This window comes from Chimaeribacter californicus (assembly GCF_002858675.1).
Taxonomy (GTDB): Bacteria; Pseudomonadota; Gammaproteobacteria; order Enterobacterales; family Enterobacteriaceae; genus Chimaeribacter; species Chimaeribacter californicus.
In genome coordinates this window covers 1-115,343 of record NZ_PJZF01000010.1, presented here as the reverse complement: position 1 = coordinate 115,343, position 115,343 = coordinate 1, and the positions used below count along the sequence as shown (strand labels likewise).

Genomic DNA, 115,343 nt, shown 5'->3' with positions numbered 1-115,343 from the left:
AAGAGCAGATCCACGCGGGTGAGTTCCAGATTATGAGCGCCGGTACCGGGGTGAAACACTCGGAGTACAACGGCCGCGACGATGCGCCGCTGCACCTCTACCAGATCTGGATCATTCCGGACACCCAGGGCCTGCCGCCGCGCTATGAGCAGCGGATGTTTGACGCCCCGCAGGGCCGCCAGCTGGTGCTGTCGCCGGATGCGCGTGACGGCTCGCTGAAAGTGTTCCAGGACATGACGCTGTGGCGCTGGGCACTGAAACAGGATGAGCAAAACCGCTACGCAATCGAAAACGGCCGCCGCATCTGGATTCAGGTGGTGCGCGGTGCGGTGACGGTCAACGGCCAGCCGGCCGGGAAAAGTGACGCGTTCGCCGTCTGGGATGAACAGGATCTCGACATCCGCGCCACAGAAGAGAGTGAAGTGCTGCTGTTTGACCTGCCGCCGGTGTAAACCACGCGGCTCACCAGCGGTAAGAGGGGAAGGGCGATGCGTAGGCATCGCCCTTTTTTATTGCCTTAAAGAGAGGTGCCCGGGACGGGTGAGCTGACTTAATCGTTGTGCCGCCGCACAGAATGCTAAGAGCCGACTAAACTAAGACTATGACAGGGTTACCATTACTGACTGGCGAGAACGACAATAAGGAGATAAGCGTTTATGTTGATGACATTTGCCGTAATGAGCTGGGTCTGTAGCCTGATTACCGGCGGCTGCATTGTGAACTGGAAAAATAAGCAAAACTCCGACAGCCGGATCGCGATGATTGTGTCCGTCGCCGTGACGGTGATTATCTGTGGGATCTATCTGGTGGTGTTGATGAAGTACTGATGCCCCCGGCATCTGCCTCCCTTTGCGCGCTGACCGGCGCGCATGTTGCCCTGCCGTTAGCCTGCTGCCCGTGGCCTGGCTGAATTTTCAGCGCAATCCGTGAAGCACTTCACAATGGTAATAGGGTATTTAGCAGAAGTTTGAAAGCGCTCCCAAATTCCCGGTGTGATGATGGAAACCGGTTTCCATGTCTGTTTCAAATAGAACCCGGCCCAGAGGCCGTGGCTGGAATATGGCATGCAGCATAGCGGTAACATGCCCGATTCTTCTTTTTGGACGATTGAACGGGGTAGGGTTATGAGCAGCTTATATCAGGCGATGGTGGAGGTAATTGAGCAAAAAATTACCCCCCTGGCCGGTGCACTGGGTCAGCAAAAATACATTATCGCCATCCGCGACGGCTTCACCTCGGCGCTGCCGTTTATGATCATCGGCTCGTTTATGCTGGTGTTTATCTTCCCGCCGTTTGCCGCCGACACCACGCTCGGCTTCGCCCGCGCCTGGCTGGACTTCTCGCTGCGCTACCGCGAACAGCTGATGCTGCCGTTTAACCTCAGCATGGGGGTGATGACCTTCTTTATCGCCGTCGGCATCGGCTCCAGCCTCGGCAAACAGTACCAGCTCGACCCGATCATGACCGGGCTGCTGGCGCTCAGCGGCTTTTTGCTGGTGGCCGCGCCCTACCATGACGGCCACATTTCCACGCAATACTTCTCCGGCCAGGGCATTTTTACCGCCATCCTGACCGGCATCTACTGCACCGAGGTTTACCACTTCCTGAAGCGACGCAACATCACCATCCGCCTGCCGAAAGAGGTGCCGACCGGCGTGGCCCGATCGTTTGAGATCTTGATCCCGGTGATCGTGATCGTCGCCACGCTGCACCCGCTTAACCTGCTGATCGAATCCACCACCGGCATGATCATCCCGGAAGCAATTATGCACCTCTTGGCCCCGCTGGTGTCTGCATCAGACTCCCTGCCGGCGATTCTGATTTCGGTGCTGATCTGCCAGATCCTGTGGTTTGCCGGTATCCATGGCGCGCTGATTGTCACCGGCATCATGAACCCGTTCTGGATGACCAACCTGGCGCTGAACCAGAGCGCGCTCTCCGCCGGCGGCGCACTGCCGCACATCTATCTGCAGGGCTTCTGGGACCACTACCTGCTGATTGGCGGCGTCGGCTCTACCCTGCCGCTGGCGTTCCTGCTGCTGCGCAGCCGGGCGGTGCACCTGCGCACCATCGGCAAAATGGGCGTGGTGCCGAGCTTCTTCAACATCAACGAACCGATCCTGTTCGGCACGCCGATTATCATGAACCCGGTGCTGTTCCTGCCGTTCATCCTGGTGCCGATGCTGAACGCCACCTTCGCCTACATCGCCACCAAACTCGGCTGGGTGGCGCAGGTGGTGTCGCTGACGCCATGGACCACCCCGGCGCCGATCGGTGCCTCCTGGGCGGCCAACTGGGCCTTCAGCCCGGTGATTATGTGCCTGTTCTGCATGGTGCTTTCCGCCGTGATGTACTACCCGTTCCTGAAAGCCTACGAGCGCACCCTGTTGCGTCAGGAGCAGGAAAACGCCCAACAGGAACGCGCCGGTGTCGCGGTCAGCCAATGATTCCGGCTTTTGCCGTTAACGTAACGTGAGGGACAACATGCACTATCAGTTTCCGGATAATTTTTGGTGGGGCAGCGCCAGCTCGGCACCGCAAACCGAGGGCGACAGCCTGAACTTCGGCAAAAGCGAAACCATCTGGGATCGCTGGTTCCGCGAGCAGCCGGGGCGTTTTCACCAACAGGTCGGCCCGCAGAATACTTCAACCTTCTACCAGCACTGGCGTGGGGACATCGCGCTGTTAAAGCGCACCGGGCATAACAGTTTCCGCACCTCGATCTCCTGGGCACGGCTGCTGCCGAACGGGCGCGGCGAGCCTAACCCGCAGGCGGTGGCGTTCTATAACCAGGTGATTGATGAGCTGCTGGCGCAGGGCATCACGCCGTTTATCAACCTGTTCCACTTCGACATGCCGATGTGCATGCAGGAGGAGGGCGGCTGGGAGAGCCGGGAAGTGGTGGCCGCCTACGCCGACTACGCCGACACCTGTTTTGCGCTGTTCGGTGACCGCGTGGCGCACTGGTTTACCTTTAATGAGCCGGTGGTGCCGGTTGAGGGCGGTTACCTCTATGACTTCCACTACCCGAACGTGGTGGATTTCAAACGTGCCGCCACCGTCGCTTACCACACCATGCTGGCCCATGCGGAGGCGGTGCGCCGCTTCCGCCATTGGCAGCAACAGCCGCAGGCCCATCCGGACACGCAAATCGGCATCATCCTCAACCTGACGCCCTCCTACCCGCGTTCACAAAACCCGGCGGACGTGAAGGCGGCGCATATTGCCGATCTGATCTTCAACCGTAGCTTCCTCGACCCGGCGCTGCGCGGCCACTACCCGGACGATCTGGTGGCGCTGCTGAAAGAGCATGGCCAGTTACCGGCATGCCGCGACGGTGACCGCGAGCTGCTGGCCGAAGGCGTGGTGGATCTGCTCGGTATCAACTACTACCAGCCGCGCCGCATTAAATGCCGTGACAGCCTGGTCAACCCGGACAGCCCGTTTATGCCGGAGTGGTTCTTTGAGAGCTACGAGATGCCGGGGCGCAAGATGAACCTGTACCGTGGCTGGGAAATCTACGAACCGGGCATTTATGACATCCTGACCAACCTGCGGGAAAACTACGGCAACCCGCGCTGTTTTATCTCTGAAAACGGCATGGGGGTGGAGAACGAGCAGCGCTTCCTGCAACAGGGGCAGATTCAGGATGACTACCGGATTGAATTCGTGCGCGAGCACCTGATCTGGCTGCATCGCGGTATTCAGGAGGGCAGCCGCTGCCTTGGCTACCACATGTGGACGTTTATCGATAACTGGTCCTGGTGCAACGCATACAAAAACCGCTACGGCCTGGTGCAGCTTGACCTGGCCAGCCAGCAGCGCACCGTGAAAAAGAGCGGGGAATGGTTTGCTGCCACCGCCGCTGATAATGGGTTTACCACGAACGACAATGGGTTTACCGCCAACGACAACACATCTAAGGGAGAGGCATCATGAGAGATCTGGAAACCACCGTCATGGAAATCATCGTCAACGCCGGGCAGACGCGCAGCCTCTGTTTCGAGGCGCTGTACGCCGCGCGCGAGGGCAATTTTGAGCAGGCGCAGGCGCTGCTGAAAGAGGCCGACACCTATGCCCATGCCGCGCACCGGGTGCAGACCCAGCTGATCGAAGAGGATGCGGGGGAGGGTAAAACGCCGATGACGCTGATTATGGTGCATGCGCAGGATCACCTGATGAATGCTATTCTGGCGCGCGAACTGATCGAAGAGATGGTCAGGCTTTATCAGCGCTGACCTCCGGCGCGGGCGCGGCCCGCGTCAGGGGGCCGCAAAGGGGAACAGGCTATGGCCAATATCAATGATGTGTCACGGCTGGCGCAGGTTTCAAAGGCCACGGTGTCCCGGGTGCTGAGCGGCAGCCGGGGCGTGCGGCAGGAGAGCCGCGAGGCGGTATTACGGGCCGTCGAGATCCTCGGCTACCAGCCGAACGCGATTGCCCAGTCACTCACCAGCCAGTCTACCGGTTGCGTCGGGGTCATTTGTGCCACGGAGCATATGCAGCAGGGCACCGGCTACCTCTACGCGCTGGAGGGGCAGTTGCGCCGCCATAACAAACACCTGCTGTTGCGGTTCGCCAATGATCCCGAGGGCGTAGCCCACGCGGTGCGTGAACTGGGGCGCGGGCTGTGTGATGCGATGGTGGTGACCGGCGCACGCTTCACGCTGCCGCCGCTGCCGGAAAGCGTGCTGCTGCTTGATTGCCTGGCCCCGGCTGCGGCCAACAGCATCGGCGTGGACCACCGCTTCGCCGCTGAAACTGCCACCCGCTACCTGGTGGCGCAGGGGCGGCGCAACATTGCCCTGCTCAACTACCCGGCGGGGGACGCCGCCGAAAACACCCTGCTCGGCTACCGGCAGGCGCTGGAAAGCCACCTGATCCCTTACCATCGCCAGCGGTTATTGACAGCGGGCGAACCGGTGGCGGCAGCGCTGGCGACGCTGCTCAGACAGGATCCGGGCTGCAATGCGCTGCTGGTCACGGACGACCATCAGGGGCGTGAGGCGATAGCCGCGCTGGCCGCGCTGCAACGCACGGTGCCGCAACAGATGATGGTGTTCAGCCTCGACGGTTCGCAAACGCTGCCCGGTGCCGAACCGCTGCCCGCCATTACCTATTCGCTGGACACCCTGGCGCGGCAGGTGGTGGAGCGGCTGGCCGGTGGCGGCAACAGCGGCCCGCTACGCGGCCGGTTGATCACCCCCTGAGCGCCCGGCGCGCAATATCACCGGGGCATTTTTTTTGCTACACTAACGCCCCGCTCACCCTTTCTTAGCGCGTTGATAATGAAGAAAAAAAGGCCAGTGCTTCAGGATGTTGCCGACCGCGTCGGCGTCACCAAAATGACGGTGAGCCGTTTCCTGCGTAACCCGGAACAGGTTTCTGAGGTATTACAGGCAAAAATCTCGGCCGCGCTGGATGAGCTGGGCTACATTCCCAACCGCGCGCCGGATATTCTCTCCAACGCCAAAAGCCGCGCCATCGGCGTGTTACTGCCCTCCCTGACCAACCAGGTGTTTGCCGAAGTGTTGCGCGGGATTGAGAGCGTAACGGATGCGCACGGCTACCAGACCATGCTGGCGCACTACGGTTACCATCAGCAGCGTGAAGAACAGCGGCTGACCTCGCTGCTCTCTTACAATATCGACGGGCTGATCCTCTCGGAGCGCCAGCACACGCCACGCACGCTGAAGATGATTGAGGTGGCGGGCATTCCGGTGGTCGAGCTGATGGATTGCGTGTCGCCCTGTCTGGATCTGGCGGTGGGGTTCAATAACTTTGAGGCGGCGCGCCAGATGACGCAGCAGATCATCGCCCGCGGCCACCGTCACGTGGTCTATTTCGGTGCGCGGCAGGATGAGCGGACGCTGATCAAATTCCAGGGCTATGAGCAGGCGATGCGTGAGTCGGGGTTACAGCCCGCCAGCGTGATGACGTCGCGTTCGTCATCTTACTCGGCCGGTGGCGAGCTGTTGCGCCAGGCACAGCAGCAGTACCCGGACATCGACAGCATCTTCTGTACCAATGACGATCTGGCGGTCGGCGCGGTGTTTGAGTGCCAGCGGCAGGGGTTGCGCATCCCGCAGGATATGGCGGTGGCGGGGTTCCACGGCCATGACATCGGCCAGTCAATGGAGCCGCGGCTGGCCAGCGTGCTGACGCCGCGTGAGAAGATGGGGCAGATCGGGGCAGAACGTTTGCTGGCGCGCTTGCGCGGTGAAAGCGTGACGCCGCGGATGATCGACGTCGGCTTTACGCTCTCACCGGGCGGCAGCATCTGACCCGCCCGGCGGGGGCGGGCCAGCGCTGATCGGTGTATTAACGCTGGTAATCTTTCAGCGCCTCAACGCAGCGGCGCACCACTTCCTCAATATCCGCCCCGTCGATATCCACAAACAGCACATCTTTCTCATCCGCGCCCGGCTCTTCCAGCGCAGCGAACTGCGTTTTCAGCAGGTCGGTCGGCATAAAGTGGCCGCTGCGCGCCTTCATGCGTTGCAGAATGACGTCATAGCTGCCTTTGAGATAGAGAAACACCATCTTGTCATTGCCTTCGCGCAGCGCATCGCGGTAGCGGCGCTTCAGGGCGGAGCAGACGATAATGCCGTTCTCATTTTTATGGGCCAGGCTGTAGGCGGCATCGCTCAGGCGAACCAGCCAGGGCGCGCGGTCCTCATCATTCAGCGGCGTGCCGCTGCCCATTTTGTCGATGTTGGCGCGCGGGTGCAGATCGTCGCCATCGATGAATTTGGCCTTGATGAGGCCGGCAACGCGGGCGCCGACGGTGGTCTTACCGCTGCCTGAAACGCCCATCAGGATAATGCTATGTCCTGCCATAAGTTTGATCTCTATCTCAAAATGCGAATTTCGCCAGTGACTCGGGTTCCGTATCTTAGCATGTTACCGGTATCATGATACCGGTAACAAGGGGAGATGTGACTACTATCACAGGATAGAACACTCTCCTCTTTTCACATTTACATAACAGAAAGAAACGATTATTTACGCGTAACCCGTGTACTGAACCCTGCACCGTTTCGCCTCGCCGGCAAACGTCTTACTGAAAACGAACGCGCCCCGTAATGCGGGGAGAATGCGGTAAAAAGGTGGAAAACATTATGCCCTTAGTCATCGTCGCGATTGGCGTCGTCCTGTTGCTGATATTAATGATCAAACTGAAATTAAACGGCTTTATCTCGCTGATCCTGGTCGCACTGGCGGTGGGCATCATGCAGGGCATGCCGGTGGATAAAGTGATCACCGCGATTAAAACCGGGGTGGGCGGCACGCTCGGCAGCCTGGCGCTGATCATGGGCTTCGGTGCCATGCTCGGGAAATTGCTGGCCGATTGCGGCGGCGCGCAGCGCATCGCCACCACCTTAATCAACAAGTTTGGCCGTGACTACATCCAGTGGGCGGTGGTGCTCACCGGCTTCACCGTCGGCTTCGCGCTGTTCTACGAAGTGGGCTTTGTGCTGCTGCTGCCGCTGGTGTTTACCATCGCGGCGTCAGCGCGCATTCCGCTGCTGTATGTCGGCGTGCCGATGGCCGCCGCGCTCTCCGTGACCCACGGCTTCCTGCCGCCGCACCCCGGCCCGACGGCGATTGCCACCCTGTTCCACGCGGACATGGGCAAAACCCTGCTCTACGGTGCGCTGCTCGGCATCCCGACCGTGATCCTGGCCGGGCCGGTCTATGCCCGCTTCCTGAAAGGCATCGACAAGCCGGTCCCGCAGGGGATGTACAACCCGAAAGAGTTTACCGAAGCGGAGATGCCGAGTTTTGGCGTCAGTGTCGCGACCTCGCTGGTGCCGGTGATCCTGATGGCGGCGCGCGCCGTGGCGGAGATGGTGCTGCCGAAGGGCCACGCGCTGCTGCCGTATGCGGAGTTCTTTGGTGACCCGGTAATGGCGACGCTTATCGCCGTGCTGATCGGTATCTTCACCTTTGGCCTGAACCGTGGCCGCCCGATGGAGGATGTGATGCAGACCCTCACCGACTCCATCAAACTGATCGCCATGATGTTGCTGATTATCGGCGGCGGCGGGGCGTTCAAACAGGTGCTGGTAGAGAGCGGCGTGGACAAATACATCGCCGCGATGATGACCGGCACCAACGTGTCACCGCTGGTGATGGCGTGGTCAATTGCGGCAGTGCTGCGCATCGCGCTGGGTTCTGCCACCGTGGCGGCGATTACCGCCGGGGGCATTGCCGCACCGTTGATCGCCACTACCGGCGTCAGCCCGGAACTGATGGTGATCGCCGTCGGCTCCGGCAGCGTCATCTTCTCCCACGTGAATGACCCGGGCTTCTGGCTGTTCAAGGAGTACTTCAACCTGACGATTGTCGAGACGATGAAATCCTGGTCAGTGCTGGAGACCATTATCTCCCTGTGCGGGCTGGGCGGCTGCCTGCTGCTGTCGATGGTGGTGTAACGCAGGGGTAAGATAAAAAACACAACGGGAAAAGCGGGCATTTGCCCGCTTTTTTTACATCTGAATAAACCCATTTGATCATTAGCTTTGTATATCATTAACAATGATATTTTAAATATCGTTAAACTTGATTTAACTGGTAATAAATAACCTTGTATATAATTGATTCCCGTCTGTTAATGCCTTGCTATAAAGAAATGACCCTGTTTGCTTTCTGCGCGTAATCTAAATATATTCCTGATCCCGTTAACACGCTAACCATAAGCATTGAAACTTACACACCAGGGAAGTCCATATGAAAAAAATAACGCTATTAACCAGCGTAACATTTGCCGCGCTTTGCATGGCATCAACAGGGTACGCCGCCAATACGGGGAAAGTGAATTTCTCCGGGAAAATTATCGCGCCGCCCTGTGAAGTCGACGCCGCAAATACCGTCACCAATGTGCCGGCATTCAGCAGCGTGGGGGCCAATACCTTTAATGACCAAATCGGCGTTGAAGGTAATGAAAGCCGTGACTTTGATATTGTCCTGAAAAATTGCCCGACGGATACCAGCGTTAATATCGGGTTCAATGGCCCGACGGACGGCGCGGATACCACGCTGGCGGTGGATGAAAGCAGCGCCGGTAAAGGCGTTGGGGTGGTGGTTTATCATAAAGGCAGCACCGATAAAGTGAAATTCGACGCCTCAATCGATGCAAACCACAATAAAACATTGGCAGCCACCGGGGATTCTACTTTCTCGTATACCGCGAAATTAATTTCCACCAAAAATACCCGCGACATGACCAATGGTGATTTTACCGCCGCTGCGGATTTCACGATTTATTACCCTTGATTAACCCGCCGGAGCAGGGGGGCGTCCCCCTGCTTTCGCTTCACTGTGAGTAAGCATAATGAAAACCCGATTAATCGCGTTATTACTGCCGCTGATGCTGGCCGTATCAGGCGCGGCAAGCGCCGGGGTGGTCGTGGGCGCAACCCGCGTTATCTATAATGCCGATCAACAGGAAGTGCAGCTGCCGGTTAAAAATAACGATCGTGAGAGCAGCCACCTGGTGCAGTCCTGGGTCAGTCACCTTGACGATCAAGGCAAACCCGATTTTATTGTGACCCCGCCGCTGTTTAAGCTGGGGGCGCAGCGTGAAATGCTGCTGCATTTTATCTATACCGGTTCGGCTGCCGGCTTGCCGCAGGATCGGGAATCGGTATTCTGGGCGAATATTAAATCCATTGCCGCGACGCCGGATGAATTAAAAGACAAAAGCAAATTACAGATTGCGGCAAAAACCCGCATCAAACTCTTTTACCGCCCTGCGTCACTGACCAATAAAAGCGCGCAGGAAGCGTATAAAAAACTGACCTTTACCCGGCAGCAAAATACATTGCGGGTAGCCAACCCGACGCCCTTTTACATCACGCTCCAGGATCTCTCCGTGGGCGGTATTAACGTTGCGCCGCCGCAAAATAGCCTGCCGGCGGTGTCGATGATGATTGCGCCGTTCAGCGAAAATACCTATTCCATACCGGGCAACGCCCGCGGCACGGTGAAATGGTCAGCGATTACTGATTATGGCAACAGCACCAAACCCCTGAGCGCAGAATCATCATAATTTATTCTGGGGATAACGAACGCGGAATATCATGATGACATCGATAACCTTAACCTTATTAAGGCGCTTTCCACACGCCCCGCTGTTTATTTTTCTGTTATTTGCCGCGCCCGCGCTTTTTGCCAGCGAGGAATTTAACCTGAATGCGCTGGAATTTAATTCGCCGCTGGAAAATACCGCGAAGCTTACGCAATTTATCCATAATAATGCCCTGATGCCCGGCCGGTATCTCACGGCGGTGTATGTCAATAATGAGTATTACGGCCAGCTTAACGTCCAGTATGATCTGTCGGCGGATAAACAGGCGTTGGTTCCGCAGTTTACCCGTGCAGAGCTGCATACCTTCGGCGTAAAGGTGGAGGCGGTACCGGCGTTAAAAAAAATGGCGGATACGCAGGTGCTGGGCGATCTGGCCGGCTATATCCCTGATGCGCGCTACGAATTCCAGCCGGATTCGCAACGGCTCGACATCCGCATCCCGCAGGTGGCGCTGGACCAGCACGCCAGGGACTACATTGACCCGTCCCAGTGGGACGACGGGCTGCCGGCCTTGCTGCTCAATTACTACTACAGCGGCGCGCGCGAGCACCATGCTCAGGGCGACGACACCGAAAACCATTACCTTGACCTGAACGCCGGGCTGAACGTCGGCGCGTGGCGGCTGCGCCATGCCTCCGGCCACAGCAGCGATGAAGGCACGCAGTCGCGCTATACCTATCTGCAACGGGACATCAAACCCTGGCGGAGCCAGCTGGTGCTGGGCGAAACCAACACCGCCGGGGAGGTGTTTGACAGCCTGCCGCTGACCGGACTAAAGCTGGAAACCGATACCGATATGCTGCCGTTCAGCGAGCAGGGGTTTGCGCCCTCCATACATGGCATTGCGCAGAGTGACGCCAAAGTCACGGTGAAGCAGAACGGGTATGTGATTTACCAGACCTACGTCGCGCCGGGGCCGTTTGAAATCAACGATCTTAACCAGGTCGCCTCGGGCAGCGATCTGGATGTCACCGTGACCGAGGCGGACGGCAGCGAGCACCGTTTCATTCAGGCCAGCGCCTCGGTGCCGATCATGCAGCGCCAGGGTGCGCTGAAATATAGCCTGGCCGGGGGGCGCTACCGCAGTGAAGACAACGACGCCACGCCGGACGTGGCCCAGGCAACGCTGATTTACGGCCTGCCGTATGGCGTGACGCTGTACGGCGGCGCGCAGGGGGCGGCGTTTTACCATGCGGCAGCGCTGGGGCTGGGGATCGACCTGCATTCACTGGGGTCGCTCTCGCTGGACGCTACCGCCGCCGCCAGCGATTTGGATGACGGCAACGGCGACTATCGCGGCACCGCTTACCGCACGCAGTATGCCAAAAACCTGGGTGCGACCCAGACCACCCTGACGCTGGCAAGTTACCGCTACGCCACCGCCGGGTTTTACACCTTTGAAGAGGCCACCGACCGGCGGACAGGCTACGCGGAGGAGGGCATCTACGCCTACCGCGACAGCAATACCCGCCGCAGCCGCCTTCAGCTCACCATCAACCAGCCGCTGGGCAAGTGGGGATCGCTGTATGCCTCCGGCTATCAGCAGGACTACTGGGACATGGAGGGGCATGAACGCAATATCAGCCTCGGCGTTAACTCGTCGGTTGAACAGGTGCGCTATTCGTTGAACTACACCCAGACCCAGACCCCCGGCGAGGCGGTGGACAAGCAGATCGCCTTCACCCTCAGCGTACCGCTGGATAAATGGCTGCACAACGCCTGGGCCAATTACAACCTTAACCGCACGCTGGGCGGCAAGGCCACCCACCAGTTGGGCATCAGCGGCACCGCGCTGGCAGATGACAACCTGAATTACAACCTCCAGCAGAGCGTCACGCCGGATGACGGCAGCACCAGCAGCAGCGCCACGGCCACTTATCGCGGATCGCGCGGGGTCGCCAGCCTGGGCTACAACACATCACCGGATAACCGGCAGGTGAATTACAGCCTGCAAGGCGGGCTGGTGGTGCACCCCTATGGCGTGACGCTGGCGCAATCCCTGCCGGAAACCGTGGCGCTGGTGCGTGCGCCGGGGGCGGCCGGGGTGAAAGTGGAGAGCAACATGGGCCTTTATACCGACCGCCGCGGTTACGCCGTGGTGCCGAACCTGACCGGTTACCGGAAAAACCGCATCGCGCTGAATACCCAGGGTCAACACGGCATTGATATTCCCGAGCCGGTGCAGACGGTGATCCCCAGCAAAGGGGCGGTAGTGCTGGCTGATTTTGATACCCGCATCGGCAGCCGGATGCTGGTGGCCCTGCGTTACGGCAGTAAGCCGGTGCCGTTCGGCGCTATCGCCGCCGTCAGCACCACCACCGGGCAAACCGGTATTGTGGGTGAAGACGGGGAGGTGTACCTCAGCGGCATCAACCACCGCACCGCGCTGCGGGTGAAGTGGGGCGACGAAGCGAATGAACAGTGCCGCGCCATCCTCACCCCGCCGGCGGATGTCAAAGGATCGGCCGCCGTGGTGCGGCAAACGGCGACCTGCCGTTAACCAGAGAGAACCGATGTTGATGCTAAAAACGCTTTTCCGCCGTAAGTCTGTCTGCTCAGGGTTACTGGCACTCACCGGTCTGCTGGCCGCCCACAACAGCGTGGCCGGGGCCTGCTATTTCGCCAACGGAGCCACGACCACCACCGCCATGATGACGCTGCCTGCCGACATCAAGGTGCAGCAGGGTGCGCCGGTAGATACCGTCATCGGTACCTGGGATGCCGCCAACGGGCGCACAGACATTACCTGTACGGCCACCTTCAATACCTGGGTGGGTTACGACATCATCACCGCCGCCGAGGAGGTGTCGGGAAGCCGCCACGTCTATAAAACCAATATTCCCGGCATCGGCATACGCGGCTGGAGCGGCAATGACGCCCGCTATGTGATAAGCGATCGCAGCGCCCTGTTGCCTAAGCATATGGGCAGCAGTAATGCGCCTACCACGGGGTATCTTCCTTCCGCTAACTACCGTATCCAGCTGGTGGTGACCGGCCCGGTGGAAGACGGCACGCTGGATCTCAGCCGTTTTACCGCCGGGTTGTGGTATGACGACCTGCCGGCGACCCGCCTGCAATTCTCTACGCCCACTATCCATGTCATCGCCAACGCCTGCGAGATACAGACCGGCAACATTCAGGTGCCGCTGGGGGATACCCCCGCGACCCTGCTGGATCAGCCGGGGAAAACCTCCACGCCGGTGAATTTCACTGTGGGGTTGCTGTGTGATGCGGGCACCAACGTGAATATCACCTATACCGGCCCCATCGTCAGCGGGCGGCCGGATACGCTGCAGCTGGATAACACCGGGGAGGCGGGCAGTGCCAAAGGGGTAGGGGTGCAGATTCTTCAGGCCAACAGCAGCACGCCGCTGCAATTCGGCAAGGAGTACGCGATGCAGAAGGCGGTACCTGCCGGGGCGCTGTCGCTGCCGTTTCAGGCGCGCTACATCCGGCTGGAGAGTGCGTTAGAACCCGGCGAGGCCAACGCCACCGCCACCTTTGAGATGACTTACCGCTAAGGGGAGTATTGCTGCGGGAACCAGGCGGGCCGCCACCCGCCTGATTTCAGGCGCTAAATCTTCAGGTAAGCGCGGATGCCGTCGAGGAACATCTGGGTAGAGAGCATCACCAGAATCAGCCCCATCAGCCGCTCCAGCGCGCTGACGCCCTTGTCGCCCAGCAGGCGCAGGAAGAGATCGGAAAGCATCAGGATCGCCACCGAAATCCCCCAGGCGATCAGCAGCGCCAGCACCAGATGCGACAGCTGGTTCGGGTACTGGTGCGACAGCAGCATCAGCGCCGCCAGAATCGACGGCCCGGCCACCAGCGGGATCGCCAGCGGCACCAGGAACGGCTCCTCGCCCGCCGACAGGCCGGTGCTGTTGGACTCATGCGACGGGAAAATCATCTTAATCGCGATCAAAAACAGGATAATCCCGCCGGAGATCGAAACGGTTTCAGTGCGCAGGTTCAGGAACGCCAGGATTTTCTCCCCGGCAAACAAAAAGACCAGCATCAGCAGCAGCGCGATCAGCATCTCGCGGATCACAATCACCCGGCGACGTTTCGGCTCCAGATGCTTGAGCACTGACATAAAAATCGGCAGGTTGCCGAGCGGGTCCATGATTAAAAACAGCAACACCGTTGCCGCGATCATTTCAGTCATTATTACCTCAGAGTAAGTCACCGGCCTGACCGGCAGAATATTCTTTTATTTTTAAACGCAGCGAAGATTCATACTGCAATTCAGGGCGCTGCCGGCGTGCTTCCCCGCCACCAGCGCGGAGTATATTAGCAACTCTGCTAACCCGCACGATGACATCGAATAAATTCACTTGCGACTTCTTATACATTTTGTAAGGTGGGAGGCATACGGCGTTTTCGACGCCTTTCCCCTCTTCTTCACCCCTTACACCACAGGGCAAGCAATTATGAAAAATGTAGGTTTCGTTGGCTGGCGCGGCATGGTCGGCTCCGTACTCATGCAACGCATGGTCGAAGAGCGCGATTTCGATGCCATCCGTCCGGTCTTCTTCTCCACCTCCCAGCATGGCCAGGCGGCTCCGGCCTTCGGCGGCCGGCAGGGCACCTTGCAGGATGCGTCCGATCTGGAGGCGCTGCGCGCGCTGGACATCATCATCACCTGCCAGGGCGGGGACTACACCAACGAAATTTATCCGAAACTGCGCGCCAGCGGCTGGCAGGGTTACTGGATTGATGCCGCCTCCTCGCTGCGCATGAACGATGATGCCATCATCATCCTTGACCCAGTCAACCATGATGTGATCCGCCAGGGTGTGGATCGCGGTATTAAAACCTTCGTGGGCGGCAACTGCACCGTGAGCCTGATGCTGATGTCCCTCGGCGGCCTGTTCGCGCAGGATCTGGTGGAGTGGGTGTCCGTTGCCACGTATCAGGCGGCCTCCGGCGGCGGCGCGCGCCATATGCGTGAACTGCTGACCCAGATGGGCATGCTGCACAATGACGTGGCAAAAGAGCTGCAGAACCCGGCCTCGGCGATCCTCGATATCGAGCGCAAAGTCACCGCGCTGACCCGCAGCGGCACCCTGCCGACCGAGCAGTTCGGCGCACCGCTGGCCGGCAGCCTGATCCCGTGGATCGACAAGGCGCTCGACAACGGCCAGAGCAAAGAAGAGTGGAAGGGGCAGGCCGAGACCAACAAAATCCTCAACACCCAGACGATTATCCCGGTGGACGGCCTCTGCGTGCGCATCGGCGCGCTGCGCTGCCACAGCCAGGCCTTCACCATTAAGATGAAGAAAGATGTCTCCATCCCGGAGATTGAAAACCTGCTGGCGACCCATAACGACTGGGTGCGGGTGATCCCGAATGACCGCGAGCTGACGGTGCGTGAGCTGACCCCGGCGGCCGTCACCGGCACGCTGAACACCCCGGTCGGCCGTTTGCGTAAGCTGAACATGGGGCCGGAGTACCTCTCCGCGTTTACCGTGGGCGACCAGCTGTTGTGGGGCGCGGCCGAGCCGTTGCGCCGCATGTTGCGCATTCTGCTCTGATCGGCACAGTCAATGAGGCACCTGCGGGTGCCTCTTTTTTTGCCCTTTCCGGCCTGCGTTTTCCCTGCCTTTTTTTTGCCTTTTCTCTCCACCGGGTGTCAGCGTTAAAAATCCTTATTCTTTGGCACGTTTCTTTAAAAGCATTGACTATGCTTAGCAGGATGAGCCCAGCCACACTTCCGTCATCCGGATAGTCTTAAAAAGATGTAAATGATTGCCATGGCTCACGCTTTTAACGATAAAAGAGAGAAATGATGGGTCAGGACGATCATTTGGTACTTTAATGAATTTATTGATTTTATTGTTGCCATTAATCACAGGATGAAATGCCATGTCAGTTCTTCCCGATCAACATGTGATCAACCAACTTATTACCGGTCATTACGCTGACCCTTTTTCCCTGCTGGGCATGCACAAAGTGGCTGCCGGGCTGGAGGTGCGGGCGCTGCTGCCTGATGCGCGTGAAGTCTGGGTGATTGACGCCCAAAGCAACCGGAAAGTCGCTAACCTGCACTGCCGGGATGAGCGTGGCTTTTTTGTCGGGCTGTTGCCGCGGCGCAAGAACTCCTTCCATTACCAGCTGCAGGTGATGTGGGAAAACGACACGGTAGTGATAGAAGACCCGTATCGCTTCGGCCCGCTGTTGCAGGATCTCGACATCTGGCTGCTCTCTGAAGGCACGCACCTGCGCCCCTATGAGCGCATGGGCGCGCACCCCACCACGCTTGACGGCGTCGAAGGCGTGAGTTTTGCCGTCTGGGCGCCGAATGCCGTCCGCGTCTCGGTGGTCGGGGAGTTCAACTTCTGGGACGGCCGCCGCCACCCGATGCGCCTGCGTAAAGAGAACGGCATCTGGGAGCTGTTCCTGCCGGGCGTCACGCCGGGCCAGCTCTATAAATATGAAATCATCGACTGCCGCGGCCACACCCGGCTGAAAGCCGATCCTTACGCCTTTGAGGCGCAGATGCGCCCGGAAACCGCCTCGCTGATAAGCACGCTGCCGTCGCCGGTGGCGCGTACCGCCGAACGCCAGCGCGCCAACGATTTCGACCAGCCGATCTCCATCTATGAGGTACACCTCGGCTCCTGGCGGCGCCATACCGACAATAATTTCTGGCTGAGCTACGGCGAACTGGCCGACCAGCTGATCCCCTATGTCAAAGAGATGGGCTTCACCCACATCGAGCTGATGCCGATCAATGAGCACCCGTTTGACGGCAGCTGGGGCTACCAGCCGCTCGGCATGTATGCGCCGACCCGGCGTTACGGCTCGCCGGAGGAGTTCCGTGCCTTCATCGACAAGGCGCACCAGGCGGGTATCAATGTCATCCTCGACTGGGTACCGGGCCACTTCCCGTCGGACGAGCACGGCCTGGCGCAGTTTGACGGCACCGCGCTGTATGAGTACGCCGACCCGCGCGAAGGCTTCCATCAGGACTGGAACACGCTGATCTACAACTATGGCCGCCACGAGGTGCGCAACTACCTGGCCGGCAACGCCTTCTACTGGGTGGAGCGTTACGGCATCGATGCGCTGCGGGTGGATGCGGTGGCCTCAATGATCTACCGCGACTACAGCCGTGCCGAGGGCCAGTGGGTGCCGAACCACTATGGCGGGCGGGAAAACCTCGAGGCGATCGCCTTCCTGCGCTACACCAACCAGACGCTGGGCAAATCCCTGCCGGGCGCGGTGACGCTGGCGGAGGAGTCCACGGACTACCCGGGCGTGACCAACCCGCCGGATGCCGGTGGGCTGGGCTTCCACTACAAGTGGAATCTCGGCTGGATGCACGACACCCTCAACTATTTCAAACTCGACCCGGTCTACCGCAAGCACCACCACAACCAGCTGACCTTCGGGATGCTCTACGCCTACACCGAAAACTTTGTGCTGCCGATTTCGCATGATGAAGTGGTGCACGGCAAAGGCTCGGTGCTCGACCGGATGCCGGGCGACACCTGGCAGAAGTTCGCCAACCTGCGTGCCTACTACGGCTTTATGTGGGCGCACCCCGGCAAAAAACTGCTGTTTATGGGCTGCGAATTCGCCCAGGGGCGTGAGTGGGACTTTGACAGCAGCCTCGACTGGCACCTGCTGGAAGAGGGCTATGACGGCTGGCACAGCGGCGTGCAGCACCTGGTGCGCGACCTCAACCACACTTACCAGCAGCAGCCGACGCTGTATGAACTGGATTACCAGCCGCAGGGCTTTGACTGGCTGGTGGTGGATGACAGCGAAAACTCGGTATTCGCCTTTGTGCGCCGCGACCGCGCCGGGAATGAGCTGATCGCGGTAAGCAACTTCACGCCGGTGCCGCGCTATGAGTACCGCATCGGCATCGACACGCCCGGCACCTACCGGGAGATCCTCAACACTGACTCGGAATTCTATCGCGGCAGCAACGTCGGCAATCAAGGCCTGATTGAAAGCCACGAGATCGGCAGCCACCAGCGCCCGCACTCGCTGGTGCTGACCATTCCGCCGCTGGCGACGCTTTACCTGCTCCGGGAGGTGGGATGACGGCGTTGGAACCAGGCAGGCCCGAACCGGCCGGCGCGCAGGTTGATCAGCACGGCATCAATTTCAGCGTGTTTTCGGCCCATGCCACCAACATTGAACTCTGTGTGTTTGATGATGACGGCAACGAGCAGCGGCTGCCGCTGCCGGGCCGCACCGGCAACTGGTGGCACGGCTTCCTGCCGGACGGCAAGCCCGGCCTGCGTTACGGTTTTCGTGCGTCCGGCCCGTTTGAGCCGCACAACGGCCACCGCTTTAACCCGCATAAATTGCTCCTCGACCCGTGCGCCCGTGCAGTTGAGGGCGACGTACCGGACGACCCGCTCCTGCACGGCGGGTGGGATCAGCCGGATGAGCAGGACAGCGCCGCCGTCGCGCCGAAAAGCGTGGTGGTCGCCCCGGAGTATGACTGGGAAGGGGATGCCCCGCTGCGCACGCCGTGGGGGCAGACCGTGATCTATGAAGCGCATGTGCGCGGGCTGACCAAGTGCCACCCGGAGATCCCCGAGGCGCTTCGCGGCACCTATGCGGCGCTGGCGCACCCGGTGATGATTAAACACCTCACCGATCTGGGCATCACTGCGCTGGAGCTGCTGCCGATCCAGCATTTCGCGGATGAGCCGCGGTTGCAGCGCGAGGGGCTGAGCAACTACTGGGGCTACAACCCGCTGGCGCTCTATGCCGTGGAGCCCCGCTACGCCAGCCGGCCGGAGCCGGGCGCGGCGATTAATGAGTTCCGGGACGCGGTTAAAACGCTGCACAAACACGGCATTGAGGTGATCCTCGATATCGTCTTTAACCACACCGCAGAAATTGACCTCACCGGCCCGACGCTTTCCCTGCGCGGGCTGGACAACAAAAGTTACTACTGGCTGCACGACAACGGCGACTACGACAACATGACCGGTTGCGGCAACGCCATCCGGCTCCTGGATCAGGAGACGGTGGCATGGGCCATCGGCTGTATGCGCTACTGGCTGGAGGAGTGCCACGTTGACGGTTTCCGCTTTGACCTCGCGCCAATCATGGGGCGCACCCCGGCCTTCTCCAGAGAGGCGCCGCTGTTTAAGGCGATGCTGGCCGACCCGGCCATCTCCCAATGCAAACTGATCGCGGAGCCGTGGGACATCGGCCTCGGCGGCTACCAGCTGGGCAACTTCCCCGCGCCGTTTGCCGAGTGGAACGACCGCTTCCGGGATGATGTCCGCCGCTTCTGGTTACAGGGGCACCTGCCGCTGGGGCAGTTCGCCACCCGGTTTTCCGGCTCCCAGGACTATTTCGGGCACGACGGGCGGCAGCCAATCGCCGCCATCAATATGCTCACGGCCCATGACGGCTTCACCCTGCAGGACACCGTGAGTTTTAACCATAAACATAACCAGTCAAACGGTGAGCACAACCGTGACGGAACCAGTGAGAACCACAGTAACAACCACGGCCATGAAGGGCTGGATGCTGACGAGGCGGTCAAAACACGCCGCCGCCGTTCGCAGCGTGCCCTGCTGACCACCCTGTTACTGGCGCATGGCACGCCGATGTTGCTGGCCGGCGATGAGCAGGGACAGAGCCAGCAGGGCAATAACAACGCCTACTGTCAGGACAATGAACTGACCTGGCTCAACTGGGCGGACGCAGACACCTCCCTGACCGACTTTACCGCTGCGCTGTTGCGCCTGCGCCGCCAGATCCCCGCCTTGCAGCATGGGGAATGGTGGCAGGACAACCGCAACGATGTGCAGTGGCTGAACGGGGAGGGGCAGCCGATGACCGTGCAGCGCTGGGAGCGGGGGCCGCAGCAACGGCTGCAAATCCTGCTGTCAGGCAAATGGTTGCTGGCCATCAATGCGTCAGAGCGCAACGATGACATCGCATTACCACCGGGCGCCTGGGAGGCGGTTGACCCGTTTAATCAGGATGAAAACCGTCCGGAGCATGGGCTCTGGCATGCACCCGCGCGGGCCCTCTGCGTGTTTGCGCGGGAATAAAAAAAGAAAAGGAGTCAGCCATGGTTAAGTTCGATAACGAAGATGCCTTGATGCTGGCCAGGCAACTGCCCGCCGATTCGGTGGCGCTGATCCTGGCCGGGGGCCGTGGCTCGCGGCTGAAAGATCTGACCTCTACCCGTGCAAAACCCGCCGTCCACTTTGGCGGTAAATTCCGTATTATCGATTTTGCCCTGTCGAACTGCCTGAACTCCGGCATCCGGCGCATCGGCATCATCACCCAGTACCAGTCGCATACCCTGGTGCAGCATATCCAGCGCGGCTGGTCGTTCCTTAACGAGGAGATGAACGAGTTTGTTGACCTGTTGCCCGCCCAGCAGCGCAACGAAGAAGACAACTGGTACAAAGGCACGGCGGATGCGGTCTACCAGAACCTGGACATCATCCGGCGCTACGAAGCCAAGTACATCGTGATCCTGGCGGGTGACCACATCTACAAGATGGATTACTCGCGCATGCTGATCGACCACGTGCAAAAAGACGCGGAGTGTACCGTGGCCTGTATGCCGGTGCCGATCGCGGAAGCGCGCGATTTCGGCGTGATCCATGTGGATGAAGAGGGGCGCGTACGCGACTTTGTTGAAAAACCAGCCAATCCACCGGCGATGCCGGGGAATCCTGACCTGGCGCTGGCGAGCATGGGCATCTACATTTTTAATGCCGATTTCCTGTTCCGGCTGCTGGAGGAAGATCGCCAGCTGCCGGAGTCTGACAGGGACTTCGGCAAAGACCTGATCCCGAAAATCACCCAGCAGGGCAAAGCCTGGGCGCACCCGTTTACGCTCTCCTGCGTGACCTCCAGCGCCAATGCCAAGCCGTACTGGCGTGACGTCGGGACGCTGCATGCCTACTGGCGCGCCAACCTTGATCTCGCTTCGGTCACCCCGGAGCTGGACATGTATGACCGCCGCTGGCCGATACGTACCCATATGGAACCGCTGCCGCCGGCGAAATTTGTCCAGGATCGCTCCGGCAGCCACGGCATGACCATGAACTCCCTGGTGTCAGGCGGCTGTATCGTCTCCGGCTCGGTGGTGGTGCATTCGGTGCTGTTCCCACGGGTGCGGGTCAATTCATTTTGTACTATTGATTCATCGGTGCTGCTGCCGGACGTGAACATCGGCCGCTCCTGCCGTTTACGGCGCTGCATCATTGACCGTGCCTGCCATATTCCTGAGGGCATGGTGATCGGGGAGAACGCGGACGAGGACAGCCGCCGTTTTTACCGGTCTGACGAAGGAATTGTATTAGTAACCCGGGCGATGCTGGCCAGGTTGGAAGGCGAACGCGCGCAGTAACCACTGCCGGGAAGCGCAACAGCTTGGGTGAAGCCAGGCCCGCGGCACCAGGAGCCGCCGCGGGCTTTTTCGCCCCCCAGAATGTCTTACGTTGATGTCCGGTCGCAGAGGCGCCGGAGCCGACAATCAGGAGCGACGATGCAGGTTTTACATGTGTGTTCTGAGCTTTTCCCCCTGCTGAAAACCGGCGGGTTGGCAGATGTAACCGGTGCGCTGCCCGCCGCTCAGATAGCGGAGGGTACCGACGTCCGCGTGTTAATACCCGGCTTCCCTGACATTATGCAGGGTATCCCGGACACCGAACTGGTGCGTAATATTGAGACCTTTGCCGGGCCGGTGGGGGTGCGTTTCGGCCACTTCCGCGGCGTGGGGGTCTATGTGATTGATGCACCGGCGCTGTTTGACCGCGCCGGCAGCCCGTACCATGACCAGTCGCTGTATGCTTACCCCGACAACCACCGGCGCTTTGCGCTGCTGGGCTGGATCGCCAGTGAGCTGGCGCTGGGGCTGGACAACTTCTGGACGCCGGACATTGTGCATGCCCATGACTGGCATGCCGGCATGGCGTGCGCCTACATCGCCGCGCGCGGCCACCCGGTGAAAACCGTGTTCACGGTGCATAACCTCGCCTATCAGGGGCTGTTCTCTGCCGTTCACCTGCATGAGCTGCAAATCCCGGAGTCGTTCTTCCAGGTCTACGGGCTGGAGTTTTATGGCCAGATCTCTTTCCTCAAGGCCGGGCTGTTCTTTGCTGACCACATTACGGCCGTCAGCCCGACCTATGCCCATGAGATCACCCTGCCGGCCTTTGGCTACGGCATGGAAGGCCTGTTACAGGAGCGCGAGAGCGAAGGGCGGCTAAGCGGCATCCTGAACGGGGTGGATGAGGCGATCTGGGACCCGCAAACCGACATCCTGCTGTCGGCGCGCTACAGTGCCGAGAACCTCAAGGCAAAAGCGATCAACAAAGCCTACCTGCAACGGGTGATGGGGCTGGACGTCGATGACACCAAACCGGTGTTTTCGGTCGTGAGCCGCCTGACCAGCCAGAAAGGGCTGGATCTGGTGCTGGGCGCGCTGCCGGGCATCCTTGAGCAGGGCGGGCAGATGGTGATCCTCGGTGCCGGGGATGCGGTGCTGCAACAGGCATTCCTGGCTGCCGCCGCCGATTACCCCGGCCAGGTCGGGGTGCAGATTGGCTACCACGAGGCGTTTTCCCACCGCATCATCGGCGGGGCGGACGTGATCCTGGTGCCGAGCCGTTTTGAGCCGTGCGGGCTGACCCAGCTTTACGGCCTGAAATATGGCACGCTGCCGCTGGTGCGCCGCACCGGCGGGCTGGCGGACACCGTGGTGGACTGCTCACTGGAAAACCTGGCCGACGGCACCGCCAGCGGCTTTGTGTTTGAAGACAGCACGCCGGAGTCGCTGAGCCAGGCGGTACGCCGCGCCATGGTGCTCTGGACGCGGCAAAAACACTGGCGGCACGTGCAACAACACGCCATGAGCCTGGACTTCACCTGGCAGGTGGCCGCACACGCCTACAACCTGTTGTATACACGTTTACTGAAGTAATGCCGGCGTGCCGGCCCCGCGCGGCAGGCACGTCCTGTAAAGATCAAGGCACGTCTGGGCCACGCCGTACATTTGGGCGGCGTGGCTATGTCATTGAGCGGTTGCAGTATTCATGTGGATGGGAAACGCTATGACTTCACCTTTTAACTACACTTCACCCACCGTCAGCGTTGAAGCACTCAAGCACTCTATTGCGTATAAGCTGATGTTTATGGTGGGCAAAGATCCGTCTGTGGCCACCAAGCACGACTGGCTCAACGCCTCCCTGTATGCGGTACGCGACCGCATGGTTGAGCGCTGGCTGCGTTCTAACCGCGCCCAGTTGTCGCAGGATGTGCGCCAGGTTTACTACCTCTCCATGGAGTTCCTGCTGGGCCGCACGCTTTCCAATGCACTGCTTTCAATGGGCATCTTTGACGATCTCCGTCAGGCGCTGAATGAGATGGGGCTGGACCTGAACGAACTGATTGAGGAAGAGAACGACCCCGGCCTCGGCAACGGCGGCCTGGGGCGGCTGGCGGCCTGCTTCCTCGACTCGCTGGCGACCCTCGGCCTGCCGGGGCGCGGTTACGGCATCCGCTATGAGTACGGCATGTTCGCGCAGAAGATTGTGAACGGCGAACAGAAAGAATCGCCGGACAACTGGCTGGAATATGGCAACCCATGGGAGTTCCCGCGCCACAATACCCGTTACAAAGTGCGCTTCGGCGGCCGCATCCAGCAGGAGGGGGCCAAAACCCGCTGGCTGGAGACGGAGGAAATCCTGGCCTGCGCCTATGATCAGGTCATCCCCGGGTTTGACACTGACGCCGCCAACACCCTGCGGCTCTGGGGCGCGCAGGCGAGTAACGAAATCAACCTCGGTAAGTTTAACCAGGGTGACTACTTCGCGGCAGTGGAAGACAAAAACCACTCGGAGAACGTGTCGCGGGTGCTCTACCCGGATGACTCCACCTATTCCGGGCGCGAACTGCGGCTGCGGCAGGAGTATTTCCTGGTCTCTGCCACGGTGCAGGACATCCTTAACCGCCACTGGATGATGCACCAGACCTTTGAAAACCTCGCCGATAAGATCGCCATTCACCTGAACGACACCCACCCGGTGCTGGCGATCCCTGAACTGATGCGCCTGCTGATTGACGATCATAAATTCAGTTGGCAGAAAGCCTGGGACGTCACCAGCCGCGTCTTCTCCTACACCAACCACACGCTGATGACAGAGGCGCTGGAGACCTGGCCGGTGGACATGCTCGGCAAGATCCTGCCGCGCCACCTGCAACTGATCTTCGAGATCAACGAGCATTTTCTGAAGTTTGTCGCGGAAGAGGCCCCGGAGGATCTGGATCTTCAGGCGCGTGTTTCGATCATCGATGAGAACCACGGCCGCCGGGTACGTATGGCCTGGCTGGCGGTGATCGCCAGCCACAAGGTCAACGGCGTCTCCGGGCTGCATTCGGAACTGATGGTGCAGTCGCTGTTTGCGGACTTCGCCCGCCTCTACCCAGACCGTTTCTGCAACAAAACCAACGGGGTAACGCCACGGCGCTGGCTGGCGCTGGCCAACCCGTCGCTGGCGTCAGTGCTGGATGACAGCATCGGCCAGACCTGGCGTACCGATCTCAGCCAGCTCAGCGAGCTGAAGCAGAACGTGGACTACCCGAGTTTCCTGCAGGCGCTGCAAAAGGCGAAGCTGGAGAACAAACGGCGGCTGGCGGTTTACATCGCCCGCCAGCTGAACACCGTGGTGAACGCGGCCTCGATGTTTGATGTGCAGATCAAACGCATCCATGAGTACAAGCGCCAGCTGCTTAACGTGCTGCACGTCATCACCCGCTATAACCGCATTCTGGCTGAGCCGGAACGTGACTGGGTGCCGCGCACGGTGATTTTCGCCGGCAAGGCGGCCTCGGCTTACTATGCGGCCAAGCAGGTTATCCGCCTGATCAACGACGTGGCGCAGGTGATCAACAACGATCCACGCGCCCACGCCAAACTGAAAGTGGTGTTCATCCCGAACTACAGCGTCAGCCTGGCGCAGTTGATCATCCCGGCGGCCGATCTTTCCGAACAGATCTCGCTGGCCGGTACCGAGGCCTCCGGCACCAGTAACATGAAATTTGCCCTGAACGGCGCGCTGACCATCGGCACGCTGGATGGCGCAAACGTCGAGATGCTGGAGCATGTGGGTGAGGAGAATATCTTTATCTTCGGCAATACCACCGAAGAGGTGGAGGCACTGCGCCGCAATGGCTACAACCCGCACCAGTATTATGAGCAGGACCACGAACTGCATCAGGTGCTGACGCAGATTGCTACCGGCGTCTTCAGCCCCAGTGAACCCAAACGCTACAGCAACCTGTTTGATTCGCTGGTCAACCTTGGGGACTACTATCAACTGCTGGCCGATTACCGCAGCTATGTGGACACCCAGGACAAAGTGGACGAGCTCTACCAGCAACCGGAAGAGTGGACCCGCCGCGCCTTGCTGAACATCGCCAACATGGGCTATTTCTCCGCCGACCGCACCATCCAGGAGTACGCCGACGAGATCTGGCACATCAAACCGGTAAAACTCTGACCGGGCGCCTTGCCTGGTAGCCCTACAGTCAAAAACCCGCCCCGGCGGGTTTTTTTGTTGGGGGTGAGAAGATAAGTTACTATTGATTCAAAAATAGCCTGTGACTACAATGTGACTACATTATCGCGTCAGTGATAATCACTTATTCTGGAGTTAAATGATGGAAACCTATGTGCGTGCCCGCATTGATGCCGCTTTAAAAGATGAAGCGACGGCTGTGCTGCGTGATTGCGGCCTGACCATCAGCGCGGCATTTCGCCTTTTCCTCGGGCAAGTAGTGGAAGAGCAGCGCCTGCCGCTGGAGATTAAACGCCCCAGTGCAAGACTGCGTGCTGCAATGCAGGAGGCTGATGAGATTGCAGCAAAACATGGCAGTCATTTTGATGATATTGATGACATGTTAGGGAGCTTGGGTCATGGCGAAGGGAAGCAAGAAAAACAGCAAGGGAAAGGACGCGCCAAAAAGACCGGCTGAGCTTCTGCCCCGTAAACTGGATTATACCAGCCAGTTTGCCAGAAGCTGGGAACGCTATAACAAAGCAGGCCGCTACGATCTGTCCCAGATACGTGAGGTGTGCCAATATTTAGTATGGCGTATGCCGCTGCCTGCGCAATACCGGGATCATGAGCTGGCAGGAAAGCCGTGGATGGGGCACCGTGAACTCCACCTTGATGGCGATTTTCTTCTGGTGTATCAGCGTAATGAAGAGAAGAATCTCATCATGCTTATTGATATCGGCACGCATTCTGAACTCTTTGGTTAAAGTCTTTAAGACGTATTCTGGCTGTATTATTCACCAGACAATAAAAAGCCCGGCATAGCGGCCGGGCTTTTTTATCGCGTAATGCCTGCGATCAGGACGCCAGTGAGAGCTTCTTCACCGGGGTAATGTGGTTGGCGAGCCAGGCCGCCACGCGCTGCTGTTGCGCGTCATCCAGCCACATGCCGATCTTGGTGCGGCGCCAGATGGCGTCGTCCAGTTCCTTGACCCACTCCTTCTCCACCAGATAACGCAATTCGGCCTCAAAGAAATGGTGGCCAAAATCTTCACCCAGATCGGCCAGGCTGTTGGCCCCGGCCAGAATCAACTCGCTGTGGCTACCATACGTATTGGTCAGGCGGCGGGCCAGGGATTCCGGCAGCCAGCTGTGTTTGCGGCGCAGTTGCGCGGCGTAGCTGTCACGATCGCCCCCAATATCACCCCCCGGCAGACTGCCCTTTTTCGTCCAGGCCGGGCCGGCGCTCGGGTAGTATTTCGCCAGCTTCTCCATCGCGTGTTCAGCCAGCTTACGGTAAGTGGTCAGCTTGCCGCCAAACACTGACAGCAGCGGCGCCTGGCCGTTGTCGTCATGCACGTCGAGCGTGTAATCACGGGTCACCGCCTGCGGAGAATCAGACTCATCATCACACAGCGGGCGCACGCCGGAGTAACTCCAGACGATGTCCTGACGCCCCAGCTGCTTCTTGAAGTGGCTGTTGTAGATTTTCAGCAGGTAATCTTTTTCCTGATCGTCAATCTGCACACTCTTCGGATCGCCTTTGTACTCCACGTCGGTGGTGCCGATGATGGAAAACTCCTCCATCCACGGAATTACAAACACAATACGGTGATCTTCGTTTTGCAGGATATAAGCCTGCTTCTGGTTGTGCGCACGCGGCACCACAATATGGCTGCCCTTGATCAGGCGGATGCCGTACGGCGATTTCAGTTTCAGGCCATTATCAAAGAAGTTTTTCACCCACGGGCCGGTGGCGTTCACCAGGCCACGCGCACGGCAGGTAAAGGTTTTGCCGCTCGCCACATCCTGCGCTTCAACCACCCACAGGCCGTTTTCACGGCGGGCAGAGGTCACTTTGGTGCGGGTGCGTACTTCACCGCCCCGGCGTTCCACTTCCTGCGCATTCAATACCACCAGACGCGCATCATCTACCCAGCAGTCAGAATATTCGAAACCGCGCGTGATTTCCGGCTTGAGTACCGAATCCGCGCCAAAACGCAGGCTTTTACTCGCCGGCAGGCTGGTGCGTTTGCCGAGGTGATCGTACAGGAACAGGCCGGTACGGATCATCCACGCCGGGCGCAGGTGCGGGCGGTGCGGCAGGCGGAAGCGCATCGGGAACGCAATGTGCGGCGCCAGTTTCAACAGCACCTCACGCTCGGCCAGCGCTTCGCTCACCAGGCGGAATTCGTAATGTTCCAGGTAGCGCAGGCCACCGTGGATCAGTTTCGAGCTGGCGGAAGAGGTGGCACACGCCAAGTCTTGCGCTTCCAGCAGCAGTACGGACAGCCCGCGCCCGGCAGCATCCGCTGCGATGCCGGCCCCGTTGATGCCGCCACCGATCACGATCAAGTCTTTGGTTTCCACGTCATCTTCCTCCAGATGTTCGCAACAGTTCTTTAATGTTCGTTTTCGCTCATGATTGTAATCAAAAACCAACAAATAAGCCAAGGCTTAACCAAATAAAAACATTCATGCGTGATGCAGCTAACACTTTTTCCGGCCTTATTACGTTGTCAGATCATTGACGCCGTAGCGAAAAAGGGGATAAGCAGAAATGACACGGCCCCGTTAAAAAAAACGGGGCCGCAAAAGGCAGGGCAGAAAACGGCCTCAGGCCGCAGGCGGGATCAGCACAGCTCCAGCTGCACCTCATGCTGTTCAATGATTTTCATCACGCTGGCGGGCGGCATTTTGTCCGTGAATAAATAGTCGATCAGGTTCATGTTGCCGAGATTGACCATCGCGTTGCGGCCAAATTTGGAGTGGTCAGTCACCAGCATCACGCAGCGGGAATTCTCAATGATGGCGCGTTTGGTGCGCACCTCATGGTAATCAAACTCCAGCAGCGAGCCGTCCATATCGATGCCGCTGATGCCCAGAATGCCGTAATCCAGGCGGAACTGGGAGATGAAGTCCAGCGTTGCTTCCCCCATGATGCCGCCGTCACGGGTGCGCACTTCCCCCCCGGCCAGAATCAGCCGGAAATCCTCTTTGGCCGTCAGCAGGGTGGCCACATTCAGGTTATTGGTCACGACCCGCAGGTTTTTATGGTTCAGCAGGGCATGGGCGACCGCTTCCGGCGTGGTGCCGATATCAATAAACAGCGTGGCGCCATCCGGGATCTGGCTGGCGACGCGCTGGGCAATGCGCGCCTTTTCGGTCGGCCACATGATTTTACGGTCATGGTAGGCGGCATTCACCGAGCTGGAGGGCAGTGCTGCGCCGCCGTGATGGCGCTGGATTTTATTCTGATCCGCCAGGTCGTTCAGATCGCGGCGGATGGTTTGCGGGCTGACGGCAAAATGTTCCACCAGCTCCTCGGTACTGACATACCCCTGCTGACGCACCAGTTCAATAATCGCGTCATGACGCTGCGTTTGCTTCACATTACACCCCTAAAAAGACCGGAAAAGCCGGCAGTTAGCGTTGCCCGCGCAGGTGGCGCGTATCTTTGAAAGCCATCAGTAAGCCCAGGAGTAACCCGGCTACGTGGGCCGCATTGGCAATCGCCAGGCCAAAAACATCAAAATAACCGGCAACCAGCCACACCAGCGAAAACACCATTAACCCGCGCGGAAGCGAAAGCCCCACGTCCGGTGCACGCTCGCCGGTCAGCCAGACATAGCCCATCAGCGCGTAGACCACACCGGAAAGGCCGCCGAAATAGATACCGCTGTAAAGGGATTGCGCCCAGCCGCTGAAAAAGGCGGAGACCAGCGCGATCGTCACCAGCTTGCCGGTGCCGAGGCGCTTCTCCAGCGGCCCAGCCAGGTACCACCACCACAGCAGGTTGAAAATAATGTGCAGGGGCGAGAAGTGCAGCAACGCATGGCTGACCCAGCGCCACAGCTGCCAGTATTGGCTGCTGTCCGCCGGCCAGCCGAGCCAGTTCATGATGCGGTCATCGCCCATTACCGGCATCAGCAGGTAGATGACAATACTCAGCACCATAATGGCCAGCGTAAACGGCCCGGCCTGGCTGCGGATGCGTGCCAGATAAGAGTAACGCGGGTAAGCCAGCGTGCTTTCTGTATTGCCGGTTTGCCAGCTGGCCGCCTGATAACGGGGATGGGCAGGATCGCGCAGGAACTGCTCAAGCTGGCTTTCGACTTCGCTCAACCGGGATTCATCCGCCAGCCATAATTCAACAGTATGTCCCTGTTGCGGCCGGCTCTCCAGCCGGATGCCCTGAGTCGCCATGTAATCCACAAAGGCCAGGGCGACCCGGGGGTTGGACAACGCAATTATTCGCACCATAGTTTATTTGCAACCCTTCACCGGCGGTGTTTTAACAGATTGATTTTTAATCATGATTTTGCAACTTACCATTCACCCTATGGGCGCGGCAACCTGATTATACCTGCCGTACCCGGGTGTGTACTGCCTGCTTTCTGCCGTATGCGCTGCCTCACAGTTACCGGTTATAGGCCACAGGGTTTACACAGTGGTTCATGCTGAGTATACCGGCCAGGGCGCACAGTGTGTTTCAGGTAACGCATAAACGTATGGTCACATAAACGGTGCAGAACGGCGGGAAGGCGCACACGACAATTGAGGCGGCACCTATCCGCGCAGTGTACCGGGCGTAGCCGGCCAGGTTTTACACCACCGTAGGTAGCATAGGGCATATAAAACACAGCAACATGGCAATGCGCTCGTCCGGAACGCGGGTGTGGAGCCGCGTCTTCCGGGCATTTCCGTTATCAGGCTGGGCGCACAGGCAAAAAAAAGCCACCGGCAAAGCCGGTGGCGGGCAGGATAGGGTAGGCGTCAGGCGTTGTCAGCCTGCACGGCATCAGGGAACTGGCGTGCCCAGGCCTCAAAGCCGCCATCGATGCTGTAGACCGCGCCATAGCCCTGTGTCAGCAGGTACTGCGCCGCGCCGCGGCTGCTGATGCCGTGATAGCACATCACCATCACCGGCTTATCAAACGCCGTCTGCTGGATAAACGCCGGTAAATTGCCGTTCGTCAGGTGGAACGCTCCCGGCGCATGGGCGGCGGCAAAACTCTGCGGATCGCGGATATCCACCATCACGGCGTCACCCTGGCTTAACCGGGCGTGTGCCTGCTCAACGCTGATTGCTTCGAACTGTTCCATACTGCGGGGCGCCTCTGAATTAGGGGAAAACACCGTAACAGTGTACCTAATTTTTTGCCGGACAAGACCCGGCATAATACAGGGCTATTGTGAAAAGGTCACCACACAGCCTTGCCGGGGTTTACGCCGTGGACAATTTCAGCGGCGGTTATTGCCCCTCCGCCGATTGCCCCAGCATTTTACGCAACCGACGATTTTCAGCGGCCATTGCTCACCATCGACGCATTTGCCATGAATGTGATCGGATGGCGCATAACGACGATGCCCAGCCGGGCGGCGTCGTGACACGGCCGTCACACCAGAATCACCTCAACGCCCTGATCGCGTAACTGCGCCACCAGCGCTGCGTCTGCATCCTGCCCGGTGATCACGACATCAATCTGTTCGGTGCGGCTAAACAGCATACCAGCCCGCTGCCCCAACTTGCTGCTATCTACCAGCACCGCCAGTTTACCCACGGTGTTAAGCATCTTTTGCTCGGCCATCGCGGTCAGCATGTCGGTTTTATACAACCCTTCGGCCGTCAGCCCGATGCCGCTGGTAAACATCCAGTGCCCGGCATAAAGGGTGGCATCGCCGTCTTGTGGCGCGAGGGTGATGGCCTGGCTTTTATTATATTGCCCGCCCATGATCACCACGCTTTCATGCTCCTGCTCAATCAAATAATTGGCCAGCGGCAGATAGTTGGTGATCACCTGTACCGGTTTGCCGCAAATCTCCTGACCCAGCAAAAAGGCCGTGGAGCCACAGTTAATCACCACGCTTTGATCCGGGCTGCACAGCGCCGCTGCGGCTTTGGCGATGCGCATCTTCTCATTGAGATGCGCCGTCTGGTGAATATTCAGCGGCGTCCAGCTCTGGCGCGGCGTGCTGATGGCTTCTGCCCCATTGCGTACTTTGCGTAATTTTCCCAGCTCATTGAGCTTGGTGATGTCGCGACGCGCCGTTGCCGGTGAAATAGCAAACTGCGTGATGACATCCGCGACAGAGAGCTGCCCCTGACGTTGAAGCAGCCCAAGGATAGCGTTATGTCGTTGTGCTTCTGTCATGATTGCCCCGCGTGGATAATGATTATCCGGTGATTATACGCGAGCATCATGCGCATTTGTATTTTTCGTTGCTTGCCCCACGTGCCAGGGCAGGGCAACGTACCCTGCCGCACGCGGACAGCCCTCAAAGGAACGAGGTAAACGGCAGATCCGGTTCCTGGGTAAAGCAGTCATCAAACCCACGTGGGTAGTGATATTCAAAATTATCCTTGTCCAGCGGCCAGGTGAATTTGCCGCCCACCTGCCAGATAAACGGCTTGAAGCCATAGCGCAGCCGGTCTTTTTTCATCTCCCACAGCACGCGGATCTCCTGCGGGTCTGCCTGGAAGTTTGACCAGATGTCATGGTGGAACGGGATCACCACCTGGGTTTTCAGCGCTTCGGCCATCCGCAGAATATCGGCGCTGGTCATCTTGTCGGTGATACCGCGCGGGTTCTCCCCGTAAGACCCCAGAGCCACATCGACGTGGTGCTCATTGCCATGTTTCGCGTAATAGTTCGAGTAGTGCGAATCACCACTGTGGTAGAGCGAGCCGCCCGGTGTTGTGAACAGATAATTGACGGCGCGTTGATCCATGCCGTCCGGCAGTACCCCGGCAGCCCGCTGCCCGGCTGGTAACGTAATCAGCGCGGTGCGGTCGAACGCCTCCAGCGCGCGGATCTCCACATCTTTAATGGTCACCACCTTACCCGGCGTCATCACGATGCAGCGCTCAGCTGGTACGCCCCAGCTGATCCAGAGATCAACGCAGGTTTGCGGCCCGATAAACGGCACAGAGGCATCACAGTTCTGCATCACGGCCGCGGCTACATTAACGTCAATGTGATCGTTGTGATCGTGGGTGGAGAGCACCGCGTCAATTTGCCGGATGGCAAACGGGTCCAGCACAAAGGGGGTGGTGCGCAGGTTTGGCTGCAACTTTTTCACCCCGGCCATGCGCTGCATCTGGTGGCCATCCTTCATCAACGGGTTAGCATGGCTCTGCTTGCCGGTTCCGCACCAGAAATCAACACACAGGTTGGCACCGCCCTCAGACTTCAGCCAGATACCGGTACACCCCAGCCACCACATGGCAAATGTGCCGGGAGCCACCTGCTCCTGTTCAATCTCTTCATTCAGCCAGCTGCCCCATTCCGGGAACGTATTCAGGATCCAGGCTTCACGGGTCAGGGTGGTTACTTTACTCATCGCGTTTCCTCGTCGGGTTGGTGATAAACATACAAGTCTATAAATCAATTTCAATCATTAAATGATTATTAGTGATTAATTTGAGAGGAATCTAGCACTCTTTTTGTGGGCTTACAACGCTGTTTCACCTATTTTACGAGACCTTTCCCGACGTGAATCTTCAGGCGAGGAGTTATCAGCTATTCATATGGTTTGTTTTTTATTTTGATAAACAATTATTTATTCAAAAGCGCTGCATACCCTTCAATGCGTGTTGCTGTCGCTGAATCAATATCTTGAGAAGGTGCTCACAAATAATCATAAAGTGTCTTTTTGTGATAACAGGTGAGCGGTAGAGTGCGACGACCTTAAGATTGTTGTGCCTTTACCCGGATGCAAACTTGCAGGATATCCGGCCCAACGCGGAAAGCCTCACGGAGTGCTTTCTCATGGAGAGCCTTATGGAAACCCTCTATACCCTGTTTACTGTTTTTTTTAACCAGGTCATGACCAACGCCCCGCTGTTACTGGGGCTGGTGACCATGCTGGGCTATTTGCTGTTACGCAAAAGCGCCACCGTGATCATCAAAGGAACGCTGAAAACCATTATTGGTTTCATGCTGTTGCAGGCCGGATCAGGCATTCTGACCAGCACCTTCAAACCGGTGGTGGCCAAATTATCGGAAGTGTATGGCATTAACGGGGCCATTTCGGACACCTATGCCGCGATGATGGCCACCATTGAACGGATGGGCGATGCCTACAGCTGGGTTGGGTACGCGGTGCTGCTCGCGCTGGCGCTGAACATTGGGTATGTGCTGCTGCGCCGTATTACCGGCATCCGTACCATCATGCTGACCGGGCACATCATGTTCCAGCAGGCCGGGTTAATCGCGGTGTTCTTCTACATTCTGGGCTACCCGATGTGGACGACCATTCTGTGCACCGCGGTGCTGGTGTCACTTTACTGGGGCATCACCGCCAACATGATGTACAAACCTACCCAGGACGTCACCGACGGTTGCGGCTTCTCCATTGGCCATCAACAGCAGTTTGCCGCCTGGCTGGCGTATAAGCTCGCCCCGTTCCTCGGCAAAAAAGAGGAGAGCGTGGAAGATCTCAAACTGCCGGGCTGGCTCAACATCTTCCATGACAACATCGTCTCGACGGCCATCGTCATGACGCTGTTTTTCGGCATCATTCTCTGTTCATTTGGCCTGGACACCCTGCAAACCATGGCCGGAAAAACTCACTGGACGATCTATATCCTCCAGACCAGCCTGATGTTCTCGGTTGCCATCTTCATCATTGTGCAGGGCGTGCGCATGTTCGTTGCGGAACTCACGGAAGCCTTTAACGGCATCTCCCAGCGGCTGATCCCAGGGGCGGTGCTGGCGATTGACTGCGCCGCCATCTACAGCTTTGCGCCCAATGCCGTGGTGTGGGGCTTTATGTGGGGCACCATCGGCCAGTTGATTGCCGTCGGCATCCTGCTGGCCATCGGCTCTTCCATCATGATCATTCCAGGCTTTATCCCGATGTTCTTCTCTAACGCCACCATCGGCGTATTCGCCAATCACGTTGGCGGCTGGCGCGCCGCGCTGAAGATCTGCCTGGTGATGGGTATGGTGGAGATCTTTGGCTGTGTCTGGGCAGTGAAACTCACCGGGCTGAGCGCCTGGATGGGCATGGCGGACTGGTCCATCCTCGCCCCGCCGATGATGCAGGGCTTCACCACCGGCCTGTGGTTTATGGGTGTGATCCTCATGATTGCTGTGATCTACATGTTCTTCGCCGGTCGTGCGCTGCGCGCCGAAGAAGACGCGGAAAAAAGCGTATTACCGCAGTCAGTCAAACAATAAAAACAGTCGGTTAAACAATAACAACCCATTGAATAATAAGGAGCCAAGATTATGACCGTACGCATTCTGGCGGTATGTGGGTGTGGGCAAGGCAGTTCAATGATCATGAAGATGAAAGTCGGCCAGTTCCTCACCCAGGAGGGCATCGATCACAGCGTGAACAGTTGCGCCGTCGGGGAGTACAAGTCCGAACTGGGCGGCGCGGACATCATCATCGCCTCTACCCATGTGGCGGATGAGATCACCGTCAGCGGCAATAAATATGTGGTCGGTGTGCGCAATATGCTGTCTGCGGCAGACTTCGGGCCGAAGCTGCTGGACGTGATCACGGCCCATTTTCCCCATGATCTTAAAAAACAGGAGACGGTATGAAGCTGCGTGATTCCCTGGCGGAAAATCATGCCATCGCCCTTCAGGCGGAAGCGGCCACCTGGCAGGACGCGGTGAAAATCGGCGTTGATCTGCTGGTGAAGGCCGGGGTGGTGGAACCCCGTTATTACCAGGCCATTCTGGACGGCGTCGCGCGTTTCGGCCCCTACTTTGTGATTGCCCCAGGGCTGGCCATGCCGCATGGCCGCCCGGAGGAGGGGGTCAACAAAACCGGGTTTGCGCTGGTCACGTTGAAAACGCCGCTGGTGTTTAACCATGAAGAGAATGACCCGGTCGATATCCTGATTACGCTGGCGGCAGTAGATGCCCAGGCGCATCAGGAGATCGGCATCATGCAAGTGGTGAACCTGTTTGAAGATGAAGCCAATTTTGACCGGCTGCGCGCCTGCCGCACTGAACAGGACGTGCTGGCACTTATTGATGAAACCTCAGCCGCCGCTGGCCCGGCCGCCCACTAAAAGGAGCGTTGTTATGTCTCACACTTTACCGATGTTACAAATCGCGCTGGATAACCAGAGCATGGCCGATGCCTACCGCACCACCCGGCAGATTGCGGCGGAAGTCGATATTATTGAAGTGGGTACCATCCTCTGTGTGGCAGAAGGGGTGCGCGCGGTGCGTGACCTCAAAGCGCTCTACCCGGAAAAAATTGTGCTGGCCGATGCCAAAATTGCCGACGCCGGGCAAATCCTCGCCCGCATGTGTTTTGAGGCCAATGCGGATTGGATCACCGTGATCTGCTGTGCCGACATCAACACCGCCAAAGGCGCGCTGGAGGTCGCTCATGCGTTCAACGGCGATGTGCAGATTGAACTGACCGGCTTCTGGACCTGGGAGCAGGCCGCAGAGTGGCGCGCCGCCGGGATTGGGCAGGTGGTTTATCACCGCAGCCGTGATGCGCAGGCGGCAGGCGTGGCCTGGGGCGAAGCGGACATTGCCGCGATCAAACGGCTGTCAGAGATGGGCTTTAAGGTCACGGTGACCGGCGGGCTGGCGCTGGCGGATCTGCCGCTGTTCCAGGGCATCCCGGTGCATGTGTTTATCGCCGGGCGCAGCATCCGCGATGCCGCAGACCCGGTTGAGGCGGCGCGCCAGTTCAAGCGCACCATTCAGCAGCTCTGGGGCTAAGGAGCCGGCATGTTACATAAAGCCGTTCCGCTCGGTATTTACGAAAAGGCGCTGCCGGGGGGCGAAGACTGGCTGGCACGCCTGCAACTGGCGGCCTCGCTGGGGTTCGATTTTGTCGAGATGTCGATTGACGAATCTGATGCGCGGCTGGCCCGGTTGGCGTGGTCTGCTGAGCAGCGTATGGCCCTGGTGAAAGCCGTGGCCGCCACCGGGGTGCGCGTGCCGTCGCTCTGCCTCAGCGCCCATCGCCGTTTTCCATTAGGCGCAGAAGAGGATGAGGTGCGCGATCAGGGGCTATCCATTATGCGCAAAGCGATCCGGCTGGCGCAGGATGTCGGCATTCGCGTGATTCAACTCGCAGGCTATGACGTCTATTACCAGCAGGCCAACGAGCGTACCCGTGAGCGCTTCCGTGATGGGTTGGCGCAGGCAGTGGAGATGGCCAGCCGGGCGCAGGTGACGCTGGCGATGGAGATCATGGATTACCCGCTGATGAACTCCATCAGCAAGGCGCTGGGCTATGCGCACTACCTCAACAACCCGTGGTTTCAGCTCTACCCGGATATCGGCAACCTGTCCGCCTGGGACAACGATGTGCAGATGGAACTCGCGTCAGGTGCCGGGCATATCGTTGCGGTGCATGTCAAAGACACCCGGCCCGGCGTCTTTAAAAATGTGCCGTTTGGTGAAGGCGTGGTGGCGTTTGAACGCTGCTTTGCCACCCTGCACGCCAGCGGTTACCGCGGCCCCTACCTGATCGAAATGTGGAGTGAGAACGCCCCTGACCCGGTGGCGGAAGTCACGGCAGCGCGCCGCTGGGTGTGTGAGAGAATGCGCCGGGCCGGGCTGGGCGTGCTGGAGCCGGACGCGCTGGAAACAGGAGTGCGATGATGCTGGAGTCTTTGAAACAACAAGTGTTTGACGCCAACGTGGCGCTGCCGGCGCACCGGCTGGTGACCTTTACCTGGGGCAACGTCAGCGGTATCGATCGCGACCGGCAGCTGATGGTGATCAAGCCCAGCGGCGTGGCGTATGAACAATTGCGGCCGGAGGACATGGTGGTGGTTGATCTGGACGGGAACGTGGTGGAAGGGCGCTACCGCCCCTCGTCAGATACCGCGACCCATCTGGTGCTTTATCGCCGCTACCCGGCCCTGGGCGGCATTGTGCATACCCACTCTACCCATGCCACCGCCTGGGCGCAGGCCGGGCTGACCATTCCGGCCTTCGGCACGACCCATGCTGACTACTTCTCTGGTGACATCCCCTGTACCCGCGCCCTGCGGCGTGAAGAAGTGGAGGGCGACTATGAACGGGAAACCGGCCGGGTCATCGTGGAAACGTTCACGGATCGCGATCCGCTGCATACGCCGGGCGTGATTGTCAGCCAGCATGGGCCCTTCAGCTGGGGGAGTTCGCCGGAAGAGGCGGTGCATAATGCGGTGGTGCTGGAAGAGGTGGCGAAAATGGCCTGGATTGCGTGCAGCGTTAACCCGCATCTGCACCCAATTGATGGCTACTTGATGAAAAAGCACTTCAGCCGTAAACATGGTGCCGATGCCTATTACGGCCAAAAATAAAGACGATGGCCCGCGCATCAGGGATGCTCGCCGTGGGTGATGGGTGATGGGTGATGGGTGATGGGTGATGGGTGATGGGTGATGGGTGATGGGTGATGGCGGGTAATGGCGGCTGTGGCCGCCATTACCCGTTCAGGCGATCACCCGCTCAGGCGCTCACCTGTTGAGACGTTCAGTGGCAGCGCCTGATTAATCGCCTCAGGCGCTGTACCCCATAAGCTGCATCAGCCGCTGTGCCTGCACTACCGCCTCCTGGCGGTGGGTTACGCCCAGCTTCTGATAAAGGTTACGGATATGGGTTTTGATGGTGGTGGCCGCTACATCCAGTTCCCCGGCAATCTGGTCATTGCTGTAGCCGGAGTAGATCAGGCCCAATACCTGCCATTCGCGCTGGGTCAGGGGGCTGGTGCGGATCAGTTCAGGCACATGCGGGTGGGTCAGCAGCTTCAGCACAAAGCCTTCGTCAAAATGGGCGAATTTGTGGCGATGGTGCTGGTTAATGTCACGCAGGATACGTTGCGCGCGGTGCTGTTCCAGTTCCGCCAGGGCATTCAGCTGAATAAGCTGGCGTAATTGCTGGGCCATCAGTTCGCCCTCAATGACGAAATGGCTGATAAAGCCGGTGCGGTTGGCCAGCGTCAGCGCTTCCATCAGCGCTTTCTGGGCATCTGCTTTCCGCTCACACAGCCAGTAGAGCCGGTTACTGAGCAGCAGGTTGCGGTTGAGGTCGCTGTAGAGTTTCAGGCGGCGGGCGTTGTCATTCAGCTCATCCAGTACCACTTCCGCCTCATTGAACTGGCCGAGCAGAATTTGTGTGCGGGCTATATTGCGCCATTGCCCCTGCAAAAAGTGGTTATCCGCCATGCCCGGTTTTTCGGTATGGCGCAGCCAGTTGGCAGCAGCGGTGACATCATTGGTCATCTGCCAATAAATCACCCGGGCTTTATCGGCGTTGGTCAGCCAGTCGCGGTGATAGGCGCTGCCCAACAACAAGGTTTCACACCCCTGGAGATGGCGGCCGGCATTGTCCAGATCGCCCCGCGCCAGCGAGCACTTCGCCAGCATCGCCAGGCACTGCAGCTGGTGTTGCGGCTGGTAGTTATTGAGCACCTCCAGGCCACGCCGGGCGGCACCTTCGGCCTCGTCCAGCCGTGCCCACGACCACAACAGCTGCGCGCGCAGGCGCAGCAGGAACTCGTGCAGCGGCAGCTGTTCCAGATGCTGCTCGCGCACCAGGTCAAAGGCTTTGTCCTGAGTTTCAAAGGCGGCCTGTAAAAAGCCCTGGGCGATCAGGATTTCGCTCTGTTGCAGCAGCGCCCAGAGGGCGTAATGGCTGACGTCATGCCGCCGCGCCATCTGCTCGGTTTGCTGCATCATCGGCAGTGCGCGTGCCAGTTCGCCTTTGCAGTGATGTACCTCGCCGGTCACGGAGGTGGCGACAATGCGGCTGTAGTAACTCGACAGCGGCAGGAATTTCAGCGCTTCGCCGGCAAGCTGTTCAGCCTCTTCCGGTTTGCCGGCCGTGATCGCCACCTGTGCCCGCAGGGCGTTGAATTCAGCGGCCAGGGTTTTATCAATCTCCAGATGCTGGGCCTGCATCGCTTCGGCGGCGCGATCCAGCAGCGTATCGACTTCGGTAAAGCGGTGCTGGCTTTGCGCCAGCCAGGCCTGCAACAGTGCCAGTTTGGGGCTCTGTACCAGCCGCTCATAGGGCAGCGCATTCAGGCACTGCTCAAGCAGCGTCAGTTCGCTCTGGTTGAACAGCATCCAGCCATGGTTCAGCAGGATGTCACGCAGCAGGTCGACGTCGCCGGCTGCCAGGGCGTGATGAATGGCTTCTGCCGGGAAGCCCAACGCCAGCCAGCCTTCGGCCGCGCTGCGGTGGATAGTCGGCAGCTCCAGCGCCAGCTCCCACTGGCAGCGCTGGCGCAAAAAGGCGGCGAACAGCGGGTGGAAGCAGAACCACTCGCCGCTGTCGTCCATGCGGTGAATAAACAGCCCCTGGCGTTCCAGCTCCTCCAGCCGTTGCTGGCCGTAATCCTCACCGGTCAGCCGCACAATCAGCGCATCGTTCATGGAGCGGAGCACCGCGCAGCGCAGCAGGAAGTGGCGGGTATCGACGTCAATACGGTCGAGCACCTCATCCACCAGGTAATCATTCAGGTGGCTGGCATTCAGCCCGGCCAGCCGTTGGGCTGATTTATGGGCCGCCGTACCGGACTGGCGGGCGGAGAGGGCGATCAGTTGCAGGGCAGTCGCCCAGCCTTCAACGTCGTCACACAAACGGCTGCTGTCACCCTGTTCCAGCGGGTCATGCAGCCGGCAGTCAAAGAACTGCTTTGCCTCCAGATGGGTGAAGGCGAGCTGGCTGCTGCCGAGTTCCAGCAGTTGATCGCGTACCCGCAGGTTGGCGATGCCGAGCGGCGGCAGCGAGCGCGAGAGCAGCACCAGCGTCAGGTTTTCCGGCTGGTGGCGCAGGAAAAAGCGCATCGCCTCATGAATCTGCTCATTGGTGATCAGGTGATAGTCGTCAATCACCAGGTAGAGCGGCCGGTGCCATTCGCTGAGGTCAATAAACAGCTGGGAAAACAGCGCGGACAAACTGGCGTACTGGTGTTTCTGGCTCATGGCCTCGCTTTTGCTGCAATGGCCGCCGGTCGCCTGCTGGATAGCGGCAACCAGATAATTCACAAAGCGTTCTGGCTGGTTGTCACTCTCATCCAGCGAATACCATCCCAATTCAGCGATATCGGCCGCCCATTGGGCAACCAGCGTCGTTTTTCCGTAACCCGCCGGGCAGTTAACCAGGGCCAGGCGGTAATTGGCCGCGCTGGCCAGTTTGGTCAACAGACGATCGCGCACCACAGTATTTTGCAGCCGTACCGGACGGCTGAGTTTTGAAGGGATCAGCATGAGGTTTCCATCTTCTCTGACAGCGGCGGAGGTGGTGAAAAGGTAACCATCCAATACACCATGATTATTTTACGGCACGTAATTAATCATTAGCCGTTAAGTTCAGCTAAGCCACTTTCTAATGCAATAACTGCCGGTTTTAAGGTGATGGTAAGTTGCAGTCGATCACACTTCACGGCTACGCCCTGCTTCTCCTCCCCAGCTAAGCGTCCGGCGGGATGATGCCGCGCCGCAGAGTGCCCGGCAGGATAGCGATAATTATTTAAGCACCCTGTCCGCCACGCCCTAATCCCATGTTCAACATTTAACTGGTTAACATTAACCGGTTTAACTACAGGAATGAGACCTGCTTATGTCACAGCTCACATTTAAGAAGGATGTCTTTTTGGCTGCGCTGTCACGCCAGTGGCACCATTTCGGCCTTCATGCCGCAGAGGAGATGACGCCGCACCAGTGGTGGCAGGCGGTGAGTGCTGCCGTTGCTGAGCAACTGCCACCCCAGCCCCGGCCGGAAGCGGCGGAAAAAGGGCAACGGCATGTGAACTACATCTCAATGGAGTTCCTGATTGGCCGCCTGACCGGCAACAACCTGATTAATCTTGGCTGGTATGACGACATCGCCGGCATCCTGAAAGGCTTTGACCTCTCGCTGACGGACATCCTTGAGCAGGAGGTTGATCCGGCGCTGGGCAACGGCGGCCTCGGGCGGCTGGCCGCCTGCTTCCTGGATTCCATGGCGACCCTCAGCCAGCCGGCCACCGGCTATGGGCTGAACTATCAGTATGGGCTGTTCCGCCAGCGCTTTGTGGACGGCAAACAGCATGAATCACCTGACATCTGGCATCGGGAAAGTTACCCGTGGTTCTCCCATAATGCCTCGCTGGCAGTAGATGTCGGCATGGGCGGCAAGCTGGAGAAACAGGCCGACGGCAGAACCGTATGGCGTCCCGATTTCATCCTGCGCGGTGAAGCGTGGGACTTGCCGGTGGTGGGCTATCGCAATGGCGTCAGCCAGCCGCTGCGCCTGTGGGAAGCTACCCACCCGGCCCCGTTTGACCTCGGTAAATTCAATGACGGGAATTTCCTGCACGCTGAGCAGCGCGGCATCGACGCCGCCAAACTTACCAAAGTGCTCTACCCGAATGACAACCATCAGGCCGGCAAGCGCCTGCGCCTGATGCAGCAATATTTCCAGTGTGCCTGTGCGGTGGCAGACATCCTGCGTCGCCACCATCTGGCAGGCCGCGCGCTGGCGGATCTGCCGGATTATGAGGTGATCCAGCTTAATGACACCCACCCGACCATCGCGATCCCTGAGATGCTGCGCATCCTGCTGGATGAGCACCAGCTGGAGTGGGATGCCGCCTGGCAGATCACCAGCCGCACCTTTGCCTACACCAACCACACGCTGATGCCGGAAGCGCTGGAGTGCTGGGATGAAAAACTGGTACGCAATCTGTTGCCGCGCCACTTCGCCATCATTAAGCAAATCAATGCTAACTTTAAAAAGATTGTCGATAAGCAGTGGCCGGGCGATGAGGCGCTGTGGGGCAAACTGGCAGTGCTGCATGACAAACAGGTACGCATGGCCAACCTGTGCGTGGTGGCCGGGTTTGCGGTGAATGGTGTGGCGGCGCTGCACTCGGATCTGGTGGTGAAGGATCTCTTCCCGGAGTATCACCAACTGTGGCCGCAGAAATTCCATAATGTCACCAACGGCATCACGCCGCGCCGCTGGCTGAAGCAGTGCAACCCGGCGCTGTCAGCCCTGATCGATGAGACGCTGAACACCGAATGGGCCACGAATCTGGACGCGCTGAAAGGGCTGGAACCCTATGCGGAGGATGCCGGGTTCCGCGAGACATTCCGCCAGATCAAGCACCGCAATAAAGAGAAACTGGCCGCCTATGTGAAGGATGTCACAGGCATTGTGATTAATCCTGAGGCGATCTTCGATATTCAGATAAAAAGGCTGCATGAGTACAAGCGCCAGCACCTGACGCTGCTGCATATCATCGCGCGCTATCAGGAGATCCTGAGTAAAAAAGGCGCTGACCGGGTGCCGCGGGTGTTCCTGTTCGGGGCCAAGGCCGCGCCGGGTTACTACCTGGCGAAAAATATCATTTATGCGATCAACCAGGTCGCGTCGATGATCAACAACGATCCGCGTGTGAAGGATCAGCTGAAAGTGGTGTTTATCCCGGATTATAAAGTCTCGGTCGCGGAGCTGATGATCCCGGCGGCGGATGTCTCCGAGCAGGTCTCCACGGCGGGGAAAGAGGCGTCCGGCACCGGCAACATGAAGCTGGCCCTGAACGGCGCGCTGACGGTGGGCACGCTGGATGGCGCTAACGTCGAGATCGCCGAGCAGGTGGGCGAGGAGAATATCTTTATTTTCGGCAACACCGTGGAGCAGGTCAAAGCCCTGAAAGCCGGGGGCTATGACCCGCTGAAATGGCGCAAGAAAGACAAAAAACTTAATGCGGTGCTGAAAGCGCTGGAGAGCGGCGAGTTCAGCAACGGCGACAAACAGGCGTTTGATATGTTGCTGAACAGCCTGCTCGGCGGGGGCGATCCCTACCTGGTGCTGGCGGATTTCGCCGCGTATGAAGAGGCGCAGCAAAACGTGGATACCCTCTACCGCGATCCGGAAGAGTGGACCCGGCGCGCTATCCTGAATACGGCACGCGTTGGAACTTTCAGTTCGGATCGTTCGATCCGGGATTATCAACAACGCATCTGGCAGGCAAAACGGTAAGGAGACCGCATGGACGAGAAACAGATTGATCAGGCGGCGACGCTGGCAGGCATTTCTGCCGGCTTTATCAATGCGCACGGCAAACAACAGGCGATCCCGGCGCAGACCAAAATGAAGCTGCTGACCGCGATGGGCCGCGATGAAGAGACGCCCCCCACCGCCGGGCCGCTGCCGCCGGTGAAAGTGTTCACCCAGGGCCGGCCGATTTCCCTGTCGCTGGCCGGTAAGGGCGAATTCAATTGGGTGCTGGAGCAAGAGAACGGCACGCGGACGGAGGGGCGCGCCGGGGGAAGCAAACGGCTTACCCTGCCGGGGCGGCTGCCGGCCGGTTACCACCAGCTGACGCTGGAGCAGAAAGGGCAGCGCTGGGGCTGCCGCATCATTGTCGCGCCGAAACGCTGTTATGAGCCGGAAGCGCTGCTGACCGGCAAAAAACTCTGGGGAGCCTGCGTGCAGCTTTACAGCCTGCGCTCGGAGCAGAACTGGGGCATTGGTGATTTCGGCGACCTGCGGATGATGCTGGAAGAGACGGCGAAACGAGGCGGGGCGTTTATCGGCCTGAACCCGATTCACGCGCTTTACCCGGCCATGCCGGAGAGCGCCAGCCCTTACAGCCCTTCGTCACGCCGCTGGTTGAATATTCTCTACATTGACGTCAACGCGGTGGATGAGTTCCGCCACAGTAAGGCGGCCCAGCGCTGGTGGAAACAGCCTGAAACGCAGGCCACGCTGGAAAAAGCGCGGGCGGCGGAATGGGTGGACTACAGCGCGGTGACCACCCTGAAACGGGAGGCGCTGCGGCTGGCGTTCCCTGATTTTGAGGTGTTGCCCGCTACCCATGCGCGCAAACGTGCCTACCTGCAATTCGTTGAGCAGGGGGGCAGCAGCCTGCGCCAGCAGGCCGCCTTTGATGCGCTGCATGAACAGCTGATCAAAGAGAATAAAGAGTGCTGGGGCTGGCCCGCCTGGCCGGAAAAATACCGTGACGGCACCGAGGCGACAGAAGCGTTTTATCACTCCAACCGTGACGACGTTGAGTTTTACCAGTGGCTGCAATGGCTGGCGCACAGCCAGTTCGCCGACTGCTACGCCCACAGTGAGGCGCTGGGTATGCCGATCGGCCTCTACCGTGATCTGGCCGTCGGGGTGTCTGAGGGCGGTGCAGAAACCTGGTGTGACCGCGAATTATACTGCCTGCGGGCGTCGGTCGGTGCGCCGCCGGATATTCTCGGCCCGCTCGGCCAGAACTGGGGCCTGCCGCCGATGGATCCGAACGTGATGCAGACGCGCGGTTATCAGCCGTTTATCGATCTGCTGCGTGCCAACATGACCGACTGCGGCGCGCTGCGCATTGACCACGTGATGGCGCTGCTGCGGCTGTGGTGGATACCCTATGGTGAAACCGCCGATCAGGGGGCGTATGTCCAGTATCCGGTGGATGATCTGCTGGCGATTCTGGCGCTGGAGAGCCAGCGCTACCGCTGTATGGTGATTGGTGAGGATCTGGGCACCGTGCCGGTGGAGATTGTCGCCCGCCTGCGGGATAGCGGCGTGTACTCGTACAAAGTGCTCTATTTCGAGCGCGATCGCGACAACATCTACCGCGCACCGCAATCTTACCCGGTACAGGCGATGGCGACCGTCACCACCCACGACCTGCCGACCCTGCGCGGTTTCTGGGAGAGCGGGGATTTGACGCTCGGCCAGAAGTTGGGGCTGTACCCGGATAAAGAGGTATTCGCCGGGTTGCAGGCCGACCGGGATAAATCGCGCCAGGGGCTGCTCAACAGCCTGCACCAGTATGGTTGTGTGCCGAAAAAACTGGGGCATAAGGCATCCATGATGGCGATGACCCCGACGCTGAACCGCGGCCTGCAACGCTATATCGCTGACAGCGCCAGCGCATTGCTGGGGTTACAGCCCGAGGACTGGCTGAATATGAAAATGCCGGTAAACGTGCCCGGCACTACGGATCAGTACCCTAACTGGCGGCGTAAGCTGTCGCAGACGCTGGAGGCGATGTTTGCTGATCCACAGGTCAACCGGCTGCTGAAGGATCTGGATAAGCGCCGCCGAAAAGTCTCGGTCTGAGCCTGCTGCCGCGCTGGAAATAAAAAGGGCACCCCAAGGGGTGCCCTTTTTCACGGTACGCAACCTGACGCACCGGTAGCGGTCACGTCTTAATAATAAGAGTGCTCACCGCGCTGGTGTTCGGTCAGATCCCGCACGCCTTTCAGCTCCGGGAAGTTCGCCAGCAACTCTTTTTCGATGCCGTCTTTCAGGGTGACATCAATCATCGAGCAGCCGTTGCAACCGCCGCCGAATTGCAGGATCGCGTAGCCGTCGTCGGTAATTTCCATCAGCGTCACACGGCCGCCGTGGCCGGCCAGCTGCGGGTTGATTTTGGATTGCAGCTCATACTCAACACGCTCCATCAGCGGCGCGTCATCCGAGACTTTACGCATTTTGGCGTTCGGGGCTTTCAGCGTCAGCTGGGAGCCGAGCTGGTCAGTCACAAAGTCAATTTCGGCATCTTCCAGATAAGGCGCGCTCAGCTCATCCACGTAGGCGGAGATCTGATCAAATTTCAATTCTTTGTCGGTGGCTTCTACCGCGTCCGGCGGGCAATAGGAGACGCCGCACTCAGCGGTAGGCGTACCGGGGTTAATCACGAATACGCGAATCTGAGTGCCTTCTTCCTGGCTCGCCAGCAATTTGGCAAAGTGTGCTTGGGCTGCGTCGGTAATACGGATCATAGCATTCACTCAATAGTTGACTTCTCTAGTAGGTTATAATACGCCCAATGACGGCATCACTACAAGGTGCGGCACAGGCACCAGATTTGAATCGACGCCACACCCGCACGATTGAGCAACGCGCAAATCTCCGCCACCGTACTCCCGGTGGTGACCACATCATCCAGCAGCGCCACATGGCAGCCGGCCAGATTCTGCCGGCAGTCAAAGGCCCCACGCAGGTTACGCCGCCGCCGGGCCGCGGTGAGCGTGCGCTGTGCCGGGGTGGCACGCAGGCGTTGCAGCGTATCTTTCCGGTAGCCGCAGCCCAGCCAGCGTGCCAGCGGCACCGCCAGCAGATCACTCTGGTTATAGCCGCGCCGCCACTGCCGGTGCCGGTGCAGCGGCACGCTGATCAGATGATGCGGCCGCACCACCCGCCCGTGCCGGTGGGCATCCAGCCAGCGTAACAGCAGCAGGCGCGCCAGCACCGGGGCCAGTTCCGGCGTCTGGCTGAACTTAAGCTGATGCACCAGGTGGCTGAGCGGCGGGCGAAAATCGGTGACGGCAACCAGCGCCTGCCAGGGCGGTGGCCGCCGCAGGCAACGCCCACAGGGCACATCGCGCGAGGCCGAGGGCAGGCCGCAGCGCGGGCACGCCGGGGGCAGGGCCAGTTGCCGCAGGCAGTAGCTGCAAATACCGTGGCGGCTGAGGTGTAACGGCATCCGGCATAGCCAACACAGGCCGCCGATTGTTAGCATACTCATCTTGGCTTCCTTGCAGAGATACAGAGACAGGACAATAACCTATGACGGAGCTTTACTGGCAGACAATGGGCGAAGGCGATCGCGATCTTGTGCTGCTTCACGGATGGGGGTTGAACGCCGATGTCTGGCAACAGGCTGCCGTGCGACTTGCGCCGCATTTCCGGCTGCATCTGGCCGACCTGCCCGGCTATGGGCGCAGCACCGGTTTTGGTGCCATGACGCTGGCAGAGATGGCCGACCGGGTACGGGAAAGTGCCCCGCCGCGCGCCCACTGGCTTGGCTGGTCGTTGGGCGGGCTGGTGGCCAGCCAGATTGCGCTGGATGCCCCGGCGCAGGTGGCGTCACTGATCACCGTGGCCTCTTCGCCCTGCTTCGCGGCGCAGGAGGCGTGGCCGGGTATCCGCCCTGAGGTGTTGCAGGGGTTCCAGCGCCAGCTCAGTGAAGATTTCCAGCGCACGGTGGAGCGTTTTCTGGCGCTGCAAACCCTGGGCACCGAGAGCGCAAAGCGCGATGTCCGGTTACTGAAGGCGGTAGTGCTTGAGCAGCCAATGCCGGGGGTAGAGGTGTTGAACGGCGGGCTGGAGATATTGCGGCAGGCCGATCTGCGTGAACCGTTGCGCGCGTTGACGCTGCCTTTTCTGCGCATTTATGGGCAGCTCGACGGCCTGGTGCCGCGTAAAATTGTGCCGGTGCTGGATGCGGCATGGCCTCAGTCCACGTCTGTGATCATCGACAAAGCCGCCCATGCGCCTTTTGTCTCCCACCCGGAGACCTTCTCGCAGTTACTGATTGATTTCCTTACTGAAAAATAACAGGGCGGTAATACCGGCAATCTTTGCTAACCAGTTGTTTATGCGCTGAATTTAGGGTGATGAAATGAAATTATTTAGTGGGCTGAGTGGCTAAATCGGCAAACTGTTTAATACTTAAGAAGGTAACTCGCTGACAGACAACGTGAACATGGCTGATGGCCCCATCAACAGCAGCCATGCTCACGCGACTGTTACGCTTCTGGGCAGAACAACGCCGGAGTTCATTCGCACAAGGATGATGCTGTCTTCGTGGTGTTCGTTATTTGCTTATCTTGACTGCTTTCTTAAACACTAATCATTCTACGAGAGGTAAGGTCATGAAATTTATTTCTGCAATGAAGGCTTCAACAATGACGGCAGCGCTGCTGGCCGGCGTGATGTCATTTGGCGCACTGGCGGCGCAAGAGATCTCCAAAGAAGAAGCCACCAAATATGAAAAAGTGGGCACAGTCACCACCACCGCTGAAACCACGTCGCCCATGGATGCCAAACAAGAGTTGTCCAAACTGGCGGATGAGAAAGGCGGCAAATACTTTGTGGTGATTGCCGGCCGTGAACACGGCAAAGTCAGCGCGATTGCAGAAGTGTATAAATAATCTCTGCCTGAAACGACCTTGGGGCGCCAACAGGCGCCTTTTCTTTTTGTACGACGTTCCCGCCTCTTTTCCGCCTCTGCCACGTGCGCCGCCGGGTTATATCCCGCGTTATTGCGGTATAATTCCCTCGGAATTTTCCTCACATTGACGCGGAGATGCGCATTAGTGGCAGCTACGATTTATGACATCGCACGGATGGCCGGGGTCTCCAAATCGACCGTGTCCCGGGTGCTGAACAATCAGCCCAATATCTCCCCTGAAGCCCGTGACCGGGTAATGCAGGCGATCGACACGCTGAACTACCAGCCCAGCAAACTGGCACGTGCGCTGACTTCCTCAGGCTTTGACGCCATTATGGTGATTTCCACCCGCCCGACCCGCAGCACGCTGGGTAACCCCTTCTTCGCAGACATTGTGCACGCCATCGCCTCCCGGGCAGAAGAGGAGGGATTCGACGTGATTTTACAGACCTCCCGTAACAGCGAAGATGACCTGCAAAAATGCCTGGTGAAGATCAAAGAGAAGATGGTGAAAGGCATCATCATGCTCAGTTCACCGGCGGATGAGGCCTTTTTTGTCCAGCTCGACAGTTACACCATTCCGGTGGTGGTGATTGGCCGGGTTGAGGGGCAGTACCGGCACATCTTTTCGGTCGATACCGACAACGTGCATGACAGTTACCGCATGACTCAGGCACTGATTGCGCAGGGGCACCGGGCGATTGCCTGTTTGCACGCCTCGCTGGATTTTCATGTGTCGATTGACCGGCTGGCCGGTTACCGGCAGGCGATGGCGGAAGCGGGATTGCCGGTAGACCCGGCGTGGATTGTGGATGGCGGCAACAGCGTGGAGGAGGGTTATCAGGCGGCATGCCGGTTACTGGCACTGCCCCGGTGGCCGACCGCTGTGCTGGCGACCGATGCGCTGAAAATCCTCAGCCTCTACCGGGCAGCGCAGGAGCAGGGGTGCAGCATTCCCGGCCAACTCTCGATCATGGGCTTCAGTAATACCAGCATTTCCCCGCTGCTAACGCCGCCGTTAAGCGGCATCGATGTACCGACCGCCCAACTGGGCTGGCAGGGCGGCGACCTGCTGTTTGCCCGCATCACCGGGCGCGAACCGGCGCAGATGCATACGCTGGTGGAGACCGAAATCCGTTACGCCCGGTCAACGGCGGCCCCGGCCTGACGCCATAAAAAAGGGAGGGTGCGCAGACCCTCCCTGTGTGGTTTCCCGGTGCTTACGAAAGCATTGGGATCACCTGTTCGGTTTCGCTGTCAAAGAAGTGGGCGTGGGCCATGTCCAGCCGCAGGCCCAGTTTCTCCCCGGCGTGAATGTCACACTGCGCATCGGTGCGCACTACCAGTTCATGCCCGCCAATCTGGCAATACAGCATAAATTCTGCCCCGGTCAGCTCAGCCACCGACACACTGGCCTCAATCTGCTGCTGGCCCGGTTGCGCCAGCTGGATAGATTCCGGGCGGATCCCCAGAATCAGTGGCTGGCGTTGGTACCCGGCCGCGTTGAGTTTCTCCAGCGCTGCCGCCGGGATCGGGATATGCAGGCTTTCCGTCGCAAAATGCCCGCCATCCAGCGCCCCACGGATGAAGTTCATCGCCGGGGAACCGATAAACCCGGCTACAAACATATTGCATGGCCGGTTGTAGATGGTTTTCGGGCTGCCGACCTGCTGCACAATGCCGTCTTTCATCACCACGATCCGCGTCGCCATGGTCATGGCTTCGGTCTGGTCGTGGGTCACGTAGATCATCGTGGTGTCGAGTTTCTGGTGCAGTTTGCTGATTTCTGCCCGCATCTGGACACGCAGTTTGGCGTCGAGGTTGGAGAGCGGTTCATCCATCAGGAACACTTTGGCGTCCCGCACAATGGCGCGGCCCAACGCGACCCGCTGGCGCTGGCCGCCGGAGAGCGCGCTCGGGCGGCGTTGCAGCAGATCTTTCAGCCCGAGGATCTGCGCCGCATAGGCCACGCGCCGTTCAATCTCCGCTTTATCCACGTTCATCAGCTTCAGCGCGAACGCCATGTTGTCATACACCGACATGTGCGGGTAAAGCGCGTAGTTCTGGAACACCATCGCAATACCGCGGTTTTTGGCGGCCACGTCATTCATGCGCTGGCCGTCAATCAGCAGGTCACCGTCGCTGATATCCTCCAGCCCGGCGATCATCCGCAGGGTAGTGGATTTACCGCAACCCGAGGGGCCGACGAACACGATGAACTCTTTGTCTTCAATCTCCAGGCAAAAATCTTTTACCACGTGGACATTGTTGGGATAAATCTTCTGAATGTGCTGTAAAGAAATCTGGGCCATGCTCAGCTCCTGGTGATGGGTGTGGGGCAGGCCTGTTTCGCCTGCCAATGGGCCAGCAGATCTGGCCAGGCCAGCTCCCCGGTGTGATTCAGCCGGTAATCCGCCCCGGCCAGCGTTGCGCCAATCCCTACCGAGTACATGCCGCTGGCGTTGATGGCCGCGATCCCGGCCTGCGCATCTTCAATGCCGATCGCCTGCGCGGGCGCGACCCCCAGCCCCCGGCATGCCGTCAGGAAAATTTCGGGATGCGGTTTGGAATGGGTTAATGCGCGGGCATCCGCGCAGAAATCGAACCAGTTACATAACCCCAGTGATGCCAGCACCTGCGGGGCATTTTCCGACACCGAGGCCAGCCCGATGCGGCACCCGGCTGCCCGCAGGTCAGCCAGCAGCGGCAGAATGCCGGTCAGAATGTCCGCCGGGCTGAGGTTCGCCAGCAGCTGCCGGTAGAGCTCGTTCTTCTCCGTCATAAACTGTTGCCGCTGCGCCGGGGTGTAGGCATCGGCCTGGCCGCCATGCTGCAAAATACGCGTCAGGGAATCGGCACGGTTAACGCCTTTTAACTGCTCGTTAAAAGCGCGATCAATGCAGATACCCAGTTTTTCCGCCAGCTGTTGCCAGGCGAGAAAGTGAAACTCGGCGGTGTCAGTGATCACCCCATCCAGATCAAACACCACCGCCTGGGGTAAAGGCTTCATTGCCATCATGCTTCCTTAGTGCTCAAGTGCCAGCACCAGCCGGCGGGTGAAAGAGTGCAGCGTGCCGTGGACGCAGATGCTCAGCGGGGCATCATTCGCTTTTTCAATCTGCAATTGCTGGTGGCTGATGCTCACCTGGAGCTGTTCACCCCGCCAGCAGAGCGGGAAGCGCAGCGTTTTCCAGTGCGGCGGCAGGCGCGGCGAGAGCACCAGTTGCCCCTCCTGATACTCCAGCCCGGCAAAGCCCATGATCGCCCCGAGCCAGATGGCCCCGGTGGCGGCGGCGTGGATGCCGTCATCACAGCTGTGCGGCTCCGGCCCCAGGTCGATCGCCATCGCCTCGCGGTACAGCGGCCAGGCGAGGTCGGCCATGCCGTTGCGGCAGGCCACAATCGCGTAGATCGCCTTGCTCAGCGACGAATCATGGATGGTGCGCGGCAGGTAGTAATCCAGGTTGGCACGTTGCACTTCGCGGCTGAACAACGACGGCAGCAGGAAGAACAGCATGATCAGGTCAGCCTGCTTGAGGATCTGCATCTCGTTGACTTCCGCCCGCGAATAGTCGAGCAGAATCGACTGTGTGCCGGCCTTCGCCTGATAGCGCGTCAGGTCAATGGTGGGTTTGCTGAAGAAGCTGTCATCCTGCGGGATTACCCGCTCGTTATCCGGCTGCGGCAACACGCAACGGGCCAGGAAATCCCGGCCGCGGGTGTGGACGTCCTCATGCTCCGGCGTGTCCGGCAGGTAATGCAGCGCCTGCGCCACGCAGTAGTGCGCCAGATAGTTGGTGTAGGCGTTGTTGTTGATGTGCTCGGTGTACTCGTCCGGGCCAATCACATCATGCAGTTCCAGCCGGCCATTGACCTCCGTGGTGCGGCTCAGCCAGAACAGCGCGCACGCTTTCAGTAGCGCCTGTGTCTCAGTGGCCTGGAACTGGGCATCACCGGTGGCCTGCAGGTAGCCCACGGCGGCATAGGCGATGTCCGCCACCAGATGGTGCTCGGCCAGCGCTGACGCCACCGGCTGGCGCAGCCCGGTGCGGATGTTGATCAGCCCAAAGGCCGGGGTCTCCTCGTCACCGGTGAAGGCGCTCTCCCACGGGAACAGCGCGCCCTCATACCCGCACCGCGCCGCTTTCTGCTGCGCCTGCGGTAGGCGGTGGTAGCGGTAGCGCAACAGCGCCCGCGCGGTCTCCGGCCGGGTCAGCAGGTGATAGGGCAGGATAAAGATGTCGGTATCCCAGAATACGTGGCCTTTATAGCCTTCGCCGGTCAGCCCTTTGGCCGCCACGCTGCACCGCTCATCATGCGCCGGGGTCATCGCCGCCAAGTGGTAGGCAGACATGTCCAGCGCCAGCTGGTCAAACGGATCGCTTGACCCGACCTCCACCCGCGCCTGCGGCCACCAGCGTTGCCACTGTTGCAGGCTGGCTGCACGCAGCGCCGCGTAACCCTGTTCAACCTGTGGGGCGAGTTGCGCCAGGCAGTGCTCGTCCCAGTTTTCCGGTTCCGCATCGCCCGGCAGGCAGACGTCAACCCAGCTGATTTTTTCCAGCGTCAGCGGCACGCCCACCCGCAGGGTGGTGCTGAACTGCTGATTCAGCTGGCGGTTTTTCGCAGCGTAGCTGATGCGCGCATCATCGCTGGAGAGGCGACAATGGCTGCTGATCATCAGCGCCATGTCACCTTCCGGCGTGCGGTAGCAGCCTTGCAGCGTGTGCTGGTGCATCACTCGCACGCTCGCTTCCGTCAGGTGCTGGCGGCCGCTGTTGGTCTGCGTGGCGTCAATGCCGGTGGTGAGGCGCAGGGGCGTCTCCTGATCCAGCGCGGTCAGCGTCAGGGTCGCGGCCACCAGTTGTTGCGGCGCACGCGCCACAAACCGCGCGCTTTTCAGGCTGAACAGGCCGCCTTCCGGCGATTGCCAGATCAGTTCACGGCAGAGTTCACCCAGCTCCGGGTGGAATTCACGCCGGTAAGAGAGCAGTTTCCCGGCCAGCAGCGAAAAGGGGGTATTTCCGAATTCAATTTTACAGCCGGTGATGTCCGGCAGGTTCACCAGTTCAGTGACCTCATCCGGCGTGGCGCGATGGTAAAAACCCGCCACAAACATGCCGCGCACCTGGTCGGTATAGGCCTCTTCGTGGCCGCCGCGGATGCCGAGATAACCGTTGCCGCAGGTCATCAGGGTGGCGTATTTGTTCAACTGGTGGGGGTTGAAACCCGGCTCACACAGCACGGAGAACGGGGCAGAAGGGGAAGTCATCATAACGTCACGCTCTCACCCTGTTCAGCGGCCTGATACATCGCCGCCACCAGTTGCTGGATGCGGTAACCCTGGCGGCCATCGGCTACGTCGCTCTCTTGCCCCATCACGCGGTCAACAAAGGCTTTCATGCTGTTGTGGTGGCGCTGGCTGTCCGCTTCCTGGCGCTGGTAAAGCGTCAGCAGCTTGCCGCCGTCGTCGGTATAAATGTGCGCCGGGAAGAGGGTGGCCCCCGCGTCGGCCCCGCAGAACTGCACATTCATCACTGATTCTTCCGGGATATTCAGCGCAAAAGAGGTCTCCAGCCGTAAAATGCCGCCGCCCGCCAGTTCCAGCGTGGCAAAGAGCGAATCTTCCACCGTGTACTTTTCCGGCTGCCATTCGCCGAACAGCCCGCGGTTTTTGCGGTTGCCAATCTTGCAGAACTGATGGGCACTGACGCGTGTGACCTGGGGGAAGCCCAGCACATACATCGCGGCATCCAGCATATGAATGCCGATGTCGATCAGCGGCCCGCCGCCCTGTTGTTCTTTATCGATAAACACGCCCCAGCCCGGCACGCCGCAGCGGCGCAGGGCGCGGGCCTGGGTGACGTAAACCTCGCCCAGCGCCCCGGCGGCCACTTTTTCCCGCAGGATCCGGCAATCTTCAGCGAAGCGGTGGTGGAAATCATAGGCCAGCACTTTCCCGGCACGTTCGGCGGCTTCAGCCATCGCCAGCGCCTCGGGCGGCGTCATGGCCGGGGGCTTTTCGCACATGACGTGGCAACCATGCTGCAACGCCTGAAGTACCTGGGCCGAGTGGAAGCGGTTAGGCGAGCAGATGCTGACCAGATCCGGCTGTTCAAGGCGGTACATCTCGTCTGCGTCGGTGTAAGCACGGGCGATGTTATTGCGGGCGGCAAAGGCGTCAGCGCGTTCAGCCTCTTTGTCCACCACGGCAACCAGCGTGACGTCCCGGCGGGTGGCGTAATAGGCGGCGTGAACTTTCTCCGCCACCTGGCCCGCACCAATAATCGCGACCCGTAAGGGCCGCGATGCGTGAGCAGTAAACTCCATGTTTTTCCTGCCGATTAGCGCAAGGCGCGCAGATAGTCGAGGGAATCCTGATAGGCTTTGGCCGGATCGGCTGCCCGCACGCGGCATTCGTAGACGGCGTAACCGTCATAACCATCTTGTTTGAGCTGGTTGAAGTGGCGTGCGAAGTCCAGCGAACCGCTGCCCGGCTGATAACGGTGGTTATCGGCGATGTGGACATGGCCCAGCAGATCGCGGTGCTGATGCAGCGCGGCGCTGATGTCATCTTCCTCGATGCTCATGTGGTAGAAGTCACCGATGATCTGCGTGTGGCGAAGCTGGTTCTCTTCGATATAGCGGCGGGCGTCGGCCAGCAGGTTGATCATATGATCCTGATAGCGGTTCAGCGGCTCCAGAAAGACTGTCGTGCCGGTTTCAGCGGCGATGCCGTCGAGGAATGTCAGCGAGCTGCTGACGGCCAGGCGGTCACCGGCCACGCTGCGCGGCGAAGTCATCGGCGGCAGGCGATAGGTGAACATGCCCCAGGCAGCCGGCACCACGATGCCTTTCGCGCCGACGTCAGCCAGCGCCCGCAGGATGGCGGCAATCTGTTGCAGGCCGTTCAGGCGGCGTTCTTCAATGAAATCCCCGATCCAGCCGTCATAACCGCCACAGGCGCTGATCACCGGCAGGCCGGTCTCTGCGATCGCGGCCTTCACCTCGGCCAGATTATTCACCAGCAGGCGGCCGTCGATTTCAAACCCGTCAAAACCCATCTCTTTGATGTAACGGAATTTATCCAGAATGGCTTCCGGGAAGAAAGCCTGATTTTGGGTACCGATTTTCATCTAAATATTTCCTGTAAAGTCACACGTAATCAGAAGGTAACGCCCATTTTGATGCTCAGTTCCGGGTGTTGATCGACAAAGCGCATGTAGCTTTCGGCGCTGTCGCTAAATGTCACCACCGGGTCGATCAGGTCACGGCAGTCGAGGTAGCCGTTCATCAGCAGCTGCCAGCAGCTGTCTTCGATGCGTTTGCGGTTCCAGCGCGGGTAGTCCGGATTCGGTTCGCTGCACGCGCGGGAGAACACGATGCGTGCATTGTTGAAGTGCGCTTCACGGCCCAGGTTGAAGCCTTCCGGGAAGGGTTTGGCGAAGGCCACATAGGAGATGGTGCCGCCGTAAGCCAGGCCGCGCAGGGAAGCCTGCAATGCCTGTGCATTGCCGCTGGTTTCGATGATCACGTCTGCGCCGCGTTTGTCGGTCAGGCGTTTGATCTCCAGACCCAGATCGCAGGTGGTCGGATCGAGGGCCACATCCGCGCCATGTTTACAGGCGATCTCGCCGCGGTGGGCCAGCGGATCCACGCCGATCACCAGCGCCGCACCGGCACCTTTCGCCAGCTGCACCGCGATCTGGCCGATCGCGCCCAGGCCAATCACCACCACCACGTCGCCTACGCGCACGTTGCCGTCGCGCACGCCGCTCATGGCGAACTGGGCCGGGTCATAACAGACGGCGTTTTGCCATGCTGCACCTTCCGGCATGTGGCGCAGTTTGTAGTTGTCCACGCCGTTGACGATCACCGTCTCCTGCAGCGGCCCGTAGGTGCAGACGCGGTCACCCAGCTGGTATTGCGTGACCTGTTCGCCTTTCTCCTCGACGGTGCCGACCACCATGTTGCCCAGGGTAAAGTTGCCGAACTCAATGCCGCGCGCTTCGCCTTCCGCACGCGGCACAAACAGGTTCCATTCGCTGGAGAACGCCTCATCGATAAACGGGCTGACGCCACGGAAATCCACCACTTCGGTACCGTGTTTCGGTGCGCCGAACTGCACACGGATGCGCACTTCATGTGCCTGCAACGGGCGATCTTCATACTCCACCAGTGCGGCAACGCGCGGTGCAACGGCGACTAACTTTTTCATGCTTACTCCTTTATAAGTTCACGACGGGTAAGGGCGGCGTCAGCCTTTGACGCCGCCATCAGTGAGATTGCCTTTGATGAATTTTTCCGACAGGGCGTACATCGCCACCACCGGCAGCGCCGTCACCAGTGAGGCGGCCATCATGCGGCCCCAGATGTAGTCAGGCGTGCTGAACAGGGCGTTGAGGCCCACCGGCAGGGTGAAGTGCTTCGCGTCGGAGAGGAAAATCGAGGCGAACAGGTAGTCATTCCATGCCACCATGAAGCAGTAGACGAACACGGAAATGATGCCGGAGATCGCCAGCGGCACGGTGATGTAGAAGATGATTTGCAGCCGGTTGAGGCCGTCCATCATCGCCGCCTCTTCGATATCTTTAGGAATGGTGTCGAAGTAGCTTTTCAGCATAAAAATGGCGGTCGGCAGGGTCTGCACCACCATGGTGATCACCAGCGCGGTCAGGGTGTCATACAGCCCCATCGACGAGATGATCTTGAACAGCGGCACCACCAGCAGAATGCCGGAGAACATATACACCGTGTAGAAACTGGTGTTGATGGTCAGCCTTCCCTTGAAGCGCAGCCGCGACAGGGCATACGCGCCCAGGATGCCGAGCAGCACCGCAATGCCGGAGGCTACCAGTGACACGCTCAGGCTGTTCTTGAAGTAAGACATGAACGGGAAGATCGTCGGGTTGAAGATGTCCGCGTAGTGCTGCCACGTCCAGTTTTCAGGCCACAGGGTCGGGTGCAGGGAGATCGCCTCTTTACTGCTTTTGAACGAGGTCATCAGCATGATGAAGAAGGGGAACAGCACCACCGCGAGAAATGCGATCAACGCCAGATAGAACCCGCCCCGGCGCAGCAGGGAACGTTTAGTTGTTGCCATGAGGATTCACCCGTTTTCTCGCGAGGAGGATCACAATGAAAATAATGCCGAACAGCACCACGGACAGCGCCGCCGCTTTACCCAGGTCGTTGAGCGCAAAGGCGGTTTTGTAGAGGTAAACACCCAGGATGTTGACTTTGTTGGTCAGCAGGTAGACGTCGGCAAACATGTAGAACATCCAGATCGCCCGCAGGATGATCACCGTAGCCAGCACCGGCATGATGGCCGGCAGGGTGATCATGCGGAATTTCTGCCACAGGTTGGCGCCGTCCATTTCCGCCGCCTCATACAGCGATTTGTCGATGGTCTGCAAAATCGCCAGGAAGGAGATAAAGGCGTATGGGAAGTAGCGCCAGACGGCAAACAGCACCACCAGCGCAAAGCTGCTGCCGGGGTTGTCGAACCAGAGCGGCGCGCGGTCGAACAGGTGCAGCAGGTCACCGCCGACCCAGTTAACGATGCCGTAGCCGCTGTTAAACATATATTTCCAGGCGAACACCAGCGAGATGGACGGCGTCACGTAGGAGAGGATCACCAGCGAGCGCGCCGTTTTACGGAAGCGGAATTCCCGGTTGAAGAACAGCGCGACCCCCAGCCCCACGCCGGTGCTGCCGATCACCACCAGCGCGGTGTACCAGAAGGTGACCCAGAGCGAGTGGTAAAACTCCGGATCGCTGAGGATGCTCAGGTAGTTATCCAGCCCGACAAACCGGTCGGAGAGGCGCGGGTTAAGCGGCAACTGCAGGAAACTCAGCTGCAGGTTGGCGACCATCGGGTAGACCACCAGCAGCGCGAGCAGAACCATGCTCGGTGCCAGCAGGTACCAGGCAAACGCCGTATCTGTTTTTAATCGTTTTCCCAGGCTCAGGCGTTTCGCCGGCAGCGGGGAAGGTTGACAAGCACGCTTCATCAAATCCTCACTCAGCGTTTCTGGACAAGGTTGGTCACCCGGCCCTGGGTTTGCGCCAGCGTGGCAGGCACGTCTTTATTGCCGACCGTGACGGCGTTCACCATTTCACTCAGTGCCGCGGAACCGGTGATGTCACCCATGCTGGTGAAGTTTTTCTCACCCACCGAGCCGAATACCTGCACGTTGGCGAACTGCTGTACCAGCTCCATGGAGAGTGCGCCGAACGCTTTCACCACCGGGTTGTTCTGCCAGTCGCTGTTGCTGGTCACCAGTTTGGTGAGCGGCAGGGCAGCGCCCGGCGACATCAGCACCCAGCGGGTGGCGTTGTCAGACTGCTCCATAAAAGTGATGAATTTTTTGGCGGCGTCGCGCTGCGCGTCAGTCTGGCCGGCCGTAATCGTGAGGGAAGTGATGGTGCCGTAAACGGCCTGTGATTTTTCCGCCGGCACGGCAAAGCCGATGTCCTGGGCAAACCCTTCGCTGTAAATCGCCGGCAGGATATAGGTGGAGTAGACGGCCATCGGCACGGTGCCGTTCATAAAGGCGTCTTTGATCTCCATGATGTCGTTAGAGCCGGGGAGGGTGGTTTTGGCCAGCTGCTGGTAGAAACCGAGCGCCTGCTGCATTTCCGGGGTATCGATGGTAATCGCGCCGTTGGCGTCAAACACGTTGGCCCCGTTAGAGAGCGCGAATTGCGAGAAGGATTGCTCCGTCATCACGCTTTCCGCCGTCGGCAGGCCGATGCCGTACTTTTTCTGCTCAGGGTGGGTAAAAGCAGTGGTGATGCTGAGCAGTTGCTGCCAGTTTTGCGGTTCACTGAACCCGGCGTCCGCCAGTTGCTGTTTACGGTACCAGATGCCCTGGATCCAGCCGCTGATCGGCACCCCGGTAGCGCTTGAACCGTCTTCGGTTTTCACGATGCGCAATACGCCGTCGTAGAAGTTGTCGGCCCCGATGCCGCTAATCACGTCATTTACCGCTTCACGGTCGATCAGCTGCTCTTTATCCATGACTTTGGCGTAGTCGTGGCTGGTTTCGATCACCGCCGGCAGGGCGCCGCTGCGCGCCAGGGTAATCACTTTGGTGTTGTAGGCGTCTTCTTCCACCGGCACCGGTTTAACGTGCATACCCGGATTTTGCTGTTCAAATTTCTGGATCAGATCGTTAATCACCGCCTGCCGCTCCTGCTCTACTGAGGAGTGCATAAATTCGATTGTCACAGATTCCGTTTTTTTATCATCACAGCCGGTTAATGCCAGGGCACTGAGCAGGGCTGAAATAAGAAGCGTATTTTTCTTATTCATAATGATTTCCTGTTTTTATTTATGAGTGAAGCCAGTAATAGGCGTAAGGTTGCAGCGTAAAGGGGTGATTGCCGGTTATTTCCTGCACGCTGATGGCGTCGAGGTAATTATTTTCCGGTAAGGTAAGGGTGACGGGCTGATCGCTGACATTAAACAGGCAGAGCAATGTATGGTTATTTTTATCTGTGCGCCGGAATGCCAGGACGGCGCTGTCCAGCGTCATGACCTGCATGACAGAATCAGGGTGGAAGGCCGGTAACGTTTTACGCAGGGCGATCAGGTGACGCAGCGCAACAAATATATCGGTGCGTAAGGCATTGCCGCCGGAAATTTGCGGTTCAATTTCATGTAATGGGTATTTCTGGCGGTTGATTGCCCGGTTATGGCCACTGCGCACCACGCCTTCATCATCATTACGTGAGCCAAGCAGGCTCTGGATATAGATCGCCGGAACGCCGGGGAAGGCCAGCAAAATAGCGTGGGCCAGCATAAAGCGGCGCACACGCAGGGCGTCGTCGTCGTCCTGCTTATTCAGCGCATCCAGATAGGTGACGTTAATTTCATACGGGCTGGCGCTGCCGTCCGGGTTGTTCTTATACGAGACGCGCGCGCCCTGATTTTCCATCGCCTGCGCCAGCGACAGGATCTCCTCTTCCGGCAACAGGCCGCGCAGCGGGTTCAGGCCGATGCCGTCGTGCGAGGAGAGGAAGTTAAAGAACGTGCAGCCTGCGGCCGGGGTCTCCAGCGAGGCGGCCCAGCGGCTCAGGGTACCGGCATCCCCACGGTGAAGGGCGTGCAGTACCAGCGGCGGCAGCGGGAACTGGTAGACCATCTGGGCTTCGTTACCCTGGCCGAAGTAGCTGATGTTATCCCGGTGCGGGACGTTGGTTTCAGTGATAAGCACCGTGCCGGGGGCAACAAAATCCGCGATGGCGCGGAACAGTTTGACCAGCAGATGGGTTTTTTCCAGATGGATGCAGGAGGTGCCCGGCTCTTTCCACATGTAGCCCACGGCATCCAGCCGGATATAATCCCCGCCGCGTGCCAGATAGGTGAGCAGCACATCCACCATGCGTTTCAGCACCGCCGGGTTGGCGAAGTTAAGGTCTATCTGATCGGCGCTGAAGGTCGTCCAGATATAACGGGTTTCGCCATTGGCCAGCATAAACGGCGTCAGCAGCGGTGAGGTGCGCGGGCGCGTGACCTGATGCAGATCGGTGTCCGGGTCCATCTCAATGAAATGGCCTTCATACTCCGCCTGCTGCGCCAGGTAGCCCTGGAACCAGGCACTTTGTGCAGAAATATGGTTGCAGACGTAGTCGAACATCAGCCGGGTTGAGCGGTTCAGTTCCGCCACGTGCTGCCAGTCACCGGCTACCGGGTTAACCTGGTGATAATCAATAACTGAAAAACCATCATCCGAAGAGTAAGGATAAAATGGCAACAGATGAACCAGTGAAAAGGTATTTTTTAACCAGCGGTTATAAAACCCGGTAAATGTTTCCAGGGTGGGTTTGTTATCTTCACTGAATTGATCGGCGTAAGTAATTAATACGATGTCCTCTTCATCCCAATGCAATTTACGCGAACGCGTAATAGCCTTCCGGGCCGAGAGGATTAGATCGATTAATTCAGCCATGTCTTGTTGCTGAAAAGTATTTCCGTAAACCGAAGTCAGAATTTTTTTAATAGTTTCCATGTTGCACCTTTGTCCGTGGGAGCGCTCCCACAAAAAGGCTACGCTGGCGTATAAACCAAGTCAACGACACGGCAGAATGACGGGGAAGAGGGGCGGAGTTACAGGGGGTTATTTTCTTTATTTGTGAGGGTAATCAAATTTAAAGACAAAAATAAATGCGCCGGAACCCTATTTAATTAAATAGTAGCGTTTATTTTTATTCATTAGATTTATATATTGCTGGCGTTATACACACGGTAACGCACCGGCGCGCAGTGGTGGCTTTGCGGGCAACTGCCGCAGCTGCCGGTAGGGCAGCCGGTGGCCGCAGCGGGCACCGGCTCAATCTTTTTCATCATTTCCAACTGGCCCAGCAGTGCCGCCAGCATCGCCGGGGAGACCCGGCAACGCTGTTGTAATTGCGCCACATCCAGTGACCCATGCAGGGCGAGCAGATGGTAAACCTCAAGCAGAGCATTCATACGGTCGCCTCAATGACAAGCCGGCTGGCGCGGCGGCACGCTCTCTGGCGGCCGTGAAGAGGGCGCGCCGGGGTGATGGCCGGCCCGGCGCAGGCCGATAAAGATCAGCAGGTTGAGCAGCAGCACCAGCGCGATGGTTAACAGGCTGGAGGCCGGGTGTGCGTGGAACGTCACTGCCTGGTAAAACAGCGCGGCCAGCGAATAAGCAACATTCAGCCCCCAGAGCACCGAGAAGATCATCCAGTTCCGCCCCGCCTCACGGGCAATCGCACCCATCGCTGAAATGCACGGCACATACAGCAGCACAAAAATCAGGTAACTGTAAGCGGCGGCCACGCTGCCGAATTTGCTGCCCATGGTGCTCATGGACGCGGACGCCATTTCGCCGTCCCCTTTGCTGGCCTCAATCGGGTTGAACAGCACGCTCAGGCTGAAGGTCTCTTTCACGCCTTGCCAGGTCTCTTCCACCGCCTGTGTCAGTTCCTCTGCCAGCGAGAAGGCTGCCGGGTCAAAGGGCGCGTCAGCAATGGCTTGTGCGGTGTAGAGCGTGTTCAGCGTGCCGACCACCACTTCTTTTGCCATCGCGCCGGTCACCAGCCCTACGGTAGCCTGCCAGTTGTCCGGCTGCACGCCAATCGGGGCCAGCAGCGGGGTCATGACGTGACTCACCGAGGCCAGTGCGGAGTCGGTGAGGGTATCCACGGGTTTGCCGCTCAGGGAGAAGCTGTTCAGCGCGCCGATGAAGATGCTGACCAGCACGATCACTTTCCCGGCCCGCAGCACAAAGCCTTTCAGCCGTTGCCAGGCTTGCAGCAGCAAACTTTTCACATGCGGGACGTGGTAAACCGGCAGTTCCATCACAAAGGGGGAGGCCTCGCCGCGCATCAGCGTGTGTTTGAGCAGCAACCCGGTGAGGATCGCTACCACAATGCCGAGCAGGTAGAGGGAGAAGACCATCAGCGCGCCGCCCTGCGTGAAGAAGGTGGCGGAAAAGACCGCGAAGATCGCCAGCCGCGCCCCGCAGGACATAAACGGTGCCATCATCACGGTAATCAGCCGCTCACGCGGTGCGTCCAGCGTCCGTGCGCCCATAATGGCCGGCACATTGCAGCCGAACCCGACAATCAGCGGCACAAACGATTTTCCCGGCAGCCCGATCGCCTGCATCAGCCGGTCCATCACAAACGCGGCGCGCGCCATATAGCCGGAGTCCTCCAGAAAAGAGAGGAACAGATACATCATGCCGATTTGCGGCACCAGCGGCAGCACGGTGTTGATGCCGCCGCCGATGCCCTGTGCCAGAAACAGCGTCAGCCAGCCGGGGAAGTGCAGCACCGCGCCGAGCCACTGCACGCCGTGAATGAAAATTGCGGCGGAGCCGAGGTCAAAAATCGGCTGCAACGCCCCGCCGAGGTTAATCGCCAGCAGAAACATCAGGTACATCACCAGCAGGAAAATCGGCACGCCGAGCAGCCGGTTGAGGATCAGCCGGTCCAGCCGCTGCGTCAGGCGGTCAGACGTCGCCTGTTGGGTATTACTCACGGCGGCACAGATCGTCATGATGCCCTGGTAACGCGCGCCGGCAATCAGCAGGGCGGCATCATCCGGCAGGGCCTGGCGCAGGCGGTCGCGCACCTGGGGCAACAGGGCAGCGGCGCGGGGCACCACCGCATGGCTGCAAATGTCGCCTTCCAGCATATGCAGCGCCAGCCAGTGCGCCTGCCTGTCGGTGAACGCCTCCGGCATCACTGCCGCCAGTTGCCGGGCGGCGTCAAGCAGCGGCGCGGGGTAGGTGAGTGCGACCGGCTGCGGCGCGCTGAAGGGGCGGTCAATCTGCTGTTTAAGTTCGGTAATGCCCTGTGCGCGGGTAGAGACCAGCGGCACCACCGGGCAGCCCAGCCGGGCGGCCAGCGCGGCGGTATCAATGGTGATCTGCTGGTTCTGGGCGATATCCAGCATATTCAGCGCAACGATGCAGGGAATGCCCAGCGCCAGCAGTTGCAGGGTCAGGTAAAGGTTACGTTCCAGATTGGCGGCATCCACCACGTTGATCAGCAGGTCAGCTTCACCACTGAGGATATAGCGGCAGGCGATCTGTTCATCCAGCGAGGTTTGCTCAGAGATGGTGGTCAGGGAGTAAGTGCCGGGCAGGTCAACCAACGTCACCTGTTGGCGGGGGGTGGAAAATTGCCCCTCTTTGCGTTCAACCGTGACGCCTGCCCAGTTACCGACCCGCTGGCGGGCGCCGGTGAGCTGGTTGAACAGAGTGGTTTTACCGGCATTCGGGTTGCCAATCAGGCCAATCGTCAGTGTGTTCATGATGCCTATCGCTGTGGGAGAAAGAGGGGCGGAAAGGTCAGGCGCAGGCTTCCAGCACCAGCGCGGCCAGATCGTTACGCCGCAGCACCAGGCTCACGCGGCGGGTTTCGATCTGGATTGGGTCGCCCAGCGGCGCAACCCGTACCACCTGAAACAGGGAGCCGGGCAACATCCCGAGGGAGAGCAGTTTTTGCCGGTAAGCCGGGCTGATGTGCGCCGCAAAACCGGCAATTTTGTAGTGGTGCAGAGGAAGAAGCGGCATGGCTGTCACCTTCTTTAGCGAGGGCTGGAAAGATGTTACACGCGGGGGTCATGCGTGCGCCTGGCGTGCCTCTTTTATCGCCGATGTGATGAGGCGGAGTGAGAGTATTGAGAATCGTTATCGTATGCAATCGGGTTACCGGCACGATCGCGCCCTTACCTAATCCAGATCAACTTTCCGGCAAATTTAGCTAAAAAATAGCCAAATTGCGGCTTTTATCACCTGTGCCATACGGCACCGCTTTCCGCATTAAGGATGAAAAATCAGGGTGATAAGTTAATTATCGATTAACGGGGCGTAGTAGGCATGTGAAGGGCAGGTAAACTGAGTGAGAAAGCGGCGGGGAGCGTTCCGCCACCCGGGGAGGGTGGCGGAACAGGGGGTTAACGCTTTTTGCCGAATGCGGCGGCCAGGGCATCGCCCATGATGCTGTTACCGGCCGGTTGGGCTGCGCGGGGCTTGCCGCCGCGCGCCTCCTGACGGCCTGAGTTGCGCGCCTGCGCTTTTCCGGCCGGGGCATTGCCGCTGCGGCGGGCAGCGGTTTCACCCGGCTGCTCGTCCAGACGCATGGTCAGGGCGATACGCTTGCGCGGCAGATCCACTTCCAGCACTTTGACTTTGACGATGTCACCGGCTTTCACCACCGTATGCGGATCCTCAACGAATTTGTCTGCCAGCGAGGAGATATGCACCAGCCCGTCCTGATGGACGCCGATATCCACAAACGCGCCGAAGTTGGTCACGTTGGTCACGGCACCTTCCAGGATCATGCCCGGCGTCAGGTCATTCATCGTCTCGACGCCTTCGGCGAAGGTCGCGGTTTTGAATTCAGGACGCGGGTCACGGCCCGGTTTTTCCAGCTCTTTCAGAATGTCGGTCACCGTCGGCACACCAAAGCGCTCGTCAGTGAAATCACCGGCTCTGAGGTTGCGCAGGGCCGACGGGTTCCCCATCAGATCCTGCAACGCCTGCTCGGTGGCGGCCAGAATGCGCTCCACCACCGGGTAGGTTTCCGGGTGGACGGTGGAGGCATCCAGCGGGTTGTCACCATGGTTGATGCGCAGGAAGCCGGCACACTGCTCAAAGGCTTTTGGCCCCAGGCGGCTGACTTTCAGCAATTGCGCACGGTTATTGAAACGGCCGTGCTCGTCACGCCAGCTGACAATGTTTTGCGCCATCATGCGCGTCAGCCCCGCCACGCGGGTCAGCAGTGCCACGGAGGCGGTGTTCAGATCCACCCCGACGCCGTTGACGCAGTCCTCGACCACCGCATCCAGCTTTTTCGCCAGTTGGCTCTGGCTGACGTCATGCTGATACTGGCCGACGCCGATCGATTTCGGGTCAATTTTCACCAGCTCGGCCAGCGGGTCCTGAAGGCGACGGGCAATAGACACCGCGCCGCGCAGCGACACGTCGAGATCCGGGAACTCCTGCGCCGCCAGTTCGGACGCGGAGTAAACCGATGCCCCCGCCTCGCTGACAATCACTTTTTGCGCCGTCACGGCCGGGTACTGTTTTTGCAGCTCCAGGAAGAAGCGTTCAGTTTCCCGTGAGGCGGTGCCGTTACCGATCGCCACCAGCTCCACATGGTGCTTCACACAGAGCGCAGCCACCGCGGCGGCGGCTTTGGCGGCCTGGCCGGTGTGCGGGTAGACGGTGTCGGTGGCGACCAGTTTGCCGGTGGCATCCACCACCGCCACTTTCACACCGGTGCGCAGCCCCGGATCGAGGCCCATGGTGGCGCGCGGCCCGGCCGGGGCCGCCATCAGCAGGTCGTGCAGGTTGCGGGCGAAGACGTTGATCGCCTCCTCTTCCGCCCGCTCGCGCACGCTGCCCATCAGCTCGGTTTCGAGGTGCAGCAGCACTTTGATGCGCCATGTCCAGTTGATCACCGCCCGCCGCCAGTTGTCTGCCGGGGCATTGTTCAGCCGCAGGCCAACGTGGTCCATGATGATCTGCTCGGCATAACTCTCGCGCGGCGGCTCATCAAACTGCGGATCGGCATTCAGGGAGAGTTGCAGCACGCCTTCGTTGCGGCCACGGAACATCGCCAGCGCCCGGTGGGAAGGCACAGTGGCAATCGGTTCATGGTGATCGAAATAGTCGCGGAATTTTGCGCCCTCTTCCTCTTTGCCTTCCGTCACGCGGGAGACCAGATGGGCATTTTTCCACAGGTAGTTACGCACGTTGGCCAGCAGGGCGGCATCCTCGGCGAAACGCTCCATCAGGATATAGCGCGCGCCGTCCAGCGCCGCTTTGACATCCGCCACGCCTTTTTCGGCATCCACAAAGGCGGCAGCCACGCTTTCCGGCACCTGCTGCGGATCGTTCCACAGGCTCTCGGCCAGCGGGGCCAGCCCCGCTTCCAGGGCGATCTGTCCACGGGTGCGGCGCTTGGGTTTATACGGCAGGTAGAGGTCTTCCAGCTCGGTTTTGCTCTGGGTGCCGTTAATTGAGGCGGCCAGCGCGTCCGTGAGTTTGCCTTGCTCTTCAATCGACTTCAGGATGCTCTGGCGACGATCTTCCAGTTCGCGCAGATAGCCGAGGCGGCTCTCCAGCTGGCGCAGTTGGGTGTCATCCAATCCGCCGGTCACTTCCTTGCGGTAACGTGCGATAAACGGCACGGTGTTTCCTTCGTCCAGCAGGCGGATAGCGGAGTCAACTTGCTCCGGTCTGGCCTGCAATTCACTTGCAATACTGCGGCTCAGGGGATCATTCATCATGGTATCTGTCGTAAGCTAAGGGGTTGTCAAATCAGGGCTCCGTTATACGGAGTGTGCCGCCAAAATGCCAGCAGCGGGCGGCATTTGGCGGCGATGTGGGGCGGTTTCGGAACATTTACCGCCGGATGCGTCAGCCGGGCGGCGTCTCTGGGCTGCCTTGTTCCTGCTCACCGGAGAGGTCAGGGTCTACCGGTTGATCGGCCTCATCCGGCAGGTACTCAATCAGGTTCACGCACCAGACTTTGATGCCGAGCGGCGTCGGGACGTTGACCTCGTCATCCACCTCTTTTTTGATCAGCGCCCGCGCCATCGGCGAATCAATCGAGATGTACTGCTTGCGGCCATAGATCTCATCCGGCCCGACGATGCGGAAGCGTTTGACCTCGCCCGCTTCATTTTCTACCTCGACCCAGGCACCGAAAAAGACTTTGCCGTCTTGCTGCGGCGAGTAATCAATGACCCGCACCGCTTCCAGCCGTTTGCGCAGGAAACGCACCCGGCGGTCAATTTCACGCAGTAACTGCTTGTTATATTTGTAGTCGGCGTTCTCGCTGCGGTCGCCCAGGCTGGCGGCCCACGCCACTTTTTCGGTGATCTCCGGGCGGCGCTCCCGCCACAGGAAATCGAGCTCTTTTTTCAGCCTGTTGTACCCTTCGCGGGTGATTAAATCACTTTTCATCCGGCGCCCTTCGCAGTCTCATTCTCATCGGCTCTTTATAGCCTCTGACGGCAGGAATTAACACCGCTTATTGCCGCCTGCCCGGCCGGTCACAAAGTCGGTGAAATTTACTTGCGTTACAGGGTATAAACACCGGAGTTTAGAAGGCAGCTGAAAAAAGAGAGGCGTGCGGCGAGAAAATAACCGGTGTGCAGCGAAGCGGCAAAAGTATTGATAATTGGGGAAATCAATAATCTTTGTAACAATTTCGTCTAGAATATATACCATATATCGCTGTCTGAAGCGGCGGAGTTTTTTAACAATAGCCCGTGTTTAACACGCAGCATGGCATGCCGGTAAAAACGGTACGCCGTAAGCGAAAAGATAAGTGAGTATGGCGCGGTAATCGGCCGTCCACGCGACAGGTTGTCCGGGTTAATTATGCCCGCGAGGGTTCAGGCTTAAGCCTTTGGGAGTAAAGAGATGCAAGAGAATCACAAGATTCTGGTGGTGGATGACGACATGCGTTTACGCGCCCTGTTAGAGCGCTATCTGACGGAGCAGGGCTTCCAGGTACGCAGTGTGGCGAACGCCGAACAGATGGACCGCCTGCTGACGCGTGAATCCTTCCATCTGATGGTGCTGGACCTGATGCTGCCGGGTGAAGATGGCCTCTCTATCTGCCGCCGCCTGCGCAGCCAGAGTAACCCGATGCCGATCATTATGGTGACGGCCAAAGGGGAAGAGGTTGACCGTATCGTTGGCCTGGAAATCGGCGCGGATGACTACATCCCAAAACCGTTCAACCCGCGTGAGCTGTTGGCCCGCATCCGTGCGGTGCTGCGCCGTCAGGCCAATGAACTGCCGGGCGCGCCGTCCCAGGAAGAGGCCGTGATCTCCTTCGGCAAGTTCAAGCTGAACCTCGGCACCCGTGAAATGTTCCGTGAAGATGAACCGATGCCGCTGACCAGCGGTGAGTTTGCGGTGCTGAAAGCGCTGGTGAGCCACCCGCGTGAGCCGTTGTCACGCGATAAGCTGATGAACCTGGCGCGCGGCCGTGAATACAGCGCGATGGAGCGTTCCATCGACGTACAGATCTCCCGCCTGCGCCGCATGGTGGAAGAAGACCCGGCGCACCCGCGTTATATCCAGACCGTCTGGGGTCTGGGCTACGTCTTTGTCCCGGACGGCAGTAAAGCATGAGGCGATTGCGCTTTTCACCGCGCAGCTCGTTTGCCCGAACCCTGCTGTTGATCGTTACCTTGCTGTTCGTCAGCCTGGTGACGACCTACCTGGTGGTACTGAATTTCGCCATCCTGCCCAGCCTGCAACAGTTCAATAAAGTGCTGGCGTATGAAGTCCGGATGCTGATGACAGACCGCCTGCAACTGGAGGACGGCACCCTGCTGGAGGTGCCGCCGGCCTTCCGGCGGGAGATCTACCGTGAATTGGGCATCTCGCTGTATACCAACTCGGCGGCGGAAGAGAGTGGCCTGCGCTGGGCGCAGCATTACCAGTTCCTGAGCCAGCAAATGGCGCAGCAATTGGGCGGCCCTACTGATGTCCGCGTCGAGATGAACAAGAATACGCCGGTGGTGTGGCTGAAGACCTGGCTCTCGCCGGACATCTGGGTGCGCGTGCCGCTCACCGAGATCCACCAGGGCGACTTCTCCCCGCTGTTCCGTTACACGCTGGCGATTATGCTGCTGGCGATTGGCGGTGCCTGGCTGTTTATCCGCATGCAGAACCGCCCGCTGGTGGAGCTGGAACATGCGGCCTTCCAGGTCGGGAAAGGGATTATTCCGCCGCCGTTGCGTGAATATGGCGCGTCGGAAGTGCGCTCGGTGACCCGCGCCTTTAACCAGATGGCAGCGGGCGTCAAGCAACTGGCCGATGACCGCACGCTGCTGATGGCGGGCGTCAGCCACGATCTGCGTACCCCGTTGACGCGTATCCGGCTGGCAACGGAGATGATGGGCGATGAAGATGGCTATCTGGCAGAATCGATCAATAAAGACATCGAAGAGTGCAACGCCATCATCGAGCAGTTCATCGACTACCTGCGTACCGGCCAGGAGATGCAGACGGAACTCAGCGATCTCAACACCATTCTCGGTGAGGTGATTGCGGCAGAAAGCGGCTATGAGCGGGAGATTGAGAGCGCGCTTGCTCCCACCGAACTGATGGTGGATGTGCATCCGCTGTCGGTGAAACGCGCCGCCGTGAACATGGTGGTCAATGCCGCGCGTTACGGCAATGGCTGGATTAAAGTCAGCAGCGGCCACGAGTTGCAGCGCGCCTGGTTCCAGGTCGAAGATGACGGGCCGGGCATCCGCCCCGATCAGCTTAAGCACCTGTTCCAGCCGTTTGTACGGGGTGACAGCGCCCGCAGTACCAGCGGCACCGGGCTGGGGCTGGCGATTGTCCAGCGAATCATCGACGCCCACGCCGGCACGCTGGACATCGGCTCCAGCGAACGGGGCGGGTTACGCATCCGTGCCTATCTGCCATTGCCGGCCGTAAAAGGCAAAAATGGCGATACCCCCGGCGCAGGCCAGCCGCCGAAAGCCGCCTCAGACAGCCGGGAAACCCCGCTGACATAAGGGGTGCGTTCAGGCCAACACGCATGTTCAGGGGGCGATGCACGAGGCAGCACATCGCCAGGATCGGCAGCCCCCACATGATTATCCGGCTTAATTAACCCGGCTTAATGCCGCTCGCCTGTGTGCCTGTTCCCCGGTATTTCACCCCTTCTTCAGGCTTCCGGCTCCTGCGTTTTACGCCTTCCGGCGTATTACGCTCTCCTGCGCAGCGCTATTTCCGGCTCATCACATAATATTCTGCTGCTTCTTCGTGGAAGCGGGGTTTGCCCTGTTCGCCCCACGGGTTGAGCACCGGGAGGCCGCAGTAGTGGAAATCTTCAGGGTGGCGCGTCACCAGTTGCGCCTGATGATGCAGGCAGATCGCCGCGGTATAGAGGTCAGATTGCGCGAGTGTGATGCCCTGTTGGCGCAGTTCCGCGGCCAGGGCAGCGGCGCGCAGCGCGCAGTGGGCATCAAACGGCAGCAGCCGTTGAGTGAACTCCTCATTCAGCAAGGCCAGCAGTGCCGTGTTTAGCTGGCGCTGCCGGGGGCCGGGCAGGGACTGGATGGCGGTAAACAGTTCCGCCACGGTGACGGCAGTCAGGCAGAGCTGGTTGGCGTCTTGCGCATCCAGCCACTGCATCACCTGCCGGTGGGGGTCAGGGCGGATAATTTCCGTGATAATGCAGGTATCAAGCACGATCATTATTCAATCTCCACCTGGCGGGGCGGTACATCCCGCGCCGGCACGGTGAGCTCGCTGTCACTCAACGCGGCAAAGCGCTGGCGAACCCGGCTGGCGAGGCCGTAATTGGGCGTGCTGCCCAACATCGCCTGCCGGAGAATGGCGCGCACTTCTTCTTCCATCGAGTGGCCATTGCGTGCTGCGGCAAGGCGCAGCAGCTCTTTTATTTCATCATCAAGATTGCGGATTGTCAGGGTAGCCATAGGGAACACTTATCAATACAGAGAGGGAACGGATGTAACACAGGGTTTGCGCGGTAAACATGCCCGGCAAAAGAGGAAATCAGGCGCACCGGGTGCGCCTGAAGAGAGGGATCAGAGCGCCGGGCCGGCTTTCACCAGGGCGGCACCTGCCGGGGTATCGGTGTACTTGTCGAAGTTGGTGATGAACTGGCGCGCCAGATCTTCCGCCTTCTCCTGCCACTGCGCGGCATCGCTGTAGGTATTGCGCGGGTCGAGCAGATGCTGATCCACACCCGGTACCGCCACCGGCACTGCCAGGTTAAAGATAGGCAGTGTGAAGGTCTCCTGCTGATCAAGTTCACCGCTGAGGATGGCGTTGATGATGGCACGGGTATGTTTGAGCGAAATGCGTTTGCCGGTGCCGTTCCAGCCGGTATTGACCAGATAAGCCTGGGCGCCGGCGGCCTGCATACGTTTCACCAGCACTTCCGCGTACTGTGTCGGGTGCAGGCTCAGGAAGGCTGCGCCGAAACAGGCCGAGAAGGTGGGGGTCGGCTCAGTCACGCCGCGCTCGGTACCGGCCAGTTTGGCGGTAAAGCCGGACAGGAAGTGGTATTGCGTCTGGTCGGCCGTGAGTTTGGAGACCGGCGGCAGCACACCAAAGGCATCGGCGGTCAGGAAAATCACTTTCGTCGCGTGGCCCGCTTTCGACACCGGCTTAACGATATTGTCGATGTGGTAGATCGGGTAAGAGACGCGGGTGTTTTCCGTTTTTGAGCCGTCATCAAAATCGATGGTGCCGTCTTCGCGTACCACCACGTTTTCCAGCAGCGCATCGCGGCGGATAGCGTGATAGATCTCCGGCTCAGCCTGTTCGGAGAGCTTGATGGTTTTGGCGTAGCAGCCGCCTTCAAAGTTGAACACGCCGTCATCGTCCCAGCCGTGCTCATCATCGCCAATCAGCTGGCGCTGCGGGTCGGTAGAGAGGGTGGTTTTACCGGTGCCGGAAAGGCCGAAGAAGACGGCGACGTCACCCTGTTCGCCCACATTGGCCGAGCAGTGCATAGAGGCAATATTTTTCAGCGGCAACAGGTAGTTCATCACAGAGAACAACCCTTTTTTCATCTCGCCGCCATACCAGCTGCCGCCGATTAACTGGATGTTTTCCGTGAGGTTGAACGCCACAAAGTTCTCAGAGTTCAGCCCCTGCTCACGCCAGTTAGGGTTGGTGCATTTCGCGCCGTTCATCACGATGAAGTCGGGCGTAAACTCAGCCAGTTCTTCGTCTGTCGGGCGGATAAACATGTTTTTAACGAAATGGGCCTGCCAGGCCACTTCGGTAATAAAACGTACCTTCAGGCGGCTGTCCGGGTTGGCACCGCAGAAGGCATCCACCACAAACAGGCGTTTGCCGCTGAGCTGGTCGGTTACGCAGGTTTTCAGCGCGTTCCAGGTTTCCTGGCTTAAGGGTTTATTATCATTCTTGCCGGTGCCTTTATCCGCCCACCAGACGGTGTCGCGCGTGGTGTCATCCCGGACGATATATTTATCTTTCGGCGAACGGCCGGTGAAGATGCCGGTATCCACAGCAATCGCGCCCAGGCTGGTCTCAATACCACGCTCATAGCCTTGCAGACCTGGGGCTGTCTCCTCCTGATACAGGCGCGCATAGTCCGGGTTATAGACAATGTCGCTGACATTATGGATGCCGTAGGCGGCCAGGGTATCAGGTGTTATACCGTGATCACGCATTTCACTACTCCTTAGTTGCTATACGTTACTAACACAGTGTGTAGGGTCACGGTCTGTATTAAACGCGATGGGGGTCAAAAAAAATAATAGAGAACACTTATTTTTAACAATTCTGGGAGATAGCACACGTCATAAAATGAAACGTACGCAAGATTAGCGAGGGATTGGACAAAAAAAGGGCAGCCGGGAGGCTGCCTCAGAAAAATTAATGAATTTGTGGGTTTGGCTCATTGCCCGCATTGCGCAGCGCGCCGACATCGACCTTGTCGAAAACGTAGTCGGCACCGCAATAATCGCAATGCATATCAATCTGGCCTTCTTCTTCCAGAATGCTTTGCAGGTCTTCATCCGGCAGCGCACGCAGGGCATTCGCGCAGCGCTCGCGCGAGCAGCTGCAACGGAAGCACACGCTCTGCGGCTCATACACCGTGGCCTCTTCCTGGTGATACAGGCGGTACAGCACCTCGTGCGCCGGCAGGTTGAACAGCTCCTCGCTTTTCACGGTGGCGGTCAGCTGGGTCAGGTGATCGAAATCATCGGTGGAGGCATTCTGCGCCGGCAGAACCTGCAGCAGCATACCGGCGGCGGCCGGTTTGCCGTCTGCTTCGCCGGTACGGATGAACAGGCGGGTCGGCAGCTGTTCAGATTGCAGGAAGTAGTTCTCCAGGCACTCTGCCACCGTGTCGCCCTCCAGGCCCACTACGCCCTGATAGCGCTCACCTTCGGCCGGAGTAATGGTGATCACCAGGTAGCCATTGCCGATCATCTGCTTCAGCGTGCTTTCCGGCGCGATGGCGGCTTCTTCCTGCACACGGGCAACGCCGCGCATCTCCTGGCGGTTATTCCCATTGACCACCGCCATTTTCAGCGGGCCGTCGCCCTGGATCTGCACAGTGATGTCACCGTCAAATTTCAGGGTGGCCGTCAGCAGGCTGGTCGCGACCAGCAACTCACCCAGCAGGGTTTTGACCGGCGCCGGGTAGTGGTGGTTTTCCAGTACCTGTTGGTAGGTGTCACTCAGGGTCACCAGTTCACCGCGCACGGCCTGGTTCTCGAACAGGAAACGATGCAGCTGGTCGTGCGTCGCGTTGGAATCTTGATTAGCCATAATAGTCTCTCTGTGCAGCGGAGGCTCACTCACCTTCGCCATATTTAAATTTAATCAGGTTGCGGCGCTCTTTCTTATCCGGGCGCCGGTCGGGGTGGGGCATGGTCAGCGACTGGGTTTTACGCGCCAGCGCCACTTTCTCCCGGTTTTCGATACTGGCCGCCGTCTCTTCATACAGCAGCTGCGCCTCTGGGGCGGCCCGCCGCTGTGCGGTCACGGCCAGCACAATCAGGGTACGCTCATCATTTCCCTGACGAAGCTTGATCTCGGCATTCACCTCAACCAGCTTGCTCGGCTTGGTGCGCTGTCCGTTATAGTGCACCTTGCCGCCTTCAATCATTTCACGGGCCAGGGCACGGGTTTTATAGAAGCGTGCGGCCCACAGCCATTTATCCAGACGGACGGCATTGTCATCCTGGTGGGTCTCCTTCATCGCAACCTCCTGAACGGGTCGTTATGGGCGGGGAGCGGCCGGTAACAACGTGCGGTAGTCATGCATTGAGGGATGGCGCAAAAAAGTCTTTCTCGCCATGCTGGAGTCCGGGTTTTCAACGCCCAGGCAGTAGCGGATGCCGAATTGTTTGGCCGCATCCAGAATGGGTTCACCGTCATCCACAAATAATGTGCGCGCCGGATCGAACCCGGTGTGCTGCTGCACCGCCTGCCACAAGCGCTGATCCTCTTTGGGATAACCAAATGTATGGGTGGATAGCAATAAATCAAGGTGCGCATCAAGGCCGGTATGCGCCATTTTTACCGCCAGGCTGTGTGGGTGCGCATTGGTCAGCAAAATGGTGCGTTTTCCCTGTGCCCGCAGGGCCTCAAGGAAGGGCAGGGTATCCTCACGGACGCTGGCACGGTGGCCCAGGGCGTGCGTCATGCTGTGGATGTCCAGATCGAGCGTGGTGCTCCAGTAATCAAAGCAATACCAGCTCAGCGTATGCTGCACCGCCTGATATTGGGCCTCAATCAACGCCTGCGCCTGCGCCAGCGGAATGCCGCGCCGTTCGCTGAGCGTTTGCGGGACATGCTGCAACCAGAAGTAGCTGTCAAATTCCAGATCGAGCAGCGTGCCATCCATGTCCAGCAAAACGGTATCGATGCAGGTCCAGTCAAAATCCGGCGGCATAAAAAAATTCCTGTCTGTGTGAATCAGCAGCGTGCAGAGGAGAGAAAGAGGGCGCGCTGTAAACGTTTAGCCTAGCACAGACGCGGGCGTTTCTGCCCGGCGTCTTGCAGGAAGGCGATCAGCTGAACGGGCGCAGCGGCATCGGGGAGAGTGACGGGTTAAAGCAGTGATCGTAATAGTGCTGAATATCACTGATCCGGCGCTGATGGCGGCGCAGGCGCTTCACCAGCAGAACAGCATTCACAATAAAGCTCACCGTCACCAGCAGCAGCAGCAGGCTGGTGCCCATGTAACGCCACAGCGTGATCATATCTGGCTCGCTGTGCAGCGAGATGTGCCGCGTGCCGTTGGCATCAATGGTGATGTTGGTAATGATCCCCTCGGCCCGGAACGGTGTATGCAGCAGCAGGCTGGAGAGGCGCTGCAACTCATGCCACTGTTCCTGTGCGCTGTAATCGTAAAGCGGCAGGGCAGGCGGCGTGTGGGTGACTAATTGCTTGCCTTCATCGCTGCTGATCAGGAAGCCGCCCGGCGGCGGGCTGTTTAACGCTTCCGCTGCACGGTGTGTTTCATGGAAGAAGAAGGAAGAGGCCGCGCTGTTGACCAGATTATCCAGCGATTCTGCACTCACCGGGCGCAACAGCACATTCATGCCGCGCATACTGCCGGACTCCGCCCGCTTCACCAGCGCGCTCCAGTTCTGGGCATTGCCCAGGTTGACCAGTGCATTCTTCAGCCGGACGCAATCTTCATCATTACTGCACAACGCCTGCGTTTTCAGCACGATATCCGGAAAATTATCCAGCAGGATCATGCCTGACTTCTCAATCGCGGTGGCCAGTTGCGGGTTGATGTTCTGGTCCATGCCGCCGGCCGGGTGCAACTGGTTATTCACCGCCGACAACAGGGCTGACGCTTTCTCAATCGTGTCAGATTCCGGCAGCGGCAGCGGCGCGGCGTTATTCCAGTAAATGCCGGAACAGTCAAACGGCATAAAGGCGTAGTGCCTGGTATTCTGGTAATTCGGCGGGATGTAACACATGCCGTTACCCTGTGCCCGCAAGGTATCCCCGATGCGCAGCGGCGTATTCTCAAGTGCCTGTACGCTGGTCACCTGCGTGCTGCTGGCCCCCTGAATCCACGCCAGGCTCAGCTTCAGCGGCAGGCTCAGGGAGATGTAGCTGGTCAACATCAGCAACACCAGCAGCGAACCGCACATCAGCACCAGGCTTTTAGCCCAGCGTTGCAGCGGGAAGTGCTTTACCTCCTCATGCAGCGAGAGGTAGTGGCCCTGACGCACCACCTGCCGGTTGAGGTAGATGTCCACATCGGTGACCTGCCCGAGATCGCGCGAGACATAAGGCTGCCAGTGCGCCGGGTAGATCAGGTCGATAATGCCGAGAGAGATATTGCTGATATTGCCCTGGTTCGACTCGCCAAACAGCCCCCAGCGTTTCGGCGCGCCGCGCAGGCAGTGAATCTCCTTCAGGTCACGCTCCTGCGGGCGGCGCAGCAGCCGCCAACCGGCCCAGGCGCTCAGGATCACGGCGAGCAGGATCAGCCACGGCAGGAACACCATCGGGCTGGTCAGGCTGAAAAACAGCAGAATCATCGCGCCGGACAACGCAAACGCCTCACGCACGCCGCTGGACTGATAAAGGGCGTGCTCTTCCGGCGTTTCTCTGCGGATGGTGAGCAGCTCAATATGTTCGCTCTCTTCCTTGCGGATAGACGCATTCTGCGACGGTGCCACCACCACCGGGGCCGGGGCAGTGCGCCGGTCATACACATGGTTGAGCAGTGAATGGCCGTTCAGGGAGATTACCAGCGGAATGGTCTGGGTACGGATGATCTCAACCTGGTTGTCCTGCGTGATGTAAGGTTCCCAGAACGGCGGCAGGTGCACTTCTTCCGTATCCAGGTAATAGCGCCACTTGTTCGGCTCATCACTGGCTACCCCATACCGGGTGATCGCTTTGGTCAGTGAATAGACCGTGTCGCTCTTGGGCGTTAAGGTGAGTTTGTCCCGCAGGGAGAAGATATTATTGCTGGCAGAGAGCGAACTGAGGCTCAGTCGGTCACTTTGGCGCAGGTAGCGCTCGACGGCCTGACGCTCTTCCGGAGTCAGTTTACGATGGGTTGGCTTCATGAAAGGCAGCGACGAAGCAAAAGGCGCACGATGACGCAACATACTTCTCAAATAACCCCCGATAACGATCAGCATGGCAAACAGTGCAGCCAATACTACGGCTATTGTGCTCATCTATTCCCCGTTAGGGCGACGCTGACGTTTGTCAACTCTTTTAAAAACAGTATATTAAGTGTGTGTTGTGACATGCAAGCAGCTTAACGTACCACCAGAGAGAACGGTATACCGGGCTTAACCAGCGGTGATAAAAGGATAGGGCAAATATAGACCTCATTGGATGATAACAATCAGCGTGCCCTGCCAATATCGGCATAATCCTATTTTGCCCACGGATCGCCGTAATCGTAACCAATTGATTGAAAAAGATCTTGCAAAGCCGCCAAAAGAAATTGCCCGGTGCCGCATAATGCCGTAAAAAAGCGCGTTCCGCACAGAAAAAAGCCTGTAGCAAGCGGGCCGGCTCTGTTAATAATAAGTAAAAACTCAGCAGGGAATTGCCGTGGCCGTATCTGGTAACGCACAATGAGATCGCCTGCCGGAGTCAGTACCACTACCGGCTGCCCATTACGCCGGCCTGAACGCGTGAGGGTGTAGCACACCGTGATGTAGCCCACCATGACAGGGGTCATGGTTAACGCCTGACGCAGGCTCGTATTCTTGGGGATGACATGGAAAAACCTCTGCAAAAACCAAAAATCCTGAAAGTTGAAACCGTGGCGCGCTCACGGCTGTTCAACGTGGAGTCGGTTGACCTGGCATTCAGCAATGGCGAACAGCGCGTCTATGAACGCATGCGCCCCTCAGAGCGCGAAGCCGTGATGATTGTGCCGGTTATCGGCGATGATCTGCTGCTTATCCGTGAGTATGCGGTGGGCATTGAGGATTATGAGCTCGGCTTCCCGAAAGGATTGATCGATCCGGGTGAAGGCGTGCTGGACGCTGCCAACCGTGAATTGATGGAAGAGGTGGGGTATGGCGCACAGCGCTTCGACCACCTGACGAAGCTGACCATGGCGCCGTCCTATTTCTCCAGCAAAATGAACATCGTCATTGCCCGCGATCTCTTCCCGAAAAAGCTGGAAGGGGATGAGCCGGAGCCGCTGGTGCAGGTGCGCTGGCCGCTCGCGCGCATGATGGAGTTGCTGCAACAGCCGGATTTCCGCGAGGCACGTAATGTGAGCGCGCTGTTTCTTGCCCAGCAGTTTTTCCAGCAGTCGCTCTGAGCGGGGCGCTGCCTATAAAAAAAGCCGGTCATTGCTGACCGGCTTTTTTATTGCCTGAAGAGATGATCAGAACAGCTCGTGCGTCTGGCCGTTATCCATCAGCGTGGTGCCGACATCATGCACGGTGTGCTCGGTGGGCTGTGTCCCGTCGATAAAGTACTCGCTGCGGCTGCCGGCACCGCCGTCCGCCAGTTTGCCGGTGCGCTTGTCGATAGTCACACTCACAATGCCCGGCGGTGGGGTAAATGCCTGCTCCGGAATACCGTCCAGGGCAGTTTTCATATACTCATCCCAGGCGGGTTGAGCGCTTTTCGCCCCGCCTTCCGCCCCGGCAATCTGGTCAGGGATCGCACCCGAAGCGGTACTGCGGCCCAGGTCACGGCGATGGTCATCAAAACCGATCCAGACGGACGTCACGGTTTCCGGGCCATACCCGGAGAACCACGCATCTTTGGAGTTATTGGTCGTACCGGTTTTGCCGCCGATGTCATGGCGGTTCAGGTCACGGCCGGCGCGCCAGCCGGTGCCCATCCAGCCCGGTTCCCCGAAGATGTTGCTGTTCAGCGCATCGTGGATCAGGAAAGCCAGCGGCGTGCTGATCACATGCGGGGCATACTGCTGATTCCCCGCCGGGGCAGGCTGGCCGGGGCTGACCTGCTCCAGTTGCGGCATCGGTGCCGTTGCGTTGGCATTCGGATCCTGCGACACCGCCACGTTCTCCACATTATCATCCGACAGCACCACAGAACGCTGGGTTTCGCCGTAGATCACCGGGAGATTGCAGTTATCGCATACCACTTTCGGCGTGGTTTCAAAGACGGTATTGCCGTTTTCATCCTCAATTTTGGTGATAAAATACGGGTCGACCAGGAAACCGCCGTTGGCCAGCACCGCATACCCGCGCACCAGTTGCAGCGGGGTGAAAGAAGCAGAACCCAGCGCCAGCGATTCAGAGTGGACAATGTTTTGCGCCGGGAAGCCGAAGCGTTGCAGGTATTCCGCCGCATAATCCACCCCCATGGCGCGCATGGCACGCACCATCACCACGTTTTTGGACTGCCCCAGCCCCTGACGCAGGCGGATAGGCCCGTCATACACCGGCGGGGAGTTTTTCGGCCGCCAGTCAGTGCCGGCACCGGCATCCCAGCGGGAGATCGGCAGGTCGTTAAGGATGGTGGCCAGCGTCAGCCCTTTATCCATCGCGGCGGTGTACAGGAACGGCTTGATGTTGGAGCCGACCTGACGCAACGCTTGCGTGGCGCGGTTAAATTTGCTCAGGTTAAAGTCAAACCCACCCACCAGCGCTTTGACCGCCCCATCTTTCGGGTCAAGCGAAACCAGCGCGGAGTTGACGTCCGGTACCTGTGCCAGCCACCAGTCGTTTTCTACCTTGCGTACCCAGATCTGTTGGCCTGGCTGCACCACATCCGACACCCGTTTCGGTGTCGGCCCTTGCAGGTTGTCAGACTTGAACGTGCGCGCCCAGCGGACGCCCGCTAACGGTAGGGTGACGGCTTCCCCAGTAGAGAGCATCGCCGTAGCCTGATCGGCAGACGCCTGCGTCACGATGGCCGGAAACAGCGGGCCATAGACCGGCAGGGCCTTCAGCGTCTTGGTGATTTGCTGCTGATCCCATTCCGGTTCCCCGCGCTGCCACAGCACCTTGGCCGGGCCGCGGTAACCGTGGCGCATGTCATAGGCCAGCACGTTATTACGCACCGCCGCCTGCGCGGCCAGCTGGTTCTTTTTGGTAATGGTGGTGTAGACCCGGTAGCCGTCGTTATAGGCATTTTCACCGTAACGCTTCACCATCTCCTGACGCACCATCTCTGACAGGTAAGGTGCAGAGAAGACGATGCTGGGCGCATGGTAATCCGCGTCCAGCTCCTCATCACGGGCCTGATCATACTGGGCCTGCGTGATGTAGTTCTCCTCCAGCATCCGCGCCAGCACCACATTGCGGCGTGACAGCGCGCGGGTGTGGGAATAGAGCGGATTGAAGGTGGAGGGCGCTTTCGGCAGACCGGCAATCACCGCCATTTCGCCCAGCGTCAGCTGGCTGACATCCTTGCCGAAATAGACATGCGCAGCCGCCCCGACACCGTAAGCCCGGTAGCCGAGGTAGATCTTATTCAGATACAGCTCAAGGATCTCATCCTTGGTCAGTAACTGCTCAATCCGGATCGCCAGAAACGCTTCCTTAATCTTACGCATCAGCGTGCGTTCCGGGCTGAGGAAGAAGTTACGGGCCAGCTGCTGAGTAATGGTACTCGCCCCCTGCGACGCATGGCCGGAGACCAGCGCCACCGACGCGGCACGCACAATCCCTACCGGGTCAACGCCGTGGTGTTCATAGAACCGGCTGTCTTCGGTCGCGATAAAGGCATGGACCATTTCCGGCGGGATCTGGTTGAGCGTCAACGGAATACGGCGCTTCTCGCCATACTGGGCAATCAAGTCACCCTCTGCGCTGTACACCTGCATCGGGGTCTGTAAGCGCACATCTTTCAATGTGGCCACGTCCGGCAGCTGCGGCTCGATATATTTGTACAAGCCGTAGATCGAGGCAGCTCCCAGCACAATGCAACACACTGCAAGAATCAAAAAATACTTTACGAACTTCACCTGAGATTTCCCACTTAATGTCGTTTGGGCAGTTTATAAACAATCGCGGCGTAGTATAAAGGCAACCCTACAGCATAGATACGTTCTTTTATCATCAGACGTCAGGGAGGCGGAGCAGGATGGCCGGGGAAAAATGGCAAATTGGTCTGGATATTCAGCCGCATGCGTATTACGCGGTGGCGGTTGCCCGCCAGCGCGGAGGCTGGCAGCTTCGCGGCTGCTGGCACCAGTTATTGCCCGGTCATGAGCCGCTTTCCAGCGGTCTGCCGGTGCCGGAAATCCAGACGGAAGCCCTGCGCCGCTGGCGCGCCGGTTTGCCCCGGCGGTTCTCCCTCCGGGTGGCGCTGCCTGCTGCCCGGGTGCTGCAACGCACGCTGCCGGCACCGGCTCCCCAGCTGCGTGAGCCGCACCGTGAGGCTTTCCTGCTGGCACAAGCGGCCCGGCTTTTTCCGCTCGATCGCGATGCGCTGGTGTTTGATTACCGCACCCCGTCCGGCCAGCCGGAGCAGGTGCTGGTCACGGCCGCCCACCGGCAGGAGCTCGCCGCCTGGCTGGCCCTGTTACAGCAGGCGGGCCTGCAACCGGACGCCGTGGATATTCCGCCTTGCGCGCTTCATTACATTGGCGAGCTGGCGGGTATCCCGGCAGAGGCGCTGATGCTTCATCATCTGCGTCAGGGGTGGGTCTGGGTATCGCCGCGTGATCGCGCCTTCCAGTTCGGCATCATAGACGCGGCAGAAAACGCCGGCGACGTGCTGGCCGCCCTGCCGGCAGCGCTGCACGCATTACCGTGCTTTTTCTCCTCTGCGCTGGGGGAGCCGGTGCCTGACGGCATGCATGGCTGGTCGCCCTTCAGCCGGTTATTGGGCGCTGCGCCGGCAGAGAGTGAACCGCCGGGGGCATTTGCGCTGGCAGCCGGCTTGGCGGTGCGCCCGGAGGATCGTGAATGATGCAGGTGAATGTGCTGCCATGGCGGCAGCGGCGTCGTCAGGCGCGCTGGCGGCAGGTGATGCACGCGGTGGCGGGCGCGCTGCTGTTTGCCGTAATTATGCTGGCAACCGGCTGCTGGCTGTTACATCAGCGGATAGATGCTTTGCGCGCACAGCAGGCGGAAGCCAATTCACACTTGCAGGTGCTCCGGCAACAGCTGGCCCAACGGCAGGCTTTGGCCGCACGTCATGCGTTATTAATGCAGCAGGCGCATGAGGCGCAGCAGCGGCAAGCGGCCCGCCGCCGCCACCTTCGGCTTCTGGACGATGTGGAGGCCACGATCCCCGATGGCGTGTGGCTCACCCAGTGGCAGGAGCAGCCGGGTTATCTGCGCTGGCAAGGGCTTAGCGTGCGTTATGACCGGGTGATGGCGTTCACGCGTGCGCTGCATAAGGGCCGGGAAAGGGTAGCGGTGACGCTGGAAAGCATTCGTCAGCAACCTGATGGGCTGCTTCATTTTGTGCTTCAGGCAACATGGAAAGTAAGGGAACAGGATGACTCCTCGTCTGCAACAGATCATAGCGGCGTGGCAGTACCGGCCGCGCCGGCAACAGATAGGCGCGGCCTCGCTGCTGCTTTTATTACTCACTGGCATCGGTTGCCGGGTACTGCTGCTGCCCGGCTGGCAGCAGGTTAACGCCTTCACCGCCATGCAGGCCACCACGCAGCAGGCGATTGCCCAACATCAGGCCCGGCTTGCGGCACTGCTTCCGGCTGACCGGCTGAACCAACAGATAGCGCTGCTTGAGGCGCAGCAGGCGCGCCCGCTTGCCACGGAAGGGGAGATGCCTTTTTTGCTGGCCGCGCCATTACAGCACTCCGGCAGCGTGTTGTTGAACTGGGAGCCGGTAAACGGGGCACCTTCGACTTCTGCCCTTCGCTGGCGGCTGGTACTGCGTGCTTCCTATCAGGGGCTGAAGCAATTTTTGGCCGCGATAGCCAGCCTGCCGTTGCCCGGCATCGAGCAGATGGCAATTGAACATGGGCCGCATGGGCTGGACATCACATTATTGCTCGCAGCCACCCCGGAGGCCGCGAAATGAAAGCCGTGCCCCGGAACGTTTTACATCGCTGGCTGGGCGGGCTGCTTTGCGGGCTGCTTGTCTGCTCATTGAGTAAAAGCGTCGCTGCGCCGGGCCGCGATCCTTTCGCTCCCCAGAGGCAGGCACCCTGTGCAGACGCCGCCTCGTTCACCCTGGGCGGAATTCTCCTGGATGGCGCAGCGCAACACGCCTGGCTGCGTGATGCCACAGGCCGCTGGCAAAAAGCCATGCCTGCATTGCCAATAGGAACAACCGGCTGGCGGGTAGAGCAGGTTACCGCAGGCGGCGTAACGCTGGCCGCAGACCCGGACAGATGCCCGGCACCCAGCCCCCTCCGGTTACAGTGGGAAACCAGTAACAAGTAAACAGCAGGAAACGGGCAAAAATAGCTATAACGATAAGGATATCTGATGAAAAACGTAGATTGGTACCGCTATTATCTTCCGGTGCGCCCGGCAGCCTGGCTACAGCGGGCGCTGTTGCGCGCCATGCGCGTCGCATTTTCCTTGGCCGGAGGCGGGCTGCTGCTCTGGTCCATGGGCTGCGGTGCACAAACCTCGCCCGGCACGCTGGACCTGACGTTTCATGATGCCCCGGTCAGCGTGGTGTTACAGGCGCTGGCGGATCACCAGCAGCTGAATCTGGTGCTGGCACCCGGCGTTGAAGGTAACCTGACCCTGCGCCTGAAGGGCGTGCCCTGGCAGCAGGCGCTGGATGTGGTACTCAAAATGGGCAAGCTGGTGCAGAACCGGGAGAAGAATGTGCTGATGATCTTCCCGCAAACGTATCAGGATGAGCAGCAACAGCAGCAGCGTACCCGGCAGAAGCAACAGGCGGACGATCGCCCGCTCAGCACCCTGAGCATCGCGCTGGAAAATGCAGAGGCAGCCGCTGTTGCTGCCAGCCTGAATGCGCAGCGCGCGACCCTGCTGTCACCCCGCGGCAGCATCGTCACGGATACACGTACCAATACCTTGCTCATTCACGATACCGAAGAAAAACTGGCGGCGCTGGAGCAGTGGATCGCGGAGCTGGATCAGCCTTTGCAACAAGTTCAGCTGACGGCGCATATCGTGACTATCAGTAATGAAAGCCTGCGGGAACTGGGCGTCACCTGGGGGCTGGCTGAGGCAGAAGGGGCGGGCGGCCGCTTCCGGCTAAATAATTTCGCGGTCGGCCTGCCGGTGGCAGAGAGTACCGCGTCGGCCGGTTTCACCCTGGCCCGGATAGACAGCCGGTTGCTCAGCCTGGAGCTGAGTGCGCTGGAGCAGGAAAATCAGGTGGAAATTATCGCCAGCCCGCGTTTACTGACGGCACATTTGCAGACCGCCAGCATTAAGCAGGGCACCGAGATCCCTTATCAGGTTTCCAGCGGGGCCAGCGGCTCTACGTCTATTGAGTTCAAAGAGGCGGTGCTGGGCATGGAGGTCACGCCAAAGGTGCTGAGTAATGGCAAAATTCAGCTGGCCCTGCAAATTACCCAGAACATGCCCGGCCGCAGTATTCAGCAGGCGGAAGGCGAGGCGCTGGCGATCGACAAGCAGGAGATCAAAACGCAGGTTACGGTTGCCGATGGCGAAACCGTGGTGCTGGGCGGTATTTTCCAGCGACACCATGAAAATACGCAGGACAAAGTGCCCGGCCTGGGCAGTATCCCGTGGGTGGGATCGCTGTTTACCCATGACCGTAAAAAGCGCCGGCAGCACCAGCTGGTGATTTTTGTGACACCCGCACTGGTCACCACCCCCTGAGCGGCAGAAAACGGCGTGGCGGACAGGGTATGAGGTTGAATAGGGTGGAGTATTTAGGGGGTAACCCGGGCAGGGTTATGCAACTTTTTGTGTCGGCAGAGACATCTGCGTTTGACGCTGCGACCGATTTAGCATACAAGGGTTACCGAATTGCGCACCGAGATTCTTATTCCACGAGAAATGCCGATAAAAACGTATGGTTTCCCTCCTGCGGCAGAGTAACGATTTATTCGGTTGCCAAACTACCAAGAGTGTTGAGATAATTTTTCGTCTGATCTCGCACTATCGCTCATGAGGTTTCAGTTTAGGTCCCGCCGCTGATTTGATTGGCGGGGCGGGTTAACATTAACGAATTGTCTTAGTAATACCGAAAAACATGGCAGAGAAACGCAATATCTTTCTGGTTGGGCCTATGGGTGCCGGCAAAAGCACTATTGGCCGTCAGTTAGCTCAGCAACTCAATATGGAGTTTTTCGACTCCGATCAAGAAATTGAGCGACGCACCGGAGCTGATGTGGGCTGGGTATTCGACGTGGAAGGCGAAGAAGGTTTCCGCGATCGCGAAGAAAAAATCATTAATGAGTTAACGGAAAAACAGGGCATTGTGCTGGCGACAGGCGGAGGTTCAGTGAAATCACGTGAAACCCGTAACCGTTTGTCCGCGCGCGGCGTTGTCGTCTATCTGGAAACCACCATCGAAAAACAGCTTGCCCGCACCCAGCGTGATAAAAAACGTCCGTTGCTGCAAGTTGATGCGCCGCCGCGTGAAGTGCTCGAAGCGCTGGCAAAGGAGCGCAATCCGTTGTACGAAGAGATTGCTGATGTCACCATCCGCACCGATGATCAAAGCGCCAAAGTAGTGGCTAACCAGATCATCAACATGCTGGAAAGCAATTGATTCATTCCCGTCATCTTTGAGGGGGCAGGTTAACAGCAGGTAAACGTCAAAAAGGTCACTGAGCGCGACATGGAGAAGATTACCGTAACGTTAGGGGATCGCAGTTACCCCATCACGATTGCTGCCGGATTGTTTAACGATCCGGCTTCTTTTATCCCGCTGAAAGCCGGTGAGCAGGCCATGCTGGTAACCAACCAGACCCTGGCACCGCTCTATCTGGATAAGGTGCGTTCAGTACTGGAACTGGCAGGCGTGCGTGTTGACCACGTTATCCTGCCGGACGGCGAGCAGTTCAAATCGCTCGCGGTACTGGAACAGGTCTTCTCCGCGTTGCTGGAGAAACCCCACGGCCGTGATACCACCCTCATTGCCCTCGGCGGCGGCGTTATCGGTGACCTCACCGGTTTCGCTGCCGCTTGCTATCAGCGCGGCGTACGCTTCATTCAGGTACCCACCACGCTGCTGGCACAAGTTGACTCTTCAGTCGGCGGCAAAACGGCCGTCAATCATCCTCTCGGCAAAAACATGATCGGCGCGTTCTACCAGCCGGTCTCTGTGGTTGTTGATCTTGATTGCCTTCAAACCTTGCCGCCGCGCGAACTCTCCTCTGGTCTGGCGGAAGTCATCAAATATGGCGTGATTCTCGACGCCGGTTTCTTCGTCTGGCTGGAACAGAATATTCATGCGCTGATGGCGCTGGATATGACGGCACTGGCGTACTGCATTCGCCGCTGCTGCGAACTGAAAGCCCAGGTAGTGGCAGCGGATGAACGTGAAAACGGTCAGCGTGCCTTGCTGAATTTAGGCCATACTTATGGCCATGCTATTGAAGCAGAAATGGGTTACGGCAACTGGCTGCACGGTGAGGCCGTTGCGGCCGGGATGATGATGGCGGCGCATACTGCACGCCGTCTCGGGCAGTTCAGTGAGGAAGATGTCGCTCGTCTCAAGGCGCTGTTGCAGCGCGCCAACCTGCCGGTGAATGGCCCGCAGGAAATGACGGCCGCCGCGTACCTGCCTCATATGCTGCGCGATAAAAAAGTGCTGGCCGGCGAGTTGCGCCTGGTGCTGCCTACCGCCATCGGCCAGTCGGAAGTCCGCAGTGGCGTTCCGCATGAGCTGGTACTGGCCTCAATTGATGATTGCCGGGCCGGAGCCTGACCCCGATCCTTACCCCGGCGCTGTGTTGGTGGCCGGTTTTATAATGACGCACACAGGTTAATCAGCCGGCATGCCACGCTGTGCAGGCTTTTACCTCTGAGTTGGAGGATGACGATGGATGAGTTAAGACCCGAAGACGATCTGAAACCGGATACCAGCGATCGCCGCCCTGCACGCCGGCGCTCTGCCTCCCGCTCCTCCGCTCCCCGATTTGCCATTTCGCGCCAGCACCTGATGATTGCCATCGGGATTCTGGTGTTGCTGCTGCTGATTCTCGGCATCGGCTCGGCATTAAAAGCGCCGACGCCGCAAGAAGCCAGCCAGCAGAGCAATGCGCCGAAAGATATCAATTTGTCCGGCAATGAAAGCGCACCGGCTTCATCTGCGGCGAATGCCCCGGCTGCCGGCCAGCCGCAGGACATCAGCGTGCCACCGATTTCCAATACTCCGACGCAGGCCGCGCCGGCACAACCGGCACCCGGCCAGCAGCGGGTAGACCTGCCCGGCAACATGACGGATGCGCTCTCCCAGCAGCAGAGCCAGGTGGATACCGCCTCACAAGAGATGATGGGTGGGCAGGGTACCTCGACCCTGCCAACCGCACCGGCAACGCTTTCGCCGTCCGCTGCCCAGGCACCGCGCCCGGTTGCGGTAAAACCCGCCGCCCCGCAGGCACGCCCGGAAACTCATGCCGCTGCGCCGCATAAAGCGCCGGTGAAAACTGCGCCGGCTGCACCTGCCCGTACCGCCCCGGCTGCCTCCGGCAGCAGCAGCGCGCTGCGGAGCGCACCTGCCAGCCATTACACCCTGCAACTGAGCAGCGCATCCCGTGCTGATTCACTGAACGCCTTTGCCCGCCAGCAGAAACTGACTAATTATCAGGTTTATCAGACCAGCCGTGACGGGAAACCGTGGTTTGTGCTGGTCAGCGGCAACTACGCCTCATCAGCGGAAGCGAAGCAAGCGATCAGCCGGCTGCCGGCCGATGTGCAGGCCAAAAAACCGTGGGTCAAACCTGTACGTCAGGTACAGCAGGACCTGAAGAAATAAACCTTAGTTGTGCGCTGATGTGCTGTCTGAAACTAGAGTACAATCCGCGGCTCTGAATTGTATAAGTAGCTAACCGACGGCATGAAGAAAAACCGCGCATTTTTAAAATGGGCCGGTGGCAAATATCCCCTTATTGAGGAGATTAAACGCCACCTGCCTGCAGGTGACTGCCTGATCGAACCCTTTGTTGGTGCAGGTTCTGTGTTTCTCAACACAGATTATGACGCCTATGTCCTGGCGGATATCAACAGTGATCTGATCAACCTGTATAACATCGTTAAAACCCGCACGGATGACTTTGTACGTGATGCGCGTCTGTTATTCAGCGAGGCCTACAATAACGCCGAGGCGTTCTACGCCCTGCGCACTGCATTCAACCGCAGCCGTGATCCCTATGAGCGGGCGACCCTGTTCCTCTATCTCAACCGCCACTGTTACAACGGCCTTTGCCGTTACAACCTGAGCGGTGAGTTCAATGTGCCGTTCGGGCGCTATAAGCGGCCCTATTTCCCGCACGATGAGCTCTATTGGTTTGCTGAAAAAGCGCGTAACGCTACCTTTGTCTGTGAAACCTATCAGCAAACGCTGACCAACGCGGCACCCGGCGCGGTGGTATATTGCGATCCGCCTTATGCGCCGCTTTCCGCGACCTCGAATTTCACCGCTTACCACACCAATGGGTTCGGCATGGCGGATCAGCAGGAGCTGGCACGCCTCGCCACGCTGCTTTCGGCGGAACGCCAGATCCCGGTGCTGATTTCCAACCATGACACGGCGCTGACCCGTGACTGGTACCAGCAGGCGGCGGAAATGCATGTGGTACAGGTGCGCCGCACCATCAGCAGCAATGCGTTCGGGCGTAGCAAAGTGGACGAGCTTTTGGCACTGTATAGACGCTGAGGATGGCGCTGGCCGCTGGCGGTCCGCGATCCTGAGGTTGACTAACCCTTACCGTTTGGAGATGCGGATGAAACAATTTTTGATTGCGCCGTCTATTTTGTCGGCAGATTTTGCCCGCCTGGGTGAAGATACCGCCCGTGTACTAGCTGCCGGTGCAGATGTGGTGCACTTCGATGTCATGGACAACCACTATGTCCCGAACCTGACCATCGGCCCGGCAGTGTGCAAAGCGCTGCGTGACTACGGCATTACCGCGCCGATTGACGTTCACCTGATGGTGAAACCAGTAGACCGGCTGGTGCCGGATTTCGCTGAAGCCGGGGCCAGTTATATCTCATTCCATCCGGAAGCCTCCGAACACATCGACCGCACGCTGCAACTGATCAAAAGCCATGGCTGTAAAGCCGGTATGGTGTTTAACCCGGCGACCCCCCTGAGTTACCTCGATTACGTCATGGATAAGCTGGACGTGATCCTGCTGATGTCGGTAAACCCCGGCTTTGGCGGCCAGTCCTTTATTCCGCATACCCTGGATAAACTGCGCCAGGTGCGCCAGCGCATTGACGAAAGCGGCTATGACATCCGGCTCGAAGTGGACGGCGGGGTGAAGGTGGAGAATATTGGCGACATCGCTGCGGCAGGCGCGGACATGTTCGTGGCCGGTTCAGCCATTTTTAACGCGCCGGACTACCGCACGGTGATTGACCAGATGCGTGATGAACTGGCGAAGGTCTCCCGTGGCTGATTTCAGCGCGGTTCGCGCGCTGGCATTTGATCTCGACGGCACGCTGGTACACAGCGCGCCGGGGCTGGCGCAGGCCATCGACCTGGCGCTGGCGGAAGCAGGGTTACCGCAGGCGGGTGAGGCGCGGGTCAGCACCTGGATCGGCAATGGTGCCGATGTGCTGGTGGAGCGCGCGCTGGCATGGGCGCAGGCTGAAGGTGAACAGGGTCACCGTGCGCCGGGCAGCGCCCAGATGCGCGCCCGTTTCGATCACTTCTATGCGCAGACGGTAGAGCACGGCAGCCAGCTTTTCCCGGAAGTGCGCGATACCCTGGCGCAACTGGCCCGCCACAATCTGCCGATGGGCCTTGTCACCAATAAACCAACGCCCTTCGTTGCGCCGCTGCTGAGTGCGCTGGGCATTGCTGAGTATTTCTCACTGATTATCGGCGGGGATGATGTGGTGGTGAAAAAGCCGCACCCGGCCCCGCTCTATCTGATGCTGGGCAAGCTGGGCGTCCGGGCAACGGAAATGGCGTTTGTCGGGGACTCACGTAACGATATTCAGGCCGCTCAGGCAGCCGGTTGCCCGTCAATCGCCCTGACCTACGGTTATAACTACGGTGAGGCGATCGCGCTGAGTCAGCCCGATACGGTTATCGATCGCTTTGCCGACTTGTTGCCCACTCTTGGGCTGTCATCCTTTAAGAATCAGGAAGCATAAAATGAGTAAGCCCATTGTATTTAGCGGTGCGCAGCCGTCTGGTGAATTGACCATTGGTAACTACATGGGTGCGCTGCGTCAGTGGGTCACGATGCAGGATGAGTTTGAATGCATTTACTGCATCGTTGATCTGCATGCCATCACCGTGCGTCAGGATGCGGAGAAGCTGCGTAAAGCCACGCTGGATACGCTGGCACTCTACCTGGCCTGTGGCATTGACCCGCAAAAGAGCACCATTTTTGTTCAGTCGCATGTGCCGGAGCATACGCAGCTGAGCTGGGTGCTGAACTGCTACACCTATTTCGGCGAGCTGAGCCGCATGACGCAGTTCAAGGATAAATCCTCCCGTTATGCAGAAAATATCAATGCCGGTCTGTTCAGTTACCCGGTACTGATGGCGGCGGATATTCTGCTTTACCAGACCAATCAGGTACCGGTGGGCGAAGACCAGAAACAGCATCTGGAGCTGAGCCGCGACGTGGCCGCCCGTTTCAACGCCCTGTATGGCGATGTGTTCAAAGTGCCGGAGCCGTTTATCCCGAAATCCGGTGCGCGCGTGATGTCGTTGCAGGAGCCGACTAAAAAGATGTCCAAGTCGGACGAAAACCGCAACAACGTGATTGGCCTGCTGGAAGATCCGAAAGCGGTGGCGAAGAAGATCAAGCGCGCCATGACGGATTCCGATGAGCCGCCGGTGGTGCGTTATGACGTCGCCAACAAAGCCGGTGTCTCCAACCTGCTGGACATCCTCTCAGGCGTGACCGGCAAACCGGTGGCTGAGCTGGAACCGGAATTTGAGGGGCTGATGTACGGACACCTGAAAGGTGCCGTCGCGGATGCGGTGTCTGGTATGTTGACTGACCTTCAGGCACGCTACCACCATTTCCGCAACGATGAGGCGCTGTTGCAGCAGATCATGCGTGAAGGGGCGATGAAAGCCCGCACCCGTGCGCAGGATACGTTGAAAAAGGTGTATGAAGCCGTGGGCTTTGTGGCTCAGCTTTAAGCGTGATGCTGTAAAAAAACCGCCTGCGGGCGGTTTTTTTGTGCCTGAAAAGCGGGCAGCAGGCATAAAAAAGGTGCCGCAAGGGCACCCAAAAAAGCTGAGGCGAAATCAGTGGCCGGCGTCGGCGGTATGGTTGTGCAGGCGATGTTTGGTCACGAAGCCCAACAGCAGGCACATCACGAATACCACCAGGTAGAGGCCATTGGCGGTGGCCAGCGCGGCATGCTCTCCGCTTTTTGCCACAATCGGGCCGGTGACCACGAAGGTCAGCATGGTGCCGACGGTGCCGCAGGTCAGGATAAAGTTCACCAGCTTCGGTGACGAGACTTTGGTCTGCTGCGAGCCGAGGGTGATCAGCGTGGTGTAAATCGCGCTGGAAACAAAGCCCAGGCCCAGGATGTAATAGTGCAGCATTACGGCATCCGAGGTGCTGATAAACAGGTACATCAGCAGGGTCGAGACGGCGGCCAGAATCGTGACGATACGTTGCAGATCGAAGAAACGCAGCACGGCGCTGAACACCCACATACCGATCATATAGGCCGTCCAGAAGTTACTGACCAGGCTGCCGGCCTGCGTGATGTCCATATTGAACTGTTTGGCGGCATAGGTCGGTACCCACTGGATAAAGCCAAGCTGGCCAAGGATGTAGCACAACGCGGCCACTGACAGGAACAGCACACCAATGCCCCATTTCTCTTTTTTCACTGATTGGGCCGCTTTCGGCGCATCGTTGCCCAGTTTTGGGAAATCAGACATCAGCGTCAGGATGAAGATCGCGATATAGAGCACGCCGATGCAGGCATACACCCAGTACCAGGCGATGCTGCGTGCCAGCAGGGCGGCCGCGATGATCGGGAACAGCGTACCGGCCATGCTGAAGAAGGAGTCGGTAAACAGCAGACGTGAACCGCGCTGACGGCCTTCATACAGATGGGTAATCAAAAAGGTGCCGATCGACATCGTAATGCCGCTGACCACACCGAGAATGAACATACAGCCGGAGAACACGGCCAGGCTGTGGCTGTTCATCAGGCCCACAATGGCGATCAGCATCAGGAAGAACCCAAAGACCAACTGACGCTTCAGGGCGATGATTTCCATCAGCCAGGCGTTAAGGAAAATGGAGACCAGAATACCGGCGTTTAAAAAGGTGAACGTGTTGCTCATGCTGGAAACCGGCAGGTTGAAGTACTGCGCGATATTTCCCATCACCATCCCGGTGACGATCACTAACGCGCCGGTGAGCGCGTAAGAGAAGAAACTAATCCATGTGAGCCTGATTCGATTGCTGTTAGTCATAGACGTGCCTGGTTGTCAGTTGAACATAAGTATGGGGGTGTGAACTGGCAATCCGCCTGAGAGATCAAGCGTGAAGCGCAGAATCGTAACACAGGGCATGTAATAATTTGTGACGTATCTCTTAGTTCATGTGTAATGCATGCAATAAAACGCAAAAGTCTGCGAGGTTTTATCCATTTCATCTGCTTTTGCTGACAACTTAAGCGGCTCAATAGAAGAGATAACCGCAAAAAAAGCCGCTCAGCACAGCTTAAATGCAGCTTAAATTTTACAAATAATTCACAACCGTAAAAAGGCGTACACTTTTTGTTAAAGTAAATAAAAGTAAAGCGCTGGCGCGGGTGGGGGAGCCTCTTTAGAATCAAGGCGTTTGCGTTGTTTGTATCCGGAGAAAGGAACCCGTTCATGTTCAAACGTACTTTGGTGGCTTTAGCCACGCTGTTTTCCCTGACCGCATTGTCCCCGGCGGCGCTGGCCGCGGCAGAGACACATGTCATGCTTACTACGTCAGCGGGAAATATTGAGCTGGAGCTGGATAGTCAGAAAGCCCCGGTTTCCGTGAAGAATTTTATCGATTATGTCCAGAGTGGCTACTATAACAACACGATTTTCCATCGCGTGATCCCAGGCTTTATGGTGCAGGGCGGGGGCTTTACCGCGGATATGCAACAAAAAATCACCAACGCGCCGATCAAAAACGAAGCGGACAACGGCCTGCGTAACCTGCGGGGCACCCTCGCCATGGCCCGCACTGCCGATAAAGACAGCGCCACCAGCCAGTTCTTTATCAACGTCGCGGACAACGCCTTCCTGGATCACGGCCAGCGTGATTTCGGTTATGCCGTTTTTGGTAAGGTCGTCAAAGGCATGGACGTGGTTGATAAGATCTCGCAGGTAAAAAGCGAGAATGTCGGCCCGTACCAGAATGTGCCGTCCAAACCGATTATTATCCAGTCCGCTAAAGTTCTGCCGTAACCCGTTGTCAGGCCGGCCAATGCGCCGGCCTGATGCACCCGCCTTGCGATAATCCTCTCTTCCTGCCCGCCTCCCTAAGACCACTGTCTATACTTAGCCGCATACCGGCAGGCATTGCCCTGCTATTACCGGAGGCATCACCCGCCCAAAAGGAGGTCTGCTGTGGCGAAGAAACTGACGCAGAAACAGAAAGAGAAGCTGTTTCAGCAACACAAAAATGCCAATTTCCAGGCAAGCATGGCGCTTGATGGCTATCAGGTAGAGGCGGTTACGCTCTCTGCGGAGGAGGCACTGGCACGTCTTGAGCAGGTGAGGGCAGAGTATGAACGATAAGTTTGGTGACGGGGCCGATCCCTATCTGTATGCCAACTCACAGGTGCTGAAAAATAAGCTGGGCATCCGCAAGGCGGCCACCCTGCGCGAGGCGGAGCTGGCACTGACGCCGCTGCGTGCCGCCACCATTGAACTCGGCCCGCGTGAGTGTGGGCTGCCGCACCTGTGTGCCATTCATCAGGCCCTGTTCCAGGATCTCTACAGCTGGGCCGGTGAATTGCGCGAGATGGACATCTATAAACAGGACACCCGCTTCTGCCATTTTGCCTATATCGAAAAAGAGGGCAACGCGCTGATGCAGGCGCTGGAGGATGAAGATTACCTGGCAGACCTGCCGCGCGATACGCTGGTGGAGCGCCTGGCTTACTACTACTGTGAGCTGAATGTGCTGCACCCGTTCCGTGAGGGGAATGGCCGGGCGCAACGCATCTTCTTCGAGCAACTGGTGATTCACGCCGGGTATGTGATTGACTGGTCGCAGACCGATCATGCTGCCTGGGTGGCCGCCAATGAAAAAGCGGCCTTTGGCGACCTCACCGAGTTAACCGCCATCTTCAATAAAGTCGTGAGTGAACCCGGCGAAAATGCGTAGAATTGCCCGGAGATGGTTTGCCGGAATGACTTATGCTGTTGCTGATAGATAACTACGACTCCTTCACCTATAACCTGTACCAATATTTCTGCCAGCTCGGGGCGGAGGTACAGGTTGTCCGTAACGATCAACTGACTCTGGCAATGATTGAACAGATGGCCCCTGAACAGCTGGTGATCTCACCGGGGCCGTGCACGCCGGATGAGGCCGGTATTTCGCTCTCTGCGATCCGCCATTTTGCCGGGAAATTACCGATTCTGGGCGTCTGCCTGGGGCATCAGGCGATGGCGCAAAGTTTTGGTGCGAACATTGTGCGGGCGCGTCAGGTGATGCACGGAAAAACCTCGCAGATTACGCATGACGGGCAGGGCGTGTTCCGGCAACTCAACCAGCCCCTGACGGTAACGCGCTACCATTCGCTGGTGATTGACCCTGACAGCCTGCCGGAGTGTTTCAGCGTCACCGCCTGGACAACGCGTGACGGCACGCAGGATGAAATTATGGGCATCCGCCACCGCAGCCTGCCGCTGGAAGGGGTGCAGTTTCACCCCGAAAGCATTCTGAGTGAACAGGGGTTACAGCTGCTGGATAATTTCCTTCACCTGTAAACGCCCCGGTTATTTTTGTGCGCGGCAGCCTTTCAGGTTGCTAGTATGTGATTTATTATGCATATTTCGTGAGTATAATTTCACATGTTGACGCGGGCGAAGCTCGTGCCGGCTGACCTAACGGCAGATGGAGAGCGGTATGACAGATAAAGCAGCAGTGGGGCGCGACACCTTTGATCAGGTAATTTTGCCTGTTTATGCACCGGCTCAGTTTATCCCGGTGAAAGGCAAGGGCAGCCGCGTCTGGGATCAGCAGGGCAAAGAGTATGTAGACTTCGCCGGCGGGATTGCCGTAACGGCGCTCGGCCACTGCCACCCGGCACTGGTCGCCGCCCTGCAACAACAGGGCGAGACCCTGTGGCATGTCAGCAACGTCTTCACCAATGAACCGGCACTGCGGCTGGCGAAAAAACTGATCGATGCCACCTTTGCGGAGCGAGTATTTTTTGCCAACTCCGGCGCGGAGGCCAATGAAGCGGCCTTCAAGCTGGCGCGTTATTACGCCTCCCATCGCCACAGCCCCTACAAAAGCAAAATCATCGCGTTCCATAACGCTTTCCACGGCCGCACGCTGTTTACCGTGTCGGTAGGCGGCCAGCCGAAATACTCAGACGGCTTCGGCCCGAAACCCGCAGACATCGTCCATGTGCCGTATAACGATCTTGATGCCGTCAAAGCGGTCATCGATGATCACACCTGCGCCATCGTCGTTGAGCCGATTCAGGGCGAGGGCGGTGTGACCCCGGCCGATCCGGCCTTTTTGCAGGGGCTGCGTGCGCTGTGCGATGAGCATCAGGCCTTGCTGGTGTTTGATGAGGTGCAGAGCGGCATGGGCCGCAGCGGCAAGCTGTTCAGCTACATGAATTATGGCGTCACGCCCGATATCCTGACCACCGCGAAGGCACTGGGCGGCGGTTTCCCGGTCAGCGCGATGCTCACCACCAATGAGATCGCCTCCGCGATGACGGTCGGCACCCACGGCACCACCTATGGCGGTAATCCGCTGGCCTGCGCCGTGGCCGAAGCGGCGCTGGACACCATCAACACCCCGGCGGTGCTGGCGGGGATCGAAGAGCGCCGCCAGCATTTCCTGCGGGCACTTGAATCGATTAACCAAAAATATCAGGTATTCAAAGAAATTCGCGGCATGGGCCTGCTGATTGGTGCTGAGCTGAATGAACCCTATCGCGGCAAAGCACGGGATATCCTGACGGCGGCCGCGGCGAATGGGCTGATGCTGCTGAACGCCGGGCCGGATGTCATGCGCCTCGCGCCGTCGCTGGTGATCGATTTTGAGGATATCAAAGAGGGGATGGCGCGGCTGGAGAAAGCCATCGCCACTGTGATCAGCGCGTAGCCGTCTCTTCCTCCTGCACAACCGCCTCCGGGCGGTTTTTTTTATCCTGTTTCAGGTGGCGGCTGAGCCAGATGCCGTGGTGCGGGCGCTGCGGCCAGGCCAGAGACGAGATGGTATTCATCACGCTGAGGTGGGAGATGATGCGTTGCAAGTGGCGCTCCATCTCGGTGACCGGCATGTCCGGTTCGCTTTCCGGTGCGCGGAACAGCGGGCGCTGGGTCTGGCTGCCTTCGGCCGGGCCGTCATACATCAGCCGCTGCTGGCAACTCTGGATAGCGATTTCACTGGTTTCCAGGTACGCCTGCGCCCGTTCCGGCGTAAGCATCTCGTGCTCACGGGCCAGAATGGTCATGGCGTTAAGATGCTCCACAATCAGCTGGCTGTGCATCACCCACAGGCGCATGTCCGCCAGGTAGCGGGAATTAAAGCCCGGCTCCTGCATCGCCTGGTTCAGTGAGGTGTACAGCGTATTGTGTGCCTGGTTGGCCATCACGCGCGTATAGGCCAGCTTCGCCGGGTCGGGGTTATCCTGCAACAGCAGGCGGATGGCCTCCTGGTCGGCCTCCAGCGCCTGATGGGCATTTTCCCGCAGCAGACCGCTCTGCCATTGCGGCCAGAGCCAGATAGTGCTGCCCAACGCCAGCCCGCAGCCGAGCAGGGTGTCCACCAGCCGGGGGATCAGGAAATTGATGCCGTTTTGCGTCACCAGTTGCAGGGTATACACGGCGGTAACGGTCAGCCCGACCATCGCCAGCCCGTAGTTTTTGCGCAGCACCAGATAGGAGGGCAGCATAATCAATACCATCAGCCCCAGCATAATGCCCTGGTGCAGTTGCAGGTGCAGCACACCGGCGGCAATCACCAGCCCGGCCAGCGTACCGACCGCCCGGTGCTGGATGCGCACGCGGGTAGCGTTATAACCGTTCTGGATCACCAGCAGGGCGGTCAGCAGAATCCAGTAAGGTTTGGTCAAATCGAAGAACAGGCCAAGGGTGCTGCCGGTCGCGAGCATGACGCCCACGCGTGCCGCGTTACGCAGGGACATCGATTTCCACGACAGATAGCGGCGCAGCGCCGGCCAGAACGGCAGGCGGTTCTGGGTCGCCATCAGGTCCCGGCGGTAGAGCGGGCGCTGGGTCTGCAACAGGCGGGCGATGCGGCTGAAGTGGTAATAGCAGAACTGGCCGACGGGGTTATCGTCGTAACGGTTGGCGAGTTTTTCTAAGGCCTGTAACTCTTTATCCATCGCGAACGGCCCGGGGCGGCGATGGTAGAGGATGTCGTCTGCGACCATACGCAGCCGCTGGGCGATCACCTCCGCGTTACGGCGGATAATCGCTTCAGCCTGGCTCTGCTCTACCAGCTTTTGCACCTCTTCCGGCTGGTGCAGGCTGACGGTGATGTGCTCCTGCAGATCCAGCGCCACCTGGAAGGTGCTGAACAGCTGCGTGTTGTGCGGGTTATTTTCACTGGAGAGCATGTGCAGCTGCTGGTAAGTCTGAACGATCAGTTCCATCACTTTCTGCTGGCGTTTCAGCAGCGGCGGCAGGGCGGTTTCCGGGTCGATATGCTGGGTCAGCAGGCTGTATTTTGCCTCGAGATAATCACCCAGTTCACGGTAAAGCAGGCTTAAGTTTTCGCGCATCGGCTGCTCTTTCCAGAGGCGGAACCAGCCCCAGGTAAACAGCCCATACCAGACCGTGCCTAATACAAACAGTCCCGGTGCCTGCCAGAGAGGTGTGGAGCCGGCCATGCTCAGGGTGAAAATCGCCGCCACCAGGGTGCCGTTCAGCAGGCGGCCATGCAGCGGGCTGATTTCGCCGGTGACGCCGAACAATAGCGCCAGCGACAGCATGATCAGCGGCAGCGGCCAGTGGGCGTAGAGCAGCAGCAGTTGCAGTGCGACACTGCACACGGCGAACAGGGTGCCGCCAATGGCCAGCCGTTTGAAATAGCGTTTGTGCGGGGTATCGAGGCCGGCGATGTTGCAGCAGGCGGGCACCAGGGAGAACAGCAGGCCGGTTTGTAACTGGCCGAACAGCAGGGCAATCGCCGCCGGCAGACAAAGCACCAGCGTTTGTCTGAGCGCGTAATTGACCTCAGGATGGTAGATAAGCCTACGCCACATGGATACTCACAAGACAACGGCGCAGCGCGGGTAAGCCGCGTGTGCGCCGTTTTTACGAGGGGTTAACGGGTGCCGTAAACGACAATCGTTTTACCGTGGGCGGAGATCAGGTTCTGATCTTCCAGCATTTTTAGGATACGGCCCACCGTTTCGCGGGAGCATCCCACAATCTGGCCGATTTCCTGACGGGTGATTTTGATCTGCATACCGTCCGGGTGCGTCATCGCATCCGGCTGTTTTGCCAGGTTCAGCAAGGTTTGCGCGATCCGGCCGGTGACGTCCAGGAACGCTAAATTGCCGACCTTCTCTGAGGTAACCTGCAGGCGGCGTGCCATCTGCGAGGAGAGGCGCATCAGAATATCCGGGTTAACCTGGATAAGCTGGCGGAATTTTTTATAGGAAATCTCCGCCACTTCACAGGCCGTTTTGGCACGTACCCATGCGCTGCGCTCCTGGCCCTCTTCAAACAGGCCAAGCTCGCCGATGAAATCTCCCTGATTAAGGTAAGAGAGGATCATCTCTTTGCCCTCTTCATCTTTAATCAGCACGGCAACCGAGCCTTTCACGATGTAGTAGAGCGTTTCGGCTTTTTCACCCTGGTGAATCAGCGTACTTTTGGAAGGGTATTTATGAATATGACAATGAGACAGGAACCATTCGAGAGTAGGGTCTGTTTGCGGTTTGCCGAGAACCATTTGCTTTTATCCTCTGTTGTAATCGCTGCCCAAAATCACAGGGCTCAGAGTTCCCTGTACGGCGTTCTAAAAAAGAGATGCATTATTGTAGAGTATTAACTGTCTGATAATGTTGCAAGGTAACGGCTGAAAAGGAACCCTCGGGCAGCCCCGCCGCTCCGTTAAAAACCTGACCTTGCTCCATACAGAACATTTTGTTTCGGGTTTGTTTTATCACAGCCAGAACCGGGTGTCTTCTGTTGTCTCGCTTCAGCATGATGAAGATCGGCCTGATTGCCTGTTTTCGTCCGGCAGGGTAGGCTGTTTTAAGAAAATAACCGGAGAATTGAGCATGCAGGCACGGGTTAAGTGGGTTGAAGGGCTGACGTTTATGGGCGAATCCGCCTCGGGGCATCAGGTTCTGATGGACGGCAATGCCGGTGATAAAGCGCCAAGCCCGATGGAAATGGTGCTGATGTCGGTGGGCGGCTGCAGCGCGATTGATGTGGTCTCTATTCTGCAAAAAGGGCGCAATGATGTGCGGGATTGTGAAGTGCGCCTGAGCTCAACGCGCCGTGACGAGGCACCCCGCACCTTTACGCACATCAATCTGCATTTTGTGGTGACCGGCAAAGGGCTGACCGAGAAAACCGTGGAACGCGCGGTGAATCTGTCGGCGGAGAAATACTGCTCCGTTTCGCTGATGCTGGGCAAGGCCGCCGAGGTCAGCCACAGTTTCGAAATCGTTGCCGTTGAGTAACCCGATCGGGCGGCTGTTTCTGCGCCGCCCGGTTTCAGATGATTTTCTTCCCTTCCAGTAACCGCTGAACCAGCGGGCCCATGATCAACTCCATCGCCAGCCCCATTTTCCCGCCCGGCACCACCAGCGTGTTGATGTGCGAAATAAACGATCCTTGCAGCATCGCCAGCAGGTAAGGGAAGTCGATCGAGTCCAGCCCGCGGAAGTGGATCACCACAAAGCTTTCATCCAAAGAGGGAATGGCCTTGGCGGCAAACGGGTTGGAGGTGTCAACCGTCGGCACGCGCTGGAAGTTGATGTGGGTACGGGAGAACTGCGGCGTGATGTAGTTAATGTAATCCTCCATCGACCGCACCACCGAATCCATCACTGCCTCCCGCGAGTGGCCGCGCTCGCTGGTGTCACGGATCAGTTTCTGGATCCACTCCAGGTTAACAATCGGCACTACGCCCACCAGCAGGTCAACATGCTGGGCGACGTCGTGTAAATCCGTGACCACACCGCCGTGCAACCCCTCATAAAACAGGACGTCAGTCTCTTCCGGCAGCGGGTGCCACGGGGTAAAAGTGCCCGGTACCTGATTGTAGGGCACGGCTTCGTCATAGGTGTGGAGGTATTTGCGTGACCGGCCGGTGCCGTCCTGCCCATAGCGGATAAATGACTGCTCCAGCAGGCCGAAGTCGTTGGCTTCGGGGCCGAAATAGCTGATGTGCCGGCCCAGATCGCGCGCCTTGCGGATCGCCATGTCCATCTCCGGCCGGGTATAGCGGTGGAAGCTGTCCCCCTCCAGTTCGGCGGCATGGAGGTTCAGCTCCTGGAAAATTTTACGGAACGCCAGGCTGGTGGTGGTGGTACCGGCTCCGCTGGAGCCGGTAACGGCGATGACCGGGTGTTTGGCTGACATAGTGTTCAAGACTCCGTTAAGGGGTAATGCCTGCATACCGTGCAATCAGCATAATTAATTATAGTGTTATCATAATTATGCGCATGCAGCCAGTGGCGGCAGGCCACCGTATGACGTCAGCCCTGTTCTTGTGTATCGCCCCGGAACTGGCCGCGCGGCATGATATTGACCGACTCATGCAGTTCAGACCAAACCAGCACCACCTCACCGCTTTTCAGCTGGCGGCGCACATCCTCTACTTTCTGCGTCAGGGTGCGTTCATGCTCGCCATAATCGGTGCCTTCCCGCAGCACAAAGGCTTCAATCAGGTTATCCAGCGTTTCGCTGTCGAGATCTTTCCAGGGAATAATCATGTTTCAGGCTCCAGTAAATAGGGGGCCAGCCAGGCGGGGATCCGCTGTTCCAGCCACATTTGCGGCCGCTTAAAACTGCCGCTGACAAAACCCACATGGCCGCCGTGCTCCGTGAGCTGGTATTCCACATTGGCCGGCAGGTGAGCGGCATCCGGGATCACGGCGTCAGTCATAAAAGGATCGTCCCTGGCGTGAATAATCAGCAGGGGCGTGGTGATGCGCGGCAGCAGCGGCATGGCACTGCACCGGCGGTAGTAATCCAGCGCGTTATGGAAACCGTGGGCGCGGGCGGTAATGGCATCATCAAAATCGCGCAGGCGTTTCATTCCTTTCAACTGCTGGAGGTTGACCGGCAGCGTGTCGGGGTAGGCCTGCAATTTCCGCGCGGCATTGCGTTTCAGCTGGTCGAGCAGGTAACGCTGGTAGACGCGCGAAAAGCCTTGCTCCAGTTTTTGCGAGCAGGGCTCCAGCATCAGCGGCGCAGAGACGATTACCGCCGCACAGAGCCGCGCGCGCTCCGCCTCTTCACCCAGGTAACAGGCCAGCATGTTGCCGCCCAGCGAGATGCCGACCGCCGCCGTCGGTACACGGCCGTGCGTCTCCTCCAGCCAGCGCAGGAAGAAACGGGCGTCTTCTGTCTCGCCGGAATGGTAGATGCGCCTCTGGCGGTTAGCTTCACCGCTGCACCCGCGAAAGTGCATCACCACCCCCAGCCAGCCGCGCTGTTGCCAGACATGCAGCAGACCATGCGCATAAGGGCTGTAGAAGTTGCCTTCCAGACCGTGGAACAGCACCACCCGCGGCTTGTGCGCGGCCTGTGCCGGTGGCTCGCTCCAGGCGAGATCGACGAAATCGCCGTCCGGCAATTCCAGCCGTTGCCAGTGCGGCGTAAGCATTGCCCGCCGCCGGTAAAGCCGGGGTAGCAGCGTTTGCAGGTGCGGGTTACGGGCACCGCGCATCGCCTGAAAGGTTTCATGCATAGCGTGTCTTTTTCTTTATCAGCTGGGGCGGCAAGGGGTCATATCAGGTAAACACTATAGCCTGATAATGTTTATCATATCGTACAACCGCAGCGTCCGGCGCGCCTGCGTCGTGTAACGGCGTCTATTTCAGCTGATGGCGGGGCGTCTCTGGGTAGCGGGCTGAAGCGCACATAAAAAAGCCCGGCATGGCCGGGCTTTTCTGTCTGCATCCGCGTCGGTTACTCCGCGTCAAACTGCTCAAGCTGCTCCTGAATCTCCAGCCAGGCCATCTCCGCCTCTTCCAGCGCAGATTTTGCCTGCGCCTGGGTTTGCAGGCAGGCAGTAAGATCGGCTTTGCGGCTTGGGTCATAGAGGGCGGTGTCGCCCAGTAACGTCTCCGCAGTGGCCAGCTCCGCGCCCAGTTTCTCCATCTGCTTTTCCAGTTGCAGCAATTTTTTACGCAGGGGTTGCGTCTGGCTGCGCAGCTCGGCCGCACGGCGTTTCTGGTCTTTGCGCGCCTGCGCGCTGTTGCTGCCGGCCTCTTTGGACGGCGCGTCCTGCTGACTCTCCTGGCGTTGCAGATCCACCAGCCACTGCTGGTAATCTTCCAGATCGCCGTCGAACTGCTCAACCTTGCCGCCATGCACCAGATAGAGATCGTCCGTGGTGGAGCGTAACAAGTGCCGGTCGTGCGAGACCACCACCAGCGCACCTTCGAAATCGATCAGCGCTTCCGTCAACGCCTGACGCATATCGAGATCGAGGTGGTTGGTGGGTTCGTCGAGCAGCAGCAGGTTAGGGCGCTGCCAGACAATCAGCGCCAGCACCAGCCGCGCTTTTTCGCCGCCGGAGAAGCGCTCGGTTTTGTCGGTGACCTGATCGCCCTGGAAGCCGAAGCCGCCAAGGTAATCCCGCAACTGCTGTTCCAGTTCACGCGGGGCCAGCCGGCTCAGGTGCTGAAGCGGCGACTCATCAGCGCGCAGGAACTCCAGTTGGTGCTGGGCGAAATAACCCAGCTTCACCCCTTTCGCCAGCCCGATTTCGCCCTGTTGCGGTTGCAACGTGCCGGCCAGCAGCTTGATCAGCGTCGATTTACCGGCACCGTTACGGCCTAACAGGCCAATACGCGAGCCGGGCACCAGGTTCAGCTTGATCGAGTCCAGGATGGTGCGCTCGCCATAACCGGCACTGACTTTTTCCATGCGCAGTAATGGGTCAGGCAGGCTCTCCGGTGCGCGGAAACTGAAGTGGAAGGGGTTATCCACATGCGCCGGGGCGATCAGCTCCATGCGCTCCAGCATCTTGATGCGGCTCTGCGCCTGTTTGGCCTTGGTGGCCTGGGCGCGGAAACGGTCAATGTAGCTTTGCAGATGCGCGACTTTCTCCTGCTGGCTCTGATAGAGCGACTGTTGCTGGGCCAGCTTGGTGGCGCGCTGGCGTTCAAACGAGGAGTAGTTACCGGTATATTCGTTCAGCGCCTGCTGCTCAATGTGCAGGATCTTGTCGACGATCGGATCGAGGAAATCCCGGTCGTGTGAGATCAGCAGCAGCGTGCCGGGGTAACTCTTCAGCCACTTCTCCAGCCAGATCACCGCGTCGAGATCCAGGTGGTTGGTGGGTTCGTCCAGCAGCAGCAGATCAGAGCGGCACACCAGCGCCTGCGCCAGGTTCAGGCGCATCCGCCAGCCACCGGAGAAATCTTTTACCGGTTGCTGAAGCTGGCTCTGGGAGAAGCCCAGCCCGTGCAGCAGGCTGGAGGCGCGCGACTGGATCGTCCAGGCCTGGATGGCGTCCAGTTTGCCGTGGACCAGCGCAATCGCATTGCCGTCATTGCGCTCATTGGCGTGGGCCAGTTCCGCTTCTAACTGGCGGAACTCGCGGTCGCCGTCAATCACATACTCCAGCGCCGGGACATCCAGCGCCGGCGTCTCCTGGTTCACCCACGCCAGCGCCCAGTTGCCGGGGAACGTCACGCTGCCGGCATCGGCACTCATTTCACTTTTCAGCAACGAAAGCAGGGTAGATTTACCACAGCCGTTTTTACCAACCAGCCCGACTTTTTGGCCTGGATTCACTGTTGCGGTGGCGTTGTCCAGCAGAACCCGGGTACCGCGTCGTATTTGAAGCGAGGAGAAAACAATCATAAAGCGCCGTATGTTCAGAATATGTTAAATTAACGACCGGTAAGCTGACCACGATACGTGGTAACCAGACGCCAGGCGTCCTGATTTAATCTTGCGGAGCATGGTAACGGAAAATCCGCACCCTGACGACGCTTTGGAGGGAATGATGTCGCAGCCGCCCAAGGTTTTGCTGCTCTACGCCCACCCGGAATCCCAGGACTCGGTAGCCAACCGCATTCTGCTGGCACCGGCCCGGCAGCTCGGGCATGTCACCGTGCACGATCTCTACGCGCACTATCCCGATTTCTTTATTGATATCCATCACGAACAGCAGCTGTTGCGCGAACATAGCGTTATCGTCTTCCAGCATCCCCTCTATACCTATAGTTGCCCGGCCCTGCTGAAAGAGTGGATGGACCGCGTGCTGGAGCGGGGGTTCGCCAGCGGGGCAGGCGGCAACGCGCTGAACGGCAAATACTGGCGCACGGTGATTACTACCGGGGAGCCGGAGGGCGCGTATGCCGAACAGGGCTATAACCGCTGCCCGATGTCAGACATTTTGCGGCCGTTTGAACTTACCGCGGCGATGTGCCGCATGCACTGGCTGTCACCGATGGTGGTGTACTGGGCACGCCGGCAGCCGCCGGATGTGCTGGCCAACTATGCCAGTGCCTATGCCGACTGGCTGCGATCGCCGCTGCCGCAGGGAGGACGTTAAATGGAAGGATCGGATGTACTGACAGCGGCGCTGATTTTCCTGTTTGCCGCCGTAGTGGCCGTGCCGATTGCCCAGCGGTTGGGCATCGGCGCGGTGCTGGGGTATCTGGTGGCGGGCATTGCCATCGGCCCGTGGGGCGTGGGGGTGATTCGCGATGTCGAGGAGATCCTGCACTTTTCCGAACTGGGCGTAGTGTTTCTGATGTTTATCATCGGGCTGGAACTGAACCCGTCCAAACTCTGGCAACTGCGGCGATCTATTTTTGGCGTCGGGGCCGGGCAGGTGCTGCTGACGGCGGCGGTGCTCGGTGTGCTGCTCTATCTTACCCATTTTGCCTGGCAGGCCGCGGTGATTGGCGGTATCGGGCTCGCCATGTCTTCCACTGCGATGGCGTTGCAGCTGATGCAGGACAAAGGCATGAAGCGCAACGAGGGCGGCCAGCTCGGCTTCTCGGTGCTGCTGTTCCAGGATATGGCGGTGATCCCGGCGCTGGCGCTGATTCCCCTGCTGGCCGGCGCCGGGGAGGGGGACAACGACTGGAGCCGGATCGCCATGAAAATTGCCGCGTTCGGCGGCATGCTGATTGGCGGGCGTTACCTGCTGCGGCCTTTGCTGCGGTTTATTGTGGCCGCCAGGGTGCGCGAAGTGTTCACCGCTGCGGCATTGCTGACGGTGCTGGGCGCCGCGCTGTTTATGGATGCGCTCGGCTTCTCCATGGCGCTGGGGACTTTCATCGCCGGGGTTTTGCTGGCAGAGAGCGAATACCAGCATGAGCTGGAGATTGCCATTGAACCCTTCAAAGGGCTTCTGCTGGGGCTGTTCTTTATCTCGGTGGGGATGGCGCTCAATCTGGGGGTGCTTTACACCCATGTGGTGCAGGTGCTGATCGGCGTCGCGGTGCTGGTGCTGGTAAAAAGCAGCATCCTGTATGGGCTGGCGCGGGGCTTTGGCCTCGGCCGCTCTGTGAGGCTGCAGTTTGCCGGTGTGCTAAGCCAGGGCGGGGAGTTCGCATTTGTGCTCTTCTCCGCCGCCGCCGCGCAGCGGGTGATTTCATCAGACCAACTGGCGCTGCTGCTGGTGGTGGTGACGCTGTCGATGATGACCACGCCGCTGCTGATGCAGAATATCGATCGCCTGCTGGCGCGGCGCTATAACGCGCAAGAGGAGCAGGATGAACAACATCATGTGGAAGATGACGATCCCCAGGTGATTGTGGTGGGCTTTGGGCGTTTTGGTCAGGTGATTGGCCGGTTGCTGATCGCCAATAAGATGCGCATTACCGTGCTGGAGCGGGACATCAGCGCCGTCAGCCTGATGCGCAGCTACGGCTATCACGTCTACTACGGTGATGCCACCGAACTGGAGCTGCTGCGCGCCGCCGGTGCAGAGAAGGCGCGCTCAATTGTGATCACCTGTAACGATCCGGAAGACACCATGGCGATCGTGCGCTTATGCCAGCAGTATTTTCCTGACCTGGAGATTCTGGCGCGGGCGCGCGGCCGTGTGGAAGCGCATGAGCTGTTACAGGCCGGGGTGGCCAATTTCTCGCGCGAAACCTTTTCCAGCGCGCTGGAGCTGGGCCGCAAGGCGCTGACCACCTTAGGGATGCACCCGCACCAGGCCTACCGCGCTCAACAGCACTTCCGGCGGCTGGATATGCGGATGTTGCGCGAGCTGGTGCCGCAGCGACAGGGCGAGGTGGCGCAGATCTCCCGCATCCGTGAAGCGCGGCGCGAACTGGAGGATATTTTCGAGCGTGAAATGCACAATGAGCGCCGCCGGCTGGACGGCTGGGATGAACATGAATAGCCGCACGGATTGAGGTGTGCGCCTATCCGTTCTAGACTGGTAGTCAGTGCGAAGCGCCGGGCGTGGCGTCCGGTGCTTTATTTCATTGGAAAGAACCTTTTTCCGGCCGTGGTGCCTCTGCTCAGTCAGACCGGGCATGGCGGTTCATTCTGGAGTCAACAGCATGTCAGCAACACGTAAGCGTTTCATTGCCGGGGCCGTTTGCCCGCAGTGCAAGGCGCTGGACAGCCTGATGTTATGGCGCGAGGATCAGGTGGAAGTGGTGGAGTGTGTGAAGTGCGGCCATCATCAGCGCCAGACTGAAGAACAGGTTAAGCAGCATGTGCGCCCTCAGGAGCAGGTCATCGGTATTTTCCATCCTGAGTAGCGTGTCGCGACGCGTTTTTTTATGCTGATGAGTACAGCGCCGCAGATTTCCGCTACAATCTGCGCCAATTTGCTTTCCAACGGTAGGAGATATCATGAAAGTTGCAAAAGACCTGGTGGTCAGCCTGGCTTACCAGGTACGTACAGAAGACGGTGTGTTGGTTGATGAGTCTCCGGTGAGTGCGCCGCTGGACTATCTGCACGGTCACGGTTCCCTGATCGCAGGTCTGGAAAACGCGCTGGAAGGTCATGACGTCGGCGATCGTTTCGACGTACATGTCGGCGCGAACGAGGCCTACGGTAACTATGACGAAAACCTGGTGCAGCGTGTACCGAAAGACGTCTTCATGGGCGTTGACGAGCTGCAGGTTGGCATGCGCTTCATGGCGGATACCGATCAGGGTCAGGTGCCGGTTGAAATCACGGATGTGGAAGACGACCACGTGACCGTTGACGGCAACCATATGCTGGCCGGTCAGAACCTGAACTTCAACGTTGAAGTGGTGGCGATTCGTGAAGCGACTGAAGAAGAGCTGGCCCACGGCCACGTTCACGGCGAGCACGACCATCATCACGGCCATGACCATGGCGACGGCTGCTGCGGCGGCCATGACCACGATCACGACCACGGTCACGATCATGGTAAAGGCGGATGCGGTAACGGCGGTTGCGGCTGCCACTAAGCGGATGCATCAAAAAAGGCTGCCTGAGGCAGCCTTTTTTATTTCCTGAATCTGACGTTTTCCCCGCGTGATTCGCTGCTATCTGTGCTTCACTGACTTATTACGCACATCACCCACTGATTAATAGTGCGGCGGCGGGGTCTCTTCTGAAGGATGGGCAATCGCTGAAGGCTGCGCGGCGCGCAATTTGTCCGTTAACAGGCGCAAACGGTCCTGCAATTTACTCATCTCAAGCTGGTGTTCTGTCACAATCAGATTCAGCTCCTCGATCGTCACTTCCTGAAAGGCCAGGCGGCTTTCCAGCATCTCCAACCGTTGTTCGAAGGCGTTCTGATCCATACTTGCTGTCCTCTGTCATTCGCCGGTCCGGCGGATCGGGGTAAGGGGCAGGATTCTACCTGCATTATCCGCAGATTGCCTGGTGTCTTGCACCGCGGTAACCGGGGGAATTCGCCGGAAACGAAACTTCCTGATGTAATGGGGGTCGGAATATAACGCATTTGGTGAGTATAGAGATTGTTTTGCCGTCGCGCAGGCAGTTATAGTAGCCAGAGAAATTTTGTAATCGTTGCTTGGGGCTTTCCCCCTAAGCCATTGGAGAAATGGATGAAATCACTTTTTAATGTAACCTTGTTGGCAACAACAATGGCCATGGCACTGAGCGCCACCCAGGTGATGGCGGCGGATACGGCAAAAGCTGCAGAAACCGCCGCGCCGGCACCAGCCGCCGCCGCTGCGCCTGCCGTCAACAGCGCCTTCAAAAATGAAGACCAGCAATCCGCGTATGCGCTGGGTGCATCCCTGGGCCGTTACATGGATAACTCCCTGAAAGAGCAAGAGAAGCTGGGCATCAAGCTGGATAAAGAGCAGCTGATCTCCGGTGTGCAGGATGCGTTTGCTGATAAGAGCAAGCTCTCTGATCAGGAAATCGAACAAACCCTGCAGGCGTTTGAAGCACGCGTAAAAGCTTCCGCCCAGGCGAAGATGGAAAAAGACGCGCAGGAAAATGCTGCCAAAGGCCAGGCCTACCGCGATAAGTTCGCCAAAGAGAAAGGCGTGAAGAAAACGGAATCCGGCCTGCTGTATCAGGTAGAGAAACCAGGTACCGGTGATGCGCCGAAAGACAGCGACACCGTAGTGGTGAACTACAAGGGCACCCTGGCTGACGGTACGGAGTTCGATAACTCCTACACCCGTGGCGAGCCGCTCTCTTTCCGTCTGGACGGCGTCATCCCAGGCTGGACTGAAGGCCTGAAACACATCAAAAAAGGCGGCAAGATCACGCTGGTCATCCCGCCGGAACTGGCTTACGGTAAAACCGGCGTTCCGGGCATCCCCGCTAACTCGACGCTGGTGTTTAACGTTGAACTGCTGGATGTGAAAGCAGCACCAAAAAGCGATGCGAAAGCAGAAAAACCTGCTGACGACGGCGCTGAATCGGGCGCCAAAGGGCAGTAAACTACACCGCTTTCCCCCTGAAAACCGCTGCCTCCGGGCGGCGGTTTTTTTATGTCTCTTTTCTGCCGGAAGACCTCATCATGCTGTGCTGAAGGGGATAACTTGACGCCTTTCGCCCACAGGCATAACGTCTTTAGCAATTCCGGCGTCGTTACTCCCGCAGATTTGCTAGACTGACGGCCTAAAGATATTGCGTGATGAGCCTGCCGGCGGGAAGCCGGGCAGGTTCTCTACACAGAGGATGGTATCTCCGATGTCTAATTCGCTCTTACCTGGCGAAACCAGCGACCTTGATCTGCTGGAACAACGCCCTTTTACCGCCACCGATTATGAAATTCTGAAATCCTATGAGGCCGTAGTGGATGGGCTGGCGATGCTGATCGGTTCGCATTGCGAAATTGTCCTGCACTCGCTGGAGGATTTGAAATGCTCAGCGGTAAGAATCGCCAATGGCGAACATACCGGCCGTAAAATCGGATCGCCGATTACCGATTTGGCCTTGCGCATGCTGCATGACATGGCCGGCGCAGACAGCAGCGTCTCTAATGCCTATTTCACCCGGGCAAAAAGCGGCGTACTAATGAAATCGGTGACCATTGCCATCCGCAACCATGAGCAGCGGGTTATTGGTTTGTTGTGCATCAACATGAATCTGGATGTGCCGTTCTCCCAGATTATGCAGACCTTTATGCCGCCGGAGGCGCAGGAGGTGGGCTCTTCAGTCAACTTCGCCTCGTCAGTAGACGATCTGGTCGCCCAGACGCTGGAGTTCACTATTGAAGAAGTTAACGCTGACCGTAATGTCTCCAACAACGCCAAAAACCGGCAGGTGGTTCTGAACCTGTATGAAAAAGGGATTTTTGATATCAAGGATGCTATCAACCAGGTGGCAGACCGGCTCAATATCTCAAAACATACGGTCTATCTTTATATCCGCCAGTTTAAAAGCGGCGACCTGCTGGGCAGCGACCGCTGATGCTGCGTTATGCCTTACTGGTCACCGGCCCGGCTTACGGTACACAGCAGGCCAGTGCCGCCTGGCAGTTTGCGCAGGCGCTGGTGGCTGAAGGGCACCGGCTGGAGAGTGTCTTTTTTTACCGGGAAGGCGTGCTGAATGCCAATCAGCTGACGGCACCTGCCGGTGACGAATTTGACCTGGTACGTGCCTGGCAGCGGCTGGGCGCAGAACATCAGGTGGCGTTGAACGTCTGTGTGGCGGCCGCACTGCGTCGCGGCGTTACCGATGAGCATGAGGCGCAGCAACTCTCTCTGGGGCAAGCTAACCTGCAGGCGGGGTTTACCCTGAGCGGCCTGGGCGCGCTGGCAGAAGCGGCGCTGAGCTGTGACCGGCTGGTGCAATTCTGATGGAAGAGAATATGAAACGTGTGGCATTTGTCTTCACCCAAGGGCCGCACGGCACATCCGCCGGCCGTGAGGGGCTGGATGCTCTGCTCGCGACGTCAGCCCTTAGTGAGCAGGTAGGGGTATTTTTCGTGGGCGATGGGGTACTGCAACTGCTTCCTTATCAGGCCCCGGAAAAAATCCTGGCCCGCAACTACATCGCGACCTTTGGCGTTCTGCCGCTTTATGATGTGGAGCAGTGCTACCTGTGCGAGGCCTCTCTTCAGGCGCGTGGCCTGCCGGTAGATCTTGCCTGGGTACTGGACGCTGACATACTGGCCCCGGACGCATTGCGTGAGCGGCTGGCCGGTTACGACGTAATAATGACTTTTTGACGGATACCCGATGCTGTTTACGCTTTCCCACTCTCCTTTCCAGACCGATCTGCCCACGTTATTGCGCCTTGCCGGGCAGGGGGATGATCTGTTGCTGATGCAGGACGGCGTGCTGGCTGCATTAAAAGGCGGCGCCGCTCTTGATTGGCTGCTGGCTGCCCCCATCTCTCTTTATGCACTGAAAGAGGACGTGGAAGCCCGCGGGCTGACTGCTCAAATTTCAGACAAAATCACGCTGATCGGTTATACTACTTTCGTTACGCTGACCGTAAAGCACACACAACACGTCGCAGGGTAATTACAGCAGTTGCTGTATATTTCTTGACACCTTTCATGGTCAGCCATAAAATTCTGCGTCCTCGTACTTTGCCTATCCGCATACGAGGCGATTTATTACGTGTTTACGAAGCAAACCCAGGAGCTTTTTTAATGGCAACGATTAACCAGCTGGTACGCAAACCACGCTCTGTGAAGGCTGCGAAAAGCAACGTTCCGGCGCTGGAAGCCTGCCCGCAAAAACGTGGTGTATGTACCCGCGTATATACCACCACCCCGAAAAAACCGAACTCCGCACTGCGTAAAGTATGCCGTGTTCGCCTGACCAACGGTTTTGAAGTCACCTCCTACATCGGCGGTGAAGGTCACAACCTGCAGGAACACTCCGTGATCCTGATCCGTGGCGGTCGTGTAAAAGACCTGCCAGGTGTGCGTTACCACACCGTCCGCGGCGCACTTGACTGCTCCGGCGTTAAAGACCGTAAGCAAGCTCGTTCTAAGTACGGCGTTAAGAAGCCGAAGTCTTAATGGTTCTCCGTTAAGTAAGGCCAAACATTTTCACTTTAATGTCAAAATAAACTCGTAGAGTTTTGGACAATCCTGAATTAACAACGGAGTAATTCCATGCCACGTCGTCGCGTCATTGGTCAACGTAAAATCCTGCCGGATCCTAAGTTCGGATCTGAGCTGCTGGCCAAATTTGTAAATATCCTGATGGTAGATGGTAAGAAATCTACTGCTGAAGCAATCGTCTATACCGCGCTGGAGACCCTGGCTCAGCGTTCTGGTAAAGGCCATCTGGAAGCTTTCGAAGTAGCTCTGGACAACGTGCGCCCGACTGTAGAAGTTAAGTCTCGCCGCGTTGGTGGTTCTACTTATCAGGTACCAGTTGAAGTCCGTCCGGTTCGTCGTAATGCCCTGGCAATGCGTTGGATCGTAGAAGCTGCTCGTAAACGCGGTGATAAATCCATGGCTCTCCGCCTGGCGAACGAACTTTCTGATGCAGCAGAGAACAAAGGTACTGCTGTTAAGAAACGTGAAGACGTTCACCGTATGGCAGAAGCCAACAAGGCGTTCGCCCACTACCGCTGGTAATCACCACGCCGTAGTTATGCTAACCAAGCGGGCGCTTCAAGAAGCCAACCCGCTTGGGTTAACTGAACTTGAACGTCCTAGTGATAGAGGAATCAAATGGCTCGTACAACACCCATTGCACGCTATCGTAACATCGGTATCAGTGCTCACATCGACGCCGGTAAGACCACGACTACCGAACGTATCCTGTTCTACACCGGTGTAAACCACAAAATCGGTGAAGTTCATGACGGCGCCGCCACCATGGACTGGATGGCTCAGGAGCAGGAGCGTGGTATTACCATTACTTCTGCTGCAACCACTGCCTTCTGGTCTGGTATGGCGAAGCAATTTGATGCGCACCGCATCAACATCATCGACACCCCGGGACACGTTGACTTCACCATCGAAGTAGAGCGCTCCATGCGCGTACTTGACGGTGCGGTAATGGTTTACTGTGCGGTTGGTGGTGTTCAGCCGCAGTCTGAAACCGTATGGCGTCAGGCTAACAAATATAAAGTTCCACGCATCGCGTTCGTTAACAAAATGGACCGTATGGGTGCTAACTTCCTGAAAGTTGTAGGCCAGATCAAATCCCGTCTGGGCGCGACTCCGGTTCCGCTGCAGCTGGCTATTGGTGCTGAAGAGAAATTCACCGGTGTTGTTGACCTGGTGAAAATGAAAGCCATCAACTGGAACGATGAAGACCAGGGCGTGACCTTCGAATACGAAGAGATCCCGGCTGACATGCAGGACCTGGCTGAAGAATGGCATCAGTTCCTGATCGAATCCGCAGCTGAAGCATCTGAAGAGCTGATGGAAAAATACCTGGGCGGCGACGAGCTGACCGAGGAAGAGATCAAGACTGCTCTGCGTCAGCGCGTGCTGAACAACGAAATCATCCTGGTTACCTGTGGTTCTGCGTTCAAGAACAAAGGTGTTCAGGCGATGCTGGATGCGGTAGTTGACTACCTGCCGGCACCGACCGACGTTCCTGCCATTAACGGCATGCTGGACGACGGTAAAGATACCCCGGCTGAGCGTCACGCCAGCGATGAAGAGCCGTTTGCTGCACTGGCGTTCAAAATCGCTACCGACCCGTTCGTGGGTAACCTGACCTTCTTCCGCGTGTACTCCGGTGTGGTTAACTCTGGTGATACCGTACTGAACTCCGTGAAAGCTGCACGTGAGCGTTTCGGTCGTATCGTTCAGATGCACGCTAACAAACGTGAAGAAATTAAAGAAGTTCGCGCAGGCGACATCGCTGCTGCTATCGGTCTGAAAGACGTAACTACTGGTGACACCCTGTGTGACCCAGAGTCGCCGATCATTCTGGAGCGTATGGAATTCCCTGAGCCGGTAATCTCCATCGCAGTAGAGCCGAAAACCAAAGCTGACCAGGAAAAAATGGGTCTGGCTCTGGGCCGTCTGGCGAAAGAAGACCCGTCCTTCCGCGTATGGACTGACGAAGAATCTAACCAGACCATTATCGCTGGTATGGGTGAGCTGCACCTCGACATCATCGTTGACCGCATGAAGCGTGAATTCAACGTTGAAGCGAACGTAGGTAAACCTCAGGTTGCTTACCGTGAAGCAATTCGCGCGAAAGTTACCGATATCGAAGGTAAACACGCCAAGCAGTCTGGTGGTCGCGGTCAGTACGGTCATGTTGTTATCGACATGTACCCGCTGGAGCCGGGTGTGAACCCGAAAGGCTACGAGTTTGTCAACGACATCAAAGGTGGTGTAATTCCTGGTGAATACATCCCTGCCGTTGATAAAGGCATCCAGGAGCAGCTGAAAGCCGGTCCGCTGGCTGGCTACCCGGTTGTTGATCTGGGCGTGCGTCTGCACTTCGGTTCTTACCATGACGTTGACTCCTCTGAACTGGCGTTTAAACTGGCTGCGTCTATCGCCTTTAAAGATGGCTTTAAGAAAGCTAAACCAGTTCTGCTTGAGCCAATCATGAAGGTTGAGGTAGAAACGCCGGAAGAGAACACCGGTGATGTTATCGGTGACTTGAGCCGTCGTCGCGGTATGCTGCGCGGTCAGGAATCCGAAGTCACTGGCGTTAAGATCCACGCTGAAGTGCCGCTGTCTGAAATGTTCGGATATGCAACTCAGCTGCGTTCTCTGACCAAAGGTCGCGCATCATACACTATGGAATTCCTGAAGTATGATGATGCACCGAACAACGTCGCTCAGGCCGTCATCGAAGCCCGTGGTAAATAAGTCTCGGGTTTAACACAATGATCCCGTGCTCTCTCCATCAGGGGGGAGCACAAGATTAAGGAATATAGCCGTGTCTAAAGAAAAATTTGAACGTAAAAAACCGCACGTTAACGTTGGTACTATCGGCCACGTTGACCACGGTAAAACTACCCTGACTGCTGCAATCACCAACGTACTGGCTAAGAAATTCGGTGGCCAGGCGCGTGCTTTCGACCAGATCGATAACGCACCGGAAGAAAAAGCACGTGGTATCACC

The 115,343-nt window shown here is 58.6% G+C and carries 107 protein-coding genes and 1 pseudogene (1 of these 108 running past the window's edge); 65 read left to right on the top strand and 43 right to left on the bottom strand.

Annotation, left to right across the window (positions count from 1 at the left end; genetic code table 11):
- The 7 genes from CYR55_RS13075 to gntR all read left to right on the top strand — a co-directional run.
- Positions 1-452, top strand: partial view of a pirin family protein gene (locus tag CYR55_RS13075; protein ID WP_101816559.1) — the 3' portion only. Its footprint begins 244 nt before the window's first position; 452 of the gene's 696 nt are visible here — the last part of the coding sequence; its start codon lies off the left edge, out of view; it ends in the stop codon at positions 450-452.
- Positions 453-656: 204 nt separating this feature from the next.
- Positions 657-827 (top strand): hypothetical protein, encoded by a 171-nt coding sequence (locus tag CYR55_RS23570; RefSeq protein WP_165699589.1) that lies wholly within the window; start codon positions 657-659, stop codon positions 825-827.
- A gap of 297 nt (positions 828-1,124) precedes the next feature.
- The gene (locus CYR55_RS13070) at positions 1,125-2,447 is read left to right on the top strand and encodes a PTS sugar transporter subunit IIC (RefSeq protein WP_101816558.1); all 1,323 of its coding nucleotides are present in this window, start codon (positions 1,125-1,127) and stop codon (positions 2,445-2,447) included.
- A 37-nt stretch (positions 2,448-2,484) separates the two neighbouring features.
- Positions 2,485-3,939, top strand: a complete 1,455-nt coding sequence (locus CYR55_RS13065) for a glycoside hydrolase family 1 protein (RefSeq protein WP_165699588.1) — start codon at positions 2,485-2,487, stop codon at positions 3,937-3,939.
- Positions 3,936-4,238 (top strand): PTS lactose/cellobiose transporter subunit IIA, encoded by a 303-nt coding sequence (locus tag CYR55_RS13060; RefSeq protein WP_175580805.1) that lies wholly within the window; start codon positions 3,936-3,938, stop codon positions 4,236-4,238. Before CYR55_RS13065 ends, CYR55_RS13060 begins: the two co-directional genes overlap by 4 nt.
- Positions 4,239-4,289: 51 nt before the next feature.
- Positions 4,290-5,210 carry a LacI family DNA-binding transcriptional regulator gene (locus CYR55_RS13055; RefSeq protein ID WP_101816555.1) on the top strand — a complete coding sequence of 307 codons (921 nt, stop codon included), beginning with the start codon at positions 4,290-4,292 and terminating at the stop codon, positions 5,208-5,210.
- Between the two features lie 78 nt (positions 5,211-5,288).
- Complete coding sequence (gene gntR / locus CYR55_RS13050) at positions 5,289-6,284, top strand: gluconate operon transcriptional repressor GntR (RefSeq protein ID WP_101816554.1); 996 nt, start codon at positions 5,289-5,291, stop codon at positions 6,282-6,284.
- 37 nt (positions 6,285-6,321) lie between these two features.
- Here the strand turns inward: gntR and CYR55_RS13045 are convergent, their stop codons facing one another.
- Positions 6,322-6,840 carry a gluconokinase gene (locus tag CYR55_RS13045; RefSeq protein ID WP_101816553.1) on the bottom strand — a complete coding sequence of 173 codons (519 nt, stop codon included), beginning with the start codon at positions 6,838-6,840 and terminating at the stop codon, positions 6,322-6,324.
- 281 nt (positions 6,841-7,121) lie between these two features.
- Here CYR55_RS13045 and gntT point away from each other — a divergent pair, with 281 nt between their 5' ends.
- From gntT to CYR55_RS13020, 5 genes are all read left to right on the top strand, one after another.
- The gene (gntT, locus tag CYR55_RS13040) at positions 7,122-8,438 is read left to right on the top strand and encodes a gluconate transporter (protein WP_101816601.1); all 1,317 of its coding nucleotides are present in this window, start codon (positions 7,122-7,124) and stop codon (positions 8,436-8,438) included.
- A 295-nt stretch (positions 8,439-8,733) separates the two neighbouring features.
- Positions 8,734-9,279: a fimbrial protein gene (locus CYR55_RS13035; protein WP_101816552.1), complete on the top strand. Its 546-nt coding sequence runs from the start codon at positions 8,734-8,736 to the stop codon at positions 9,277-9,279.
- Between the two features lie 58 nt (positions 9,280-9,337).
- Entirely contained in the window at positions 9,338-10,054 is a 717-nt protein-coding gene (locus CYR55_RS13030) for a fimbrial biogenesis chaperone (protein ID WP_101816551.1), read from the top strand.
- A gap of 31 nt (positions 10,055-10,085) precedes the next feature.
- Complete coding sequence (locus tag CYR55_RS13025; protein WP_241522149.1) at positions 10,086-12,593, top strand: fimbria/pilus outer membrane usher protein; 2,508 nt, start codon at positions 10,086-10,088, stop codon at positions 12,591-12,593.
- Positions 12,594-12,606: 13 nt separating this feature from the next.
- Complete coding sequence (locus tag CYR55_RS13020) at positions 12,607-13,614, top strand: fimbrial protein (protein WP_165699587.1); 1,008 nt, start codon at positions 12,607-12,609, stop codon at positions 13,612-13,614.
- Positions 13,615-13,667: 53 nt separating this feature from the next.
- Here the strand turns inward: CYR55_RS13020 and CYR55_RS13015 are convergent, their stop codons facing one another.
- Entirely contained in the window at positions 13,668-14,261 is a 594-nt protein-coding gene (locus CYR55_RS13015; RefSeq protein WP_101816548.1) for a YhgN family NAAT transporter, read from the bottom strand.
- A 265-nt stretch (positions 14,262-14,526) separates the two neighbouring features.
- Here CYR55_RS13015 and asd point away from each other — a divergent pair, with 265 nt between their 5' ends.
- The 8 genes from asd to CYR55_RS12975 all read left to right on the top strand — a co-directional run bounded on the left by asd (position 14,527) and on the right by CYR55_RS12975 (position 26,366).
- A complete protein-coding gene (gene asd / locus CYR55_RS13010) occupies positions 14,527-15,630 on the top strand; it encodes an aspartate-semialdehyde dehydrogenase (protein ID WP_101816547.1) in 1,104 nt (367 codons plus the stop codon).
- 331 nt (positions 15,631-15,961) lie between these two features.
- Entirely contained in the window at positions 15,962-18,151 is a 2,190-nt protein-coding gene (gene glgB / locus CYR55_RS13005) for a 1,4-alpha-glucan branching enzyme (protein WP_101816546.1), read from the top strand.
- Positions 18,148-20,133, top strand: coding sequence for a glycogen debranching protein GlgX (gene glgX / locus CYR55_RS13000; RefSeq protein ID WP_101816545.1), 1,986 nt, complete (start codon positions 18,148-18,150; stop codon positions 20,131-20,133). The genes glgB and glgX overlap by 4 nt, the downstream gene beginning before the upstream one ends.
- A gap of 20 nt (positions 20,134-20,153) precedes the next feature.
- Positions 20,154-21,449 (top strand): glucose-1-phosphate adenylyltransferase, encoded by a 1,296-nt coding sequence (glgC, locus tag CYR55_RS12995; RefSeq protein ID WP_101816544.1) that lies wholly within the window; start codon positions 20,154-20,156, stop codon positions 21,447-21,449.
- A 138-nt stretch (positions 21,450-21,587) separates the two neighbouring features.
- Complete coding sequence (glgA, locus tag CYR55_RS12990; RefSeq protein WP_101816543.1) at positions 21,588-23,024, top strand: glycogen synthase GlgA; 1,437 nt, start codon at positions 21,588-21,590, stop codon at positions 23,022-23,024.
- Positions 23,025-23,154: 130 nt separating this feature from the next.
- Positions 23,155-25,602 (top strand): glycogen phosphorylase, encoded by a 2,448-nt coding sequence (gene glgP, locus CYR55_RS12985; RefSeq protein WP_101816542.1) that lies wholly within the window; start codon positions 23,155-23,157, stop codon positions 25,600-25,602.
- A 157-nt stretch (positions 25,603-25,759) separates the two neighbouring features.
- Positions 25,760-26,077 (top strand): type II toxin-antitoxin system RelB/DinJ family antitoxin, encoded by a 318-nt coding sequence (locus CYR55_RS12980; RefSeq protein WP_241522148.1) that lies wholly within the window; start codon positions 25,760-25,762, stop codon positions 26,075-26,077.
- Positions 26,019-26,366 carry a type II toxin-antitoxin system YafQ family toxin gene (locus CYR55_RS12975; protein ID WP_101816540.1) on the top strand — a complete coding sequence of 116 codons (348 nt, stop codon included), beginning with the start codon at positions 26,019-26,021 and terminating at the stop codon, positions 26,364-26,366. Before CYR55_RS12980 ends, CYR55_RS12975 begins: the two co-directional genes overlap by 59 nt.
- Positions 26,367-26,457: 91 nt before the next feature.
- Here the strand turns inward: CYR55_RS12975 and glpD are convergent, their stop codons facing one another.
- The 6 genes from glpD to ulaG form a co-directional block, all read right to left on the bottom strand.
- Positions 26,458-27,969: a glycerol-3-phosphate dehydrogenase gene (gene glpD, locus CYR55_RS12970; RefSeq protein ID WP_101816539.1), complete on the bottom strand. Its 1,512-nt coding sequence runs from the start codon at positions 27,967-27,969 to the stop codon at positions 26,458-26,460.
- 263 nt (positions 27,970-28,232) lie between these two features.
- On the bottom strand, positions 28,233-28,991 hold the full coding sequence (locus tag CYR55_RS12965; RefSeq protein ID WP_101816538.1) for a DeoR/GlpR family transcriptional regulator: 759 nt from the start codon (positions 28,989-28,991) through the stop codon (positions 28,233-28,235).
- Between the two features lie 34 nt (positions 28,992-29,025).
- Positions 29,026-29,862: a rhomboid family intramembrane serine protease GlpG gene (gene glpG, locus CYR55_RS12960; protein ID WP_101816537.1), complete on the bottom strand. Its 837-nt coding sequence runs from the start codon at positions 29,860-29,862 to the stop codon at positions 29,026-29,028.
- Positions 29,863-30,375: 513 nt separating this feature from the next.
- On the bottom strand, positions 30,376-30,705 hold the full coding sequence (gene glpE / locus CYR55_RS12955) for a thiosulfate sulfurtransferase GlpE (protein WP_101816536.1): 330 nt from the start codon (positions 30,703-30,705) through the stop codon (positions 30,376-30,378).
- Between the two features lie 293 nt (positions 30,706-30,998).
- Positions 30,999-31,754: an HTH-type transcriptional regulator UlaR gene (ulaR, locus tag CYR55_RS12950; RefSeq protein WP_101816535.1), complete on the bottom strand. Its 756-nt coding sequence runs from the start codon at positions 31,752-31,754 to the stop codon at positions 30,999-31,001.
- 124 nt (positions 31,755-31,878) lie between these two features.
- The gene (ulaG, locus tag CYR55_RS12945; protein WP_101816534.1) at positions 31,879-32,943 is read right to left on the bottom strand and encodes an L-ascorbate 6-phosphate lactonase; all 1,065 of its coding nucleotides are present in this window, start codon (positions 32,941-32,943) and stop codon (positions 31,879-31,881) included.
- A gap of 440 nt (positions 32,944-33,383) precedes the next feature.
- Here ulaG and ulaA point away from each other — a divergent pair, with 440 nt between their 5' ends.
- Genes ulaA through CYR55_RS12915 form a run of 6 tightly spaced genes read left to right on the top strand, consistent with a single transcriptional unit; the run spans position 33,384 to position 37,882 of the window.
- Positions 33,384-34,784: a PTS ascorbate transporter subunit IIC gene (gene ulaA / locus CYR55_RS12940; RefSeq protein ID WP_101816533.1), complete on the top strand. Its 1,401-nt coding sequence runs from the start codon at positions 33,384-33,386 to the stop codon at positions 34,782-34,784.
- Positions 34,785-34,835: 51 nt separating this feature from the next.
- Entirely contained in the window at positions 34,836-35,156 is a 321-nt protein-coding gene (gene ulaB / locus CYR55_RS12935; protein ID WP_101816532.1) for a PTS ascorbate transporter subunit IIB, read from the top strand.
- Positions 35,153-35,632 carry a PTS ascorbate transporter subunit IIA gene (ulaC, locus tag CYR55_RS12930; protein ID WP_101816531.1) on the top strand — a complete coding sequence of 160 codons (480 nt, stop codon included), beginning with the start codon at positions 35,153-35,155 and terminating at the stop codon, positions 35,630-35,632. Before ulaB ends, ulaC begins: the two co-directional genes overlap by 4 nt.
- A 13-nt stretch (positions 35,633-35,645) precedes the next feature.
- Positions 35,646-36,302: a 3-keto-L-gulonate-6-phosphate decarboxylase UlaD gene (locus CYR55_RS12925; protein WP_101816530.1), complete on the top strand. Its 657-nt coding sequence runs from the start codon at positions 35,646-35,648 to the stop codon at positions 36,300-36,302.
- Positions 36,303-36,311: 9 nt separating this feature from the next.
- Positions 36,312-37,193, top strand: a complete 882-nt coding sequence (locus tag CYR55_RS12920; RefSeq protein ID WP_101816529.1) for an L-ribulose-5-phosphate 3-epimerase — start codon at positions 36,312-36,314, stop codon at positions 37,191-37,193.
- Between the two features lie 2 nt (positions 37,194-37,195).
- On the top strand, positions 37,196-37,882 hold the full coding sequence (locus CYR55_RS12915) for an L-ribulose-5-phosphate 4-epimerase (protein ID WP_101816600.1): 687 nt from the start codon (positions 37,196-37,198) through the stop codon (positions 37,880-37,882).
- A gap of 198 nt (positions 37,883-38,080) precedes the next feature.
- Here the strand turns inward: CYR55_RS12915 and malT are convergent, their stop codons facing one another.
- Complete coding sequence (gene malT, locus CYR55_RS12910) at positions 38,081-40,795, bottom strand: HTH-type transcriptional regulator MalT (RefSeq protein WP_101816528.1); 2,715 nt, start codon at positions 40,793-40,795, stop codon at positions 38,081-38,083.
- Between the two features lie 352 nt (positions 40,796-41,147).
- On the opposite strand from malT, the gene malP reads away from it, so the two are divergent.
- Complete coding sequence (gene malP / locus CYR55_RS12905) at positions 41,148-43,553, top strand: maltodextrin phosphorylase (RefSeq protein WP_101816527.1); 2,406 nt, start codon at positions 41,148-41,150, stop codon at positions 43,551-43,553.
- A 9-nt stretch (positions 43,554-43,562) separates the two neighbouring features.
- Complete coding sequence (gene malQ / locus CYR55_RS12900; protein ID WP_101816526.1) at positions 43,563-45,644, top strand: 4-alpha-glucanotransferase; 2,082 nt, start codon at positions 43,563-43,565, stop codon at positions 45,642-45,644.
- Between the two features lie 89 nt (positions 45,645-45,733).
- Here the strand turns inward: malQ and nfuA are convergent, their stop codons facing one another.
- Positions 45,734-46,309, bottom strand: a complete 576-nt coding sequence (gene nfuA, locus CYR55_RS12895; RefSeq protein WP_101816525.1) for a Fe-S biogenesis protein NfuA — start codon at positions 46,307-46,309, stop codon at positions 45,734-45,736.
- 59 nt (positions 46,310-46,368) lie between these two features.
- Positions 46,369-47,049, bottom strand: coding sequence for a DNA utilization protein GntX (gene gntX / locus CYR55_RS12890; RefSeq protein WP_101816599.1), 681 nt, complete (start codon positions 47,047-47,049; stop codon positions 46,369-46,371).
- A 47-nt stretch (positions 47,050-47,096) separates the two neighbouring features.
- On the opposite strand from gntX, the gene bioH reads away from it, so the two are divergent.
- From bioH to CYR55_RS12875, 3 genes are all read left to right on the top strand, one after another.
- Complete coding sequence (gene bioH / locus CYR55_RS12885; protein WP_101816524.1) at positions 47,097-47,867, top strand: pimeloyl-ACP methyl ester esterase BioH; 771 nt, start codon at positions 47,097-47,099, stop codon at positions 47,865-47,867.
- 335 nt (positions 47,868-48,202) lie between these two features.
- Positions 48,203-48,463, top strand: coding sequence for a YdgH/BhsA/McbA-like domain containing protein (locus tag CYR55_RS12880; RefSeq protein WP_101816598.1), 261 nt, complete (start codon positions 48,203-48,205; stop codon positions 48,461-48,463).
- Between the two features lie 165 nt (positions 48,464-48,628).
- Entirely contained in the window at positions 48,629-49,651 is a 1,023-nt protein-coding gene (locus CYR55_RS12875; protein ID WP_101816523.1) for a LacI family DNA-binding transcriptional regulator, read from the top strand.
- 52 nt (positions 49,652-49,703) lie between these two features.
- On the opposite strand, the gene CYR55_RS12870 is transcribed toward CYR55_RS12875, so the two are convergent.
- From CYR55_RS12870 to greB, 15 genes and pseudogenes are all read right to left on the bottom strand, one after another.
- Entirely contained in the window at positions 49,704-50,795 is a 1,092-nt protein-coding gene (locus tag CYR55_RS12870; protein WP_101816522.1) for an ABC transporter ATP-binding protein, read from the bottom strand.
- Positions 50,796-50,797: 2 nt separating this feature from the next.
- Positions 50,798-51,499 (bottom strand): beta-phosphoglucomutase, encoded by a 702-nt coding sequence (gene pgmB / locus CYR55_RS12865; RefSeq protein WP_101816521.1) that lies wholly within the window; start codon positions 51,497-51,499, stop codon positions 50,798-50,800.
- Positions 51,500-51,508: 9 nt separating this feature from the next.
- The gene (locus CYR55_RS12860; protein ID WP_241522147.1) at positions 51,509-53,758 is read right to left on the bottom strand and encodes a glycosyl hydrolase family 65 domain-containing protein; all 2,250 of its coding nucleotides are present in this window, start codon (positions 53,756-53,758) and stop codon (positions 51,509-51,511) included.
- A complete protein-coding gene (locus CYR55_RS12855) occupies positions 53,755-54,813 on the bottom strand; it encodes a Gfo/Idh/MocA family protein (RefSeq protein WP_101816520.1) in 1,059 nt (352 codons plus the stop codon). The genes CYR55_RS12860 and CYR55_RS12855 overlap by 4 nt, the downstream gene beginning before the upstream one ends.
- Before the next feature lie 14 nt (positions 54,814-54,827).
- Positions 54,828-55,619, bottom strand: a complete 792-nt coding sequence (locus tag CYR55_RS12850) for a sugar phosphate isomerase/epimerase family protein (RefSeq protein WP_101816519.1) — start codon at positions 55,617-55,619, stop codon at positions 54,828-54,830.
- 29 nt (positions 55,620-55,648) lie between these two features.
- Positions 55,649-56,701 carry a zinc-dependent alcohol dehydrogenase gene (locus CYR55_RS12845; RefSeq protein ID WP_101816518.1) on the bottom strand — a complete coding sequence of 351 codons (1,053 nt, stop codon included), beginning with the start codon at positions 56,699-56,701 and terminating at the stop codon, positions 55,649-55,651.
- A gap of 39 nt (positions 56,702-56,740) precedes the next feature.
- Positions 56,741-57,586 (bottom strand): carbohydrate ABC transporter permease, encoded by an 846-nt coding sequence (locus CYR55_RS12840; RefSeq protein ID WP_101816517.1) that lies wholly within the window; start codon positions 57,584-57,586, stop codon positions 56,741-56,743.
- Complete coding sequence (locus tag CYR55_RS12835) at positions 57,573-58,391, bottom strand: carbohydrate ABC transporter permease (protein ID WP_241522152.1); 819 nt, start codon at positions 58,389-58,391, stop codon at positions 57,573-57,575. The genes CYR55_RS12840 and CYR55_RS12835 overlap by 14 nt, the downstream gene beginning before the upstream one ends.
- A 116-nt stretch (positions 58,392-58,507) precedes the next feature.
- Positions 58,508-59,800 carry an ABC transporter substrate-binding protein gene (locus tag CYR55_RS12830; RefSeq protein ID WP_101816515.1) on the bottom strand — a complete coding sequence of 431 codons (1,293 nt, stop codon included), beginning with the start codon at positions 59,798-59,800 and terminating at the stop codon, positions 58,508-58,510.
- Between the two features lie 19 nt (positions 59,801-59,819).
- On the bottom strand, positions 59,820-61,499 hold the full coding sequence (locus CYR55_RS12825) for an alpha-amylase family glycosyl hydrolase (RefSeq protein ID WP_101816514.1): 1,680 nt from the start codon (positions 61,497-61,499) through the stop codon (positions 59,820-59,822).
- A 209-nt stretch (positions 61,500-61,708) separates the two neighbouring features.
- Positions 61,709-61,960 carry a FeoC-like transcriptional regulator gene (locus tag CYR55_RS12820; protein ID WP_101816513.1) on the bottom strand — a complete coding sequence of 84 codons (252 nt, stop codon included), beginning with the start codon at positions 61,958-61,960 and terminating at the stop codon, positions 61,709-61,711.
- Positions 61,961-62,041: 81 nt separating this feature from the next.
- A pseudogene (gene feoB / locus CYR55_RS12815) lies at positions 62,042-64,279 on the bottom strand (Fe(2+) transporter permease subunit FeoB); the annotation flags it as partial.
- A gap of 37 nt (positions 64,280-64,316) precedes the next feature.
- The gene (gene feoA / locus CYR55_RS12810) at positions 64,317-64,541 is read right to left on the bottom strand and encodes a ferrous iron transporter A (protein WP_101816511.1); all 225 of its coding nucleotides are present in this window, start codon (positions 64,539-64,541) and stop codon (positions 64,317-64,319) included.
- 383 nt (positions 64,542-64,924) lie between these two features.
- Entirely contained in the window at positions 64,925-67,261 is a 2,337-nt protein-coding gene (locus tag CYR55_RS12805) for a Tex family protein (protein ID WP_101816510.1), read from the bottom strand.
- A gap of 133 nt (positions 67,262-67,394) precedes the next feature.
- Positions 67,395-67,943, bottom strand: coding sequence for a transcription elongation factor GreB (gene greB, locus CYR55_RS12800; protein ID WP_101816509.1), 549 nt, complete (start codon positions 67,941-67,943; stop codon positions 67,395-67,397).
- 462 nt (positions 67,944-68,405) lie between these two features.
- Between greB and ompR the strand changes: the two genes are divergently transcribed.
- Both ompR and envZ read left to right on the top strand, forming a co-directional pair.
- The gene (gene ompR, locus CYR55_RS12795) at positions 68,406-69,125 is read left to right on the top strand and encodes an osmolarity response regulator transcription factor OmpR (protein ID WP_009635740.1); all 720 of its coding nucleotides are present in this window, start codon (positions 68,406-68,408) and stop codon (positions 69,123-69,125) included.
- Complete coding sequence (envZ, locus tag CYR55_RS12790; protein ID WP_241522146.1) at positions 69,122-70,525, top strand: two-component system sensor histidine kinase EnvZ; 1,404 nt, start codon at positions 69,122-69,124, stop codon at positions 70,523-70,525. The genes ompR and envZ overlap by 4 nt, the downstream gene beginning before the upstream one ends.
- Positions 70,526-70,736: 211 nt before the next feature.
- Here envZ and CYR55_RS12785 read toward each other — a convergent pair whose 3' ends face one another.
- The 8 genes from CYR55_RS12785 to CYR55_RS12750 all read right to left on the bottom strand — a co-directional run bounded on the left by CYR55_RS12785 (position 70,737) and on the right by CYR55_RS12750 (position 78,198).
- On the bottom strand, positions 70,737-71,210 hold the full coding sequence (locus CYR55_RS12785) for a PIN domain-containing protein (RefSeq protein ID WP_101816508.1): 474 nt from the start codon (positions 71,208-71,210) through the stop codon (positions 70,737-70,739).
- A complete protein-coding gene (locus CYR55_RS12780) occupies positions 71,210-71,452 on the bottom strand; it encodes a FitA-like ribbon-helix-helix domain-containing protein (RefSeq protein WP_101816507.1) in 243 nt (80 codons plus the stop codon). Before CYR55_RS12780 ends, CYR55_RS12785 begins: the two co-directional genes overlap by 1 nt.
- 111 nt (positions 71,453-71,563) lie before the next feature.
- Positions 71,564-73,183, bottom strand: coding sequence for a phosphoenolpyruvate carboxykinase (ATP) (gene pckA / locus CYR55_RS12775; protein WP_101816506.1), 1,620 nt, complete (start codon positions 73,181-73,183; stop codon positions 71,564-71,566).
- 205 nt (positions 73,184-73,388) lie between these two features.
- Complete coding sequence (gene hslO / locus CYR55_RS12770; RefSeq protein ID WP_101816505.1) at positions 73,389-74,291, bottom strand: Hsp33 family molecular chaperone HslO; 903 nt, start codon at positions 74,289-74,291, stop codon at positions 73,389-73,391.
- Positions 74,292-74,316: 25 nt separating this feature from the next.
- Positions 74,317-74,724, bottom strand: a complete 408-nt coding sequence (hslR, locus tag CYR55_RS12765) for a ribosome-associated heat shock protein Hsp15 (protein WP_101816504.1) — start codon at positions 74,722-74,724, stop codon at positions 74,317-74,319.
- 21 nt (positions 74,725-74,745) lie between these two features.
- Positions 74,746-75,420 carry a GMP/IMP nucleotidase gene (gene yrfG, locus CYR55_RS12760; RefSeq protein WP_101816503.1) on the bottom strand — a complete coding sequence of 225 codons (675 nt, stop codon included), beginning with the start codon at positions 75,418-75,420 and terminating at the stop codon, positions 74,746-74,748.
- A gap of 118 nt (positions 75,421-75,538) precedes the next feature.
- Positions 75,539-77,683 (bottom strand): intracellular growth attenuator family protein, encoded by a 2,145-nt coding sequence (locus tag CYR55_RS12755; protein ID WP_101816502.1) that lies wholly within the window; start codon positions 77,681-77,683, stop codon positions 75,539-75,541.
- Between the two features lie 203 nt (positions 77,684-77,886).
- Complete coding sequence (locus CYR55_RS12750) at positions 77,887-78,198, bottom strand: hypothetical protein (protein ID WP_101816501.1); 312 nt, start codon at positions 78,196-78,198, stop codon at positions 77,887-77,889.
- A gap of 39 nt (positions 78,199-78,237) precedes the next feature.
- Here CYR55_RS12750 and nudE point away from each other — a divergent pair, with 39 nt between their 5' ends.
- The gene (gene nudE, locus CYR55_RS12745) at positions 78,238-78,792 is read left to right on the top strand and encodes an ADP compounds hydrolase NudE (protein WP_101816500.1); all 555 of its coding nucleotides are present in this window, start codon (positions 78,238-78,240) and stop codon (positions 78,790-78,792) included.
- 66 nt (positions 78,793-78,858) lie between these two features.
- On the opposite strand, the gene mrcA is transcribed toward nudE, so the two are convergent.
- The gene (mrcA, locus tag CYR55_RS12740; protein ID WP_101816499.1) at positions 78,859-81,417 is read right to left on the bottom strand and encodes a peptidoglycan glycosyltransferase/peptidoglycan DD-transpeptidase MrcA; all 2,559 of its coding nucleotides are present in this window, start codon (positions 81,415-81,417) and stop codon (positions 78,859-78,861) included.
- Between the two features lie 119 nt (positions 81,418-81,536).
- Between mrcA and pilM the strand changes: the two genes are divergently transcribed.
- The 12 genes from pilM to trpS all read left to right on the top strand — a co-directional run bounded on the left by pilM (position 81,537) and on the right by trpS (position 91,664).
- Positions 81,537-82,367, top strand: a complete 831-nt coding sequence (pilM, locus tag CYR55_RS12735) for a pilus assembly protein PilM (RefSeq protein WP_101816498.1) — start codon at positions 81,537-81,539, stop codon at positions 82,365-82,367.
- Positions 82,364-83,044: a PilN domain-containing protein gene (locus CYR55_RS12730; RefSeq protein ID WP_101816497.1), complete on the top strand. Its 681-nt coding sequence runs from the start codon at positions 82,364-82,366 to the stop codon at positions 83,042-83,044. The genes pilM and CYR55_RS12730 overlap by 4 nt, the downstream gene beginning before the upstream one ends.
- A 13-nt stretch (positions 83,045-83,057) precedes the next feature.
- Positions 83,058-83,450, top strand: a complete 393-nt coding sequence (locus tag CYR55_RS23995; protein ID WP_101816496.1) for a hypothetical protein — start codon at positions 83,058-83,060, stop codon at positions 83,448-83,450.
- The gene (locus CYR55_RS12720; protein ID WP_101816495.1) at positions 83,447-83,815 is read left to right on the top strand and encodes a DNA utilization family protein; all 369 of its coding nucleotides are present in this window, start codon (positions 83,447-83,449) and stop codon (positions 83,813-83,815) included. Before CYR55_RS23995 ends, CYR55_RS12720 begins: the two co-directional genes overlap by 4 nt.
- A 123-nt stretch (positions 83,816-83,938) precedes the next feature.
- Positions 83,939-85,201 (top strand): DNA uptake porin HofQ, encoded by a 1,263-nt coding sequence (gene hofQ, locus CYR55_RS12715; RefSeq protein ID WP_101816596.1) that lies wholly within the window; start codon positions 83,939-83,941, stop codon positions 85,199-85,201.
- Positions 85,202-85,577: 376 nt separating this feature from the next.
- Complete coding sequence (aroK, locus tag CYR55_RS12710) at positions 85,578-86,099, top strand: shikimate kinase AroK (protein WP_072927460.1); 522 nt, start codon at positions 85,578-85,580, stop codon at positions 86,097-86,099.
- A gap of 69 nt (positions 86,100-86,168) precedes the next feature.
- Positions 86,169-87,260 (top strand): 3-dehydroquinate synthase, encoded by a 1,092-nt coding sequence (gene aroB, locus CYR55_RS12705; protein WP_101816494.1) that lies wholly within the window; start codon positions 86,169-86,171, stop codon positions 87,258-87,260.
- A 114-nt stretch (positions 87,261-87,374) separates the two neighbouring features.
- Entirely contained in the window at positions 87,375-88,310 is a 936-nt protein-coding gene (locus CYR55_RS12700; protein WP_101816493.1) for an SPOR domain-containing protein, read from the top strand.
- An 81-nt stretch (positions 88,311-88,391) separates the two neighbouring features.
- Positions 88,392-89,210, top strand: a complete 819-nt coding sequence (gene dam, locus CYR55_RS12695; RefSeq protein WP_101816492.1) for an adenine-specific DNA-methyltransferase — start codon at positions 88,392-88,394, stop codon at positions 89,208-89,210.
- A 67-nt stretch (positions 89,211-89,277) separates the two neighbouring features.
- On the top strand, positions 89,278-89,955 hold the full coding sequence (gene rpe / locus CYR55_RS12690; RefSeq protein WP_101816491.1) for a ribulose-phosphate 3-epimerase: 678 nt from the start codon (positions 89,278-89,280) through the stop codon (positions 89,953-89,955).
- Positions 89,948-90,658, top strand: coding sequence for a phosphoglycolate phosphatase (locus tag CYR55_RS12685; protein ID WP_101816490.1), 711 nt, complete (start codon positions 89,948-89,950; stop codon positions 90,656-90,658). The genes rpe and CYR55_RS12685 overlap by 8 nt, the downstream gene beginning before the upstream one ends.
- Before the next feature lies 1 nt (position 90,659).
- On the top strand, positions 90,660-91,664 hold the full coding sequence (gene trpS / locus CYR55_RS12680) for a tryptophan--tRNA ligase (RefSeq protein ID WP_101816489.1): 1,005 nt from the start codon (positions 90,660-90,662) through the stop codon (positions 91,662-91,664).
- A gap of 108 nt (positions 91,665-91,772) precedes the next feature.
- Here trpS and tsgA read toward each other — a convergent pair whose 3' ends face one another.
- Positions 91,773-92,966: an MFS transporter TsgA gene (gene tsgA / locus CYR55_RS12675; RefSeq protein WP_101816488.1), complete on the bottom strand. Its 1,194-nt coding sequence runs from the start codon at positions 92,964-92,966 to the stop codon at positions 91,773-91,775.
- Between the two features lie 405 nt (positions 92,967-93,371).
- Between tsgA and ppiA the strand changes: the two genes are divergently transcribed.
- The 5 genes from ppiA (at position 93,372) to argD (ending at position 96,831) form a co-directional block, all read left to right on the top strand.
- Entirely contained in the window at positions 93,372-93,941 is a 570-nt protein-coding gene (gene ppiA, locus CYR55_RS12670; RefSeq protein ID WP_101816487.1) for a peptidylprolyl isomerase A, read from the top strand.
- A 162-nt stretch (positions 93,942-94,103) separates the two neighbouring features.
- Positions 94,104-94,274: a YhfG family protein gene (locus CYR55_RS12665; protein WP_101816486.1), complete on the top strand. Its 171-nt coding sequence runs from the start codon at positions 94,104-94,106 to the stop codon at positions 94,272-94,274.
- Positions 94,264-94,866 (top strand): putative adenosine monophosphate-protein transferase Fic, encoded by a 603-nt coding sequence (locus CYR55_RS12660; protein WP_101816485.1) that lies wholly within the window; start codon positions 94,264-94,266, stop codon positions 94,864-94,866. The genes CYR55_RS12665 and CYR55_RS12660 overlap by 11 nt, the downstream gene beginning before the upstream one ends.
- Before the next feature lie 32 nt (positions 94,867-94,898).
- Positions 94,899-95,474, top strand: coding sequence for an aminodeoxychorismate synthase component II (locus tag CYR55_RS12655; RefSeq protein ID WP_101816484.1), 576 nt, complete (start codon positions 94,899-94,901; stop codon positions 95,472-95,474).
- A 139-nt stretch (positions 95,475-95,613) separates the two neighbouring features.
- The gene (gene argD / locus CYR55_RS12650; RefSeq protein ID WP_101816483.1) at positions 95,614-96,831 is read left to right on the top strand and encodes a bifunctional acetylornithine/succinyldiaminopimelate transaminase; all 1,218 of its coding nucleotides are present in this window, start codon (positions 95,614-95,616) and stop codon (positions 96,829-96,831) included.
- On the opposite strand, the gene CYR55_RS12645 is transcribed toward argD, so the two are convergent.
- Together CYR55_RS12645 and crp are read right to left on the bottom strand one after the other, a co-directional pair.
- Positions 96,821-98,959: a YccS/YhfK family putative transporter gene (locus CYR55_RS12645; RefSeq protein ID WP_101816482.1), complete on the bottom strand. Its 2,139-nt coding sequence runs from the start codon at positions 98,957-98,959 to the stop codon at positions 96,821-96,823. The two genes, argD and CYR55_RS12645, sit on opposite strands and share 11 nt — an antisense overlap.
- Positions 98,960-99,021: 62 nt before the next feature.
- Positions 99,022-99,654: a cAMP-activated global transcriptional regulator CRP gene (gene crp, locus CYR55_RS12640; RefSeq protein ID WP_000242758.1), complete on the bottom strand. Its 633-nt coding sequence runs from the start codon at positions 99,652-99,654 to the stop codon at positions 99,022-99,024.
- A 331-nt stretch (positions 99,655-99,985) separates the two neighbouring features.
- Between crp and CYR55_RS12635 the strand changes: the two genes are divergently transcribed.
- A complete protein-coding gene (locus CYR55_RS12635; RefSeq protein ID WP_101816481.1) occupies positions 99,986-100,393 on the top strand; it encodes an OsmC family protein in 408 nt (135 codons plus the stop codon).
- 34 nt (positions 100,394-100,427) lie between these two features.
- Here the strand turns inward: CYR55_RS12635 and CYR55_RS12630 are convergent, their stop codons facing one another.
- The 4 genes from CYR55_RS12630 to CYR55_RS12615 form a co-directional block, all read right to left on the bottom strand.
- Positions 100,428-101,297 (bottom strand): phosphoribulokinase, encoded by an 870-nt coding sequence (locus CYR55_RS12630; protein WP_101816480.1) that lies wholly within the window; start codon positions 101,295-101,297, stop codon positions 100,428-100,430.
- Between the two features lie 116 nt (positions 101,298-101,413).
- Positions 101,414-101,650, bottom strand: coding sequence for a YheU family protein (locus CYR55_RS12625; protein ID WP_101816479.1), 237 nt, complete (start codon positions 101,648-101,650; stop codon positions 101,414-101,416).
- Positions 101,647-102,630, bottom strand: coding sequence for a hydrolase (locus CYR55_RS12620; RefSeq protein WP_101816478.1), 984 nt, complete (start codon positions 102,628-102,630; stop codon positions 101,647-101,649). The genes CYR55_RS12625 and CYR55_RS12620 overlap by 4 nt, the downstream gene beginning before the upstream one ends.
- A gap of 221 nt (positions 102,631-102,851) precedes the next feature.
- On the bottom strand, positions 102,852-104,756 hold the full coding sequence (locus tag CYR55_RS12615) for an ABC transporter ATP-binding protein (protein WP_101816477.1): 1,905 nt from the start codon (positions 104,754-104,756) through the stop codon (positions 102,852-102,854).
- 145 nt (positions 104,757-104,901) lie between these two features.
- On the opposite strand from CYR55_RS12615, the gene kefG reads away from it, so the two are divergent.
- From kefG to slyD, 4 genes are all read left to right on the top strand, one after another.
- On the top strand, positions 104,902-105,453 hold the full coding sequence (gene kefG, locus CYR55_RS12610) for a glutathione-regulated potassium-efflux system ancillary protein KefG (RefSeq protein WP_165699586.1): 552 nt from the start codon (positions 104,902-104,904) through the stop codon (positions 105,451-105,453).
- Positions 105,454-107,262 (top strand): glutathione-regulated potassium-efflux system protein KefB, encoded by a 1,809-nt coding sequence (gene kefB, locus CYR55_RS12605; protein ID WP_101816475.1) that lies wholly within the window; start codon positions 105,454-105,456, stop codon positions 107,260-107,262. It begins immediately after the preceding gene.
- A 163-nt stretch (positions 107,263-107,425) separates the two neighbouring features.
- Complete coding sequence (locus tag CYR55_RS12600) at positions 107,426-107,629, top strand: YheV family putative zinc ribbon protein (RefSeq protein WP_072927427.1); 204 nt, start codon at positions 107,426-107,428, stop codon at positions 107,627-107,629.
- Between the two features lie 94 nt (positions 107,630-107,723).
- Positions 107,724-108,311, top strand: a complete 588-nt coding sequence (gene slyD / locus CYR55_RS12595; protein WP_101816474.1) for a peptidylprolyl isomerase — start codon at positions 107,724-107,726, stop codon at positions 108,309-108,311.
- Between the two features lie 120 nt (positions 108,312-108,431).
- Here slyD and CYR55_RS12590 read toward each other — a convergent pair whose 3' ends face one another.
- Positions 108,432-108,650, bottom strand: a complete 219-nt coding sequence (locus CYR55_RS12590) for a protein SlyX (RefSeq protein WP_101816473.1) — start codon at positions 108,648-108,650, stop codon at positions 108,432-108,434.
- A gap of 267 nt (positions 108,651-108,917) precedes the next feature.
- Here CYR55_RS12590 and fkpA point away from each other — a divergent pair, with 267 nt between their 5' ends.
- The 9 genes from fkpA to CYR55_RS12545 form a co-directional block, all read left to right on the top strand.
- Positions 108,918-109,769, top strand: coding sequence for an FKBP-type peptidyl-prolyl cis-trans isomerase (gene fkpA / locus CYR55_RS12585; protein ID WP_101816472.1), 852 nt, complete (start codon positions 108,918-108,920; stop codon positions 109,767-109,769).
- A 253-nt stretch (positions 109,770-110,022) separates the two neighbouring features.
- The gene (locus CYR55_RS12580) at positions 110,023-110,745 is read left to right on the top strand and encodes a helix-turn-helix transcriptional regulator (RefSeq protein WP_165699585.1); all 723 of its coding nucleotides are present in this window, start codon (positions 110,023-110,025) and stop codon (positions 110,743-110,745) included.
- 2 nt (positions 110,746-110,747) lie between these two features.
- Positions 110,748-111,134 carry a sulfurtransferase complex subunit TusD gene (gene tusD / locus CYR55_RS12575; protein WP_165699591.1) on the top strand — a complete coding sequence of 129 codons (387 nt, stop codon included), beginning with the start codon at positions 110,748-110,750 and terminating at the stop codon, positions 111,132-111,134.
- Between the two features lie 11 nt (positions 111,135-111,145).
- Positions 111,146-111,505: a sulfurtransferase complex subunit TusC gene (gene tusC / locus CYR55_RS12570; RefSeq protein ID WP_101816595.1), complete on the top strand. Its 360-nt coding sequence runs from the start codon at positions 111,146-111,148 to the stop codon at positions 111,503-111,505.
- A gap of 10 nt (positions 111,506-111,515) precedes the next feature.
- Positions 111,516-111,803: a sulfurtransferase complex subunit TusB gene (gene tusB, locus CYR55_RS12565; RefSeq protein WP_101816469.1), complete on the top strand. Its 288-nt coding sequence runs from the start codon at positions 111,516-111,518 to the stop codon at positions 111,801-111,803.
- Between the two features lie 131 nt (positions 111,804-111,934).
- Positions 111,935-112,309: a 30S ribosomal protein S12 gene (gene rpsL, locus CYR55_RS12560; RefSeq protein ID WP_072927415.1), complete on the top strand. Its 375-nt coding sequence runs from the start codon at positions 111,935-111,937 to the stop codon at positions 112,307-112,309.
- Between the two features lie 96 nt (positions 112,310-112,405).
- Positions 112,406-112,876: a 30S ribosomal protein S7 gene (gene rpsG, locus CYR55_RS12555; RefSeq protein WP_005969574.1), complete on the top strand. Its 471-nt coding sequence runs from the start codon at positions 112,406-112,408 to the stop codon at positions 112,874-112,876.
- Positions 112,877-112,972: 96 nt separating this feature from the next.
- The gene (fusA, locus tag CYR55_RS12550; RefSeq protein ID WP_101816468.1) at positions 112,973-115,087 is read left to right on the top strand and encodes an elongation factor G; all 2,115 of its coding nucleotides are present in this window, start codon (positions 112,973-112,975) and stop codon (positions 115,085-115,087) included.
- A gap of 70 nt (positions 115,088-115,157) precedes the next feature.
- Positions 115,158-115,343, top strand: a 186-nt coding sequence (locus CYR55_RS12545; RefSeq protein ID WP_241522145.1) for a GTP-binding protein, incomplete at its 3' end; no start/stop codon positions are given.

Excerpts from the sequence above, each read along its gene's own strand:
- CYR55_RS23570 (WP_165699589.1), top strand. The coding sequence starts at position 657 with ATGTTGATGACATTTGCCGTAATGAGCTGGGTCTGTAGCCTGATTACC.
- CYR55_RS13070 (WP_101816558.1), top strand. The coding sequence starts at position 1,125 with ATGAGCAGCTTATATCAGGCGATGGTGGAGGTAATTGAGCAAAAAATT.
- CYR55_RS13065 (WP_165699588.1), top strand. The coding sequence starts at position 2,485 with ATGCACTATCAGTTTCCGGATAATTTTTGGTGGGGCAGCGCCAGCTCG.
- CYR55_RS13060 (WP_175580805.1), top strand. The coding sequence starts at position 3,936 with ATGAGAGATCTGGAAACCACCGTCATGGAAATCATCGTCAACGCCGGG.
- CYR55_RS13055 (WP_101816555.1), top strand. The coding sequence starts at position 4,290 with ATGGCCAATATCAATGATGTGTCACGGCTGGCGCAGGTTTCAAAGGCC.
- gntR (WP_101816554.1), top strand. The coding sequence starts at position 5,289 with ATGAAGAAAAAAAGGCCAGTGCTTCAGGATGTTGCCGACCGCGTCGGC.
- CYR55_RS13045 (WP_101816553.1), bottom strand. The coding sequence starts at position 6,840 with ATGGCAGGACATAGCATTATCCTGATGGGCGTTTCAGGCAGCGGTAAG.
- gntT (WP_101816601.1), top strand. The coding sequence starts at position 7,122 with ATGCCCTTAGTCATCGTCGCGATTGGCGTCGTCCTGTTGCTGATATTA.
- CYR55_RS13035 (WP_101816552.1), top strand. The coding sequence starts at position 8,734 with ATGAAAAAAATAACGCTATTAACCAGCGTAACATTTGCCGCGCTTTGC.
- CYR55_RS13030 (WP_101816551.1), top strand. The coding sequence starts at position 9,338 with ATGAAAACCCGATTAATCGCGTTATTACTGCCGCTGATGCTGGCCGTA.
- CYR55_RS13025 (WP_241522149.1), top strand. The coding sequence starts at position 10,086 with ATGATGACATCGATAACCTTAACCTTATTAAGGCGCTTTCCACACGCC.
- CYR55_RS13020 (WP_165699587.1), top strand. The coding sequence starts at position 12,607 with ATGTTGATGCTAAAAACGCTTTTCCGCCGTAAGTCTGTCTGCTCAGGG.
- CYR55_RS13015 (WP_101816548.1), bottom strand. The coding sequence starts at position 14,261 with ATGACTGAAATGATCGCGGCAACGGTGTTGCTGTTTTTAATCATGGAC.
- asd (WP_101816547.1), top strand. The coding sequence starts at position 14,527 with ATGAAAAATGTAGGTTTCGTTGGCTGGCGCGGCATGGTCGGCTCCGTA.
- glgB (WP_101816546.1), top strand. The coding sequence starts at position 15,962 with ATGTCAGTTCTTCCCGATCAACATGTGATCAACCAACTTATTACCGGT.
- glgX (WP_101816545.1), top strand. The coding sequence starts at position 18,148 with ATGACGGCGTTGGAACCAGGCAGGCCCGAACCGGCCGGCGCGCAGGTT.
- glgC (WP_101816544.1), top strand. The coding sequence starts at position 20,154 with ATGGTTAAGTTCGATAACGAAGATGCCTTGATGCTGGCCAGGCAACTG.
- glgA (WP_101816543.1), top strand. The coding sequence starts at position 21,588 with ATGCAGGTTTTACATGTGTGTTCTGAGCTTTTCCCCCTGCTGAAAACC.
- glgP (WP_101816542.1), top strand. The coding sequence starts at position 23,155 with ATGACTTCACCTTTTAACTACACTTCACCCACCGTCAGCGTTGAAGCA.
- CYR55_RS12980 (WP_241522148.1), top strand. The coding sequence starts at position 25,760 with ATGATGGAAACCTATGTGCGTGCCCGCATTGATGCCGCTTTAAAAGAT.
- CYR55_RS12975 (WP_101816540.1), top strand. The coding sequence starts at position 26,019 with ATGGCGAAGGGAAGCAAGAAAAACAGCAAGGGAAAGGACGCGCCAAAA.
- glpG (WP_101816537.1), bottom strand. The coding sequence starts at position 29,862 with ATGGTGCGAATAATTGCGTTGTCCAACCCCCGGGTCGCCCTGGCCTTT.
- glpE (WP_101816536.1), bottom strand. The coding sequence starts at position 30,705 with ATGGAACAGTTCGAAGCAATCAGCGTTGAGCAGGCACACGCCCGGTTA.
- ulaR (WP_101816535.1), bottom strand. The coding sequence starts at position 31,754 with ATGACAGAAGCACAACGACATAACGCTATCCTTGGGCTGCTTCAACGT.
- ulaG (WP_101816534.1), bottom strand. The coding sequence starts at position 32,943 with ATGAGTAAAGTAACCACCCTGACCCGTGAAGCCTGGATCCTGAATACG.
- ulaA (WP_101816533.1), top strand. The coding sequence starts at position 33,384 with ATGGAAACCCTCTATACCCTGTTTACTGTTTTTTTTAACCAGGTCATG.
- ulaB (WP_101816532.1), top strand. The coding sequence starts at position 34,836 with ATGACCGTACGCATTCTGGCGGTATGTGGGTGTGGGCAAGGCAGTTCA.
- ulaC (WP_101816531.1), top strand. The coding sequence starts at position 35,153 with ATGAAGCTGCGTGATTCCCTGGCGGAAAATCATGCCATCGCCCTTCAG.
- CYR55_RS12925 (WP_101816530.1), top strand. The coding sequence starts at position 35,646 with ATGTCTCACACTTTACCGATGTTACAAATCGCGCTGGATAACCAGAGC.
- CYR55_RS12920 (WP_101816529.1), top strand. The coding sequence starts at position 36,312 with ATGTTACATAAAGCCGTTCCGCTCGGTATTTACGAAAAGGCGCTGCCG.
- malT (WP_101816528.1), bottom strand. The coding sequence starts at position 40,795 with ATGCTGATCCCTTCAAAACTCAGCCGTCCGGTACGGCTGCAAAATACT.
- malP (WP_101816527.1), top strand. The coding sequence starts at position 41,148 with ATGTCACAGCTCACATTTAAGAAGGATGTCTTTTTGGCTGCGCTGTCA.
- malQ (WP_101816526.1), top strand. The coding sequence starts at position 43,563 with ATGGACGAGAAACAGATTGATCAGGCGGCGACGCTGGCAGGCATTTCT.
- nfuA (WP_101816525.1), bottom strand. The coding sequence starts at position 46,309 with ATGATCCGTATTACCGACGCAGCCCAAGCACACTTTGCCAAATTGCTG.
- gntX (WP_101816599.1), bottom strand. The coding sequence starts at position 47,049 with ATGCTAACAATCGGCGGCCTGTGTTGGCTATGCCGGATGCCGTTACAC.
- bioH (WP_101816524.1), top strand. The coding sequence starts at position 47,097 with ATGACGGAGCTTTACTGGCAGACAATGGGCGAAGGCGATCGCGATCTT.
- CYR55_RS12880 (WP_101816598.1), top strand. The coding sequence starts at position 48,203 with ATGAAGGCTTCAACAATGACGGCAGCGCTGCTGGCCGGCGTGATGTCA.
- CYR55_RS12870 (WP_101816522.1), bottom strand. The coding sequence starts at position 50,795 with ATGGCCCAGATTTCTTTACAGCACATTCAGAAGATTTATCCCAACAAT.
- pgmB (WP_101816521.1), bottom strand. The coding sequence starts at position 51,499 with ATGGCAATGAAGCCTTTACCCCAGGCGGTGGTGTTTGATCTGGATGGG.
- CYR55_RS12860 (WP_241522147.1), bottom strand. The coding sequence starts at position 53,758 with ATGATGACTTCCCCTTCTGCCCCGTTCTCCGTGCTGTGTGAGCCGGGT.
- CYR55_RS12855 (WP_101816520.1), bottom strand. The coding sequence starts at position 54,813 with ATGGAGTTTACTGCTCACGCATCGCGGCCCTTACGGGTCGCGATTATT.
- CYR55_RS12850 (WP_101816519.1), bottom strand. The coding sequence starts at position 55,619 with ATGAAAATCGGTACCCAAAATCAGGCTTTCTTCCCGGAAGCCATTCTG.
- CYR55_RS12845 (WP_101816518.1), bottom strand. The coding sequence starts at position 56,701 with ATGAAAAAGTTAGTCGCCGTTGCACCGCGCGTTGCCGCACTGGTGGAG.
- CYR55_RS12840 (WP_101816517.1), bottom strand. The coding sequence starts at position 57,586 with ATGGCAACAACTAAACGTTCCCTGCTGCGCCGGGGCGGGTTCTATCTG.
- CYR55_RS12835 (WP_241522152.1), bottom strand. The coding sequence starts at position 58,391 with ATGGTTCTGCTCGCGCTGCTGGTGGTCTACCCGATGGTCGCCAACCTG.
- CYR55_RS12830 (WP_101816515.1), bottom strand. The coding sequence starts at position 59,800 with ATGAATAAGAAAAATACGCTTCTTATTTCAGCCCTGCTCAGTGCCCTG.
- CYR55_RS12825 (WP_101816514.1), bottom strand. The coding sequence starts at position 61,499 with ATGGAAACTATTAAAAAAATTCTGACTTCGGTTTACGGAAATACTTTT.
- CYR55_RS12820 (WP_101816513.1), bottom strand. The coding sequence starts at position 61,960 with ATGAATGCTCTGCTTGAGGTTTACCATCTGCTCGCCCTGCATGGGTCA.
- feoA (WP_101816511.1), bottom strand. The coding sequence starts at position 64,541 with ATGCCGCTTCTTCCTCTGCACCACTACAAAATTGCCGGTTTTGCGGCG.
- CYR55_RS12805 (WP_101816510.1), bottom strand. The coding sequence starts at position 67,261 with ATGAATGATCCCCTGAGCCGCAGTATTGCAAGTGAATTGCAGGCCAGA.
- greB (WP_101816509.1), bottom strand. The coding sequence starts at position 67,943 with ATGAAAAGTGATTTAATCACCCGCGAAGGGTACAACAGGCTGAAAAAA.
- ompR (WP_009635740.1), top strand. The coding sequence starts at position 68,406 with ATGCAAGAGAATCACAAGATTCTGGTGGTGGATGACGACATGCGTTTA.
- envZ (WP_241522146.1), top strand. The coding sequence starts at position 69,122 with ATGAGGCGATTGCGCTTTTCACCGCGCAGCTCGTTTGCCCGAACCCTG.
- CYR55_RS12785 (WP_101816508.1), bottom strand. The coding sequence starts at position 71,210 with ATGATCGTGCTTGATACCTGCATTATCACGGAAATTATCCGCCCTGAC.
- CYR55_RS12780 (WP_101816507.1), bottom strand. The coding sequence starts at position 71,452 with ATGGCTACCCTGACAATCCGCAATCTTGATGATGAAATAAAAGAGCTG.
- pckA (WP_101816506.1), bottom strand. The coding sequence starts at position 73,183 with ATGCGTGATCACGGTATAACACCTGATACCCTGGCCGCCTACGGCATC.
- hslO (WP_101816505.1), bottom strand. The coding sequence starts at position 74,291 with ATGGCTAATCAAGATTCCAACGCGACGCACGACCAGCTGCATCGTTTC.
- hslR (WP_101816504.1), bottom strand. The coding sequence starts at position 74,724 with ATGAAGGAGACCCACCAGGATGACAATGCCGTCCGTCTGGATAAATGG.
- yrfG (WP_101816503.1), bottom strand. The coding sequence starts at position 75,420 with ATGCCGCCGGATTTTGACTGGACCTGCATCGATACCGTTTTGCTGGAC.
- CYR55_RS12755 (WP_101816502.1), bottom strand. The coding sequence starts at position 77,683 with ATGAGCACAATAGCCGTAGTATTGGCTGCACTGTTTGCCATGCTGATC.
- CYR55_RS12750 (WP_101816501.1), bottom strand. The coding sequence starts at position 78,198 with ATGACCCCTGTCATGGTGGGCTACATCACGGTGTGCTACACCCTCACG.
- nudE (WP_101816500.1), top strand. The coding sequence starts at position 78,238 with ATGGAAAAACCTCTGCAAAAACCAAAAATCCTGAAAGTTGAAACCGTG.
- pilM (WP_101816498.1), top strand. The coding sequence starts at position 81,537 with ATGGCCGGGGAAAAATGGCAAATTGGTCTGGATATTCAGCCGCATGCG.
- CYR55_RS12730 (WP_101816497.1), top strand. The coding sequence starts at position 82,364 with ATGATGCAGGTGAATGTGCTGCCATGGCGGCAGCGGCGTCGTCAGGCG.
- CYR55_RS23995 (WP_101816496.1), top strand. The coding sequence starts at position 83,058 with ATGCAGGCCACCACGCAGCAGGCGATTGCCCAACATCAGGCCCGGCTT.
- CYR55_RS12720 (WP_101816495.1), top strand. The coding sequence starts at position 83,447 with ATGAAAGCCGTGCCCCGGAACGTTTTACATCGCTGGCTGGGCGGGCTG.
- hofQ (WP_101816596.1), top strand. The coding sequence starts at position 83,939 with ATGCGCGTCGCATTTTCCTTGGCCGGAGGCGGGCTGCTGCTCTGGTCC.
- aroK (WP_072927460.1), top strand. The coding sequence starts at position 85,578 with ATGGCAGAGAAACGCAATATCTTTCTGGTTGGGCCTATGGGTGCCGGC.
- aroB (WP_101816494.1), top strand. The coding sequence starts at position 86,169 with ATGGAGAAGATTACCGTAACGTTAGGGGATCGCAGTTACCCCATCACG.
- CYR55_RS12700 (WP_101816493.1), top strand. The coding sequence starts at position 87,375 with ATGGATGAGTTAAGACCCGAAGACGATCTGAAACCGGATACCAGCGAT.
- dam (WP_101816492.1), top strand. The coding sequence starts at position 88,392 with ATGAAGAAAAACCGCGCATTTTTAAAATGGGCCGGTGGCAAATATCCC.
- rpe (WP_101816491.1), top strand. The coding sequence starts at position 89,278 with ATGAAACAATTTTTGATTGCGCCGTCTATTTTGTCGGCAGATTTTGCC.
- trpS (WP_101816489.1), top strand. The coding sequence starts at position 90,660 with ATGAGTAAGCCCATTGTATTTAGCGGTGCGCAGCCGTCTGGTGAATTG.
- tsgA (WP_101816488.1), bottom strand. The coding sequence starts at position 92,966 with ATGACTAACAGCAATCGAATCAGGCTCACATGGATTAGTTTCTTCTCT.
- ppiA (WP_101816487.1), top strand. The coding sequence starts at position 93,372 with ATGTTCAAACGTACTTTGGTGGCTTTAGCCACGCTGTTTTCCCTGACC.
- CYR55_RS12660 (WP_101816485.1), top strand. The coding sequence starts at position 94,264 with ATGAACGATAAGTTTGGTGACGGGGCCGATCCCTATCTGTATGCCAAC.
- CYR55_RS12655 (WP_101816484.1), top strand. The coding sequence starts at position 94,899 with ATGCTGTTGCTGATAGATAACTACGACTCCTTCACCTATAACCTGTAC.
- argD (WP_101816483.1), top strand. The coding sequence starts at position 95,614 with ATGACAGATAAAGCAGCAGTGGGGCGCGACACCTTTGATCAGGTAATT.
- CYR55_RS12645 (WP_101816482.1), bottom strand. The coding sequence starts at position 98,959 with ATGTGGCGTAGGCTTATCTACCATCCTGAGGTCAATTACGCGCTCAGA.
- crp (WP_000242758.1), bottom strand. The coding sequence starts at position 99,654 with ATGGTTCTCGGCAAACCGCAAACAGACCCTACTCTCGAATGGTTCCTG.
- CYR55_RS12635 (WP_101816481.1), top strand. The coding sequence starts at position 99,986 with ATGCAGGCACGGGTTAAGTGGGTTGAAGGGCTGACGTTTATGGGCGAA.
- CYR55_RS12630 (WP_101816480.1), bottom strand. The coding sequence starts at position 101,297 with ATGTCAGCCAAACACCCGGTCATCGCCGTTACCGGCTCCAGCGGAGCC.
- CYR55_RS12625 (WP_101816479.1), bottom strand. The coding sequence starts at position 101,650 with ATGATTATTCCCTGGAAAGATCTCGACAGCGAAACGCTGGATAACCTG.
- CYR55_RS12620 (WP_101816478.1), bottom strand. The coding sequence starts at position 102,630 with ATGCATGAAACCTTTCAGGCGATGCGCGGTGCCCGTAACCCGCACCTG.
- CYR55_RS12615 (WP_101816477.1), bottom strand. The coding sequence starts at position 104,756 with ATGATTGTTTTCTCCTCGCTTCAAATACGACGCGGTACCCGGGTTCTG.
- kefG (WP_165699586.1), top strand. The coding sequence starts at position 104,902 with ATGTCGCAGCCGCCCAAGGTTTTGCTGCTCTACGCCCACCCGGAATCC.
- kefB (WP_101816475.1), top strand. The coding sequence starts at position 105,454 with ATGGAAGGATCGGATGTACTGACAGCGGCGCTGATTTTCCTGTTTGCC.
- CYR55_RS12600 (WP_072927427.1), top strand. The coding sequence starts at position 107,426 with ATGTCAGCAACACGTAAGCGTTTCATTGCCGGGGCCGTTTGCCCGCAG.
- slyD (WP_101816474.1), top strand. The coding sequence starts at position 107,724 with ATGAAAGTTGCAAAAGACCTGGTGGTCAGCCTGGCTTACCAGGTACGT.
- CYR55_RS12590 (WP_101816473.1), bottom strand. The coding sequence starts at position 108,650 with ATGGATCAGAACGCCTTCGAACAACGGTTGGAGATGCTGGAAAGCCGC.
- fkpA (WP_101816472.1), top strand. The coding sequence starts at position 108,918 with ATGAAATCACTTTTTAATGTAACCTTGTTGGCAACAACAATGGCCATG.
- CYR55_RS12580 (WP_165699585.1), top strand. The coding sequence starts at position 110,023 with ATGTCTAATTCGCTCTTACCTGGCGAAACCAGCGACCTTGATCTGCTG.
- tusC (WP_101816595.1), top strand. The coding sequence starts at position 111,146 with ATGAAACGTGTGGCATTTGTCTTCACCCAAGGGCCGCACGGCACATCC.
- tusB (WP_101816469.1), top strand. The coding sequence starts at position 111,516 with ATGCTGTTTACGCTTTCCCACTCTCCTTTCCAGACCGATCTGCCCACG.
- rpsL (WP_072927415.1), top strand. The coding sequence starts at position 111,935 with ATGGCAACGATTAACCAGCTGGTACGCAAACCACGCTCTGTGAAGGCT.
- rpsG (WP_005969574.1), top strand. The coding sequence starts at position 112,406 with ATGCCACGTCGTCGCGTCATTGGTCAACGTAAAATCCTGCCGGATCCT.
- fusA (WP_101816468.1), top strand. The coding sequence starts at position 112,973 with ATGGCTCGTACAACACCCATTGCACGCTATCGTAACATCGGTATCAGT.